The 115343-nt window shown below is 54.2% G+C and carries 116 protein-coding genes, 1 other RNA gene and 3 other annotated features (2 of these 120 cut by a window edge); of the genes, 95 read left to right on the forward strand and 22 right to left on the reverse strand.

Annotated elements, in window-relative coordinates; genetic code table 11:
- The 14 genes from KNP86_RS00920 to mnhG all read left to right on the forward strand — a co-directional run.
- A protein-coding gene (locus KNP86_RS00920) for an ABC-2 transporter permease (RefSeq protein ID WP_214752487.1) crosses the window boundary here: on the forward strand, positions 1 to 594 show its 3' portion. It extends 534 nt beyond the left edge of the window; only the last 594 of its 1128 coding nucleotides appear in the window; the start codon falls outside the window, past its left edge; its stop codon occupies positions 592 to 594.
- Between the two features lie 13 nt (positions 595 to 607).
- The gene (locus KNP86_RS00925; RefSeq protein ID WP_214752489.1) at positions 608 to 1075 is read left to right on the forward strand and encodes a DUF4825 domain-containing protein; all 468 of its coding nucleotides are present in this window, start codon (positions 608 to 610) and stop codon (positions 1073 to 1075) included.
- Positions 1076 to 1212: 137 nt separating this feature from the next.
- On the forward strand, positions 1213 to 2886 hold the full coding sequence (locus KNP86_RS00930) for an AMP-binding protein (protein WP_214752491.1): 1674 nt from the start codon (positions 1213 to 1215) through the stop codon (positions 2884 to 2886).
- Positions 2887 to 2966: 80 nt separating this feature from the next.
- The gene (locus KNP86_RS00935) at positions 2967 to 3545 is read left to right on the forward strand and encodes a fatty acid metabolism transcriptional regulator FadR (protein ID WP_034776763.1); all 579 of its coding nucleotides are present in this window, start codon (positions 2967 to 2969) and stop codon (positions 3543 to 3545) included.
- A 79-nt stretch (positions 3546 to 3624) separates the two neighbouring features.
- Complete coding sequence (locus KNP86_RS00940) at positions 3625 to 4398, forward strand: electron transfer flavoprotein subunit beta/FixA family protein (protein ID WP_214752493.1); 774 nt, start codon at positions 3625 to 3627, stop codon at positions 4396 to 4398.
- Between the two features lie 13 nt (positions 4399 to 4411).
- Positions 4412 to 5377, forward strand: a complete 966-nt coding sequence (locus tag KNP86_RS00945; RefSeq protein ID WP_034776767.1) for an electron transfer flavoprotein subunit alpha/FixB family protein — start codon at positions 4412 to 4414, stop codon at positions 5375 to 5377.
- A gap of 106 nt (positions 5378 to 5483) precedes the next feature.
- Complete coding sequence (gene trxA / locus KNP86_RS00950) at positions 5484 to 5798, forward strand: thioredoxin (protein ID WP_034776769.1); 315 nt, start codon at positions 5484 to 5486, stop codon at positions 5796 to 5798.
- A 371-nt stretch (positions 5799 to 6169) separates the two neighbouring features.
- Entirely contained in the window at positions 6170 to 8599 is a 2430-nt protein-coding gene (locus KNP86_RS00955; protein ID WP_034776771.1) for a Na+/H+ antiporter subunit A, read from the forward strand.
- Complete coding sequence (locus tag KNP86_RS00960) at positions 8583 to 9020, forward strand: Na(+)/H(+) antiporter subunit B (protein WP_034776773.1); 438 nt, start codon at positions 8583 to 8585, stop codon at positions 9018 to 9020. Before KNP86_RS00955 ends, KNP86_RS00960 begins: the two co-directional genes overlap by 17 nt.
- Positions 9020 to 9361 carry a Na(+)/H(+) antiporter subunit C gene (locus KNP86_RS00965; RefSeq protein ID WP_214752495.1) on the forward strand — a complete coding sequence of 114 codons (342 nt, stop codon included), beginning with the start codon at positions 9020 to 9022 and terminating at the stop codon, positions 9359 to 9361. The genes KNP86_RS00960 and KNP86_RS00965 overlap by 1 nt, the downstream gene beginning before the upstream one ends.
- Complete coding sequence (locus tag KNP86_RS00970; RefSeq protein ID WP_138859773.1) at positions 9354 to 10838, forward strand: Na+/H+ antiporter subunit D; 1485 nt, start codon at positions 9354 to 9356, stop codon at positions 10836 to 10838. Before KNP86_RS00965 ends, KNP86_RS00970 begins: the two co-directional genes overlap by 8 nt.
- Positions 10839 to 10845: 7 nt before the next feature.
- Entirely contained in the window at positions 10846 to 11325 is a 480-nt protein-coding gene (locus KNP86_RS00975; RefSeq protein WP_214752497.1) for a Na+/H+ antiporter subunit E, read from the forward strand.
- Entirely contained in the window at positions 11325 to 11615 is a 291-nt protein-coding gene (locus KNP86_RS00980) for a Na(+)/H(+) antiporter subunit F1 (RefSeq protein ID WP_114165745.1), read from the forward strand. The genes KNP86_RS00975 and KNP86_RS00980 overlap by 1 nt, the downstream gene beginning before the upstream one ends.
- Positions 11593 to 11952 (forward strand): monovalent cation/H(+) antiporter subunit G, encoded by a 360-nt coding sequence (gene mnhG / locus KNP86_RS00985; protein ID WP_034776781.1) that lies wholly within the window; start codon positions 11593 to 11595, stop codon positions 11950 to 11952. The genes KNP86_RS00980 and mnhG overlap by 23 nt, the downstream gene beginning before the upstream one ends.
- Positions 11953 to 11993: 41 nt before the next feature.
- Here the strand turns inward: mnhG and KNP86_RS00990 are convergent, their stop codons facing one another.
- Positions 11994 to 13307, reverse strand: a complete 1314-nt coding sequence (locus KNP86_RS00990) for a dihydrolipoyl dehydrogenase family protein (RefSeq protein WP_214752499.1) — start codon at positions 13305 to 13307, stop codon at positions 11994 to 11996.
- 73 nt (positions 13308 to 13380) lie between these two features.
- On the opposite strand from KNP86_RS00990, the gene uvrC reads away from it, so the two are divergent.
- Both uvrC and KNP86_RS01000 read left to right on the forward strand, forming a co-directional pair.
- Entirely contained in the window at positions 13381 to 15165 is a 1785-nt protein-coding gene (gene uvrC, locus KNP86_RS00995) for an excinuclease ABC subunit UvrC (protein WP_138859769.1), read from the forward strand.
- Complete coding sequence (locus KNP86_RS01000) at positions 15162 to 15947, forward strand: aminoglycoside adenylyltransferase domain-containing protein (RefSeq protein WP_214752501.1); 786 nt, start codon at positions 15162 to 15164, stop codon at positions 15945 to 15947. Before uvrC ends, KNP86_RS01000 begins: the two co-directional genes overlap by 4 nt.
- A gap of 36 nt (positions 15948 to 15983) precedes the next feature.
- Here the strand turns inward: KNP86_RS01000 and KNP86_RS01005 are convergent, their stop codons facing one another.
- On the reverse strand, positions 15984 to 16376 hold the full coding sequence (locus KNP86_RS01005) for a YslB family protein (protein WP_232939140.1): 393 nt from the start codon (positions 16374 to 16376) through the stop codon (positions 15984 to 15986).
- A 223-nt stretch (positions 16377 to 16599) separates the two neighbouring features.
- Here KNP86_RS01005 and KNP86_RS01010 point away from each other — a divergent pair, with 223 nt between their 5' ends.
- The 22 genes from KNP86_RS01010 to KNP86_RS01115 all read left to right on the forward strand — a co-directional run bounded on the left by KNP86_RS01010 (position 16600) and on the right by KNP86_RS01115 (position 41211).
- The gene (locus KNP86_RS01010; RefSeq protein ID WP_034776788.1) at positions 16600 to 17217 is read left to right on the forward strand and encodes a succinate dehydrogenase cytochrome b558 subunit; all 618 of its coding nucleotides are present in this window, start codon (positions 16600 to 16602) and stop codon (positions 17215 to 17217) included.
- A 16-nt stretch (positions 17218 to 17233) separates the two neighbouring features.
- Positions 17234 to 18991: a succinate dehydrogenase flavoprotein subunit gene (sdhA, locus tag KNP86_RS01015; protein WP_214752503.1), complete on the forward strand. Its 1758-nt coding sequence runs from the start codon at positions 17234 to 17236 to the stop codon at positions 18989 to 18991.
- An 8-nt stretch (positions 18992 to 18999) separates the two neighbouring features.
- A complete protein-coding gene (sdhB, locus tag KNP86_RS01020) occupies positions 19000 to 19788 on the forward strand; it encodes a succinate dehydrogenase iron-sulfur subunit (protein ID WP_200881496.1) in 789 nt (262 codons plus the stop codon).
- Positions 19789 to 19797: 9 nt separating this feature from the next.
- The gene (locus KNP86_RS01025) at positions 19798 to 20238 is read left to right on the forward strand and encodes an acyl-CoA thioesterase (protein ID WP_214752505.1); all 441 of its coding nucleotides are present in this window, start codon (positions 19798 to 19800) and stop codon (positions 20236 to 20238) included.
- Between the two features lie 70 nt (positions 20239 to 20308).
- Entirely contained in the window at positions 20309 to 20572 is a 264-nt protein-coding gene (locus tag KNP86_RS01030) for a phosphocarrier protein HPr (protein WP_021066838.1), read from the forward strand.
- A 116-nt stretch (positions 20573 to 20688) separates the two neighbouring features.
- On the forward strand, positions 20689 to 21495 hold the full coding sequence (gene racE / locus KNP86_RS01035; RefSeq protein WP_138859767.1) for a glutamate racemase: 807 nt from the start codon (positions 20689 to 20691) through the stop codon (positions 21493 to 21495).
- Positions 21488 to 22237, forward strand: coding sequence for a ribonuclease PH (rph, locus tag KNP86_RS01040; protein ID WP_034776797.1), 750 nt, complete (start codon positions 21488 to 21490; stop codon positions 22235 to 22237). Before racE ends, rph begins: the two co-directional genes overlap by 8 nt.
- The gene (locus KNP86_RS01045) at positions 22234 to 22824 is read left to right on the forward strand and encodes an XTP/dITP diphosphatase (RefSeq protein ID WP_034776799.1); all 591 of its coding nucleotides are present in this window, start codon (positions 22234 to 22236) and stop codon (positions 22822 to 22824) included. Before rph ends, KNP86_RS01045 begins: the two co-directional genes overlap by 4 nt.
- Positions 22825 to 22829: 5 nt before the next feature.
- On the forward strand, positions 22830 to 23342 hold the full coding sequence (locus KNP86_RS01050; protein WP_034776800.1) for a metallophosphoesterase family protein: 513 nt from the start codon (positions 22830 to 22832) through the stop codon (positions 23340 to 23342).
- 541 nt (positions 23343 to 23883) lie between these two features.
- The gene (locus KNP86_RS01055; protein WP_214752506.1) at positions 23884 to 24789 is read left to right on the forward strand and encodes a hypothetical protein; all 906 of its coding nucleotides are present in this window, start codon (positions 23884 to 23886) and stop codon (positions 24787 to 24789) included.
- Positions 24790 to 24877: 88 nt separating this feature from the next.
- Positions 24878 to 26170 (forward strand): trigger factor, encoded by a 1293-nt coding sequence (gene tig, locus KNP86_RS01060; protein ID WP_034776805.1) that lies wholly within the window; start codon positions 24878 to 24880, stop codon positions 26168 to 26170.
- Positions 26171 to 26380: 210 nt separating this feature from the next.
- Positions 26381 to 27649, forward strand: a complete 1269-nt coding sequence (gene clpX, locus KNP86_RS01065; RefSeq protein WP_034776808.1) for an ATP-dependent protease ATP-binding subunit ClpX — start codon at positions 26381 to 26383, stop codon at positions 27647 to 27649.
- Between the two features lie 70 nt (positions 27650 to 27719).
- On the forward strand, positions 27720 to 30020 hold the full coding sequence (gene lon, locus KNP86_RS01070) for an endopeptidase La (protein WP_034776810.1): 2301 nt from the start codon (positions 27720 to 27722) through the stop codon (positions 30018 to 30020).
- A 3-nt stretch (positions 30021 to 30023) separates the two neighbouring features.
- The gene (yihA, locus tag KNP86_RS01075; protein ID WP_034776812.1) at positions 30024 to 30620 is read left to right on the forward strand and encodes a ribosome biogenesis GTP-binding protein YihA/YsxC; all 597 of its coding nucleotides are present in this window, start codon (positions 30024 to 30026) and stop codon (positions 30618 to 30620) included.
- Between the two features lie 114 nt (positions 30621 to 30734).
- Positions 30735 to 31913, forward strand: a complete 1179-nt coding sequence (locus KNP86_RS01080; RefSeq protein ID WP_214752508.1) for an AI-2E family transporter — start codon at positions 30735 to 30737, stop codon at positions 31911 to 31913.
- A 185-nt stretch (positions 31914 to 32098) separates the two neighbouring features.
- Positions 32099 to 33442 carry a glutamyl-tRNA reductase gene (gene hemA, locus KNP86_RS01085; protein ID WP_034776818.1) on the forward strand — a complete coding sequence of 448 codons (1344 nt, stop codon included), beginning with the start codon at positions 32099 to 32101 and terminating at the stop codon, positions 33440 to 33442.
- Between the two features lie 59 nt (positions 33443 to 33501).
- Positions 33502 to 34419 carry a hydroxymethylbilane synthase gene (hemC, locus tag KNP86_RS01090; protein WP_214752510.1) on the forward strand — a complete coding sequence of 306 codons (918 nt, stop codon included), beginning with the start codon at positions 33502 to 33504 and terminating at the stop codon, positions 34417 to 34419.
- Positions 34412 to 35077, forward strand: coding sequence for a uroporphyrinogen-III synthase (locus tag KNP86_RS01095; protein WP_214752512.1), 666 nt, complete (start codon positions 34412 to 34414; stop codon positions 35075 to 35077). The genes hemC and KNP86_RS01095 overlap by 8 nt, the downstream gene beginning before the upstream one ends.
- Entirely contained in the window at positions 35074 to 36054 is a 981-nt protein-coding gene (gene hemB / locus KNP86_RS01100; protein ID WP_138859760.1) for a porphobilinogen synthase, read from the forward strand. The genes KNP86_RS01095 and hemB overlap by 4 nt, the downstream gene beginning before the upstream one ends.
- Positions 36051 to 37355 (forward strand): glutamate-1-semialdehyde 2,1-aminomutase, encoded by a 1305-nt coding sequence (hemL, locus tag KNP86_RS01105; RefSeq protein ID WP_058763202.1) that lies wholly within the window; start codon positions 36051 to 36053, stop codon positions 37353 to 37355. The genes hemB and hemL overlap by 4 nt, the downstream gene beginning before the upstream one ends.
- 47 nt (positions 37356 to 37402) lie before the next feature.
- Positions 37403 to 37623, forward strand: a binding site (T-box leader).
- 55 nt (positions 37624 to 37678) lie between these two features.
- On the forward strand, positions 37679 to 40330 hold the full coding sequence (locus KNP86_RS01110; RefSeq protein WP_214710482.1) for a valine--tRNA ligase: 2652 nt from the start codon (positions 37679 to 37681) through the stop codon (positions 40328 to 40330).
- Positions 40331 to 40422: 92 nt separating this feature from the next.
- Complete coding sequence (locus KNP86_RS01115) at positions 40423 to 41211, forward strand: hypothetical protein (protein WP_214752514.1); 789 nt, start codon at positions 40423 to 40425, stop codon at positions 41209 to 41211.
- Positions 41212 to 41402: 191 nt separating this feature from the next.
- Here KNP86_RS01115 and KNP86_RS01120 read toward each other — a convergent pair whose 3' ends face one another.
- From KNP86_RS01120 to KNP86_RS01130, 3 genes are all read right to left on the reverse strand, one after another.
- Positions 41403 to 41603, reverse strand: coding sequence for a hypothetical protein (locus KNP86_RS01120; RefSeq protein WP_034776828.1), 201 nt, complete (start codon positions 41601 to 41603; stop codon positions 41403 to 41405).
- The gene (locus KNP86_RS01125; RefSeq protein ID WP_214752515.1) at positions 41600 to 41776 is read right to left on the reverse strand and encodes a hypothetical protein; all 177 of its coding nucleotides are present in this window, start codon (positions 41774 to 41776) and stop codon (positions 41600 to 41602) included. The genes KNP86_RS01120 and KNP86_RS01125 overlap by 4 nt, the downstream gene beginning before the upstream one ends.
- An 87-nt stretch (positions 41777 to 41863) precedes the next feature.
- On the reverse strand, positions 41864 to 43300 hold the full coding sequence (locus KNP86_RS01130; protein ID WP_214752517.1) for a protein adenylyltransferase SelO: 1437 nt from the start codon (positions 43298 to 43300) through the stop codon (positions 41864 to 41866).
- A 108-nt stretch (positions 43301 to 43408) separates the two neighbouring features.
- On the opposite strand from KNP86_RS01130, the gene KNP86_RS01135 reads away from it, so the two are divergent.
- A complete protein-coding gene (locus KNP86_RS01135) occupies positions 43409 to 44653 on the forward strand; it encodes a bifunctional folylpolyglutamate synthase/dihydrofolate synthase (protein ID WP_214752519.1) in 1245 nt (414 codons plus the stop codon).
- Positions 44654 to 44697: 44 nt separating this feature from the next.
- Positions 44698 to 46236 carry a hypothetical protein gene (locus KNP86_RS01140; protein ID WP_214752520.1) on the forward strand — a complete coding sequence of 513 codons (1539 nt, stop codon included), beginning with the start codon at positions 44698 to 44700 and terminating at the stop codon, positions 46234 to 46236.
- A gap of 43 nt (positions 46237 to 46279) precedes the next feature.
- Here KNP86_RS01140 and KNP86_RS01145 read toward each other — a convergent pair whose 3' ends face one another.
- From KNP86_RS01145 to KNP86_RS01155, 3 genes are read right to left on the reverse strand one after another with little or no spacing between them, the layout of a single operon-like run.
- Positions 46280 to 47962 carry a hypothetical protein gene (locus tag KNP86_RS01145; protein ID WP_214752522.1) on the reverse strand — a complete coding sequence of 561 codons (1683 nt, stop codon included), beginning with the start codon at positions 47960 to 47962 and terminating at the stop codon, positions 46280 to 46282.
- Between the two features lie 14 nt (positions 47963 to 47976).
- The gene (locus tag KNP86_RS01150) at positions 47977 to 48540 is read right to left on the reverse strand and encodes a PilW family protein (RefSeq protein WP_214752524.1); all 564 of its coding nucleotides are present in this window, start codon (positions 48538 to 48540) and stop codon (positions 47977 to 47979) included.
- Positions 48488 to 48937 carry a prepilin-type N-terminal cleavage/methylation domain-containing protein gene (locus tag KNP86_RS01155; RefSeq protein ID WP_214752526.1) on the reverse strand — a complete coding sequence of 150 codons (450 nt, stop codon included), beginning with the start codon at positions 48935 to 48937 and terminating at the stop codon, positions 48488 to 48490. Before KNP86_RS01155 ends, KNP86_RS01150 begins: the two co-directional genes overlap by 53 nt.
- Before the next feature lie 163 nt (positions 48938 to 49100).
- Here KNP86_RS01155 and KNP86_RS01160 point away from each other — a divergent pair, with 163 nt between their 5' ends.
- From KNP86_RS01160 to radC, 11 genes are all read left to right on the forward strand, one after another.
- Positions 49101 to 50327 (forward strand): G5 domain-containing protein, encoded by a 1227-nt coding sequence (locus tag KNP86_RS01160; protein ID WP_214752527.1) that lies wholly within the window; start codon positions 49101 to 49103, stop codon positions 50325 to 50327.
- A complete protein-coding gene (locus KNP86_RS01165; protein WP_034809727.1) occupies positions 50324 to 50605 on the forward strand; it encodes a hypothetical protein in 282 nt (93 codons plus the stop codon). The genes KNP86_RS01160 and KNP86_RS01165 overlap by 4 nt, the downstream gene beginning before the upstream one ends.
- A gap of 1 nt (position 50606) precedes the next feature.
- Positions 50607 to 52265: a GspE/PulE family protein gene (locus KNP86_RS01170; protein ID WP_214752529.1), complete on the forward strand. Its 1659-nt coding sequence runs from the start codon at positions 50607 to 50609 to the stop codon at positions 52263 to 52265.
- 4 nt (positions 52266 to 52269) lie between these two features.
- Positions 52270 to 53304, forward strand: coding sequence for a type IV pilus twitching motility protein PilT (locus KNP86_RS01175; RefSeq protein WP_034776847.1), 1035 nt, complete (start codon positions 52270 to 52272; stop codon positions 53302 to 53304).
- A gap of 4 nt (positions 53305 to 53308) precedes the next feature.
- Positions 53309 to 54526 carry a type II secretion system F family protein gene (locus tag KNP86_RS01180; RefSeq protein WP_029595836.1) on the forward strand — a complete coding sequence of 406 codons (1218 nt, stop codon included), beginning with the start codon at positions 53309 to 53311 and terminating at the stop codon, positions 54524 to 54526.
- A gap of 141 nt (positions 54527 to 54667) precedes the next feature.
- A complete protein-coding gene (locus tag KNP86_RS01185; RefSeq protein WP_214752531.1) occupies positions 54668 to 55180 on the forward strand; it encodes a prepilin-type N-terminal cleavage/methylation domain-containing protein in 513 nt (170 codons plus the stop codon).
- Positions 55181 to 55273: 93 nt separating this feature from the next.
- Positions 55274 to 56026: a prepilin peptidase gene (locus KNP86_RS01190; RefSeq protein ID WP_214752533.1), complete on the forward strand. Its 753-nt coding sequence runs from the start codon at positions 55274 to 55276 to the stop codon at positions 56024 to 56026.
- Between the two features lie 12 nt (positions 56027 to 56038).
- Positions 56039 to 57676 carry a pilus assembly protein PilM gene (gene pilM / locus KNP86_RS01195; protein ID WP_214752534.1) on the forward strand — a complete coding sequence of 546 codons (1638 nt, stop codon included), beginning with the start codon at positions 56039 to 56041 and terminating at the stop codon, positions 57674 to 57676.
- The gene (locus tag KNP86_RS01200) at positions 57673 to 58389 is read left to right on the forward strand and encodes a hypothetical protein (protein ID WP_214752536.1); all 717 of its coding nucleotides are present in this window, start codon (positions 57673 to 57675) and stop codon (positions 58387 to 58389) included. The genes pilM and KNP86_RS01200 overlap by 4 nt, the downstream gene beginning before the upstream one ends.
- A 139-nt stretch (positions 58390 to 58528) precedes the next feature.
- On the forward strand, positions 58529 to 59116 hold the full coding sequence (locus KNP86_RS01205; protein ID WP_034776855.1) for a Maf family protein: 588 nt from the start codon (positions 58529 to 58531) through the stop codon (positions 59114 to 59116).
- A 23-nt stretch (positions 59117 to 59139) separates the two neighbouring features.
- Positions 59140 to 59769, forward strand: coding sequence for a RadC family protein (gene radC, locus KNP86_RS01210; protein ID WP_029595830.1), 630 nt, complete (start codon positions 59140 to 59142; stop codon positions 59767 to 59769).
- Positions 59770 to 59911: 142 nt separating this feature from the next.
- Here the strand turns inward: radC and KNP86_RS01215 are convergent, their stop codons facing one another.
- Positions 59912 to 60421 carry a hypothetical protein gene (locus tag KNP86_RS01215; RefSeq protein ID WP_214752538.1) on the reverse strand — a complete coding sequence of 170 codons (510 nt, stop codon included), beginning with the start codon at positions 60419 to 60421 and terminating at the stop codon, positions 59912 to 59914.
- Between the two features lie 300 nt (positions 60422 to 60721).
- Here KNP86_RS01215 and KNP86_RS01220 point away from each other — a divergent pair, with 300 nt between their 5' ends.
- The 14 genes from KNP86_RS01220 (at position 60722) to KNP86_RS01285 (ending at position 71878) form a co-directional block, all read left to right on the forward strand.
- On the forward strand, positions 60722 to 61165 hold the full coding sequence (locus KNP86_RS01220; RefSeq protein WP_251130396.1) for a hypothetical protein: 444 nt from the start codon (positions 60722 to 60724) through the stop codon (positions 61163 to 61165).
- 136 nt (positions 61166 to 61301) lie between these two features.
- The gene (locus KNP86_RS01225) at positions 61302 to 62138 is read left to right on the forward strand and encodes a DUF2785 domain-containing protein (protein WP_214752540.1); all 837 of its coding nucleotides are present in this window, start codon (positions 61302 to 61304) and stop codon (positions 62136 to 62138) included.
- A 204-nt stretch (positions 62139 to 62342) separates the two neighbouring features.
- A complete protein-coding gene (locus KNP86_RS01230; protein WP_034776859.1) occupies positions 62343 to 63380 on the forward strand; it encodes a rod shape-determining protein in 1038 nt (345 codons plus the stop codon).
- A 13-nt stretch (positions 63381 to 63393) separates the two neighbouring features.
- Entirely contained in the window at positions 63394 to 64284 is an 891-nt protein-coding gene (gene mreC / locus KNP86_RS01235; RefSeq protein WP_034776861.1) for a rod shape-determining protein MreC, read from the forward strand.
- 1 nt (position 64285) lies between these two features.
- The gene (gene mreD, locus KNP86_RS01240; RefSeq protein ID WP_052090206.1) at positions 64286 to 64780 is read left to right on the forward strand and encodes a rod shape-determining protein MreD; all 495 of its coding nucleotides are present in this window, start codon (positions 64286 to 64288) and stop codon (positions 64778 to 64780) included.
- A 5-nt stretch (positions 64781 to 64785) separates the two neighbouring features.
- Complete coding sequence (locus KNP86_RS01245) at positions 64786 to 65454, forward strand: septum site-determining protein MinC (RefSeq protein ID WP_232939187.1); 669 nt, start codon at positions 64786 to 64788, stop codon at positions 65452 to 65454.
- Positions 65455 to 65459: 5 nt separating this feature from the next.
- Positions 65460 to 66317, forward strand: coding sequence for a septum site-determining protein MinD (gene minD / locus KNP86_RS01250; protein WP_051627738.1), 858 nt, complete (start codon positions 65460 to 65462; stop codon positions 66315 to 66317).
- 42 nt (positions 66318 to 66359) lie between these two features.
- Positions 66360 to 67685 carry a ribonuclease E/G gene (locus KNP86_RS01255; protein WP_138859739.1) on the forward strand — a complete coding sequence of 442 codons (1326 nt, stop codon included), beginning with the start codon at positions 66360 to 66362 and terminating at the stop codon, positions 67683 to 67685.
- A 55-nt stretch (positions 67686 to 67740) separates the two neighbouring features.
- Positions 67741 to 67812, forward strand: a sequence feature (ribosomal protein L21 leader region).
- 15 nt (positions 67813 to 67827) lie between these two features.
- Complete coding sequence (gene rplU / locus KNP86_RS01260; protein WP_015881153.1) at positions 67828 to 68136, forward strand: 50S ribosomal protein L21; 309 nt, start codon at positions 67828 to 67830, stop codon at positions 68134 to 68136.
- A gap of 3 nt (positions 68137 to 68139) precedes the next feature.
- The gene (locus tag KNP86_RS01265; protein ID WP_034776866.1) at positions 68140 to 68475 is read left to right on the forward strand and encodes a ribosomal-processing cysteine protease Prp; all 336 of its coding nucleotides are present in this window, start codon (positions 68140 to 68142) and stop codon (positions 68473 to 68475) included.
- A gap of 12 nt (positions 68476 to 68487) precedes the next feature.
- Positions 68488 to 68769: a 50S ribosomal protein L27 gene (gene rpmA, locus KNP86_RS01270; protein WP_016508537.1), complete on the forward strand. Its 282-nt coding sequence runs from the start codon at positions 68488 to 68490 to the stop codon at positions 68767 to 68769.
- A gap of 76 nt (positions 68770 to 68845) precedes the next feature.
- Positions 68846 to 69286, forward strand: coding sequence for a Spo0B domain-containing protein (locus KNP86_RS01275; protein WP_034776867.1), 441 nt, complete (start codon positions 68846 to 68848; stop codon positions 69284 to 69286).
- On the forward strand, positions 69287 to 70576 hold the full coding sequence (obgE, locus tag KNP86_RS01280; RefSeq protein ID WP_034776868.1) for a GTPase ObgE: 1290 nt from the start codon (positions 69287 to 69289) through the stop codon (positions 70574 to 70576).
- A 15-nt stretch (positions 70577 to 70591) separates the two neighbouring features.
- Positions 70592 to 71878 (forward strand): hemolysin family protein, encoded by a 1287-nt coding sequence (locus KNP86_RS01285; protein WP_034776869.1) that lies wholly within the window; start codon positions 70592 to 70594, stop codon positions 71876 to 71878.
- 44 nt (positions 71879 to 71922) lie between these two features.
- Here KNP86_RS01285 and KNP86_RS01290 read toward each other — a convergent pair whose 3' ends face one another.
- The 4 genes from KNP86_RS01290 to KNP86_RS01305 all read right to left on the reverse strand — a co-directional run bounded on the left by KNP86_RS01290 (position 71923) and on the right by KNP86_RS01305 (position 75158).
- Positions 71923 to 72699 (reverse strand): NUDIX domain-containing protein, encoded by a 777-nt coding sequence (locus KNP86_RS01290; RefSeq protein ID WP_214752542.1) that lies wholly within the window; start codon positions 72697 to 72699, stop codon positions 71923 to 71925.
- A 125-nt stretch (positions 72700 to 72824) separates the two neighbouring features.
- Complete coding sequence (locus KNP86_RS01295; RefSeq protein WP_214752544.1) at positions 72825 to 73406, reverse strand: DedA family protein; 582 nt, start codon at positions 73404 to 73406, stop codon at positions 72825 to 72827.
- A gap of 104 nt (positions 73407 to 73510) precedes the next feature.
- Entirely contained in the window at positions 73511 to 74050 is a 540-nt protein-coding gene (locus tag KNP86_RS01300; protein WP_034776872.1) for a transcription repressor NadR, read from the reverse strand.
- Positions 74028 to 75158, reverse strand: a complete 1131-nt coding sequence (locus KNP86_RS01305) for a cysteine desulfurase family protein (RefSeq protein WP_251130397.1) — start codon at positions 75156 to 75158, stop codon at positions 74028 to 74030. Before KNP86_RS01305 ends, KNP86_RS01300 begins: the two co-directional genes overlap by 23 nt.
- Positions 75159 to 75253: 95 nt before the next feature.
- On the opposite strand from KNP86_RS01305, the gene KNP86_RS01310 reads away from it, so the two are divergent.
- From KNP86_RS01310 to KNP86_RS01355, 10 genes are all read left to right on the forward strand, one after another.
- Positions 75254 to 76687, forward strand: coding sequence for an L-aspartate oxidase (locus KNP86_RS01310; RefSeq protein ID WP_214752548.1), 1434 nt, complete (start codon positions 75254 to 75256; stop codon positions 76685 to 76687).
- Positions 76641 to 77510, forward strand: coding sequence for a carboxylating nicotinate-nucleotide diphosphorylase (gene nadC / locus KNP86_RS01315; protein ID WP_214752550.1), 870 nt, complete (start codon positions 76641 to 76643; stop codon positions 77508 to 77510). The genes KNP86_RS01310 and nadC overlap by 47 nt, the downstream gene beginning before the upstream one ends.
- Positions 77473 to 78552, forward strand: coding sequence for a quinolinate synthase NadA (gene nadA, locus KNP86_RS01320; protein ID WP_214752552.1), 1080 nt, complete (start codon positions 77473 to 77475; stop codon positions 78550 to 78552). The genes nadC and nadA overlap by 38 nt, the downstream gene beginning before the upstream one ends.
- Positions 78553 to 78635: 83 nt before the next feature.
- Positions 78636 to 79223, forward strand: a complete 588-nt coding sequence (ruvA, locus tag KNP86_RS01325) for a Holliday junction branch migration protein RuvA (RefSeq protein WP_034776877.1) — start codon at positions 78636 to 78638, stop codon at positions 79221 to 79223.
- 10 nt (positions 79224 to 79233) lie between these two features.
- Positions 79234 to 80229 (forward strand): Holliday junction branch migration DNA helicase RuvB, encoded by a 996-nt coding sequence (gene ruvB, locus KNP86_RS01330; RefSeq protein ID WP_034776878.1) that lies wholly within the window; start codon positions 79234 to 79236, stop codon positions 80227 to 80229.
- A gap of 19 nt (positions 80230 to 80248) precedes the next feature.
- Positions 80249 to 81292 carry a tRNA preQ1(34) S-adenosylmethionine ribosyltransferase-isomerase QueA gene (gene queA / locus KNP86_RS01335; protein WP_214752886.1) on the forward strand — a complete coding sequence of 348 codons (1044 nt, stop codon included), beginning with the start codon at positions 80249 to 80251 and terminating at the stop codon, positions 81290 to 81292.
- Positions 81289 to 82434, forward strand: coding sequence for a tRNA guanosine(34) transglycosylase Tgt (gene tgt / locus KNP86_RS01340; RefSeq protein ID WP_021066897.1), 1146 nt, complete (start codon positions 81289 to 81291; stop codon positions 82432 to 82434). Before queA ends, tgt begins: the two co-directional genes overlap by 4 nt.
- Before the next feature lie 84 nt (positions 82435 to 82518).
- Positions 82519 to 82797, forward strand: a complete 279-nt coding sequence (yajC, locus tag KNP86_RS01345) for a preprotein translocase subunit YajC (RefSeq protein ID WP_021066898.1) — start codon at positions 82519 to 82521, stop codon at positions 82795 to 82797.
- A gap of 186 nt (positions 82798 to 82983) precedes the next feature.
- Positions 82984 to 84768 (forward strand): methyl-accepting chemotaxis protein, encoded by a 1785-nt coding sequence (locus tag KNP86_RS01350; RefSeq protein WP_214752555.1) that lies wholly within the window; start codon positions 82984 to 82986, stop codon positions 84766 to 84768.
- Between the two features lie 3 nt (positions 84769 to 84771).
- Positions 84772 to 85080, forward strand: coding sequence for a hypothetical protein (locus KNP86_RS01355; RefSeq protein WP_214752557.1), 309 nt, complete (start codon positions 84772 to 84774; stop codon positions 85078 to 85080).
- Between the two features lie 102 nt (positions 85081 to 85182).
- Here the strand turns inward: KNP86_RS01355 and zupT are convergent, their stop codons facing one another.
- Positions 85183 to 86037 carry a zinc transporter ZupT gene (gene zupT, locus KNP86_RS01360; protein ID WP_214752559.1) on the reverse strand — a complete coding sequence of 285 codons (855 nt, stop codon included), beginning with the start codon at positions 86035 to 86037 and terminating at the stop codon, positions 85183 to 85185.
- Positions 86038 to 86257: 220 nt separating this feature from the next.
- Here zupT and secD point away from each other — a divergent pair, with 220 nt between their 5' ends.
- From secD to KNP86_RS01405, 9 genes are all read left to right on the forward strand, one after another.
- A complete protein-coding gene (gene secD / locus KNP86_RS01365) occupies positions 86258 to 87559 on the forward strand; it encodes a protein translocase subunit SecD (RefSeq protein WP_200881475.1) in 1302 nt (433 codons plus the stop codon).
- Entirely contained in the window at positions 87549 to 88472 is a 924-nt protein-coding gene (gene secF / locus KNP86_RS01370) for a protein translocase subunit SecF (protein WP_200881476.1), read from the forward strand. Before secD ends, secF begins: the two co-directional genes overlap by 11 nt.
- Before the next feature lie 102 nt (positions 88473 to 88574).
- On the forward strand, positions 88575 to 90866 hold the full coding sequence (gene recJ, locus KNP86_RS01375; RefSeq protein WP_214752560.1) for a single-stranded-DNA-specific exonuclease RecJ: 2292 nt from the start codon (positions 88575 to 88577) through the stop codon (positions 90864 to 90866).
- 1 nt (position 90867) lies between these two features.
- Positions 90868 to 91386 (forward strand): adenine phosphoribosyltransferase, encoded by a 519-nt coding sequence (locus KNP86_RS01380; protein ID WP_034776883.1) that lies wholly within the window; start codon positions 90868 to 90870, stop codon positions 91384 to 91386.
- 244 nt (positions 91387 to 91630) lie between these two features.
- Entirely contained in the window at positions 91631 to 93763 is a 2133-nt protein-coding gene (locus tag KNP86_RS01385; protein ID WP_483298406.1) for a RelA/SpoT family protein, read from the forward strand.
- 16 nt (positions 93764 to 93779) lie between these two features.
- The gene (gene dtd / locus KNP86_RS01390; protein WP_214752562.1) at positions 93780 to 94223 is read left to right on the forward strand and encodes a D-aminoacyl-tRNA deacylase; all 444 of its coding nucleotides are present in this window, start codon (positions 93780 to 93782) and stop codon (positions 94221 to 94223) included.
- Between the two features lie 38 nt (positions 94224 to 94261).
- Positions 94262 to 94497, forward strand: a binding site (T-box leader).
- A 39-nt stretch (positions 94498 to 94536) separates the two neighbouring features.
- Entirely contained in the window at positions 94537 to 95817 is a 1281-nt protein-coding gene (hisS, locus tag KNP86_RS01395; protein ID WP_138859727.1) for a histidine--tRNA ligase, read from the forward strand.
- Positions 95814 to 97586: an aspartate--tRNA ligase gene (gene aspS / locus KNP86_RS01400; protein ID WP_214752564.1), complete on the forward strand. Its 1773-nt coding sequence runs from the start codon at positions 95814 to 95816 to the stop codon at positions 97584 to 97586. The genes hisS and aspS overlap by 4 nt, the downstream gene beginning before the upstream one ends.
- Positions 97587 to 97702: 116 nt before the next feature.
- Positions 97703 to 98836 (forward strand): hypothetical protein, encoded by a 1134-nt coding sequence (locus KNP86_RS01405; RefSeq protein WP_214752566.1) that lies wholly within the window; start codon positions 97703 to 97705, stop codon positions 98834 to 98836.
- Positions 98837 to 98935: 99 nt separating this feature from the next.
- On the opposite strand, the gene KNP86_RS01410 is transcribed toward KNP86_RS01405, so the two are convergent.
- The 3 genes from KNP86_RS01410 to KNP86_RS01420 form a co-directional block, all read right to left on the reverse strand.
- Complete coding sequence (locus KNP86_RS01410) at positions 98936 to 99787, reverse strand: alpha/beta fold hydrolase (protein ID WP_214752568.1); 852 nt, start codon at positions 99785 to 99787, stop codon at positions 98936 to 98938.
- Positions 99788 to 99871: 84 nt separating this feature from the next.
- Positions 99872 to 100090, reverse strand: a complete 219-nt coding sequence (locus KNP86_RS01415) for a hypothetical protein (protein ID WP_214752571.1) — start codon at positions 100088 to 100090, stop codon at positions 99872 to 99874.
- Positions 100063 to 100413 (reverse strand): iron-sulfur cluster biosynthesis family protein, encoded by a 351-nt coding sequence (locus tag KNP86_RS01420; protein WP_034776892.1) that lies wholly within the window; start codon positions 100411 to 100413, stop codon positions 100063 to 100065. The genes KNP86_RS01415 and KNP86_RS01420 overlap by 28 nt, the downstream gene beginning before the upstream one ends.
- Before the next feature lie 119 nt (positions 100414 to 100532).
- Between KNP86_RS01420 and KNP86_RS01425 the strand changes: the two genes are divergently transcribed.
- On the forward strand, positions 100533 to 102245 hold the full coding sequence (locus tag KNP86_RS01425; protein ID WP_214752572.1) for an ABC transporter ATP-binding protein: 1713 nt from the start codon (positions 100533 to 100535) through the stop codon (positions 102243 to 102245).
- 90 nt (positions 102246 to 102335) lie between these two features.
- Positions 102336 to 103370 carry a zinc-binding dehydrogenase gene (locus KNP86_RS01430; RefSeq protein ID WP_214752888.1) on the forward strand — a complete coding sequence of 345 codons (1035 nt, stop codon included), beginning with the start codon at positions 102336 to 102338 and terminating at the stop codon, positions 103368 to 103370.
- A 46-nt stretch (positions 103371 to 103416) separates the two neighbouring features.
- On the opposite strand, the gene KNP86_RS01435 is transcribed toward KNP86_RS01430, so the two are convergent.
- Entirely contained in the window at positions 103417 to 104061 is a 645-nt protein-coding gene (locus KNP86_RS01435; protein WP_214752574.1) for a YczE/YyaS/YitT family protein, read from the reverse strand.
- 345 nt (positions 104062 to 104406) lie between these two features.
- On the opposite strand from KNP86_RS01435, the gene KNP86_RS01440 reads away from it, so the two are divergent.
- From KNP86_RS01440 to KNP86_RS01450, 3 genes are all read left to right on the forward strand, one after another.
- Entirely contained in the window at positions 104407 to 105621 is a 1215-nt protein-coding gene (locus KNP86_RS01440; protein WP_214752576.1) for a DASH family cryptochrome, read from the forward strand.
- 75 nt (positions 105622 to 105696) lie between these two features.
- Positions 105697 to 105883: non-coding RNA, 6S RNA (ssrS, locus tag KNP86_RS01445), on the forward strand.
- A 94-nt stretch (positions 105884 to 105977) separates the two neighbouring features.
- On the forward strand, positions 105978 to 106745 hold the full coding sequence (locus KNP86_RS01450; protein ID WP_034776899.1) for a tRNA threonylcarbamoyladenosine dehydratase: 768 nt from the start codon (positions 105978 to 105980) through the stop codon (positions 106743 to 106745).
- Positions 106746 to 106768: 23 nt separating this feature from the next.
- On the opposite strand, the gene KNP86_RS01455 is transcribed toward KNP86_RS01450, so the two are convergent.
- The gene (locus KNP86_RS01455) at positions 106769 to 108076 is read right to left on the reverse strand and encodes a replication-associated recombination protein A (RefSeq protein WP_214752578.1); all 1308 of its coding nucleotides are present in this window, start codon (positions 108074 to 108076) and stop codon (positions 106769 to 106771) included.
- 60 nt (positions 108077 to 108136) lie between these two features.
- Here KNP86_RS01455 and cymR point away from each other — a divergent pair, with 60 nt between their 5' ends.
- The 4 genes from cymR to KNP86_RS01475 are packed head-to-tail and all read left to right on the forward strand — an operon-like array spanning position 108137 to position 111493.
- Positions 108137 to 108544, forward strand: a complete 408-nt coding sequence (gene cymR / locus KNP86_RS01460; RefSeq protein WP_021066920.1) for a cysteine metabolism transcriptional regulator CymR — start codon at positions 108137 to 108139, stop codon at positions 108542 to 108544.
- A gap of 17 nt (positions 108545 to 108561) precedes the next feature.
- Complete coding sequence (locus KNP86_RS01465; protein ID WP_214752580.1) at positions 108562 to 109698, forward strand: cysteine desulfurase family protein; 1137 nt, start codon at positions 108562 to 108564, stop codon at positions 109696 to 109698.
- A gap of 3 nt (positions 109699 to 109701) precedes the next feature.
- A complete protein-coding gene (gene mnmA, locus KNP86_RS01470; RefSeq protein WP_034776905.1) occupies positions 109702 to 110823 on the forward strand; it encodes a tRNA 2-thiouridine(34) synthase MnmA in 1122 nt (373 codons plus the stop codon).
- Positions 110824 to 110827: 4 nt separating this feature from the next.
- Complete coding sequence (locus KNP86_RS01475) at positions 110828 to 111493, forward strand: tetratricopeptide repeat protein (RefSeq protein ID WP_214752582.1); 666 nt, start codon at positions 110828 to 110830, stop codon at positions 111491 to 111493.
- 44 nt (positions 111494 to 111537) lie between these two features.
- On the opposite strand, the gene KNP86_RS01480 is transcribed toward KNP86_RS01475, so the two are convergent.
- The 3 genes from KNP86_RS01480 to KNP86_RS01490 all read right to left on the reverse strand — a co-directional run bounded on the left by KNP86_RS01480 (position 111538) and on the right by KNP86_RS01490 (position 112867).
- Positions 111538 to 111984, reverse strand: a complete 447-nt coding sequence (locus tag KNP86_RS01480; RefSeq protein ID WP_214752584.1) for a hypothetical protein — start codon at positions 111982 to 111984, stop codon at positions 111538 to 111540.
- Entirely contained in the window at positions 111981 to 112256 is a 276-nt protein-coding gene (locus KNP86_RS01485; protein WP_214752586.1) for a hypothetical protein, read from the reverse strand. Before KNP86_RS01485 ends, KNP86_RS01480 begins: the two co-directional genes overlap by 4 nt.
- A 62-nt stretch (positions 112257 to 112318) precedes the next feature.
- Positions 112319 to 112867, reverse strand: coding sequence for a VOC family protein (locus KNP86_RS01490; protein ID WP_235420143.1), 549 nt, complete (start codon positions 112865 to 112867; stop codon positions 112319 to 112321).
- A 118-nt stretch (positions 112868 to 112985) separates the two neighbouring features.
- On the opposite strand from KNP86_RS01490, the gene KNP86_RS01495 reads away from it, so the two are divergent.
- Together KNP86_RS01495 and recD2 are read left to right on the forward strand one after the other, a co-directional pair.
- On the forward strand, positions 112986 to 113672 hold the full coding sequence (locus tag KNP86_RS01495; protein WP_214752588.1) for a magnesium and cobalt transport protein CorA: 687 nt from the start codon (positions 112986 to 112988) through the stop codon (positions 113670 to 113672).
- 67 nt (positions 113673 to 113739) lie between these two features.
- On the forward strand, positions 113740 to 115343 hold the 5' portion of the coding sequence (gene recD2, locus KNP86_RS01500) for an SF1B family DNA helicase RecD2 (protein ID WP_200881478.1). The gene runs 607 nt beyond the window's last position; 1604 of the gene's 2211 nt are visible here — the first part of the coding sequence; its start codon is at positions 113740 to 113742; its stop codon lies beyond the right edge, outside the window.

The raw sequence follows: 115343 nt of genomic DNA on the forward strand, positions 1-115343 counted from the left end.
ATGATGTTGACCGGCATTGCCGTCTTCTCATTGGCGTTATGGATGGGTTCATTCGGTGGGGAGGCCGTCTCGCAAGTGCTCTGGTCGGTCGTCGCCTTATTGTTCCCTGTCGGCATCTTACTGTTGATTCAAGGGTCGATTTTCTCGGTCACGCAAAACACATCTGGTGTCTATGAACTGTTCGAACGGGCCATCGAAAGTGTGTTCATGCGAGTGATCTCACCGCTTGCGAACGTATTTAACGTCGATACGTTCAACATGTTCACGGACAATACGGTGTGGGAAGACTTTATGACGGTGGCGATGCTTAGCGCCATCAGCTTTATCATCCTCTCGTTCGTTCTCGGCTTATGGATGTTCAACCGGGCCCCACAAGAGAACAACGGCCGCTTCTTCATGTTCACGAACTGGCTTTGGCTTGTCCACGTGATCATGGTCGTCTGTTTCGCCATGCTCGGCGGGATCATTCTGGCCAACCTCTCGTACCCGACGAACAGCATCCTTTACGTTGTCGGCTTTGTCATCGGCGGTTTCCTCGCTCATTTACTTGCGAAACGCCTGCTCTATCGCTTGAACTTGAAACTAAAATCTTGATAGGAGGATTTTCATGAAACGGCTCAGTCTGCTCGTCGTCTTGCTCATCGTGCTCGCTGGATGCGGGGACACCGAACGATCGAACGCTTTCCAATACAAAGGGTCTTACGTCGGGGACAACAGCGCCGTCGCCGGCATCGCCAAGACGTTGCCGATGCACGACTGCTACAAGTCGATCGAGCTGCAGACGAAAAAACGTCCTTACGGGCTGACGATTCGTTACAGTGATCCTGAGATTGAACGGATCGAACAGGAGCGGCTCGCGATTCGGAATGCGGCGACGTACTTCACACTCGTGCAAAACACGGAGATTGTCCGCTTCGCTTTCCCGAACCGGACATATTCGTTCTCGCGCCCGGAGATGGAGGCGTGGCTCGACATCGACTTCTCGACGATCAAGTGGGAAAAAGAGTTAAAGGATCACTTGGACGAGAAAATCAGCAACCAAGAGCAGACCGAAGCCTATTTCAAGAGAATCTGAACGTGTGCGGAAACTTTCATCCGCGCACGTTTTTTCGATATTTTCTGAAAATTATCGGGTAAAGGGTAGATGAAAGCGTTTTCTTGGCATTATAATAGAGTTAACTGAATGACTATTCATTCCAAGGAGGAGAATCGATGAACAAACCGTGGTTGCAAGATTATCCAGCTGACATGCCAGAAACGATTGATTACGAGGTGAAGCCGCTCTATGAGGCGCTATCCCGGGCCGCTACCGATTATCCGGACCGGACCGCCGTCTCTTTCATCGGCAAAGAGTTGACGTTCGCCGAGGTCGATGACGCGGCGAAGCGACTCGCGACGATGCTCCAATCGAAAGGCCTGCAAAAAGGGGACCGCGTCAGCCTGATGCTCCCGAACTGTCCGCAATACGTCATTTCATTCTACGCTGTCTTGTACGCTGGTGGAACGGTCGTCCAGACGAACCCGCTCTACACCGAGCATGAGCTCGAGAATTTGATCACCGACTCAGGTGCGAACATCCTCATCACGCTCGACCTCCTCTATCCGAAATCGCTTCGTGTGAAACAGAAGACGGACATCAAGACGATCATCACGACGAGCATCGCCGACTATCTTCCGTTCCCGAAGAACAAGCTGTACCCGATTAAAGTGAAACGTGAGAACAACATCGTCATCGACACGACAGGTTCGGTCGCATTCAAAGACTATAAGAACTTCGGGCCGATCACCCCGATCGCAATCGATCCGAAAGAGGATGTCGCTGTCTTGCAATATACCGGCGGAACGACAGGTTTGCCAAAAGGCGTCATGCTGACCCACTTCAACTTGACGGCGAACGTCGACCAAATCTCGAACTTCTTCTATAGATATAACCGAGGCGACCTAAAGCGTGTCTTGAGCGTCGTCCCGTTCTTCCACGTCTACGGGATGACATGCTGTCTGAACTTCGGGATGGCGAACGGATATGAGCTCGTCCTCGTCCCGCGCTTTGACGTCACCGACGTCTTGAAGACGATTCATAAGAAGAAGCCACACTTCTTCCCAGGTGCACCGACGATGTATGTCGGCATCCTCAACGACCCGAAATTGAAGAAATATGACCTGTCGTCAATCGAGGCGTGTATCTCCGGATCGGCGCCGCTCCCGGTCGAAGTGCAGGAGCAGTTCGAGAGCATCACGGGCGGTCGCATCGTCGAAGGGTACGGGTTATCGGAGACATCACCGGTCACGCACGCGAACTTCCTATGGGATAAACGGATTGTCGGCTCGATCGGCGTGCCGTTGTCGGACACATCTGCTAAAATTGTAAAGGCAGACGGGGAGACGCCGGCGGATGTCGGCGAGATCGGTGAAGTCATGCTTCATGGCCCGCAAGTCATGAAAGGATATTGGCAGAAGCCGGAAGAGACGGCTGCCGTCTTGAAGGATGGATGGCTCGCGACCGGTGACCTCGGCTATATGGGCGAGGACGGGTTCTTCTATATCGTCGACCGGAAGAAGGACATGATCATCGCCGGAGGCTTCAACGTCTATCCGCGTGAGATCGAAGAAGTACTCTATGAGCATCCGGCCGTCAAGGAAGCGGTCTGTATCGGCGTCCCGGACCCATATCGCGGCGAGACGGTCAAGGCGTTCATCGTGACGCGTGACGGCGCCAGCGTGACGGAAGAGGAGCTCGACAAACACTGTCGCGAGAAGCTCGCGGCGTATAAAGTGCCGAAGCTGTACGAGTTCCGTGAGGAGTTGCCGAAGACGTTCGTCGGTAAGATTTTACGTCGTGTCCTCGTCGACGAAGAGAAGGCGAAACAAGTGAAACAAAGCAGTTGACACAACCGTGTCACATGATAGAATAATAAATGAATGAACCATCATTCATTTTTCTGCAGCGGTAAGGAGCTTGGGTGTTTATGACAAAGAATGGATCAAAAAGTGACCGCATTATCGATGCGGCAGTGAAAGTGATTGCGGATCATGGCTATCACGGTGCAAAGGTGACGGCCATCGCCAAAGAGGCGGGCGTCGCCGACGGAACGATTTATCTGTACTTCAAAAACAAGGAGCATCTGTTGATTGAATTGTTCCAAACGAAGATGGGCTTGTTCATCGACTACTCGAAGCAACAGATCGAGCAGGAGACGACGGCCGGCGACAAACTCTATCAGTTGATCGAGTCGCACTTGAAGCAACTGTCGGCCGATTACGACCTCGCCGTCGTGACGCAAATCGAGCTTCGGCAGTCGAACTTGGCGCTTCGTCAAAAGATCAGCGAAGTGTTGAAGCCGTACTTGAACTTGATCGATGCGGTCGTGCAGCACGGGGTCGACACCGGCGAGTTCGACCAAGAACTTGACTATCGCCTCGCCCGGCAGATGATCTTCGGCACGATCGATGAAGTGGTCACGAGCTGGATGGCGAGCGGCTTCAAATATGATTTGATGTCGACGTTACCGAAAGTACACCATATGTTAAAAAAAGGGCTTGCTTAACCGTAAGCCCTCTCGCTAGCTCAAAAAATGAATGGAGATTCATGAATGATGGTGCGAACAACTTAAAGGGGGAACTACGATGAATATTTTTGTATTGCTGAAGCGTACGTTCGATACAGAAGAAGCGATTCAGCTCGAGAATGGGGAAATTCAAGAAGACGGCGCTGAGTTCATCATTAACCCGTACGATGAGTATGCGGTCGAGGAGGCCATTCGCAAGCGTGACGATCTCGGGGGAGAAGTCACGGTCGTGACGGTCGGTCCAGAAGACGCGGACAAAGAACTTCGCACGGCGCTCGCGATGGGTGCGGACAAAGCGGTCCGTATCTCAATCGAGGATGACGTCGAGGACGCCGATCACGTGACGATCTCAAAAGTGCTCGCTACGTACTTGAAGGAACAAGCGCCTGACCTCGTCTTCGCTGGGAACGTCGCCATCGACGGCGGCAGCGGCCAAGTCGCGCCACGCGTCGCTGAACTGTTGGACATGAACTACGTGACGACGATCACGGAACTCAAAATCGACGGGACGATGGCGACGGTCACACGTGACGTCGAAGGGGACACCGAAGTGATCGAAGTGCCGCTCCCGCTCCTCGTGACGGCGCAACAAGGGTTGAACGAACCGCGCTACCCGAGTCTTCCAGGCATCATGAAGGCGAAGAAGAAGCCGCTCGAAGAACTCGAACTGTCGGACATCGACCTCGATGAAGACGAGATCGAAGCGAAGATCGAGACGATTGAACGGTTCTTGCCGGAAGAGAAGAAAGCGGGACGCATCCTTGAAGGGGATACGTCGTCACAAGTGAGCGAGCTCGTTCAATTACTTCGCACGGAAGCCAAAGTCATTTAAGGGGGACACATAGATGAAAGCTCTAGTACTCGCAGAAGCGCGTGAAGGCGCGTTACGGAACGTATCATTCGAAGCCATCGCCGCGGCGAAGCAACTGACGGACGACGTGACGGCGGTCGTCATCGGGGATGATGTCAAAGCACTCGCCAATGAACTCGGGGAATACGGCGCGGGACGCGTCCTCGTCATCGAAGACGAGCGTCTCAAACACTATACGCCAGACGGTTACGGACAAGTGCTCCGCCAAGTCATCGACCAGGAGTCGCCGGACATGATCGTGCTCGGCCATACGGCGCTCGGGAAAGATATCGCACCGAAACTCGCGGCTCGTCTGGACGCCGGTCTCATCAGTGACGTCGTCTCGATCGAAGGATCTGGAAAAGACGCCGAGTTCGTTCGCCCGATCTATTCAGGGAAGGCGTTCGAGAAAGTGAAATTCAAAGACTCGGTCATGTTCTTCACGATCCGTCCGAACAACATCGACGCTCTTCCGCGTACGGCTGGAGCGAGTGTGTCGGTCGAGACACCGAGCGTGGAGCTTAAGGACCTCGCCATGATCGTCAAAGAAGTCGTCCGCAAGGCGACGGGGAAAGTCGATTTGACGGAAGCGAAAGTCATCGTCGCCGGTGGGCGCGGCGTCAAGAGCGAGGACGGCTTCAAGCCGCTCGAAGAGCTCGCGGAATTGCTTGGTGGGGCCGTCGGTGCTTCACGTGGAGCATGTGACGCCGACTATTGCGACTATGCACTTCAAATCGGTCAGACCGGGAAAGTCGTCACGCCGGACTTGTATATCGCCTGCGGCATCTCTGGGGCGATTCAACACTTGGCCGGGATGAGCAACGCCAAAGTCATCGTCGCCATCAACAAAGACCCGGAAGCGAACATCTTCACCGTGGCCGACTACGGCATTGTCGGTGACTTGTTCGATGTCGTCCCGCTCTTGACGGAAGAGTTCCGCAAACACCTCGTCAATAGCTGATATGCAGAATGTTTGGGGAAACGTACCCTCCGTGGTATACTCTGAACATGAAATGCATGAGAGTTCTTAATCGGCTCTCACATCTTACTGGGGAGGTATTTACCAAATGGCTATTAAACACGCAACGACTCAAACATTCGAACAAGAAGTAAAAGAGGGCGTCGTCCTCGTCGATTTCTGGGCAGCTTGGTGTGGACCGTGCCGCATGATCGCACCGGTACTCGAAGAGCTTGACCAAGAGATGGGCGACCAAGTCCAAATCGTGAAACTTGACGTTGACGAGAACCCAGAAGTAGCGGGTGCTTTCCAAATCCAAAGTATCCCGACACTCATGATGTTCAAAGACGGACAACCTGTTTCGAAAACAATGGGCTTCCAACCAAAAGAAGCACTCAAAGAGTTTATCGCGACAGCAAAATAATGCGTACAGCCGACCGGGGAACTGGTCGGCTGTTTTTTGTTGGGCTCGTTAGGGAAGAAGGAGTTTAGTCGTTTCGCATGGAATAACAACGGTTAAGGTTCGGTCCGGATTTAACGGGGAATCCGGAAAAAGTACCATCTGAAAACGGATACATACAACGCTTGATCAGAATTTTTTTTCGTCGCTTTTTGTCGACTCTCTTCATATTTAACAGTCCGGTATTTTTTGACGAGGCTCTGAAAAGCGGGAAGGTTTTATCATGGAAACAGACTGAAAATTTACGCTATACTCATGAGGAAGACATGATGGCGTCAAGTGACCTTAATAATTGGCCCATCGCTTGTAAGACTCTGTTCGAAGGAGGAATTTTCTTGTCGGTGTTACATTTAGCTATCTTATTGCCGCTTCTCGCGGCACCGTTCATCCCGTTCTTGTTCCGGGCGCTGAAGCGAATCCATACGGGTTGGTTCGTGTTAATCGTTCCGGTCGTCCTGTTCGTGTACTTCTTCCGCTTCATCGGAATCACGAGCGCGGGGGACGTCGTGACGGAGACGGTCGAATGGATGCCATCGCTCGGCATCAACTTCACGGCCTACGTGGACGGGCTCGGACTATTGTTTGCCCTCCTCATTACAGGGATTGGGGCGCTCGTCGTCCTCTATTCGATTTACTATTTGAATAAAGACAAAGAGTCGCTCGGTCATTTTTATGTGTACTTGCTCTTGTTCATGGGTGCGATGCTCGGTGTCGTCCTCTCGGATAACATGGTCGTCATGTACATGTTTTGGGAACTCACATCGATTTCGTCGTTCCTGTTGATCGGGTATTGGTATGAGAAAGAACGCTCACGCTACGGGGCTCGGAAGTCGATGCTCATCACCGTGTTCGGGGGCTTGTCGATGCTAGGGGGGATCGTGATCCTCGAGTCAATCGTCGGCTCATTCAGCATCCGTGACATGGTCGCCAATCAGGCACTCATCGCCGACAGCCCGTTCTTTATCGCGGCGATGATTCTCATCTTGCTCGGCGCCTTCACGAAGTCAGCGCAATTCCCGTTCCACATCTGGTTGCCGGATGCGATGGAGGCACCGACCCCGGTCAGTGCGTACCTCCACTCGGCGACGATGGTCAAGGCCGGTCTCTATCTCGTCGCACGGATGAGTCCGGTGTTCCAAGAGTCGTCACTCTGGCTATGGATCATTGCCTCGGTCGGGACGTTCACGCTCTTCTGGGGTTCGTTCAACGCGGTCAAACAGACCGATTTGAAGGGGATTCTCGCCTTCTCGACGGTCAGTCAGCTCGGTCTCATCATGTCGCTTCTCGGCCTCGGGGCCGCGGCGCTACATTATGACGGCATGGATGACAACATCTATATGGTCGCGACGATCGCGGCGATCTTCCACTTGATCAACCATGCGACGTTCAAAGGGTCGCTGTTCATGATGGTCGGGATCGTCGACCACGAGACGGGGACGCGAGACATCCGTAAGCTCGGCGGTCTGATGACCGTCATGCCGATCACGTTCACGATCGCCGTCATCGGCTCGTTGTCGATGGCAGGGTTGCCGCCGTTCAACGGCTTCCTCAGTAAAGAGATGTTCTTGAAGGCAACCACGAAAGTGTTCTCGATGGACTTCTTCGCGCTCGATACGATCGGCATCTTGATCCCGGTCGTCGCGTTCATCGCGAGCGTGTTCACATTCATCTACAGCTTGATTATCTTCACCCGGACGTTCATGGGCAAAGCCCAGTTCGACCGGTTACCGAAACAGCCGCACGAGGCACCGATCGGGATGCTCATCCCGCCAGCGATTCTCGCTATCCTCGTCGTCGTTCTCGGTTTCGTACCGAACGTGTTGTCGAACTCGCTCATCAAGCCGGCCGTCGAGTCGATCTATCCGACGCTCGTCGCGAGCGGGCAGGACGTGAAAGTCGACATCTACTTCTGGCATGGATTGACACCTGAACTCTATATGACGATTGGGGTCATCCTGCTCGGGACGCTCATGTTCTTCACGATCAACAAGTGGATGGGCATCTATAACCATATCCCGCATCGCTTGACGCTCAATGGCATGTACGACGGGACGCTCGTCTGGTCGAACAAGGCGGCGTATCGCTTTAAAGACAACTATATGACGGGCTTCATCCGCTCGTATTTGGTGTACATCTTCTTGTTCTTGTCAGGCATGATGTTGTTCTCGATGTATCGCTTCGACTTGTTCGACTTCTCGTTTGGCGAGATGGAACCTGTCGCACCGTATGAATACGTCCTCGGGGCGGTCGTCATCTTGGCATCGCTCGCGATTCTGTTCATGCGTTCGCGTCTGCCGTCGATCATCTTGCTCGGTGTCGTCGGATATTCGGTCGCGTTGTTCTTCGTCTTCTTCAATGCCCCGGACCTCGCCTTGACGCAACTCGTCATCGAGACGGTATCGGTCGCCTTGTTCTTGCTCGTCTTCTACCACATGCCGGAGATCAGCAAGAAAGAAGTGCGTGTTAAGTTTAAAATCGAGAATGCGATTGTCTCGATTTTCGTCGGGGTGACGGTGACGCTCCTCAGCTTCATGGCGCTGTCGAACCGTTCATTGTCGTCAATCTCCGAGTATTATAAAGAAAACGTCTATGACTTGGCAGCCGGGAAGAACATGGTCAACGTCGTCCTTGTCGACTTCCGTGGCTTTGATACGTTGTTCGAGATCGTCGTCCTTGCCATCGCGGCCATTGGGATCTACACGATGATCAAATTTAGAACGACAGTACGTACGAAAGGAGCGCGCGAACATGAACCGAAAAAATGATCAAGTCAATGACGTCATCTTACAGACGGCCGCGGTGATCATCTTCTTCATCATCATCGTGTTCTCGATCAATTTGTTCTTCGCCGGGCACTACTCGCCGGGCGGAGGCTTCATCGGTGGTTTGATGACAGCGGCGGCGCTCGTCCTCTTGCTTCTCGCCTTTGACTCGAAGACGCTCGCTGACGTGCTCCCGTTCGACTATCGGAAGATGACGGCGCTCGGTCTCGTCATCGCGATGCTGACGTCACTTCATAGCATCTTTTGGGACCGTCCGTTCCTGACTCACGCCTATGACAAATTCGATTTGCCGCTCTTGGGCGAACAGACGCTTCACACGGCAATCGCCTTTGACCTTGGCGTTTACCTTGTGGTCATCGGTGTGACGATGACGATCATTCAAACGATTGGAGAGAGTGAATAATGGAAATCTTCGTTAGCATCATCATCGGTGTCCTGACGATGAGCGCGGTCTATATGATTCTCTCAAAGAGTTTGTTGCGCATCATCATCGGCACCGGGTTGCTCAGCCACGCTGCCCACTTGCTCGTCTTGACGATGGGTGGACTGAAAACCGGAGCGGCACCCGTCCTCGTCGATGGGATCACGGAATATACTGACCCGCTCCCGCAAGCGCTCGTCTTGACGGCGATCGTTATCAGCTTCGGGGTGACCGCGTTCTTCCTCGTGCTCGCGTATCGGGCTTACCAGGAACTGAACACGGATAATATTGAGGAAATGAAAGGAACGGAATCGAATGATTAACTTACCGATCTTTCCGATTGTCATCCCGGCGCTTGCGGCCATCTTTCTTCTCTTCGCACCGAAGCAAGTTCGTCTGCAACGCGGAGTGGCACTCGGGGCTTTACTTGTAACGTTTGCAGTGACGGTGCTGCTCATCTTCACCGTGTCTCAAGACGGCATCATGACCGTCAACTTAGGGAACTGGCCGGCACCGTTCGGAATCACGCTCGTCTCGGACATGCTGTCGGCACTACTCGTCGCCACGTCGACGTTGCTCGTCTTTTTCATCGTCTGGTTTGCGACCCATTACTTCTCAGACGCCTATGAATCGAACTACGTCTACGTCGCGATGCTGTTCCTTCTCGTCGGGGTGAACGGTGCCTTCACGACAGGCGATATTTTCAACTTGTTCGTCTTCTTTGAAGTCTTCCTCATCTCGTCGTACGTGTTGATCGTGCTCGGCGGGAAGGGCGTCCAGTTACGCGAGTCGATTAAGTATTTGCTCGTGAACGTCATCGCCTCGGCGCTGTTCGTCATGGCCGTCGCGCTTCTTTACGGGACGGTCGGTACGCTCAGTTTGGCGGACCTCGCGCAAAAGATTCCGCTCGTGGAGAATCAAAGCGTCATCACCGTCATCGGTGTGTTCTTCGTCATCGTCTTCGGCTTGAAAGGGGCACTCGTGCCGCTCCACTACTGGCTCCCGGGCTCATATGTCGTGGCGCCGACACCGATTCTCGCCATGTTCGGGGCGCTGTTGACGAAAGTCGGCGTCTACTCGATCTTGCGGACGTATACGCTCCTGTTTGATGGTGGAAGTGCGTTCATGCAGAACTTCTTGATTATCCTCGCCGTGTTGACGATCGTCATCGGGATGATCGGGGCGATCGCCTATAACGACGTCAAGTTGATCATCATCTACAACATCATGATCGCCGTCGGCGTCATCTTGTACGGAATCGCACTCAACACGCAGACGTCGCTCGAAGGGGCGCTCTACTATTTGATTCATGACATGTTGATCAAGGCCGCCTTGTTCATGCTCGTCGGGATGATGATCGGCATCACCAAGTCCGGTCAACTGCGCGACATGGGCGGTTTGATCACCCGCTTCCCATTGTTCGGTTGGACGTTCTTCATCGCAGCGTTGTCCCTCGCCGGGATTCCGCCGCTCAGCGGATTCTTCGGGAAACTGTTGATCGTTCAAGGCGGGGTCGGGGAAGGCAGCCTGTTCGGGCCGCTCCTCATCTTGCTGTCGAGTCTGTTCGTCCTCTTCTCGGTCATCAAAATCTTCTTGTACGGATTTTGGGGAGAAGAGAAACGAGTCTATGACGGTCCGCTCGTGCCGTATATGAACCGCCTCATCGTGCCGACGTTCTTGCTTGTCGCGGTCGCCGTCGCCTACGGGTTTGGTGCCGAAGCGATGCATCCGTTCATTACCCAGGCAATCGAACCGCTCGTGCAACCCGAAATCTATATCGATGCCGTGATTAAGGAGTGATTTAGAGATGGCTTACCAACTACTCATCAACTTTTTCCTGGCGTTCATTTGGATGTTCTTCACGGGTACGTTCACGACGAGCGGATTCATCATCGGTTACTTGCTCGGGTTACTCGTCATCTTCATGATGCGCCGCTTCTTCAAAAACACGGACTTTTATTTCACCCGTGTCTTGAAACTGTTTAAACTGTTCTTGATTTTCTGTCGCGAACTCGTCGTAGCTAACATCGAAGTGCTCCGGCTCGTCTTGAGCCCGAAACTAAAAATCCAACCGGGCATCTTCCGGTATCACACCGAACTCGATGCCGGTTGGAAAGTGAGTTGGCTATCGATGCTCATCACGCTGACACCAGGTACGCTTGTCGTCCAAGTGTCAGACGACAATAAGACGCTCTACATCCATGCGCTCCATATGCCGGATAAAGAGTCGCTCAAACAAGACATTTACGATAACTTTGAGTCGAATATCAAGGGGGCGACCAGCTAATGTTAAATATTATTATTTACGTCGCCCTCGCCATCCTCGTGCTCGCCATGCTTGGTATGCTGTACCGGGTCGTCAAAGGGCCGACGACAGCGGACCGTGTCATCGCCCTCGACTCGATCGGCATCGGGTTGATCTCGGTCGTGTCGTTGTTATCGATTTTGCTCGATACGACGATGTTCTTCGAGGTCATCCTCTTGCTCGGGATTTTAGCCTTTATCGGAACGGTGGCGTTCTCGAAATTCCTCGAGAAGGGAGAGATCATCCAACATGACCGCAACAATGATTTATGACATCTTGACCGGTGTCTTCACGATCATCGGGGTGTTCTTCACCGTCGTCGCGGCGATCGGTCTGATCCGGCTCCCGGACATCTATTCCCGCGCCCACGCCGCCTCGAAGAGTGCGACGCTCGGCGTCATGTTCGTCCTGTTCGCGGCGCTCTTGCACGTCTGGGTCGACCAGCGCATCTTTGACGCACGGCTTCTGCTCGGACTGTTCTTCGTCTTATTGACGGCGCCGGTCGGCAGTCACTTGGTGGCCCGCGCGGCCCATTCTCAAGGTGTCCCGCTTTGGAAGAAATCGCTCCAAGATGCACTTCGAGAAGATAAGGACAAAGGAATCGAATGACGAAAGGCTCTTCCAAGTCAAATTGGAAGAGCCTTTTTGCGTCACATCAGATACGTCACGTCAGAGGCTGACGTCGGATAGGCGAACTCCAAGTGTTTGATGTGTTGATGGGTGATGTTGTTTTGTATAATAAACGAGAACAAGTTGATCAATTCCGGTGCATGTTGCCCGATCAAGTGGGCCCCGAGCACGTGGCCGTCTTTGCTGAGCAGAATGCGGGAAAACGCCGTCGTGTCGTTGATCCGTTCATACGTCAAGAAATGGGACAAGTCGTTGTCCTTACACTCGTAGTCGATGCCGCGCGCTTTCACCTCCTCGACCGTCAGTCCGACCTTGGCGATCGGCGGTGTCGTGAAGACGACCGTCGGGGCAGGGCGCTCCGGTAAAGGACGCGTGTTGTCCCGTAACAGATTGAGAGCGGCGATGCGCCCTTCCTGCCCCGCAAACGGGGTGAGGGCCGGGTTGCGGCTCTTGGCGACGTCCCCGGCTGCATATACGTTCGCATTCGTCGTCTGCAGGAACTCATTGACGAGGACGCCGCCGTGGTCGGACTCGATACCGGCTGCGTCCAAACGGAGCCGTTCGATGCTCGGAATTCGCCCGGTGGCGTTAAGGACGACGCCTTCGAGGGTAGAGTCATCTGATAACGTCAGCACGTCCCCATCCATCCGGACGGGCTCGATGCCGTAACGGACATCGATGCCGATCCGAATCGTCTCATCGACGAGACGTTTGACGACTTTGCGATCGAATTGTTTAAGTGCCCGCGATCGGATGAGGAGGGTCACCTCGCTCCCGAAGCGGCGGAGGATATGAGCGAACTCGAACGCGATATAGCCGGCCCCAATGATGATGACGTGTTTTGGCAAGTCGTCGAGGTCGAAAACGTCGTCGCTCGTGATGGCCAAGTCGCCACCCGGGATGTCGAGCGGTCGCGGAATGAGGCCTGAAGCGATTAAAAACTGATGCGCCGAGATTTCATGCCCATCAATGACAATCGAGTCTTCATCGATGAAATGGGGTTCGCCTTCGAACAAGTCGATGTCGTGCTCTTTCCAATGATGCATCTTCGTCGTCGGGATGGCGAAACGATACTCGTCGATACGCCGTTTAAAGGCGTGCCAATCGAGCGTGAGCTCGCCGTGGACACCTAGTGATTTCATCCGTTCCGCACGGGCAATGAGCTCTGCTCCTTCCGCGAGCATCTTTTTCGGGTCACATCCGCGTTGCGGGCACGTCCCGCCAAACGTCCAATTCTCGACGATGGCAATTTGTTTACCGGCGTCGCATAATACGTTAGCGGCTTGGCTCGCTGCCGAGCCGCTGCCGATGATGATGACATCGTACCGTTTCATAACTAAAACCCTCCCTCTGAGACTTCATCAAATTTTTCCCGTCTGGAAGGAACTTAAACTGAGGTGATTGAATTTGAGTCATTCTGACCACATTAAACATAAATTGGCGCTCCTCCCGGACGAGCCCGGCTGTTACTTGCATAAGAACGAGTACGGCGAGATCATTTACGTCGGGAAAGCGAAAAATCTGAAAAACCGGGTCCGGTCTTATTTTACCGGGGCGCATGACATCAAGACGATGCGCCTCGTCGCTGAGATTCGCGACTTTGAGTATATCGTCACGGCGAGCGAACTCGAGGCGCTTCTGCTCGAGATGACGCTCATCAAAAAGCATGACCCGAAATACAACATCCGTCTCAAAGACGACAAGTCGTACCCGTACATCAAGATCACGAACGAGCCGTACCCGAGGTTACTCACGACGCGGAAGCTGAAGCGGGACGGCGGCTTCTATTTCGGCCCGTACCCGAACGCCTATGCCGCCAACGAGACGAAGCGGTTGCTCGATAAACTGTATCCGCTCCGGAAATGCCAACCGATGCCGCGCAAGCTCTGTCTGTATTACCATATCGGGCAGTGCCTCGGACCTTGCGAGCTCGCCGTCGACACGGACGAGCAAAAAGAGATCGTCCATGAAATTCGCCGCTTCCTGAACGGGGAGACGAGCGAGACGCTCGCCAAGCTCCAAGTCGACATGGGACGAGCGGCCGAAGACATGCAATTCGAACGAGCTGCTGAGCTCCGTGACCAAATCCGGGCCGTCGAGTCGATTATGAACAAACAGAACATGATCACGGCCGACCCGACAGCTCGCGATGTCTTCGGCTATACGCTCGACCGCGGCTGGATGTGCGTCCAAGTGTTCTATATGCGGGGCGGCAAGATGATCGAGCGCGACGTATCACTGTTCCCGCTCCACGGCGAACCGTCCGAGGAGCTCGAGAGTTTCATCGTCCAGTTCTACGAGCAGAACGTATTGCCGAAGGAAGTGCTCGTCCCCGAGATCGTCCGCATCGATTTATTGAACGAGGCGATCGGGACGAAAGTGATGCAACCGAAGCGCGGCGCGAAGCGACAGCTGCTCGACTTGGCGACGAAAAATGCGGGCATCGCCTTGAACGAGAAGTTCGAGTTGCTCGCCCGCGACGAAGAGCGGACACTCCTCGCCATGCGTGAACTCGGTGAGGCGATCGGCATCCCGAACTTGTCACGCGTCGACATCATCGACAACGCGAACATCCAAGGGGCTGATGCCGTCTCGGCACTCGTCGTCTTCGAAGACGGGAAGCCGCTCAAGAAGGAATACCGGAAATACAAGATTCGTACCGTCCAAGGACCGGACGACTACGAGACGATGCGAGAGGTCGTCCGTCGTCGGTTCCGTCGCCTGTTGACGGAAGAGAAGCGTCTACCGGACTTGCTGTTGATTGACGGGGGCATCGGGCAATTGAACGCCGCCCTCGACGTCCTGCAGAACGAGTTCGGGCTCGACTTGCCGGTCGGGTCGCTCAAAAAAGATGACCGTCACCGGACGAGCCAGCTCTTGTTCGGGGAAGGCGGCGGGGTCGTCGAACTGAATTCGCGCTCGAGCGCGTTCTATTTGCTCCAACGTATGCAAGACGAGGTCCACCGCTTCGCCATCACGTTCCACCGCAGTTTGCGGACGAAGAAGATGACGAAGTCGGTGCTCGACGATATCCCGGGCGTCGGGCCGAAGCGACGTCAGCAGTTGATCCGCCATTTCGGGTCGATGAAACAGATCCGCCTCGCCTCGCTCGAACAGTTGAAGGAAGCAGGCCTGCCCGAGAAGTTGGCCGAGACCGTTTTGCAATACGTTCATGAGGAGACGGACGAATGAGTCGAGGGGCATCCTCCGAGATGCCTGCCATCATCCGTCCGGTCGTCGAGGCGTTCATCGAGCGGGTCGACGGTGTGATCCCATCGCTTGAGCACCTCTATTTGCATGGGTCGGCCGCGATGGGAGGGTTTCATCCGGATCATAGCGACCTTGATTTTCTGATTGTCACGAGTCGTCCGCTAACGCCTGAAACAAAGGTGGGACTGACACGTCTCTGTCTTGAGTCATCGAACGAACCCTATCCGATTGAGTTGAGTGTCCTTACAGTGGGTGACCTGACAGCTTGGAGGCACCCGAGTCCATTTGATTTTCACTACAGCGAGGGTTGGCGTTCGCGTTTCGAATCGGCGCTTCAAACGGGGGAAATAGCGACCATACAATCCGGAATGACCGATCCCGACTTGGCCGCCCATATAAAAATCACTAGCGAGCGAGGCATCGTGCTCTACGGTCGTCCGCTCAAGGACGTAATCATCGGCTTCAATGAAGTCGACTATCGAGATGCCATCCTGTTTGATGCGCGAGACTGTCTCGATTCGATCCACGACACGCCGATGTATAGTGTGCTCAATCTGACGCGTGTCCTGGCGTATTGTTCCGACGACCTCGTCTTATCGAAACAGGAGGCGTTTGAGTGGTCGACAGCGAAAGGCTTCTCGATCGATGTGTTACCGACAATCGAGAAAGCGGCAGCGGCTTACGCCGGGAATGATGTAAGCTTCACAGCAGATGAACTGAATGTCTTCCGAGACTTCGCCCGGGACAACCTTCAACACATATAAAAAGAGCCGATGCGGTCAGTTCGCATCGGCTCTTCGTCATTCATACGTATCTTTTCGGTCTAGTTGGACGGTGATTTGGACGGCCTGGCGCGCCACATCGGCGTAGCCCTCGGCGACGCATTGGAAACGACCGGCAATTTGTTCGGCTAAAAAGCCAGCCTCAAGCTGGAAGTAGCCGGTTGCCTTTTCTTGGGTCGCAGGCGGGGGAAGTAGTTCGAACAAGAACTTATTTCCTTTTTCTTTCAAGAGCGTCAATTGCCCCCAGCCAGCCTCCATAAAGAAGGCGCTCAGTTCGTCGTTCGTCATGACCGGGAACTTGCGTGCGACCCGTTTGCCCGACCAATAGATGACTTGGGCGTAGTCGTCCCCGAGCAAATCCGTCAACACATAATCGCGAAGCAGTTCGATCGCGAAAGTGGGTTGGCTCATCGTTTCCATCTTCTTCCATCACTCCATTCTCTCTATACCATTATAACGACGATTCGCCTTTTGGTCACCGGGTATTTTGCAAAAGAATGTGGCACAAATCGGTCGGGTTGTCTTGTCATACAAATTTCACAAGAGTAGAATAGGAGACAGAAAGCTATATTTACATTTGAAAACGCTTTTATTTACAAAACGAGCCAAGGGCTCGTGAAAAGGGGGAACTAGAATGGCAGCGCGTCGTGACTATTTCAGTCGTAAAGTCCATTCGCTACTTGGGGTCATCCCAATCGGCTTGTTTTTGATCGTTCACTTGTCGGTCAACTACTATATCGTCGATGGGGTGGAGTCGTTCAACAAGGCAGCAAAATTTATGGAGAGCTTACCGTACTTGTATTTCCTTGAAGTCACCATCATCGCTTTGCCGATGATCTTCCACGGAGTGTATGGCGTGTATTACGCGTTCCTCGGTTCGATTAACACGAACCGTTACTCATACGCCCGTAACTGGATGTACATGCTCCAACGCTTCACGGGCGTCTTCCTCGTCATCTTCATCGCATGGCACGTTTGGGAAACGCGCTTGGCGAAGTTGCGTGGCGTTGAAGTGAATGCGGAGATGATGCAAAACATCGTCGACAATCCGCTCATGCTCATCTTCTACATAGTCGGGATCCTCTCGGCTACGTTCCACTTCGCGAACGGTCTCTGGTCGTTTGCCATCACGTGGGGGATCACACAGTCGCCTCGTTCACAGCGCTTCATGAGCTATGTCTCAGGCGTCGTCTTCTTGGCACTATCTTTTGTCGGCATCCGTTCTATCTTGACGTTCGCGGGCATCTTGTAATTAGGGGGAAAAGTTCATGGCAAATCAAAGTTTGATCGTCATCGGTGGCGGTCTGGCTGGACTCATGGCGACAATCAAGTCGGCTGAGATGGGTGTTCCGGTAAAACTATTCTCGCTTGTACCGGTCAAGCGTTCACATTCAGTTTGTGCACAAGGCGGCATCAACGGAGCCGTCAACACGAAAGGCGAAGGGGATTCTACTTGGCAACACTTCGATGACACGGTGTACGGCGGGGACTTCCTTGCCAACCAACTGCCAGTCCAGAAGATGGCGGAAGCGGCACCGAAAATCATCCACATGTTCGACCGGATGGGTGTCATGTTCAACCGGACTCCGGAAGGTCTGCTCGACTTCCGCCGCTTCGGGGGCACGCTCTATCATCGGACGGCTTACGCCGGTGCGACGACGGGGCAACAGCTCTTATACGCGCTAGACGAGCAGGTCCGTCGCTTCGAGGCGCAAGGTCTCGTCGAGAAATATGAAGGTTGGGAATTCCTCCGGGCCATCATCGACGAAGCAGGCGTCTGCCGTGGTGCGGTCTGTCAGGATTTGCGCTCGATGGAAATTAAAGCGTTCCCATCGGATGCGGTCATCCTTGCGACAGGCGGCCCAGGTGTCATCTTCGGTAAATCGACGAACTCGGTTATCAATACCGGCCAAGCGGCTGGAGCGGTATACCGTCAAGGTGCGGTCTACGCGAACGGCGAGTTCATCCAAATCCACCCGACGGCAATCCCAGGGGACGACAAGCTTCGCCTCATGAGTGAGTCGGCACGCGGTGAAGGCGGACGCGTTTGGACGTATAAAGACGGTAAGCCATGGTACTTCCTTGAAGAGAAGTATCCGGACTACGGAAACCTCGTGCCGCGTGACATCGCGACACGTGAGATTTTCGACGTCTGCGTCAACCAAAAGCTCGGCGTCAACGGCGAGAACATGGTGTACCTCGATCTTTCGCATAAAGATTCGAAAGAACTCGACATCAAGCTCGGCGGCATTCTTGAAATCTACGAGAAGTTTGTCGGCGACGATCCACGAAAAGTCCCGATGAAGATCTTCCCGGCGGTCCACTATTCGATGGGCGGACTATGGGTCGACTACGATCAGATGACGAACATCCCAGGCTTGTTCGCAGCTGGTGAATGCGATTACTCGATGCACGGTGCGAACCGTCTCGGGGCCAACTCGCTCCTCTCGGCCGTATACGGCGGGATGGAAGCCGGTCCGGCAGCCGTTCACTATATGCGCGGTCTCGACCAGGCGACGGAGAGCGTGCCAGAAGCGCTCTTCAACTTCAACGAACGTGAAGAAATCGAGCGGTTCAACGACATCCTCGCGATGGACGGTACGGAAAACGCGTATCAAATCCACCGTGAGCTCGGCGAACTCATGACCGACAACGTCACGGTCGTTCGTTACAACGACAAGCTCGAGGCGACGGACCTCAAACTCCGTGAGCTTCGTGAACGCTTTAACAACATCTCCGCGACCGACACGGCTCGCTGGAGCAACCAAGGGGCATCGTTCATCCGACAACTCGACCACATGCTCGACCTCGCGCGCGTCATCACGCTTGGCGCTTTGAAACGCGACGAGAGCCGTGGCGCTCATTACAAACCGGACTTCCCGGAACGTGATGACGACAAGTTCATGAAGACGACGATGGCACGCTACAACGCAGGGGAAGTCGATATCTCGTATGAAGAGATCGACGTTTCGTTAATCCCGCCACGCAAACGGGATTACTCGAAGAAAGGGGCGAAGACGAAATGACGACGCCGATGCAATCTGAACAAAAAGATATTCGTTTTATCATTGAACGCCAGGACGGACCGGACCAAGCCGCTTATACGGAAGAGTTCACCGTCCCGTACCGCCCGAACATGAACGTCATCTCGGCGTTGATGGAAATCCGCCGAAACCCGGTCAATGCGAACGGGGACAAGACGACACCAATCAACTGGGATATGAACTGTCTCGAGGAAGTGTGCGGTGCCTGCTCGATGATCATCAACGGCAAGCCGCGCCAATCGTGTACGGCGCTCGTCGACAAGCTCGAACAGCCGATCCGCCTTGCTCCGATGAAGACGTTCCCGGTCATCCGTGACCTTCAAGTCGACCGTCAGCGCATGTTCGACGCGTTGAAAAAAGTGAAGGCATGGGTCCCAATCGATGGAACGTACGACCTCGGACCAGGACCGCGGATGCCAGAGAACAAACGTCAATGGGCGTATGAACTATCGAAATGTATGACGTGCGGTGTCTGCCTCGAGGCGTGCCCGAACGTCAATGACAAATCGAGCTTCATCGGACCGGCCGCGATCTCGCAAGTCCGTCTCTTCAACTCGCATCCGACTGGGGCCTTCCACGCGGAAGACCGTTTGGAAGCGCTCATGGAAGACGGCGGCCTCGCACAGTGCGGAAACGCACAAAACTGTGTCGAAGTTTGTCCGAAAGGTATTCCACTCACGACATCAATCGCCGCGATGAACCGTCAGACGACGCTTCACTCGTTCAAATCGTTCTTCGGTAGCGACAAAGGCCGCACCGGTTCTGCGGTCGAGGCGTAAGGGCTACGGATGACGAAGTACTTCCGGGAAGCCGATTGGGAAACACGTGTCAGAGCAGGGGTCGCGCTAGACGTCAAAGTCCGATTCTCGGAGTGCGACCCGTACGGTCACATGAATAACACTATTCCGTTCATCTATTTCGAGGACGCGCGGATCGAGTTGCTTGAAGCGACAGGTTTTTCGTTGAAAGATGGATTTGTCGTCGTGGCAGATGCCCAGTGCGATTACGTTCGCCAAGTGATGCCACGGCAATCGATCATGGTGTATGCCAATGTCTTGACGGTCGGAAACACTTCATGTGATATTCATTACGGGGCATATGATGGAGACCAGCTCATGTTCGCGGGGCGTACGAGCCTCGTGCACTTGTCGAAATCCGGTCGTCCGACCGAATGGACTCCAGAATATAAAAATCGCTTGCAGAATTTTTGCGAATCCGCTATCATTTGATAATGAGTTCACAAACAATTATTCTGCGGGTTCGCCCGTAGAATTGAAATTTGAAGGGAGACCTCACGTCATGGAAAAAACGTTCACAGTCGTTGCAGATTCAGGAATTCACGCTCGTCCAGCTACACAGTTGGTAAACACAGCTTCTAAATTCCAATCAGATATCAACCTTGAGTACAACGGTAAGACAGTAAACCTCAAGTCGATCATGGGTGTACTTTCACTCGGAATCGCAAAAGATTCTACAATCAAAATCACTGCAGCTGGTGACGATGCAGAAGAAGCGGTAAACACGCTTTCTGACATGCTCACAAGCGAAGGTCTTGCTCAGTAATTGAGCGACGGACGAGGCGGCCAATCGGCTACCTCGTCTTTTTTGTTTGTCACGAGACCGTTTCTTTTTCAGAATCGGCTTTTTTGGTAAGATAGATGGGAATGGAAGTGATGATCATGAAACGAGCGATTGGAGTACTCGATTCAGGAGTTGGCGGCTTGACTGTGGTCAAAGAACTGATGCGCCAACTACCGAAAGAAGAAATAATTTATATCGGCGACACGGAACGGTGCCCGTATGGCCCGCGCCCGCACGATGAGATTGAAGCCTATACGTGGGAACTGATCGAGTTCCTGTTAAGTAAGAACGTGAAGATGATCGTCATCGCCTGCAACACGGCGACAGCGGTCGTCTTGAAAGAAGCGCGCAAACGCCTCAATATCCCGGTCATCGGTGTCATCGATCCGGGGGCACGAGCGGCCGTCAAAGGCACGCGCAATAAACATATCGGCGTCATCGGTACGAAGATGACGATTGAGAGCAACTCGTACGAGACGGCGCTCCGACACGTGGCCGGCGAGATCGATGTATATTCGCTCGCCTGTCCGCCGTTCGTCCCGCTCGTCGAAGCCGGCGAACTCGATGGGGAGCGCGTCCGCGACATCGTCGCTGAGACGATTCGTCCGCTCCAGTCTTCCGAGATGGACACGCTCATCCTCGGCTGTACGCACTATCCGCTGCTCGCACCGGTCATTCAAGACGTCGTCGGACCCGACGTCCATTTGATCTCGTCCGGTGACGAGACGGCGCTCGAAGTAGCGGCCATCCTTGACTTTAAAGAGCTCGAGAACGATTTGGATACGGTCCCGGTACACCAGTTTTATGCGACCGGGGATGTCGTCATCTTTGACCGTTTGGCGACAGAATGGCTCGGTCAACCCGTGAGAGCGGAGAAAGTAGAGGTGTCCGGTGTCGATGCGTAACGAAAGACAACATGACGAGCTCCGGCCCGTCGAGATCGTTCCCCATGTGAATAAACATGCGGAAGGGTCGGTCCTCATCTCGATCGGGGACACGAAAGTCATCTGCACGGCCACCGTCGAAGAACGCGTCCCGAACTTCTTGCGCGGCAAGAAGCAAGGCTGGATCAACGCCGAGTACGCCATGCTTCCGCGTGCGACCGGTAACCGCACGGTCCGCGAATCGGTCCGCGGCAAACAGTCGGGCCGGACGATGGAGATTCAACGGTTGATTTCGCGGTCGCTCCGTTCGGTCGTCGATTTAGAACGGCTCGGTGAACGGACGATTTGGATCGACTGTGACGTCATCCAAGCCGACGGGGGCACCCGTACGGCTTCGATCACAGGCGGCTTCTGCGCGCTCGTCCTCGCGGTCGACGCGCTCATCCGGCAAGGCAAGCTCGACGACACGCCAATCAAAGAAGGCGTCGCTGCCATCTCGGTCGGACGGACCGACGAATTGCTCCTCGACTTGAACTACGAAGAAGATGCCGCGGCCGAGGTCGACATGAACGTCGTCATGACGGCGAGCGGACGTTTCGTCGAAGTGCAAGGGACAGGGGAAGAAGCGACGTTCACGTTGCTCGAGATGAACGAGATGCTCCACATGGCCCAAAGCGGAATCGAGACGCTGTTCAAAGCGGCCGAAGACGCGCTCGGTGCCTCGTGGTGGTATGTCGGGGAACAATTGGAGGAAACAACATGAAACTGATCGTCGCAACACGCAATAAAGGAAAAGTCGCAGAAATCGAAGGAATGCTCACGCCGCTCGGATTTGAAGTCGAATCACTTCTAGATTATCCGGACGCACCAGAGACGGACGAGACTGGGACGACATTTGAAGCGAACGCCGAGTTGAAGGCGACGGAGGCGGCCCGCTATTTCGGCCACGCCGTCCTCGCAGATGACTCTGGACTCGAAGTCGATGCGCTCGACGGGGCACCCGGTGTCCATTCGGCCCGTTTCGCCGGACCGGAGAAGTCGGATGAAGCGAACAACGCGCTTCTTCTCGAGAAGTTGAACGGAGCGACCGACCGAACGGCTCGTTTCATCTGTGCCCTCTGTCTCGCCAAACCAACAGGGGAGACATTGACGGTACGCGGCACGATCGAAGGGACGATCGGCTACGCGCCTCATGGGGAGAACGGTTTCGGTTACGACCCGCTCTTCATCGTTCCGTCACTTCACAAGACGGCAGCAGAACTTGAACGCGACGAAAAGGCGGCGGTCAGTCACCGCGGTCAAGCACTACGAAAGTTAGAGGCAGAAATTATTCCGTTTATGGAGGGGTGACCTGTATGCGTTTTCTCGTAGTCAGTGACAGTCACGGATTGACAGAAGAACTATCGATCATCTTCAACCGGCACGAACAAGAAATCGATGACGCGTTCCATTGTGGGGATTCCCAGCTCGCGCTCGTGGATGAACATCTGCTCCCGTATCGTACGGTGCGCGGTAATTGCGACTTCGGCGGCGACCTCCCGCTCGAGCGAATCGAGGAGACGGCTGAAGGGACGATTCTCATCGTCCACGGCCATCACCACGACGTGAAGTACGACTTGAACCGGTTGCGTTACCGGGCTGAAGAGGTCGGGGCGAACGTCGTCTTGTTCGGCCACTCGCACGTCGCCGGAGCTGTGATTGAGGATGGGGTGCTTTACGTGAACCCGGGTTCGATTCGCATGCCGCGTGGACGGAGTGACAAGACGTATGTACTGATGGATCTCGAGAACGGACAGGCAACGGTCCGCTTTTATCGATCAGAGGACGGTTCGGCCGTCGAAGATCTCGATGTGAGCGGAAAGCTGTGACGGAATGAAAAGAAGGAATTGACAGCAAACCATTTTTCTATTATAGTTTTCTTGTCAATGTCCCAATAGCTCAGCTGGATAGAGCAACGCCCTTCAAGACAAATAGGAGCCTTTATAGGGAAACAGAAACCTATAGAGTGGACGACACTATATCGGTGAAGCCTTAACAGATGATGCTGATGGTAATACCGAGGAAACTTATTTCCTTTCGGGGACAAGGTGGTTCGAAGGACTAAAGGTCATCCTTTAGAGGTAGAGCCATTGAAGGAGCAGTTTGCTCGTGAGGTTCCGTAGAGACTACACGTGTCGCACCTGAAATGGTGAAGATATAGTCCAGACTACAAACAACACACGTTGGTGGCGAAAGCCATGGTGGTAAGCTAAGGCGTCGGTCGGGGGTTCGAATCCCTCTTGGGACACTTCCATTTAAAATAGAGATAGCCTCCACGGAGGTTGTCTCTTTTTTCGTTTTTCGGGGTATTGATTGACAACGAATCGATTCCTAAAGGAAGATGGAGATGAATGGAAAGGGTGTGGGGAGATGGCAAAAGAGCAAGCGTACCCGTTTCCAGGGAACTGGTCGCGGCTTCAGAAGATGATTCAAGAGGCAGACACGGCCGGGGAACGGCAACGGGTCGAACCGATTCTGTGGGATTGGTACGAGGCAGTGCCCGGCGATCCATTTATTTTCATGGAAATATTCCAATGTCTGATGGAACGACCGGAAGAACCGGAGACGCTCGAGAAACTCGAAGAGCTCGTCACGACACAGATGACGGTGGCAGAAGAACCTGCAGCCGGCGGGCTTCAAATCGCCCAGTATTACATCATGCGTGACCAACCGTTCGAGGCGGCCCATTGGATCAACCTGTATCTCGAGTGGCAAGAAAAGACCGATCATGTCAACACGCAAGCACATCAAGTGCTCCAAGTGTTGAAGTTGACCGAGTTCCCGGCCGCAATCGCCAAAGTGAAGCGAATCCTTAACCGGGGCGGGATCGGCGAACAAATCGAGACGCTCGAACACGTTCATTTCAATATCGATGACGTCCTCGACAATGTCTTGAGAGAGCTTCTCGTCGCGGAACGGCCGAAGTTGATGAAGTTGATCGTGCTCCAAAAGGCGTTCGACGAGCTGCCGGTCATCGAATGGACCGACCTCGGGACGCGGCACCGATTGACGCATGACGAAGCGAAAATCCACACGGAAGCGTGGGAGACGATGGTTAACGGGTTGCAGCGAGCGGTATATGGTGACGAGATCGCGACGCAGCTGCTCATGAACTACATGTATACGCACTACCCGTTCACGCCTGAGGAAGCGTCTGCCGTGGAGACAGCGATTGCTCAAGCGAAAACGGCCATCCTGCAACATGAGGAAACGGACGGCCTCGCCGCCGAAATTCTTGAGGCGGACATGCGTTTCACCGAGGCGTTTCTAGACTAAATCCTTGTGTGCAGTCGTCGGATTTATGCTATAATACGGATTGTTGTACATTTTTGTACGTATAAACGAATTGTTGGAGGGACTTAGCATGACAGCAAAATGGGAAAAAACATCAGGTAGCCAAGGCGTACTCACGTACGAAGCACCTGCAGAAGCTTTTGATAAAGCAGTTGACGCCGCATTCAAAGATGTCGTCAAAACTTTGAACGTGCCTGGCTTCCGTAAAGGGAAATTGCCACGCCCAATGTTCAACAAAATGTACGGAGAAGAAGCACTCTATCAAGATGCGCTCGATATCCTCTACCGTGACACAGTTCAAGGTGCGGTCGAAGAAGCTGGTTTCGAACCAATCGCTCTCGAAAACATCGATGTAGACGGCACGCTCGAAAAAGGCCAACCTGTAACGTTCAAAGTAACGTTTGTTGTTGAGCCAGAAGCTGAGCTTGGCGAATACAAAGGTCTCGAGTACGAAGCTGTTGAAACAACAGTCACTGACGAAGAAGTTACAGCTGAACTTGACGCGCTTCAACAGCAAGGCGCAGAGCTTGCTGTCAAAGAAGGCGCAATCGAAAACGGCGATACAGCTGTCTTTGATTTCGCAGGTTTCGCTGACGGAGAGCAATTCGAAGGCGGCACGGCTGAAAACTACACACTCGAAATCGGTTCAGGCCAATTCATCCCTGGATTCGAAGAGCAAATGGTTGGCATGACGGCTGGCGAAGAAAAAGACGTTGAAGTAACATTCCCTGAAGAGTACCACGCTGACAACTTGGCGGGTAAACCAGCGACATTCAAAGTCAAACTTCACGAAGTCAAAGCGAAGCAAGTTCCTGAGCTCGACGACGAGTTCGCAAAAGACATCGACGAGTCAGTTTCATCACTCGACGAGTTGAAAGCGAAAATCCGTGAGCGCTTAGAAACTGCGAAGAAACAAGAAGCGGAAGGCACAATGCGCGACCAACTCGTCGAGCAAGCAACAGCTAACGCAACAATCGACGTACCTGCAGTACTCGTTGACCAAGAAGTAGACCGCATGGTTCAAGAGTTCGGCACACGTGTTTCTTCACAAGGAATCGACCTCAACATGTACTTCGAACTCACTGGTACTTCTGAAGAAGCGATGCGCGAAGAGATGAAAGAGCAAGCTGAAGAGCGCGTTAAAGCTCGTCTCGTCTTGAAAGCAATCGCTGAGAAAGAAGCGATCGAAGTGTCTGACGAAGATGCTGAGAAAGAACTCGAAGAAATGTCTAAACTTTACAACATTGCACCGGATCAACTCCGTACAATGCTCGCACCACAAGGCGGAATCGAGACACTTAAAGGTGACCTCAAATTCCGTAAAGCGATCGACGTTCTCGTTGAAAACGGGAAAGCGAAGTAATCGGATGACAGAAGGACGGCTGCTCAGCAGTCGTCCTTTTTTTCGTCACGACACTTTGCATGTGTTTATCTTTGATGAAGTGATTTGTTCATGCTACAATTATTGCAACGCAGAGATGTAAATGTTTTTTCGAGAGTGCTTTGCACCTGAAAATACAAATAGGCGATTTATCGCACTTACATCCATTTTCATTCAGAAGGGGTGTACCGAATGTTCAAATTTAACGAGGAAAAGGGACAACTTAAATGCTCGTTTTGCGGGAAATCGCAAGAACAAGTCCGTAAACTAGTCGCCGGTCCTGGCGTATACATTTGTGATGAATGTATCGAGCTTTGCAATGAAATCGTTGAGGAAGAGCTCGGTGTCGAAGAAGAAGTAGAATTCAAAGACATTCCAAAACCACAAGAGATCCGTAACATCTTAGACGAGTATGTCATTGGTCAAGACCGGGCGAAACGTGCGCTTTCGGTAGCCGTCTACAACCACTATAAACGCATCAACGCCGGTGGCCGTTCTGATGATGTCGAACTTTCGAAATCGAACATCGTCATGATTGGACCAACTGGTAGCGGTAAGACGCTTCTCGCTCAAACGATGGCTCGCGTCTTGAACGTCCCATTCGCAATCGCGGATGCGACGAGCTTGACGGAAGCCGGTTACGTCGGGGAAGACGTCGAGAACATCTTGCTCAAGCTGATCCAATCGGCGGACTACGATGTCGAGAAGGCTGAAAAAGGGATCATCTATATCGATGAGATCGATAAGATTGCCCGTAAGTCGGAAAACCCATCGATCACGCGTGACGTATCTGGTGAAGGTGTCCAACAAGCACTTCTCAAAATCTTGGAAGGTACGGTCGCAAGCGTACCGCCGCAAGGTGGACGGAAGCATCCGCATCAAGAGTTCATCCAAATCGATACGACGAACATTTTGTTCATCGTCGGCGGCGCGTTCGCTGGCATCGAAGCGGTCGTCAAACGCCGTATCGGGAAAAAAGTTATCGGATTTGGGAACGACCAAGAAAACCGCGAGATGACGCAAGAAGACTTGCTCGCCCGCGCGCTTCCGGAAGACCTTCAGAAATTCGGATTGATTCCGGAGTTCATTGGTCGTCTACCGGTCATGGCGACGCTCACGACGCTTGACGAGGAAGCACTCGTCGAGATCTTGACGAAGCCGAAGAACGCCCTCGTTCGTCAGTACGAGAAAATGCTCGAACTCGACGATGTCGAACTCACGTTCACAGACGAGGCGTTGGTTGAAATCGCCAAGCTTGCGATCAAACGTAAGACAGGCGCACGCGGTCTCCGCTCGATTATCGAAGAAATGATGCTCGATGTGATGTTCACTGTCCCATCGCGCGACGATATCGAGAAAGTCATCATCACGGATGAAACGATTACGGGTCTTGCCGGTCCGAAATACGTGCTTCGCGATGGTACTGTCGAACAGACAGGCGACAATAAAGAGACAGCATAATTTTTAACGAAAAAGGCTCAAACACTCGGCACATCCGAGTTTTGGGCCTTTTTGCACAGGAGGCGTTGTAATGGAACAGTTACCTATCCTTCCTTTGCGTGGAGTCGTCGTGTATCCGCTCATCGGCGTGACGATCGACGTAGGGCGTCCGCTCTCTCTGCGGGCACTCCTTGCCGCAAAGGAACACGAGACAGATTTGATTGTCGTGACACAAAAAGAGACAGGCAAAGAATCACCTGAACCGGAAGACTTATATGCGATTGGGACACGCGTCCATATCGCCAAGATGAGCGAGCTGTCAAACGAGACGGTTCGTGTTCGTCTTGTCGGGAAAGAGCGCGTCAAGATTAACTCGATCGAAGAGACGAAAGAAGGCTGGTTCGCCGACGTCGAGACGCTTGACCTCGTCGAAGGGGAAGAAGTCGAACGGACGGCACTCGTACGCCTATTGAAAGAACAGTTTGGCAAACTCGTCGGGACAATCAAAGGGTTGTCTCCGGACGAACGGCGCCGCTTTGAGATGTATGAGCGACTCGAGTCGTTGACCGATTATATCTCTTCGAAACTTGATGTCGACGTCGACATTCGCCAAGCGATGCTCGAAGAAGCCGACGCGGTCAAACGCGGCTTAGAGCTGCTCGAGATCATGACGCATGAAGTCGAGATCATCGAGCTCGAGCAAGAGTTGCGCGAACGGACGAAAAAGACGATTGAGCAGGCACAGAAAGAGTATTATTTGCGCGAACAGATGAAAACGATTCAGCAAGAGCTCGGTGATCAGTCGCAAGAGTCTGAACCGAACCGTCTCCGTGAGAAGCTCGAAGCGCTTGATTTGCCTGAGACGACACGGAAGAACGTCATGCGCGAAGCCGAACGGTTGAACGTCGTCCCGGCGACGTCACCGGAGTACGCGGTCATCCGCAACTATCTCGACTGGATCGCTTCGCTCCCATGGGGCATCGAGACGGAAGATAAACTCGACGTCAAGCATGCGGCTGACGTCCTAGACGACGACCACTACGGCCTCGAGTCGGTGAAAGATCGAATCCTTGAGTATTTGGCCGTCCGCCAATTGACGAACTCGCTCCGTGGACCGATCCTTTGTCTTGCCGGACCTCCAGGGGTCGGGAAGACGTCGCTCGCCCGGTCGATCGCGTCGGCGCTTGAACGTCACTTCGTCCGCGTCTCGCTCGGCGGGGTGCGCGATGAAGCTGAGATTCGAGGACACCGTCGTACGTACATCGGGGCGATGCCAGGCCGCATCATCCGCGGCTTGAAGCAGGCCGAAAGCAAAAACCCGGTCTTCTTGCTCGATGAGATTGACAAGATGGCGTCAGACTTCCGGGGCGACCCGGCGTCGGCCATGCTCGAAGTGCTCGACCCGGAACAAAACGTCTCGTTCTCGGACCATTATATTGAAGAACCGTTCGACTTATCGAACGTGCTCTTCATCGCGACGGCGAACGACGTCTCGCAAATCCCGGCTCCGCTGCTCGACCGGATGGAACTCATCCAAATCGGCGGCTACACGGAACTCGAGAAAGTCGAGATCGCCAAACGTCACTTGGTGCCGAAACAATATAAAGAGCACGGCTTGAAAAAGAGCCAGCTCACGATCAAAGAAGACGCGCTTTACGAGGTCGTCCGCCGTTACACGCGTGAGGCCGGCGTCCGTAACTTGGAACGCGTCATCGGTTCGCTTTGCCGGAAAGCGGCGAAGCAAATCGCGATTGGCGAGAAGAAACGCGTCACCGTCTCGTTGAAGAGTCTCGGCGACTACCTCGGGAAACCGAAGTACCGCTACGGCAAAGGCGAGACGGAAGACTCGATCGGAGCCGTCACTGGACTCGCCTACACGGCGTTCGGAGGCGACACGCTCACGATCGAAGTGGCACTCGCACCTGGTAAGGGCAAGCTCCAGTTGACCGGGAAACTCGGTGACGTCATGCAAGAGTCGGCGCAGACGGCGTATAGCTACGTCCGCTCGAACGCGGAACGGTTCGGGATTGACCCGACGTTCTACGAGCGCCAAGACGTGCATATCCACGTCCCGGAAGGTGCCGTTCCGAAAGACGGTCCATCGGCCGGCATCACCATCGCGACGGCGCTCATCTCGGCATTGACCGGTAAGAAAGTCCGTCGTGATATCGGCATGACCGGAGAGATCACGCTCCGAGGCCGCGTCCTGCCAATCGGCGGATTGAAAGAGAAAGCGCTCGCCGCACACCGCGCCGGTTTGACGACCATCGTCATCCCGAAAGACAATGAGCGGGACATCGATGACATTCAAGACACCGTCCGTGAGAAATTGACGTTCGTCCCGGTCACGACGCTCGATCAAGTATTAGAAGTAGCATTTGGAGGAAATTAAATAATGAAAATCACTAAAGCAGAATTTGTCACGAGTGCCGTCGCACCGGACCATTATCCGATTCACGAGTTGCCGGAAGTCGCACTCGCTGGACGTTCGAACGTCGGGAAATCGTCGTTCATCAACAAGATTTGTCAGCGGAAAGCGCTCGCGCGCACGTCTTCGAAGCCAGGGAAGACGCAGACGCTGAACTTCTTCAACATCAACGATGAGATCATGTTCGTCGACGTTCCAGGTTACGGCTACGCGAAAGTTTCGAAGACGGAGCGTGAGAAGTGGGGCGTCATGATGGAGCAGTACTTGACGTCGCAAAGCGCCCTCCGTGGCGTCGTCCTCTTGGTCGACATCCGTCATGAACCGTCGGGCGACGACGTGACGATGTACAACTTCTTGAAGCATTACGAGATTCCGGTCATCGTCGTGGCGACGAAGCTCGATAAGATCAAGAAAGCGCAACGTCAAAAACATGAGGCGGCCGTCAAACGGAAGCTACAGTTCGAATCGACGGACCGGTTCGTCGCCTTCTCGGCTGAGACAGCCGAAGGGAAAGACGAGGCGTGGAAAGCGATTTACGATTTGTTGACGCAAGACGAAGATTGAGCGAAGACGAGGGAACCTCCTCGTCTTTTTTGTTTTCAGGGTTACGCGAGCGGGTAAGTATCGTATAATTGTCCTAATTACATAAGACAAGAGAATACAGAACGAGGTGGAAAGATGCAAATCATGTTTCAAAACAAATGGTACCGCTTCTTATTTTGGACGCTGACGATTTTCTTGGTCATCTGGGTCGGGACGGAGATCTCTTTCGTGTTCGAACCGATTCAAGTTATTTTGGCGCTCGTCACGGTACCGCTCATCATTGCTGGACTTTTCTATTATTTCTTAGTCGGGATCGTCGACTTCTTAGAAAAACGGTTGAACGGCAAACGGCCGCTCGCTGTCGGTATCACGCTCGGGGGACTCGTGCTGATCTTTACGCTCGTCTTCAGCATCCTCGGACCGGTGCTCGGCGAGCAGGTCACGTCGCTCGTCAACGCGATGCCGAGTATCGCCAAAGAGTTGCAAGAGCAAGCGTTCGCTGTCCGTGACTCGCTCATGCAAAACGAGTTCTTGTCACGCTTCATCGCCGAGAACGATGATATGTTCACCGATTTCACGAACAACGTCACGACGTACCTCGGTGACATCTTCGGGAACATCGCCTCATCGCTCGGCCAATTTGTCGGCTTTATCACATCGGCCGTCATCACGATCGTCGTCATTCCGTTCATGCTTTTGTATATGCTCTTAGACGGAAAACGACTTCCGGATTCGATCGTCAAGTTGTTGCCATCGAGTTATGAGAAGGAGACGCGCAACATCTTGCATGACATGCATACGACGGTTAAAAACTACGTCCATGCCCAGTTGATCGTGGCGTTCTTCGTCGGGATCACGTCGCTCATCGGGCTATGGATCATTGGACTCGACTATGCCATCTTGCTCGCGCTCTTCATGATGGTGACGAACATCATCCCGTACGTCGGACCGTTCCTCGGTGCGGCACCGGCTGTCGTCGTCGCTTTCATCCAAGACCCGATCAAAGTGCTCTGGGTCATCGTCGTCATCATCATCGTTCAACAAATCGAATCGAACGTCATCTCGCCGCTCATCCAAGGCAAGTCGCTCAAGGTGCATCCGCTGACGATTATCATCGTCTTGCTCGTTGCCGGAAACTTGGCCGGGATTATCGGGATGCTCATCGCGGTTCCATTCTATGCGGTGGCTAAAGTCGTCGTTCAAAACATCGTCCGGATTTACAAGCTGAGGGAGCGAAAACATTACCTCGAAGCGGAAGAGGAAGATGATAAGCCAGAGAGCCAAATCATCACTGATCCGTCGTCTCTGAAATGATCAAACAAGTAGAAATGGTCTCCATGTCCGTTTCTACTTTTTTCTGTCACAAAAAGTTCTTAAATTATTTCACAAAAATCGAACAGAAGATTATAGTTCCTAAATAAAAATTGTTATAATGTACGGTAGAGATGTGAAAAAGAAGAGACAACTGTCGGTGGATTTTGGATGAGGGGAAGAGGTACATGCATATTGTCGTCGTTGGACTAAATAACAAGACAGCCCCTGTCGCGATTCGGGAGCAGTTCTCGTTTGGGGAGCAAGAAATCGTGGACGCGATGATTGCACTTCGCGAAGAGAAGAGCATATTTGAATCGGTTATTTTGTCGACTTGTAACCGGACGGAGCTATACGTCGTCACAGACCAGCTCCACACCGGACGTTATTATACAAAACGCTTTTTAGCGAACTGGTTTGATTTAGAGATGGACCAATTCACCCCTTATTTATCGATTCGTGAAGGAGAAGAGGCAATTCGCCACTTGTTCCGCGTCACGTCTGGACTCGATTCGATGATCATTGGGGAAACACAAATTTTAGGACAAGTGAAATCAAGCTTCTTCCGCGCCCAAGAGAACGGGACGACGGGAACGGTGTTCAATAAACTGTTCAAAGAGGCCGTGACGCTCGCCAAACGCGCCCATACCGACACACAAATTGGGGAAATGTCGGTATCGGTCAGCTCGGCAGCGGTCACGCTCGCTCAAGGGATGTACAACCGTCTCGATGACAAACAAGTCGTCGTCGTCGGTGCCGGTGAGACGGGCGAGTTGACGACGCTCAACTTGTTCGAGGCCGGTGCGAAACAGATTGCCGTCTTTAACCGGACCGAGAGCAAAGCAAAAGCGGTCGCCGACAAGTTCCAAGGCCGGGCCCACTCGATCCGTGAGATCGCCTGTGGACTGCTCGACGCCGATATTTTGATCAGTTCGACCGGCGCCAAAGAAGCGGTCATCGCCTATGACGATGTCGCCGCCGCACAACTGCTTCGCCGAGAACGTCCACTTTTGTTAATCGACATTGCCGTGCCGCGAGATATCGATCCAGCGGTCCGGGCGCTTCCGGGCGTCCATTTGTTCGATGTGGATGACTTGAACGGGATCGTCAACAAAAACTTGGCGGCCCGTCTCGTCGAAGCGGAAAAGATTGAAATCAAAATCGACGAAGCGATTCAAGAGTTCCAAACGTGGCTCGTCACACTCGGTGTCGTCCCGATCATGAACGAGTTGCGCGCCCGCGCCCTCACTGTTCAAGAAGAGACGATGGAAAGCCTCGAGCGTAAGCTTGACCATCTATCGGACCGGGATAAAAAAGTCATCGGTAAACATATGAAGTCGATCATCAACCAGATGCTTCGTGAACCGATCGACTACATCAAAGACGCCGCGGCGCAACCGGATGCGAACACACGTATCAACCAGTTCGTCGAGACGTTCGGCCTTGATGTCGACGTCCCTGACGTCGAGCCGGAAATGGAAGAGACAGAGGCGATGTCAGCGAAAGCACCACTCCGCGCTTTGATGCGCTAATACAAAATCAAAAAAGGCGGCGGATCTCGTCGCCTTTTTCTATGAAGGGGATATAGACTATGCGTAAAATTATCGTCGGCTCACGCCGTTCACAACTTGCGATGACACAAACGAAATGGGTCATCGAGCAATTGAAGAAAGCCGGGGCTCAAAACGAGTTCGAGATCAAGGAAATCGTGACGAAAGGTGACCAAATCGTCGATGTCCAGTTATCGAAAGTCGGCGGCAAAGGATTGTTCGTCAAAGAGATTCAGCAACAAATGATTGCCGGGGAAATCGATTTCGCCGTCCATAGCATGAAAGACGTGCCGGCCGAATTGCCGGAAGAGCTCTTTATCAGCTGCATGCCGAAACGCGTTGACGCCCGAGACGTGCTCATCTGCGAGAACGGATATACGCTCGAGACGCTCCCGGAAGGTGCTGTCATCGGGACGAGTTCACTTCGTCGCGGTGCGCAGATGCTCGCCGCCCGCCCGGACTTCGAGATTCAATGGATTCGGGGCAACATCGATACACGCCTCAAAAAACTTGAGACGGAAAACTTCAATGCCATCTTGCTCGCCAAAGCCGGGCTCGAACGCATGGGGTGGACGGATCGCGTCGACTTCGAAGCGCTTGACGCTGACATGATGGTCCCGGCGGTCGGTCAAGGCGTGCTCGCCATCGAAAGCCGGAAAGACGACGCTGAAGTGACGAACGTCTTGCAACTCCTGCATGACGACGTGACGGCGAAAGCGGCGACGGCGGAGCGGACGTTCCTCAAGGCGATCGAAGGAAGTTGCCACGTGCCGGTCGGCGGTTATGCGACGGTCAACGGGGACGACGTGACACTGACAGGCCTCATCGCCTCGGTCGACGGCAAAGAAGTGCTCCGCGTGACGAAGACGTCGTCTGACGCGGTCGCACTCGGGAACGACGTAGCAGACGATCTTCTCGGACGCGGCGGGCGCGAAATTCTCGCCTCGGTCAATGCGTGACGTCTGGTACACAGGGACAAAACGACTGACCGCTACGCAACGAGCCCGTCTCGCCGCGAGCGGTCTTTCCGTGCATCACGTCCCGCTCATCGAGACGAGATTGACACATCGCGAGATCCCGATTCACACATTCGATTGGCTCATCGTGACGAGCCAGACGGCGGTGCCGGCGCTCCGTGACGTCCCGCGCGACGTCCGGGTCGCGGCCGTCGGGGAAAAGACGAAACAAGCACTCGAGGCCGAGGGCTTCACCGTCTCGCTCATGCCGAAGACGTATACGGGCGAGGCGCTATTCCGTGACCTCGCGGACGTCGTAACAGCAGGCGAGGTCGTCCTGTTCGCCCGGGGCGACTTGGCGAACACGGACCATATGAAGCAACTCGAAAACGTCCATGACTGGGTCGTCTATGAGACGATCGGCCGTGAACTGACAGAGGCAGAAGTCGAGGCGCTCAAGAACGTGGACGCACTCCTCGTCCTCAGCCCGTCCGCCGTTCAGGCGATCACGGCGTACCTTGAACACTTCCACGGGACGTGGTACGCCATCGGTGAAGTGACCGAGCGCGCCGTCCGGGAAGTGTCGACGTTACCGGTCCGAGTGCCTGAGTGTTATACTATGGATGCATTAATACAGTGTATAGGGGAGGATTTTTCATGAACCAGTTTGACCGTCACCGTCGCCTTCGTTCATCGAAGTCGATGCGTGCACTCGTACGTGAAAATCATGTTCGGAAAGAAGATTTGATTTACCCGCTCTTCATCATCGAAGGGACAGACATTAAACGTGAAGTCAGCTCGATGCCTGGCGTCTTCAACTTCTCGCTCGACCGTCTCGAGGACGAGATCAAGGAGATCGTCGACCTCGGCATTCAATCGGTGCTCTTGTTCGGCGTGCCGGAACATAAAGATCCGGAAGGTACGGAAGCGTATCACGACCACGGCATCGTCCAAGAAGCGATCCGTAAAGTGAAAGAGTGGGCGCCACAGCTCACGGTCATCGCCGACACGTGCCTATGTGAATACACGTCGACGGGCCACTGCGGCATCGTGAAGAATGGTGACGTCGATAACGACGCGTCGCTACCGCTTCACGTCCAGACGGCGATCACGCAAGCGCAAGCAGGCGCTGACATCATCGCACCAAGCTCGATGATGGACGGCTTCGTCGCCGCCATCCGTGAAGGGCTCGACCAAAACGGATTCAACCATATCCCAATTATGAGTTACGGCGTCAAGTACGCATCGGCGTACTACGGACCGTTCCGTGACGCAGCCCAATCGGCACCTGGTGAAGGTGACCGCAAAGGCTATCAGATGGACCCGGCCAACCGCCGAGAAGCGTTCCGTGAATCACAATCGGACGTCGAGCAAGGTGCTGACTTCATGATCGTCAAACCGGCGCTCGCCTTCATGGACATCATCCGTGACATGCGCGACTCGCTCGATATGCCGATCGTGGCGTATAACGTGAGTGGAGAGTACGCCATGGTCAAAGCGGCTGCTTTGAACGACTGGGTCGATGAGCAACGCATCGTCATGGAGACGATGGTCGGCTTCAAACGGGCCGGTGCGGACCTCATCGTCACGTATTTCGCAAAAGACGTCTGTCGCTATTTGGAAGGAGACTACGCATGACCTACAAACAAACACGCTCAGAAGCAGCGTTCGAACAAGCACGTCCGCTCATGCCGGGCGGGGTGAACAGCCCGGTCCGTGCCTATAAATCAGTCGGCATGACGCCAATCTTCGCTGAACGCGGTGAAGGCTCACGCGTCTACGACATCGATGGCAACGAGTATATCGATTACGTCCTCTCATGGGGACCACTCATCCTCGGTCACCGCGACCCTGTCGTCACGAAGGCGATTCAAGAGCAAGCCGAGAAAGGCTGGACGTTCGGGACACCGACCGAGCTGGAAACGAAAATGGCTGAGCTCGTCATCGAGCGCGTCCCATCAATCGAGATGGTGCGCATGGTCAACTCGGGTACGGAAGCGACGATGGCGGCACTTCGCCTCGCACGCGGCTACACGGGCAAGACGAAAATCTTGAAGTTCGAAGGTTGCTACCATGGTCACGGCGACTCGCTCCTCATCAAGGCCGGTTCGGGCGTCGCGACGCTCGGTCTCCCGGACTCGCCGGGCGTACCGAAAGACTTGGCGAGCCAGACGCTCACGGTGCCGTACAACGATTTGGATGCCCTCCGCATCGCCTTCGAGAAGTTCGGCGACGACATCGCTGGGGTCATCGTCGAACCGGCGGCCGGCAACATGGGCTTCGTGCCACCGCAACCTGGCTTCCTCGAAGGACTCCGCGAGATCACGGAACAATACGGCTCGCTCCTCATCTTTGACGAGGTCATGACCGGATTCCGGGTCGGCTATAACTGTGCCCAAGGTTACTTCGGCGTGACGCCGGATTTGACGTGCCTCGGGAAAGTCATCGGCGGCGGCCTTCCGGTCGGTGCCTATGGCGGGAAACGCGAGATTATGGAACAAATCGCGCCACAAGGACCGATTTACCAGGCAGGGACGCTCTCAGGGAACCCGCTCGCGATGATTGCCGGCTACACGACGTTGTCGCAACTGAAGCCTGAGCACTACGCCGAGTTCGAACGCAAAGCGGACCGTCTCGCCGAAGGCTACACGAAAGCGGCCGAGAAGTATAACATCCCGCACGACACGAACCGGGCCGGCTCGATGTTCGGATTCTTCTTCACGAACGAGAAAGTGACGAACTTCGAGAAGGCGAAGACGGCGAACCTCGACTTGTTCCGCGCTTACTATCAGAAGATGGCGGCGCGCGGCGTGTTCTTGCCACCGTCACAGTTCGAAGGATTGTTCCTCTCGACCGTGCACACGGACGAAGATATCGACTTGACGCTCGCAGCGGTCGACGCGACGTTCAAAGAGCTGCAACAAGAGTTTTCACTGTAATCTTGACGGAAACAGCTTCTGTCGCTACAATTGTTTAACAGATACGAACAAAAGCTACGATGAGGAATAGTACGCAATCAACATCCTTTTTCAGAGACGCGGCCACTTGGTGCGAGGCCGCGAAGGATGGTGCGGAAGTCGCCTCGGAGCTGACCTTTTGAACGAAGTAGGAAGGTCCGGTCCATCGACCGTTATTCGATTTTGAGGGCGCCACCTGTTGGCGAACTAAGGTGGTACCGCGGAAGATACGGCTTCTTTCGTCCTTAGCGTTAAGGACGAGAGTAGCCGTTTTTTTGTCCACATTATTAGAGGAGGTTGGGCATATGGCCAACGAGACAAACGAAATCACCATGCCGACGAAGTACGATCCAAGTGCGACGGAAGCGAAATGGTATGACTACTGGTTAGAGAACGACGTATTCAAAGCAGACGAGGACGATTCAAAACAGCCGTACACGATCGTCATCCCGCCACCGAACGTAACAGGGAAACTTCACCTCGGACACGCGTGGGACACGACGCTCCAAGATTTATTGACGCGCCTCAAGCGCATGCAAGGCTATGACGTCCTCTGGCTCCCAGGGATGGACCACGCCGGTATCGCGACACAAGCGAAAGTCGAACAGAAACTCCGTGAGGACGGCATCATGCGTTACGACCTAGGACGCGAGAAGTTCCTCGAGAAGACGTGGGAATGGAAAGACGAGTACGCCGACACGATCCGTGCCCAATGGTCAAAACTTGGCCTCGGTCTCGACTACTCACGTGAGCGTTTCACGCTCGACGAAGGACTCTCGAAAGCGGTCCAAGAAGTATTCGTCCGCCTTTATGAGAAGGGCTTGATTTACCGCGGCGAGTATATCGTCAACTGGGACCCGGCGCAAAAGACGGCCGTCTCGGATATCGAAGTCATCTATCAAGAAGTCGAAGGCGCATTCTACCACATGAAGTATCCGCTCGCTGACGGCTCAGGCCACATCGAGATCGCGACGACGCGTCCAGAGACGATGCTCGGCGATACGGCCGTTGCCGTCAACCCGAAAGATGAGCGTTACGCGCACCTCGTCGGCAAGACGATCATGCTTCCGGTCATGAACCGTGAGATCCCGATCGTCGCCGACGACTACGTCGACATGGAGTTCGGTACAGGTTGCGTCAAGATCACACCGGCGCACGACCCGAACGACTTTGAGATTGGGAACCGCCACGAGCTCCCGCGCATCCTCGTCATGGATGAAGGCGGCAAGATGAACGAGAACGCCGGCAAGTACGAAGGGCTCGACCGCTTCGAATGCCGCAAGCAACTCGTGAAAGATTTAGAAGCGGACGGCACGCTCGTCAAGATCGAGCCGCACACGCACTCGGTCGGACACTCGGAACGTTCAGGCGCGGTCATCGAGCCGTATCTTTCGAAACAGTGGTTCGTCGACATGGAGCCGCTCGCGAAAGCAGCACTCGAAGCACAAGGACATGACGATACGAAAGTCAACTTCGTCCCAGAGCGGTTCGAAGGCACATACCTCCGTTGGATGGAGAACATCCGCGATTGGTGTATCAGCCGCCAACTCTGGTGGGGCCACCGCATCCCGGCGTGGTACCACAACGAGACAGGAGAAATCTATGTAGGTAAAGAAGCACCGGCTGACAGTGAGAACTGGCACCAAGACGAAGACGTGCTCGACACATGGTTCTCGTCAGCGCTCTGGCCGTTCTCGACGATGGGCTGGCCGGACACGGACTCAGCAGACTTCAAACGTTACTTCCCGACGAGCGCGCTCGTCACGGGTTACGACATCATCTTCTTCTGGGTATCGCGCATGATCTTCCAATCGCTCGAGTTCACTGGGAAGCAGCCGTTCAACGACGTGCTCATCCACGGTCTCATCCGCGACTCGGAAGGCCGCAAAATGTCGAAATCGCTCGGAAACGGCGTCGACCCGATGGAAGTCATCGACCAATACGGCGCGGACTCGCTCCGCTGGTTCCTCCTCACAGGATCGACACCAGGGAACGACCTTCGCTTCTATTGGGAGAAGATCGAGTCGACATGGAACTTCGCGAACAAGATTTGGAACGCGAGCCGTTTCGCCCTCATGAATATGGACGGCATGAAGTATGAGGATATCGATTTGTCAGGTGAGAAGACGCTCGCCGACAAGTGGATTCTCACACGCTTGAACGACACGATCGACCAAGTGACGCGTCTCGTCGACAAGTATGAGTTCGGCGAAGCCGGTCGTTACTTGTACAACTTCATCTGGGAAGAGTTCTGTAACTGGTACATCGAGATGGCGAAACTCACGCTCTACGGTGAGGACGAGGCGGCGAAAGCGACGACACGTTCAGTGCTCGCCTACACGCTCGACTCAATCATGCGTCTCATGCATCCGTTCATGCCGTTCCTCACAGAGGAAATCTGGCAGCACTTGCCGCACGAAGGCGACTCGATCGTCCGTGCGAGCTACCCGACACGTCGCGACGAGCTCCACTTCGCGGACTCGGTACCAGCGTTCGAAGCGGTCATGAACGTCATCCGTTCGGTCCGTAACATTCGTTCGGAAGTGAACGCCCCGATGTCGAAACCGATTCAGCTCTTCATCGCGACAAGTGACGACACGACACAAGGTTACTTGAGCGAAAACGAAGCGACGATCGGCAAGTTCACGAACGCGACCGAGCTCGAAATCGGACGCGGCTTGGCGGCTCCTGATAAGTCGATGTCGGCCATCATGACGGGTGCGGAACTGTTCATCCCACTCGCCGACCTCATCAACTTCGAGGAAGAGATCGCCCGTCTCGAGAAAGAAGTGGCGAAGTACGAGAAGGAAGTCGAGCGCGTTCAGAAGAAACTCGGCAACCCAGGCTTCACCGGCAAGGCCCCGGCTCACGTCATCGACGAAGAGAAGGCAAAAGAGAAAGACTACCTCGACAAGCGTGACGCAGTCCGTGCGCGTTTGGAAGAGTTGCGTAAATAATAAATCAACCTTCTTTGGAGATTATCTCCGAAGAAGGTTTTTTTGTTGTTTGGTGGAATTTAGGAGAGGAGACGATGTAAAGGTGGAGTGACATGAGACGAATCGGAATGATGTTAGGTTTGGCTGTGATGGGATTGAGTGGGTGTGTGGCGGAACGAGCTGAACCGATCGAACCGATGGAATCAAAAATCACGGTTAGCGTGAACAAAGAAGAGATGGATTCATCCGTTTCCGATGTTGAGGAAACGACGGCGAAAGAAGTGTTCGGTTCGATCATCGAGGACGTGCCGAAAGGGACTGTTCGACTACTCGATGCGGTCACGGCCCAATACACGCTTCAATATACGGATGGCACGTCCGAACGACCGTCGAGAGACGGCGTCTTCTATGAAATGGTCATCGATGACCTCGGGCTCATCGCCATCCAGTTACCAAACCGCGACGATGCGTTTGGCGTGTTCAACTATTCACGAGGCGAGGAATGGGTGTTGCATGGCATCCAAAACGTTACGATTCCCGAGGCGGCCGAAAAAGTCCGACACGGGTTGGACTTGCCTGAAGAAGAGCTGTTTGTCGCCAACTTCGAGATGAGTCAGCTCGAGCGGCCGGTGGAGATGTGGACGTTGTATGATGAGACGCAATGCATCACGATTTTAGTGACCGATGCGTCCAGTGTGGCAGACGGAGAATTGATTGACCGGCGAGACGATTCAAATGAGCGGTATCGCTTGAATCAACCGGAAGGGAACGGCTTGTTTTACGTAGACCAGGGCAAGCTCATCGTCGTGACGGGCAATGTGTCGGAAGAGGTGTTGCTCAACCTCTCGGACTCGTTGCCGGAGGCGTCGACGGTGGATTTTCCATTGAAGTACCCAGAATAGAGTAACGAACCCCCGCCATCAAGAATGATGTTCGGGGGTTCGTTTGCGTCCAATGTGGATGATGCCAAATAGAGCGATGGCAATCAAGGTGTGAAAGATGAACGGTTGAGTATGGCCAATGCGGAATAGATGAATCGCATAGACGACATAAAGGATGGTGCCGAATACTAGCAAGATGGAATAAAGAACCTTCATACGTCCTCTTCCTCCGGTTCTGTCCAAAACGGAAGGCGACCGGTTGTCACGAAATAAGATGACGTGAGCAGGACGCCGATTGCAAGTCCAGTTACTTGAGGCTGAATCGACTGACCCATCAACGACAAATAAAAACTGTAGACCAGGTATGAAGTTGAACTTACGATGATTGTCATGAGCAAGAGTGTCATTTTCATTTTGTTTCACTCCATTCGAGCTCGTTCAAATGCTTCATGAAGTGGACGAATGAGACACCTAGGAAGAAGGCCGGCATCGTCCAAACCCAATTGCTGAGAAACGGACCTTGCCAGAGCTCGAGCGAAATCATGCAGGCAAAGCCTAACGAAATAAGTGAAGCGAGTAGTCGCATTATAAAACCTCCAAACGGACTTTGTCTATTCTACGTGGCGAATAGCCAAAAGGTTCCAAAAAAACCATCCCGCGAAAGCGAGATGGTTCATGTGCCGCAGAAAGTCTGATACGGATACGTCCGCGGCGGTCCGGGTGAGACGTAGCGTCCGTAGTCGGCTTCGTAGTCGTATGGCTTCCGCAATACGTCGAGCAGTGCGTGGGTCGGCTTGAAGTCACCGCGTTCGGCTGCCATGAGGGCGGCCTCGACGTGATGGTTGCGCGGGATGACGGCCGGGTTGTGCTGACGCATGAGGCGGATGACGTCCTCATCAGGAAGACCTTGTTCCCCGAGGCGTTTCCGCCAAGCGGCGAGCCACGCCTTACCATCGTCCTGGTTGGCGAAGGCGAGTGCTTCGGTGTCGCCGAGCGTGAGGGCGCGGAACGTGTTCGTGAAGTCGGCCTCGGTTTCCATCATGAGCCGGAGCAGTTCGTCCGTCAGTGCGTCGTCTCCGTCTTTTCGCACGTAGAGTCCGATTTTATGGGCGAGCCCAGTGAAATACGCCTCTTTATAGGTTTCCGTGTAGTCGTTCAACAGCTTGTTGGCGATATCGACGGCCTTTTCTTGTGTGTCAGCGAGGAGCGGGAGCAACGTCTCGGCGAGGCGGGCCAAGTTCCATGACCCGATATACGGCTGATTCGCATAGGCGTAGCGTCCCTCGCGGTCGATCGAGCTGAAGACGGTATTCGGGTGATACGTATCCATGAACGCACACGGGCCATAATCAAGCCCTTCACCGCTGATGAACGTATTGTCCGTGTTCATGACGCCGTGGATGAACCCGACGAGCTGCCAATCCGCGATCAGTTTCGCCTGCCGGGTAATGACGCGGCCGAGGAACTGTTCATAGCGGTCCGGTTGTCCTGCAAGGTCAGGGTCGTGGCGCTGAATCGCATAGTCGGCGAGGGCGATGACGTCATCAATCGATCCGGCCGCGGCGGCGTATTGGAACGTGCCGACACGTAAATGGCTCGCCGCGATGCGCGTCAAGACGGCGCCGTGCTTCGGTCCTTGGCGCATGATCGGCTCACCGGTCGTCACGACGGCGAGCGCCCGGTTCGTCGGGATGCCGAGGGCGTGCATCGCCTCACTGATGAGGAATTCACGCACCATCGGACCGACGGCAGCCCGTCCATCACCGCCACGCGAGTACTCGGTCGGGCCCGAGCCTTTCAATTGAACGTCGACACGCTTTCCGTTCGGTGCGACGTGTTCTCCGAGCACGAGCGCCCGTCCGTCACCGAGCATCGTGAAATGGCCAAATTGGTGGCCGGCATACGCTTGAGAGAACGACGAGTCGGTCTGACGATTCCCGGCGAAGAGTGCGACGTCTTGAGACGTTTCGGCGTCGAGACCGAGCGTCTTGGCGAGTGCTTCGTTCCACAGGACGAGTTCGGGCTTGTCGACCGGATGGACCGGTCCCCGGTCGTAAAAAATGTCACGGAGATCGAGGTAGGTCGCCTCGAAGTTCCAACTGTTGGTCATAGTAATTCCCCCTTCTTCGCCTCGAGTATAGCACAGCCGATTCCTTGCGTAGCGCTTCGCGAATTTTGGTAAGATGAAAGGGAAGTGTGAAAACAGGAGTGATGGAAGATGGAGACGAGACAAGACGTATTGGAATGGCTGAACGGGCAGCTGCGGTTCGGGATCAAGCCCGGGCTCGAACGCATCGAGTGGATGTTGAACGCGTTACAAATCGAGGAGTTGCCGTCGATTCACGTGGCAGGGACGAACGGAAAAGGGTCGACGGTCGCTTTCTTGCGGGCGATGGCGCTCGCGGAGGGGTTGAATGTCGGGACGTTCATCTCACCGTACATCATCCAGTTCGAGGAGCGGATCATGTTGAACGGGGAGCCGATCAGGGAACACGACCTCGTCCGCATCGCCAACCAGGTCCGTGACTGTGCGAGTGCGTCACCGGAGACGTTGACGGAGTTCGAACTGCTGACGGTCATGGCGTGGCTCTATTTCCATGAACAACAGCCTGACCTCGTCATTTGGGAAGTCGGTCTCGGCGGCCGCCTCGATTCGACGAACGTGTTGACGCGACCGCTCGCGACGGTCGTGACGTCGATCGGGCACGACCATCAAGGAATTCTCGGCGACACGCTCGAAGAGATTGCGCTCGAGAAGTTCGGCATCATGAAGCCGGGCGTGCCGATGTTTCATAGTTTGACGGATGAACGGCTGATCGCGTTGCTCAAGCGACAAGGAGAGGCGATGGACGCATCGATTCACGACGTCACTCCACTCGTCACATCAATCGAGGACGGGACCGACACGGTCGTCACATATGATGGATTGGATCCAGTGACGCTCGGATTGACCGGACACCATCAAGCGTATAACGGGGCGTGTGCCGTCGCCGTCGCGCGCCACCTCGGCTGGAAGGCGGAAGCCATTCGAGCGGGGCTCGAGGCGGCACAACACCCAGGTCGCTATGAGCTCATCTCGAGACAGCCCCGCATCGTGCTCGATGGGGCGCATAATGCGGAAGGGGTCGCCGCGCTCGTTGAACAGTTGAAGCTCGAGCGTGACGTGACCGTCCTCGCGGCCATTCTTGCCGACAAGGACCGGGGAGCGATGATCGCGTCGCTCCAGATGGTGGCGGATGTCTATGAGACGACGTTCGATTTCCCACGTACCCGTACGAAAGAAAGTCTGATTGCCGACGGGGCCCGTTATGTGGACTGGCAGGGTTGGTTGGCTGCGTGGCTGGAGACACCCAAATCCGAGACGCTCGTCGTGACCGGGTCGCTCTACTTTATCAGTGAAGTCAGAACCTATTTCCAAAGTTTGAAAAAAACCGCTTGTGAACAGGAAGAAAAAGGGGTATGAATTAACTGAAGAAGTGTGATGACAAACCGACTGGAGGCACAACGATGAAGAGGCAGCTAAGATCCAAGTACGGGTTCCTCATAGTGGTAGGGATGATTCTATTGTTGTTCGCGTATACGACAACGTGGGCGAAAAATGATGATAAAGACATAAAAAAGAAGGAAGACATCACTAACGAAGTGATTCGCGAAATATCCTCTGAAGCGGTTTTAGTAGGAGACACGGTCACCGTCGAGTATCGTTTATCATTAAACAATATTCTCGATTTTGGAAAAGGTCCCAATATCAATTCGTATAAAACTGTCCAATGGTCGTTAGACTTTAATGAAAAAATTCCTGATGGCTTGAAAGTAGAGAGTATCTCAATCAACAATGAATCAACGGTGTCACATACTCTGAAGTATAATTCTTCATCACGAACGCTAGCAGGGAAAGTAAATGTAATCTGTGGTAAGAATGAGTTACAGTCTTGTACGAAGCATTTCGATGATTCGTTTTATGAGACAGTGACCGTGAAATTGACAGCTGACAAACCTGGTACTTACAAATTCAATAGTGGAACCATCAGCTACTCACTCACAGCCGACCATTCTGGAAACGGTCACGGATCTGTAAAACATGATCGGTCCATCAATTTAACATCTGATCAAATTGGTGACTCGCTTTTATTGGTAGAAGAATTAAATATTCAACTCCCAACTGAGTTGGAATTGTATTTAAATGATATAGGTAACATAAATGCGGAGTTGTCGACGACAAAAGCGACAATTCCTAAAGATGTGAAGTTGAAGTGGGTAATTGACGATTCTAAAATTGTAAAACAGACGAGTGCCGCTAAACAAAGTTTGTCCCTTGAAGCGTTGGAAGTCGGGACGACGACGATTCAAGCCGTGTATGTCCACAGCAATAAGTATGAATCAAAATCCCAACCGGTGACGGTAAAAGTCAAATTACCTAATCTCGCAATCGATTCTACGGATAAAGTGTTATGGGTCTATCAAAATAAGAGTGGCAGCTTAGTGAAACAACAAGCAGTGTTGAATCTTACGCAATTAGTAGAGGACAATAAGGTCGTCAACAATCCTTTCGATGCCACGTGGGAAGTGAACTCTACTGCACTCAGCATCGTATCTAGTCAAAAATCGGCGGCCACAGTACAGGCTGAACATGGAAGTACGGGTAACGTCTCGGTGATTGCTTCACTAGTAAAATATCCGGGACAGACTAATACGTCTTTGATTGAAGTCAAAGAATATCCGCAACGCGTCGCGACACCGAACGTCGTCTTATACATGTCAAACAGTCCTTACGAATACCCGGTCAAGTTCTGGCCAGAGACATCGAATGTCACTGAGTACGGATTGACGGTTTTAGAGGGTACGGATGTACTCAAAGTTAAAGATGGCGTATTGACGCTCTTGAAACCAGGTATTGCTAAAATCGGTTTAGTGACTGAGAATGTTGATCGTTTCTTCCCGAAAGGTGATGGCCCCGAAGTCATCAGCCAGACTTTCTATGTCCGAGTTAAAGAAGGAACTGATCCGAACCCAGGTACGGCTGAACCAGCAATTGATTTCTATTGATGACGCTACAAAAAGAAGCTACTCGCGCGAGTAGCTTCTTTTCTTATTTCTTTAATTGTTGACCGACGAACAGTTGCAACTGGTTCGTGACCGGTAGCGTGTTGATTTGTCGGAAGACGCCTTCGTTGTATTCCATGACGAGCCGGGACTTATCGACTTCAGGAGAAGCATCGACGTTTCCAGGGGCGAAAGAGGCTTGTTTATCTGCTTGTTCCGGCAACGATTTGAATGTTCCACGGAACGTGTTCACTTCAAGCGGTCCTTTGCTATACAGGCCGCCTTTCATGTTGACGATTGATCCAACAGAATAGAGACGTGTCGGTTCTGTCGAGGCACTGTACATGAACGCTTGTAGCGTGGAAGATGTGTTCTGGAACTCATTGATTCGGTTCAACAAAATTTTCCCTTTGGACAGGAGAACAAGTGAACTGTCATTCCCCCCGGCGGTAGCCGGCAGCAAGTCAGCCCCGTCGATATACGTGTCACCGAGCGTATACACCGTCGTATTGAATGCGACTTTCCCACGAATCGTCAAATCGCCGTTAATGATGAGCGGACGGCTGATCGTAATTGTGTCAATCGCATCGATGGTCACGTCGCCATCCAATAGAAGTGGGGTTGTATTGCTGGCAATCGATCGAGAGATGACAATCGAGATATCGTCCTTACTCACATAGTTATCGATTGTTTCAGTCGCTAACTCTACAATTTGCATACCGGTGATGGCATCTAACTGTCCCTGATCAATCAAGTTGGTTTTCAACAGTTCGGGTTTGGTTGAATTAACGGGTCGGTAATATTGTTTGATGAATGGCTCGTCCGTTCGAGTGATACCTGATTTGAAAAAGATTTCATCACCTGGTTTGTCATTATACGTGATGTCCGTTAAAGAACCCATGAACCGATTCACGTATTGGACGACCGAATAATCATAATTGAAATTTGAAAAACTGCTCTCGACCGGCCCAATCTCAGGCTGATGGTCCACACCTGGCGTGACTGAGTTCGTGAAATAGTTCGGCGAGTCACAGCCGTCGCATGTCGCCCCGTTCCCGAGGTCAATGCGACCGTCGAGATAGAAACGGCTCGTGTCACTATTGTTGAGCGTCTTCGTTTGATCTTTCAGTTGATACTTCGCATCGCGGTCGAGCGAAAGTTGCGTCCCAGCGAACAAGTTTCCTTCAATCTTTGGCGGACCGTTGACCGTCAACGTGTCATCGGACCCGAGGACGTAATAGAGGAACGACGGTAACGCCGTCACGTACACTTCCTGGCTATACGTGCTCGTCTGCATCGGCTGTTCCGGGTTCGCTTTTGTCGTCCCGGTCGCCGTCAGCGTCAGCACCGTCGTAAACGGCGCGTTCGACTGGTCCGCCGTCGAGCGGGTGATCGAGTAACGGATATCGTTGTCGCCCGATTGCAAATCACCCGTATAGAGCGTGTTCGCCTGGAGCACCGTCGCGACTTTCGCTTGAAATGCTGCTTGGTTCTCCATATACGGTTGAACAACATTTGCATCGTGGAGCGGGAACGTCGTCCGCAAATCGGCGACGAGCACGTCGAGCACGCCTTTGACATCGGTATCGAGTTGCGTCTCGTCGACGCGGATATTCGTCTGCTTGTTCGTCGCCAAGTTGACTTGAATCGCAGCGAGCGAGAGGACGGCGAGCGCCGCCATCGTCACGAGGACGAGGATGAGGACGTAGCCTCGTTCATCTTGTTTCATCTGGCTCCCTCTTTTCATAACGGGATGGTACTCGTAAACGTCTTGGTGAGCGTGGCATCGTCGCGCGAGGCGAGCGTCACTTGAATCTCCATCAGTCCGGACACGATGTAAGCCTCGCGTCCGCTCCTTGCGTCCGTCACTTCGTCCTGAATGTCGATGGTGACGGCTTGGACGGTGACGTCAGGGTTGTCCGTCACGAAACTTGACGGGGCGAGCTCGAACACGGCGTCTTCCATATAGTCGCCTTGACGGTACAAAATGCCTTCCGTCGAGATGCGCGGGGAATGGAGACGATGGAACGAATATGTATCCCCGTTGACGGTCAAGGCGTCGAACTCGGTCTGGTTGATGTCCTGGAGGACGCTCGTAATCAAGTAGTCGGCCTCACTCCGGAGCGAGCTCGTGTCGTTCGTCAGACGGAAACCGAGCGAGCCGGTCAAGAAGACGGTGATCACGATTCCGGCAAAGATGGCGGAGATGACGAGCGCGAGCAACAATTCGACGAGCGTGACGCCGTCCTCACGGTCACGGAAGCTCTGGAACGTCCGTCTCAGGGAATTTATCTTGAAGCGTCGCATTCGTCACCACTCCTTTCAACGTGATGGGTTTGAGCAACGTCTCCGAGGCGACGGTAATCTCGACGTTGACGAGGTCAGCGGGCGGTTCGTTGCCGGGAGAGAGGATGGTCACATCGAAGGCGCGCCCGTTGATGGTGACGTCACACAAATCGCAGACGTTGGCCGGCGTCTTCTGGAGTATCGAGATGTCGATCGGGTCTCGCGTTTCGGCCGCCCGACGCTTCAACGTGTTGAGCGTATTTTGGGCGACTTGGTTTGCCACGGTCCGGTCAAGATCCGAGGAGGTGATTCGCAAGCTTTGGGAGAAGATATTCATGAGCGATAATGCCAGGATCGAGACGACGACAATCGAGACGAGTACTTCGACGAGCGTGAAACCTTGTTCGGAACGGTCCACCGCATTGACCTCCTTTTCAAAATTCATTTAATGATAGGAAAAAAGAGACTTTTAACCTGAAATAATTGTTATTTTCTGTACAATGCATATTATACTAAAGTTACAGTGGGAACGGATAGTAATTCAAAAGTCTCATTTGACTTGAAATAGAGGGGGAAATGGAATGAAGCGATATGGGATGCACTTGTTCATCCTAGCGGGGCTAGTCCTGCTGGTGTCGTTGCCGACGATCGGGCTCGTGAACTATCTCGATGCCTCGGCGAAGACGACTGCTACATATAAAGAGACGACCGTGGCCGGCATCGACGTGTCGGGGATGACGAAAGAAGAAGCGGTCGTCCGAATCGATAACGCCATCAAAGACTTCAACAACACGCCGTTCACGGTGACGCTCGTCGATGGGACGGCGATCGAGGTCGGCAAAGATGTCGTCTCGTTCAACGTCGACGCGACACTCAAGGCGGTCACTGAATCGGGTACATATCCGCTCGTCACGACGGTCGACGAAGAGCGATTGACACCGTACTTAGAGAACCAACCGGTGACGCTCTCGATGGTGACACCGCCGCTCGTCGAATCCGCCTCGAATTTGAACTCAGACGTCGTCCTCGAGATGACGGCGACGGAGAGTGAAGTCGTCGCTTCCATCACGGTCAGTCCGACACCAGCGATGCGCTCGGCACTCGAGCGGATGAACGGCTTCGAGATGGAAGCAGGGGACATCTTCAGCTTGAAAGCGTTCGGAGAAGATTTTGAGGCGCTCAGCACGCTCGGTTCCTCGATGTATCAATTGTTCGCGGCGACACCGTTCCAAATCCTAGAACGGGTCCAACATGAGACGCTCCCGACCGGCATCGAGCTCGGCTATGACGTCAAAGTCGACGAGCGCTCGAACTTCGCCGTGCAGAACACGGAACAGACACCATACGCGCTCATCGTCTTAGAAGAAGGGAACGCGATGACGGTCCAATTGCTCGGTAAGGTATTCGTTGGAGCGTACGAGTCGCGCGTCGAAGACGTGACGAGCGTCCCATATCAAAACATCGTCCGTTTCTCGCCGTCACTCACAGCCGGCAGTTCGTCTGTGACCCAGTCCGGTCAGACCGGGGAGTCGGGCAAATTGTATCGTGTCCGCATCACGGATACGGGCGAGTCGCTCGAACTGCTCGGATTTGATTTTTACGAGCCGATCCCGGAAATCGTGACGAAAAGTTCCGTCCCGCTCCCGCCTCCTGAACCGGTCGAACCGGTGATTCCAACTTTCCCGGACGAATCACTGGAAGATGACCCGTTCGATGACGATGTGAAGGATGACGGATTGAATGAGTTTGAAGAACAGCCACCGGTGTATGACCAGGACCCGGTGCCAAGTGAGGGGGCAGTCGGATGATTGGTTATTTGATTTTGATCGCCTTTTGGGTACTTGCCACATTGACCGTGTTCGCCTTATCGATTCCATACGTTCGGAAGCGGGAGACGAAAGGAGTCATCTCGTTACTCGTCGCCGTGCTCTCGCTCGGCGTGTATAGCCTGTATGTCGAAGGGCTCGAGCGGACGTGGTGGGCGTGGGTCCTCCTCGCCCTCGGTTTGGCCGGCGGTGCGGCACTCAGTGCGTTCATCGAACAGCGAGACGTCGCACAGGAGGTACCACAGAGGATGGTGAAGTAAGTTGAGACGAATGAAGAAACGGCTCGGCGAGATGCTCGTCGAGGCGGGGATGATCACGCAAGCACAGCTAGACGAAGCACTTACTCAAAAGCGGACCGGGGAGAAACTCGGGGACGCGCTCATGCGATTGAACTATTTGACCGAGACGCAACTGATTCAAGTGCTGCACGAGCAGTTGAACGTGCCGGTCATTTCATTATATTCAGAAGACATTAATGTCACCGTGACGAAACTCGTCCCGAAAGTCATCGCCCAAAAACATGACATCATGCCGATATCGTTACAAGGTAATACGCTCTTCATCGCGACGGCAGATCCGCTTGATTTGATCGCCATCGATGACGTGCGTCTGCAGACGGGGATGAACATCGAGGTCGGGATTGCCACGCGCGAACAAATTCGTAAGACGATTAGCCGCTTTTACGAGATGGATGCGTCACTCATCGAGATTTTAAAAGAAGAAGCGCCTGAACTTGACCGGGAAGAGACCGCATCGCGTGATGACGCCCCGGTCATCCGACTCGTCAACCAGCTCTTCTTGAGCGCGATCGACCAGCGCGCCTCAGATATCCACTTCGATCCGCACGAGAAGCAGCTGCATGTCCGTCTTCGAGTCGACGGTGATTTACGAACCGAAGCCATCTATCCGAAGAAGATTCAAAGCGTCATGCTGACGCGCCTCAAGGTCATGAGTAACCTAGACATCACCGAGAGCCGCTTGCCACAAGACGGACGTATCAAATATACGCTCCGGGGCCGCCCGTACGACTTCCGCGTCTCGACGCTCCCGACGATGTATGGCGAGAAAATCGTCATCCGGGTGCTCGATTCATCGGAAGGGTTGACCGATTTGACGAAACTCGACTTCGGCGACAAGAACGAGGCAGTGTACCGCGACATGCTGAAACGGCCGAACGGGATTATCCTCATCACCGGGCCGACCGGGTCAGGGAAATCGTCGACGCTCTATGCGTCGCTGCGCGAACTGAACGATGAATCGAAGAACATCATCACGGTCGAGGACCCGGTCGAGTATCAACTCGACGGCATCAACCAAGTCCAAGTCAATTCGAAAGTCGGCTTGACGTTCGCGTCGGGTCTGCGTTCGATTTTGCGTCAAGACCCGAACATCGTCATGGTCGGGGAGATTCGGGACACCGAGACAGCCGAGATTGCCATCCGGGCATCGTTGACCGGTCACTTGGTATTGTCAACGTTACATACGAATTCGGCCATCAGCTCGATCACCCGCTTGATTGACATGGGGGTTGAACCGTTCCTCGTCGCCGCATCGACGTCTGGACTTGTCGCCCAGCGGCTCGTCCGTCGCGTCTGTCGGGACTGCGGTCATGAACAGCCGGTCTCGAAACGGGAACAGGAACTGTTTGCCGCTGAAGGCGTCCCGGTCGACCGGATCATGCGCGGCAACGGCTGTGCGTCATGTAACTTCACAGGTTACCGCGGACGGCTCGCCATCCATGAGGTCGTGCCAATCGATGAAGGGTTGCGCCGCCTGATCATGAACCAAGCGACGGAGGCAGAGATGGTCGCCTATGCGAAAGACCAAGGCGTCCGCTTCCTCCTCGCCGATGGGCTTGAGAAAGTCGCGCTCGGGCTGACGAATACCGAGGAAATATTGAGAACAGTGATAACGGAGTGAGCCTATGATCCATCAGTCGATTGAAGTGATTTTAACGAAAGCGGTCGAACAACGCGCCTCAGACATCCATTTGACCGCCGGCTCACCGCCGATCATCCGGGTCGACGGGAGCCTCATCACGATGGGTGACGAGAAAGTGTTGCCGCTCCATATCGAAAGCTATTTGAAAGACATCATGACCGAAGAGATGCGGGGCCGACTCGAGATGCAGCGCGATCTCGACTTCTCGTTCGGGGTCCCGCGCGTGTCGCGGTTCCGCGTCAACGCCTATTACCAACGGGGCACGGTCGCAATCGCGTTCCGTTCTATTTCCGGGGAAATCCCGACGATGAACGAGCTCGATTTGCCGCAAGTGCTGAAGCGACTGATCGAGAAGCCGTACGGGCTCATCCTCGTCACCGGGCCGACCGGGTCAGGGAAATCGACGACGCTCGCCGCGATGATCCATGAGATCAACCGGACGCAGCGGAAACGGATCATCACGCTCGAGGACCCGATCGAGTATTTACATACGCACGACCAGAGCATCGTCGACCAACGCGAAATCGGCTCGGACGTCATGAAGTTTGTCGACGGCCTGCGGGCCGCGCTCCGACAAGACCCGGACGTCATCTTGCTCGGCGAGATGCGCGACCTCGAGACGATTTCGACGGCGATGACGGCCGCCGAGACGGGCCACCTCGTCATGGCGACGCTCCACACGTCGAGTGCGATGTCGACCGTCAGCCGCATCATCGACGCGTTCCCGGCCGAGCAACAGGACCAAATCCGGACCCAGCTCGCCAACGTCCTGCTCGGTGTCGTCAGTCAGCGTCTCTTCCCGCGTGTCGACGTGCCGAAAGGTCGTGTCGCCGCGATGGAGATCATGATCGGCAATCCGGCCGTCGCCAACTTGATTCGGAACGAGAAGGAGTTCCAACTTCCGACCGTCATCCAGACGAACCGGCAGAACGGGATGCAGACGATGGACATGGCGATCGAACAGCTCGTCCGTCAAGGCGTCATCAACCCGAACGCCGTACCAAATGAAGAGAGGTGACTGAATGGCCATCTTCCAATACGAAGGTAAACTGCTGAACGGGAAGCGTAAGAAAGGGCGGGTCACTGCTGTCTCGCTCCGCGAAGCGAAAGAAAAGTTGCGCCAAGAATCGATTCTGGTCACCGAGCTCGCTGAACTCGAGTCGACAGGATTGAATAAAGAAGTTAACCTGCTCCCCGAGCGGGTCAAGATTGAACATTTGATTATGTACGTACGCCAGTTCGCGACGCTCATTCGGGCCGGTGTGCCGATTGTCCGGGCCACGTCCATCTTGCGCGTCCAGACCGAATCGAAAGTGTTGAAGAAGACGCTCAGCCAAGTCGAGGACGATTTGCGCGAAGGGATCGCGTTCTCGGAGGCGATCAAGAAACATCCGCGCGTATTCTCGAACTTCTTCAGCTCGATGGCACTTGCGGGTGAGGCGAGCGGGAACTTGGAGGAGGCGCTCGACCAAATCGGGCTTCAGCTTCAAAAACAATATGACGTCAAACGGAAAGTCATCTCGGCGTTGACGTATCCGCTCGTCGTGTCAATCGTCGCCATCGGCGTTGTCGCGTTCCTCATGGTGAACGTTGTCCCGACGTTTGCGAGCATCTTTGGACAGCTCGGCGGAGAACTCCCACTCATCACGCGCATCGTCGTCGCCGTCTCCGATTTCGTTGCCGCCTATTGGTGGCTCATCTTCGGTGGGGCACTTCTCGCACTGCTCGTCTTTACGTGGATGTTGAAGCGAGACAAGGAGCGGTATGTGATTGATGGGTTACTGTTGAAGATGCCGATTTTTGGGCCGATCGTCCTAAAGTCGCAAATCGCGTTATTGACCCGAAGTTTGGCCGTCTTGCTGCAAGCGGCGGTCCCGATTTTGTCGGCGATTGAGATCACCGAGAAGATTGTCTCGAACCGTGTCATCCGCAAAGGTCTTGCTCAAGCACGTAAGATGATGGCGCAAGGGATCCCGCTCCATGAACCGCTCGAACGGAACGATAGCTTCCCGCCGCTCATGACGCAAATGATTGCGGTAGGCGAGGAGAGCGGGGATTTGGACTCGATGTTGAACGAGGTCGCAGAGTTTTATGAGACCGAGGTCGAGACGACGACGGACCGTCTGAAATCGATTATCGAGCCGCTGTTGATCGTCGTCTTGGCGAGCATTGTCGGCGTCATCGTCATCGCGATTGTCGTCCCGATGTTCCAAATTTATGGCGATATCCAAAATCAGTAGAAACTTTTTATTTATTTGCAGATTTGTATCTTTTCAATCCTAAATTTTGAATGTATAGTAAAATTGTTCTACTAGTATTAGGTCAAAGGTAATGAATCTAGCTTACATCACAGCACAACACACAAAAGGGGAGAATGAATCATGTTAGAGAAAATGAAAATGATTTGGCAAGATGCCAAACAATTGAAAGATGAGCGCGGACTCACACTCGTCGAGTTGCTCGTCGTCGTCGTCATCTTGGGGATTATCGCAGCCATCGCCGTTGTCGCGATTGGTGGGATTATCGAGAACTCTAAGAAGGATGCAATGGTTGCCGATGCGAAGCAGATGGTGAGTTCGGCCAAACTATATACTGCATCGAACCCTGTTGAGGCAGAAACAGTACTTAATTTCTTATCAGCTGATAACTCGGCAGCATCTGGAACGGGAACTACAGCTGTCCCTGCAAAGGTTGGAGCAAAATCATATATCAGTAATATGAAAGATCCGTTTGGTTCTGCTGACTACACTAAAGCAGAAGTGGTAGTTTCTCCTTTATCTGACGGAACATATAGCTATGAAGTAGTTTTAAATGGAACAAAATTCACGATTAACAAAGTTAATAACACTTCTCTTGATAAAAAATCGTTAACCAAAGTAGTTTCAGGTGGTTAATAGCAGTTTCCCTCCGGCTGGCGCTGGGCACTCGCTCAGCCTAGCCGGTTTTCTTTTTTTGGCATATACTTACAAGTAAGGAAGTGACCTTGATTGGTTGAACTTATTGGACTCATTTATAGCCTCGTCCTCGGGGCCGTCATCACGTCATTCACGAACGTCGTCGGGCTCCGCGTGCCACGCAAACAGTCCATCGTCACGCCGCGCTCGCACTGTCCGTCATGCGGACATGTCTTATCCGCTTGGGAACTGATTCCGGTCTTCGGTTACGTGTTCCTGCGCGGGAAATGCCGCGGCTGTGGCGGGCGGATCGCGCCGACGTACCCGCTCTTTGAACTACTTGGAGCGGTCGGTTACGCCTATAGCTTCTGGCTGTACGGCTTTAGTCTCACGACGCTTCTCGCCTTCGTCTTCTTATCGACGCTCCTCGCCTTGGCGATGTCGGATTTGTCGACGATGCTCGTGCCGAACGTCATCTTGCTGTTCACGGCACCGGTCCTCATGTTGCTCGCTTATGGCGCGGGTGTGGTCTGGTGGAGCCCGATTGCCGGAGCGGCGCTCGGATTTTCTGTCCTCGCCACCGTTTTTTTTGTCTCCAAGGGGGGACTTGGGGCCGGCGATGTCAAACTATTTACAGTAATCGGGCTCGTCCTTGGGCCGCGCGACGTCCTCGTCGCCTTATTTTTATCGAGCTTGATTGGAGCGATCGTCGGACTGACACTGATCGGTTTGAAACGGATGGATCGCAAACAGCCGATTCCGTTCGTGCCGTCGATCGCACTTGGCACGATGCTGACGTTTTGGTTCAGCGAACGCTTTTTTGATTGGTATTTTGATTTGATGTAGGGGGAAACCAGCATGAGCCGGTCTATAGAGAAAGGAACGGTCGCGTATTTCTCGTTCGATGCGCTCAGCATCCACGGGGCCGTGATTAAACAAGGCGTGTTCAAACGCAGCGCGTCCGTCCAATTGGCGAAAGGCGCCTACGTAGGGGGACAAATTGAAGACGAGAACGCATTCGGTCTCGCCTTCGACGAACTGTGCCGCAAACTGAAAGTCCGAAAAGGGATGGTCTGTGCTGTCGATATGGCCGAGACCGAGGTGTTGTCCCGTAAAGTCGAGATTCCATCGACGATCCCGAAAGATGAGATTCGCGGTTATCTGTTCATGGAAATCGGCAGCTCGATCATCTTGCCGTTCGACGACGTCGCCTTCGACTACGAGGTGCTCGGCGAGACGGAGACGAAGACCGAGGTCATGCTTCACGCCGTTTCGGTCGATTTGACGAAAGCCATCCGCGCCTACATGAAAAAACGCGGGTTCCAATTGAAGAAAATCGTTCCGCGTCCGGTCGCCATCGCCAACGGGGTGGCCCGACTCGAGACGCTTGACCCGCTCAAGTCGACGCTCCTCTGGCACGTGACGCCGTTCGCGCACCAGTTGCTCGTCCTTGAAGAAGGGCAGGTCCGCTTCATCCGCGCCATCGAGACCGACCTCCCGTACCGCGCCGAGACGACGGACGGGATTGTCACGTATACATATAGCGGCTCGAAGGAGACACTCGCGACGCAGACAGACGAGTGGCTGAACGAGCTGGCCCGTTTCCTCGACTTCTATCGCTACTCGCTCCGGACGGACGGACGCCCGATTGACGAGTTGCTCGTCTCGGGGACGGTTCCGAACCTTGACGATCTCGTCCAGACGATCGAAAGCGAGGCGATGGTGCCGGTCAAACGGATCGCCGACCCGCTTCCACTGTCTCACGCGACGCCATTGTCGCATCAGATGTTGCCGCTTCTCGGGATGGCGACGCTCGACAAAGAGCACGACGCCAACTTTATCAACTCGACCGATGTGACGCTCCGCTGGCCGATCATCGCGAGCCTGCTCGCGCTCTTGATTGGCGGTGGGGCGACCGGTTACTTGTTCTATGAAGTGAACGAGTTGAAGCGGAACGAGGCCCAGGTCGAGGAGCAGTTGCAGCTCGTCCGCATCTATCAGACCGAGCAAGTGAACTCGAAAGGTCAGCAAGTCCTATCGCTCGACCAGACGGTGACGGCGCTCACGGCCGAAGAACGATGGGCCGTGCCGGCGCTCCGGGCGTTGACCGAGCAATTGCCGCCGACGGGCTACGTATTGACGTATAACTACGCCGACGGTTCGCTCATGAGCGTGCGTACCCAGTTCGAGACGCTCGCCGATTTGAATGCGTTCCAACGCTCGCTCTTGAACGACCCACGGTTTGAGAACGTCAAACTGCTCGGCGTGACGACCGAGACGAAAGCGGAGACCGAGCAGGAGGAGACAGACACCGATGAGTCGCTCAGCCCGAGCGTGCTCGATTCGACGAACGAACCGCTCCCACGCTACATCGGTGAGTTCACTTTCACGTTCATCGATGCCGAACCGGAGACGCCGGAAGGGGAGACCCCAGACGGTGAGACACCGGACGGCGAGACGGAAGAGACGACCGATGAGGAGGTGGTGAGCGAATGAAACGCTCGACGATTTATTTGATTTTTACAATCTGTTTGTTCGCGGCCATCGCCGTACCGTCTTATTTCGGCTACCAATACTTCATCCACCAAGGCAACGTCAAGTCGCTCGAGCGGGAACTGTCGCTCGAGCAGACGAAGCTCGAACTGTTGCGCCAAGAAGGGGAAGTCGTCGACGTCGCCGACTCGCAACGCCTCCAGACGCGTGTCCCGACCGAGGCAGCCCTCGACACGGTCGTCGAGACGTTATCGCAGGCGAGCCAACTGTCTGACGTCCGCGTTACGAGCATCGCTTTCGCCGACGGTGTCATCGCCGAATCGGAGGTGCCGGAAGACATCGACGAGCCGGAACCGAACGACGTGAGCGCGACGGCTGAACCGGCCGAACCGGCCGAACCGGTCGAAATCACGCCGGTCAACGCCTCGTCAATCCGTTCGACGGTATCGCTCCAAGCGGACACGTACGAGTCGCTCGTCTTGTTCCTCGAGTCGGTCGAGTCGATGAATCGGATCCATATCTTGCGCACGGTCCAGTTCACCGGACCGACGGAGACGGGTCCGAACACGACGGAGACGGCCGAGCCGCTCGATTTCACGGTCGAACTCGATGCGTTCTATCGTCCGGACCTCGATCAACTCACAGACGATCGTTACGTACCGGCGCAGACGTTCACCCCGAAAGACATCCCGGTGTACGACTATACGACGCCATGATTCGAACGTCCCTTCAAAAAGAAGGGGCGTTTTTTTGAGGCGTCTTGGATTGTAAACGCCTGCCCGTTTGCCTACAATCGACAGTGAAGTGTGATACGGAAAAGAAGCCCGTTACGCACATATGGAAGGAGTCGTTACAATGAAACCAACACAGAAACGTGTCATCCTCGCCTCGATGTCGCCACGGAGGACTGAGCTGTTGAGCCAGGCTGGAATCAGTCATGAGGTCATCCCATCTAACGTCATCGAAGGGACGAACGGTCGGGAACATCCAGACGAGTACGTCGGACGCCTCGCTCGCGAGAAAGCGATGGACGTCGCCCGCGACAACCGTGACGCCATCGTCATCGGCTCGGATACGGTCGTCGTCTTAGACGGGACGATCTTAGAGAAGCCGAAAGACCGGGACGACGCGCGAGACATGCTACAGCGTTTATCGGGGGCGACCCACGAAGTGCTCACCGGCGTCAGCATCATCGGGCCCGAGCGGCAAGACTTGTTCGTCACGACGACGCACGTCACGTTCATCGATATCCCGGACGCTTGGCTCGACGGCTACCTCGATTCGACGGAGCCGTATGACAAGGCAGGCGCTTACGGCATCCAAGGGTCGGGCGGTCTGTTCGTCGAACGGCTCGAAGGGGACTTTTATAACGTCGTCGGTCTGCCGATTCGTCCGCTCGTCGAGACGCTCGAGCGACACGGGGTAGCGCCGCGCTTTCTGTGAATGAAGCGAAAGTTGGTGAAGGAATGACCATGGTGCTCGACCGAAGTGTTGAATCCGCGATCGCCCGGCTGCTCCAAATCGGGGGTAGGGGCGGCGACCCGCATGAGACGGCCCGACGGCTGTCCGATGTGTATCCGACGCTCCGGGCGCTGTCGCAGGCGTCCGTGAGCGACCTCTGTCAAATCGAGGGCATGACGAAGAAGAAAGCCGAGCAGTTGCTCGCGGCGTTCGCAATCGGTCTCCGTTACGTCGAGGAACCGAAAGTGGAGACTCCGACGATCCGTTCGCCACAGGACGCCTATGAACTGCTCCGTGATGAACTCCGGCTGTTGAATCAAGAACATTTCATCTGTCTGTATTTGAACACGAAGAACCAGCTCATCGCCCGGAAGACGCTGTTCGTCGGTGGGCTCAATTCGTCGATTGTCCATCCGCGCGACGTGTTCCGTGAGGCGCTCAAACTGTCGGCGGCTTGCTTCATCGCCGTGCATAACCACCCGAGCGGAGACGCGACCCCGAGCCGGGAAGACATCGAAGTGTCGGAGCGTCTCGTTGAGGCCGGTCACATCGTCGGCATCGCTTGTCTCGACCACGTCATCATCGGCGAGGACCATTACGTCAGTATGAAGCAACGTGGGTATATGAATGGTTGAACAGGGGGCAGGCGCATGTGCGTCTGCTTTTTTGTTCAGACTCCATGTTTCCTACATTCCCTCAAAACAAAACCCCATAAATGTTGGATGGTCATGTCCAACGTTTATGGGGTAGTTCACAGCGGGTGGTTTTGGCTTGTCCTTATTTACTCGATGAAGGACTCGAAATGGGCGACCTACGTCGAGTCCATAAGACATACATGATCGCCATGGCTAACGTCAGTAGAATATATATAACAAACGTATTTAAGTTAAAGAGTTGATTACTCATATACGTATATGTAATACCCGTCACTCTCTCAAGGAAGAGAGGATCAGTAATCTTATACTCTCGTTCAATGACTACTTGTTGGACGTACTCTTTACGCTCGTGATAATTATCAACCTGCTGTTCATAGATGAAAAACAAAGCGATCCCGATGATGAACAACAGAGGGAGTAATATACGGGAATTAAAGTTGAAAAACTTCATCACTTTGATCCAATCATTCATGATGAAAAGTGCAAGGAGCAAAAGGATAGGAATAAACAATAAAGCAGGGTTACCATTCCCAGAAATCTGAACCGGATCAACCGTCGACAGATTTCCAAGATAAAACGCGAGTGAAGCGATTGTGATCCGACTTAGAGCGAATAACCATTGTTTAATCATAGGTTCTCCCCTTCACTTAAATTTTTCAATCATGTCTAACATAAATTATAGGCCATAATCGGCCATCGTCACAGTCAGATAGTTGTTGTTGTTGGTCCATTTAAATTAAATCAATATGCCGCTCCGAGAACATAATGATCATAGATGATAGTTTAGACTTGAGCCTAAAGCGTATGAGCACGTCATCCATAACCTGAGATCATTTTTGTATGAAGCAATGAGGGTGTATGAATGTTTGAAACTGGGATTTAATTTCCAAATGAAACATTCGTTTGCTATACTGACAGACGAGGTGTTCATATGGAAAAATTGATTTGGTTATTGATGCTTGTTGTCGCGCTCGTCGCCAGTTTCGTCCCGCTCGAGCCACTCGTGTTGTCGCTTCTTGTATTCGCGCTGTTCGTCTTCATCAGTGTGGCGCTGTTTCAAAGGTTCCAACGTGAGGATCATTGGCTCGACCGCGTTTCACCGCTCGTCGGTGTCGGCATCGGGATTGGCGCATTGATCGCGTATGCTACTCTATTTGTCGCCTGGTTCAATTCATCGATCGACCTTCAGGTGTGGCAAGTCATCCCGCAACTCGTCTTCATGTATATCGGGATTTACTTGTTCGTCGTGACGGTGTCGAGTTTTTTGGCAGGGGCGACCCGCGTCCGTCCGTCCCGATTCTTTCGGCCGGTGCTCATCTTCTCGGTCGTCTTTTACGGATCGATGCTTTTGCTCCCGCTCCAGCCAGGTCTCTAATCTTCAACTTGTCATTCGAACGAAGCAGGCGCATCCGTGCCTGCTTTTTGTCTGTTTAGAGGAGTCATCAAACGCGGCGTCGAAATTCGAGAGTATACGGTTCTATACGACCTACGAAGAGGGAATGTGATCAGATATGAATGAGGAAACTGTCTATCAGGAACGGGATTTGAAGTTGATGTTGACGGACATCAAGGACGGGACGGTTCGGTTACAGGAATTAGACGAGGAGCGGGTCATCCAATCGATGCTCCATCATATCGGATCGACGGATGCGGAGCTTCGAGATCAGTTGATTTACACGCTCTTCTATCGATTCATCATCGAAGACGAACAACTGACGAACGAACAACTGACTGGTCTATTCAATTCGACACTCAAATACCACTTGTTCCACGGCATCGGAGAGACGGCATCCGATACCGTCTTCACGCGGGCGTTCTCGACGCTATTGATCGCCTTGATTTTGTACCGAGACCGCCAGCAAAGGTTTTTATCGGAAACGAATCTCGAGATGTTGAAAGCGAAGCTCCTGGCATATCTCGATTGTGAAATCGATACGAGAGGGTACGTGCCCATAAAAGGTTGGGCCCATGCGATCGCCCATGTGGCCGATGCCTTCGACGAGCTCGTCCTGCATCCATATCTTGATGAGACGGAGTTCGGTGAGATCCTCGAGGCGCTATGGGACAAAGTGATGTTTCCGACCGTTTATTTGCACGACGAGGATGAGCGCTTGCTGAATCCCATCTTCGCCTTGCTGGAGCGCGGGATGGACGAGCACGAAATCGTCGTTCTATTAGACGGCCTGCCGGCTCAACTGAGCGCACAAAAACAGCAACTCGAGCCCGAGCAGTATTGGCACGTCGTCCATAACGTGAAAACGTTTCTAAAGAGCTTCTTCGTGAAATTGTACGATGCAAACCGACCGATGCTTCAAACCGCCGTATTCGAGACGTTAAAGCAGATTTGACGAGAACCCATAAAAATCTAGGCAGGCGCTTTCACGCGCTTGCTTTTTGATTTGCCTTTTTGCCGAAAAGAAGGCACACTAATAAACGGTGAGACAGGACTGAGATTCGCGTTATTGTAAATAACCTGTAATCGAATGAACGTTTTCAAACATGATTTTTCCGTTATAATAAAAAATAGTGTAACCAAGAGAGGAGCAGCACGTATGTTTCGTAGTTTTAACCGAGAAATCGGAATCGACCTTGGAACGGCAAATACGCTCGTTTATGTAAAAGGTCAAGGCATCGTTGTTCGTGAACCGTCCGTAGTGGCGTTCCGTACAGATACAGGTAGAATTGAGGCCGTGGGTAACCAGGCCAAGGATATGATTGGACGTACGCCGGGCAACGTCACGGCACGCCGTCCGATGAAAGATGGGGTAATCGCCGACTTCGAGACGACAGCGACAATGATCAAATACTTCATGGAGCAAGCACAGAAGTCGAAGAGCGGTTTGTTCTCATCGAAGACGAACGTCATGATTTGTGTGCCAAGCGGCATCACGTCAGTCGAAAAACGTGCCGTCGAAGACGCAGCCAAGCAAGCGGGCGCACGTGAAGCGTACACAATCGAAGAACCGTTCGCGGCAGCAATCGGCGCCGGTCTCCCGGTTTGGGAACCGACAGGCTCGATGGTCGTTGATATCGGTGGCGGTACGACCGAAGTCGCAGTGATCTCACTCGGCGGCATCGTGACGAGCCAATCGATTCGTGTCGGCGGTGACGAAATGGATGACGCCATTATTCGTTACATCAAAAACAAATACAACCTCATGATCGGGGAGCGGACGTCAGAGACGCTCAAGATGGAAGTCGGTTCGGCTCGCATCGACGCTTCGAACGAGAATGAGAAAATGGAAATCCGTGGTCGCGACCTCGTGACAGGTCTTCCAAAACAAATCGAAGTCTCGGCTTCTGAAGTGTGCGAAGCACTCTCGGATACGGTCGAAGCGATCCTCGCGGGCGTGAAACAAACGCTCGAGCAGACGCCGCCGGAACTTGCTGCTGATGTCATGGACCGCGGCATCGTCCTCACAGGCGGTGGAGCCCTCCTTAAAAACTTGGATGACGTCATCTCGGACGAGACACACATCCCGACACTCGTCGCGGATGAGCCGCTCGATTGCGTCGCCATCGGGACAGGAAAATCTCTTGAAATGATGGACGTCCTCCGTTCAAAATCAGGCATCTCGTCGCGTCGATGAGTGGTGACACACGATGAGCCGGTTCGTACGCAATAAAAAGCTCATCATCACGCTGATCGGTATCATCTTATTCGTTGTGATTTTAGGGGTTTCGATTCGAGGACGGTCGGAATCCGCCTGGTACCAAGACGTCACGCGTGATGTGGTCGGAACGTTCCAACGGGTGTTCACGGTGCCGATCGGCTGGATGGACAGTACCGTGTCCTCGATTTCGAACGTACGAGATATTTATGAAGAGAACCGTCAATTGAAACAACATTTGACGAAATACGCGGAAGTGTCGGTCGAGGCCGATGACCTGCGCCGTGAGAACGAAGAATTGCGGCAAATGGTCGAGGCGTCCGACACGTCGCTCCGTGACTTTGACTTGATTCCCGCCGAAGTGATTGGGCGTACGCCGAACGACTGGCAGCGCTACGTAACGGTCAACGTCGGGGAAGAGCGCGGTGTCGAGAAAGGCATGGCCGTCACGGCCGCCGGCGGTATGGTCGGTCGCGTCATCCAAACGAGCGCCTATACGTCGCAAGTGCAACTCCTCTCTGACAACAACCGGACGAACAACGTCTCGGCCGTCGTCAAGGACGCGGACGGCAAAGCGACGTACGGGACGATCGATGGCTTCGACAGCGAGACGAACGAGCTCTTCTTCACGAAGGTCTCGAACAGCGTCAAGTTGAAAGAAGGCGAGATCGTGTCGACGTCAGGTCTCGGTGGGCGCTATCCGGCCGGTCTCGTCATCGGTACGGTTGAGTCGATCGAAACCGACGAATACGGCGTGTCTCAAGTCGCCCGCATCAAACCTGAGGCGGACTTCAACGAGTTCTCGCAAATGTTTGTCATCGATCGAACGCTAGACGAACCGTTCTTGACGGGTCCCGAGGAAGGAGGAGCAGCGGGTGAGTAACATGAAAGTGTTCATCGCCCTGTTCCTCCTCTTTCTTATTGAAGGGACATGGGCCGCCATCTTCTCATGGCACTATGTGACGCCGTTCTTGTATTTGACGTTGATCGGCTTGATGTACGTCAGTTTGTATGGCCGCTGGGAGTCGGCGCTCGGATTCGGTCTCGTCTTCGGGCTATTGTATGACATCGTCTACACCGACTTGCTCGGAATTTACTTATTTACTTTTTCACTCATTCCTCTCTTAGTCAGCTTCGTGTTAAAATATATAGGTGAGAACTTCTTCTCGGTCGTCATCACGTTCACATTCATGATCCTCGTGTTTTCTTTCGGGATTTTCAGTGTCATGACGGCGGTCGGTGGGACGACCATGACCATTCAAACACTATTAGTTGAACAGATTCCAGGGACGCTCGCCGTCAACGCTGTCGCCATCGCACTGTTATACGTGCCGATGACACGATACGTGGCGCCGCGGCCTGTAGCGAAAAGAGGGTAGCCATGATGGAGCGTAAACGACATATTACGATAAAAGGACATCGCAACGGTATTGCAATCCACTTCAATCCACGGAGTGGCATCGATGAGGTGCTCGGAGAGCTTGAGGCCACGTTACAAGAAATGGAGCCGCCCTCTGGGAAGATTGCACTCAAATTGCACGCGGGTACTCGTTACATCGACGAGGAGCTGTCACGTCAAATTCGTGAAGTCGTCGCTCGTCATGGCGTTTTTTATATCGAGGAGCTGTCGAGCGAGGTCATGTTGACCGAAGAGGCGAAAGCGACCTACGGCAAAAAGACGTTCCACTACCATAGCGGGACGATTCGAAGCGGGCAAGTGCTCGATTTCGATGGCTCGGTGCTCATTATCGGAGACATCAACCCGGGGTCCGAGGTTCGGGCAACGGGCAGCATATATTGTTTAGGGACGATACGAGGAAATGTGCGTGCCGGTGTCGAAGGATGGGAGGAAGCGGTCATCACCGCCAGTCTGCTCCATCCGAAGTTTTTAGCGATCGGTGAACATGTGCTCGCGTCGGACGACGACGAAGAGCTTCCGGAGATCGAGATGGGATGCGCGTATCAGACGAATCAGGGCATTGAAATGACGCGTCTTCGTCAAGTCATGACTGGGCTGAAAGACGCATATGCAATGGAATTACAGAGAGGGTGAGTTTGATGGAGCAAGTAGTAGAGCCTGTACATACAGCTAAAGAAGTGAAGAAAGGTCGGGCCATCGTCGTGACGTCGGGGAAAGGTGGCGTCGGGAAGACGACCACGACCGCGAACCTCGGGACGGGCCTCGCATTGTCTGGCCACTCGGTCTGTCTCGTCGATACGGATATCGGTCTACGGAACTTGGATATCATCTTAGGACTCGATAACCGGAGCATCTATAACCTCGTTGACGTCATCAACGGGCAGTGCAAGCTGCATCAGGCGCTCGTCCGTGACAAGCGGTTCGAAGAGATGTATCTCTTGCCTGCGGCCCAGTCGAAAGACAAGACGTCGGTTCAACCGGAGCAAGTGAAAGAAATCATCGACCAGTTGAAGACCGAATACGACTTCGTATTGATCGACTGTCCGGCCGGTATCGAGCAAGGTTTCATGAACGCCATCGCCGGCGCCGACGAGGCTGTCGTCGTGACGACGCCTGAGAAGGCTGCCGTTCAAGACGCGGACCGCATCATCGGTATGCTCGAGCAAGCGGAACACGTCGCGGCACCGAAACTGATCGTCAACCGCGTCAAGAACCACCTCGTCGAATCAGGCGACATGCTCGACATCGATGACATCATGCGTATCTTGTCGATCGACTTGCTCGGCGTCGTCGTCGACGATGAAGAAGTCATCGCTGCTGCGAACCGCGGAGTGCCGGTCACGATGAACCCGGACAACAACGCTGGACAAGCGTACCGCAACATTACGCGCCGCATTCTCGGCGAGTCGGTGCCGCTCATGTCGATTCAGACCGAACAAAAACCGGTCGGCTTCTGGACGCGGCTCATGATGAAGTTTGGAATGAAAAAAGCCTAAGGCAACGAAAGTTGCCTTTTTGTGTCGAAAGGAGAGATACGTGTGCGATTGATCTATGAACGGACCCCGTCCATCGAACGGGCCATGCTCGTCGATGGGGAACGCCTCCTCGAGGTCGAGGAACGCTTCATCGACCAACTGTCGGTCGGGACGATTCTCGAGGCCGCGATCGAACGGATTCACCCGTCGCTCGGCGCCGCGTTTTTGACGACCGGCGAGACGACGTTCTTCCTGCCGATTGCCGAGACGCTCAAAGCGCTCGAGGCGTATCCGAACGTGCCGGGCATCGGCCAGGCGGCCGTCGTCGGTGACAAACGCCTCGTCCAAGTGACGAAAGAAGGCATCAACGGAAAACATCATAAAGTGACGGAAAACATCCGCTTCGGCGGACGCTACATCGTTTACTTCCCATACGGCCGGCGTAAGCTGTATAGCCGGAAGCTCGACCTCGTCACCCAGGACCGGTTATCGAAAGTGTTCGAGCTCGAAGAAGCGGAAGGGGTCTTGTTTCGGACGGAGTCAGGGCAAGCGAGCCCTGACGTCCTTCAAGAAGAACTTGCCTTGCTTCGGCGTCGCGCCGCGGACGTCGTGACGGCACGACGCGGGCAGGATGAGCTGCTGTGTGAACAGTTCGTGCGCCGCCATGCGGTCGAGTCGGTCATGTTGAACGACAAGGAAGCACAAGAGCGGTTATCACGGCTCGAGGTCAACGTCGAACGCCATGTCGGCAAAGGTCGGATGAAAGAAGCGGCCCGGCTCGACGGGGCGATTGAAAAGCTCGGACAGCGCGTCGTCTGGCTTGAAGGTGGTTCTTACGTCTTGGTCGAACAAGTTGAGACGATGACCGTCATCGACGTCAACAGCGGCAAGAACGTCGCCGTCAAGGACAAGGGACGGGCGGCCGACACAATCAACGAGGCCGCGCTCTACGCGGTCATGGAGCAGCTCCGGCTGCGCAATATCGGCGGCATGGTCGTCATCGACTTCTTACGCGGGTCAAAAGACGGGCAGGCCCGGCTCTTGAAAAAGATGAAAGAGCTCGGCGCCCGTGATCCACGCCGCGTCGAAGTGTACGGTTTCACGCGTATGGGCTTGTTCGAGCTGTCCCGGGAACGCACGGGACGTTCGATTCAAGACCGGATGACGCACGACGGGAAGCCGTCGAAGCTCGCCGTCTTCTCTCGGATTGAACGTGCTTTGATGGAGCTCGCGCCGGAAGTCGAAGCGGTCGTCTTGACGCTCCCGGGCAAGTGGCACGACGCGTCGTGGGATGGGTTTGCCTGCACGGTCCTCCTCGTCGAGGGAGAACCGGATGTGGCGTTCTACGGGACGCTCGAGGAATGTCAGAATTTCGTATCTCGTCATTGACAACGATGAAACGAGAGTGGTATTATCTATAACGTTAGTTCGTTTGGAAGCACCCAAATGGCTACAACCGCACAGAACGGGTTGAAACGGTTTCGCCCTGCCCTGGATGGCGAGTCTGAGTTTAATAAGGAGGTGCACGTATATGTACGCAATCATCAAAACTGGTGGTAAGCAAATCAAAGTTGAAGCAGGTCAAGAGATCTACATCGAAAAACTCGATGCTGATGTCGAGGGTACTGTAGAATTCGGTGAAGTTCTTTTCGTTGGTGGTGACGATGTTAAAGTCGGAGCTCCACTCGTAGAGGGCGCTAAAGTTGTCGGTACTGTGGTAAAACACGGCCGCGCTAAGAAGATCACTGTCTTCAAAATGAAAGCTAAGAAAAACTACCGTCGTAAGCAAGGTCACCGTCAGCCTTACACGAAAGTTCGCATCGAGAAAATCGAAGCGTAAGCTATGATTCGAGTAACGGTCAGACGAGACGAGACGAAGTCGATTCGTTCCGTCGAAGTGACAGGTCACGCCAACTTTGCCGAACCCGGTTCTGACTTGGTATGTGCCGGCGTTTCTGCCATCATCTTTGGGGCATACAACGCTGTCGAGGTACTCGCCGGTCAGTCGCTTCTTGTAGAAATGGCAGACAAAACAGAGGGTGGCTACTTTTATGTCGAGACGTATCCTGACCTATCACCGGAGGATATGACTCGCACCCAATTGTTATTAGAAGGGATGCTCGTGCAACTAGACACGATCGCCCAGAGTTACGGTGATTATATCCAAATTGAACAATAGGAGGTGGACCTCATGTTACAATTGAACCTTCAGTTCTTCGCATCGAAAAAGGGAGTAGGATCGACTAAAAACGGTCGTGACTCGATTTCGAAACGCCTCGGCGCTAAACGCGCTGACGGACAAACGGTTTCAGCTGGATCGATTCTCTACCGTCAACGCGGTACGAAAATTCACCCAGGTGAAAACGTAGGCCGTGGTGGCGACGACACATTGTTTGCTAAAGTTGACGGCGTAGTACGCTTCGAGCGTCTTGGTCGCGACAAGAAACAAGTGAGCGTTTACCCAGTTGCGTAAGTAGAACCACGCAGAAGACTCTAGCCACTTATTTGGTTAGAGTCTTTTTTACTAGTTTTACCTAGGAGAGGATTGCATGAACTCACAGGCAGCACTGAAACTATTATCGACCGTCCGTCACGAATGGATGAATCGGCTTCAGATGATCTCCTTGTATGCGGCGCTCGAGCCTGAAAAACTCGAGGAGCTGTACGAGCGATATCGTCAGCACGCCGACGAGGAGAGTGCGCTCATTCGTTTGGATTTGCCGATGACGAGTCTCGTCATCATACAAGCGAATTGGGAAGGGCGGTTGACCTACAAGGTATCGGCCGACCGTGTGTCGCTCGACGACGCGCGTGTGGCGGACAAACTTGTCCGTCTTCTGTCAGGAACGGATGGACCGATTCATGTGACGTTCACGGACGGACTGATGGTCCGCGTCTTCGGTCATGTGCCGGACGACGTGTTCACGTCAGACGAAGTGTACGAGCAGACAGTAGAATGTTCTACGTTCGTTATAAAGGAGGGGAATTAAATGTTTGTCGATCAGGTTAATATTTTTGTAAAAGCTGGAGACGGCGGTAAAGGGATGGTCGCGTTCCGCCGCGAGAAGTATGTTCCAGACGGTGGACCAGCAGGAGGAGACGGCGGTCACGGTGGTGACGTCGTATTCGAAGTAGAAGAAGGATTGCGCACGCTCGTAGATTTCCGCTTCTCGAAAAAGTTCATCGCCCATGACGGTGAAAAAGGGATGTCGAAAGGCATGCACGGACGAAAAGCGAAGCCGCTCGTCGTCAAAGTCCCACCAGGTACGATCGTATTTGATGCATCGACCGATACGGTCATCGCCGACCTTACCGAGCACGGCCAACGGGCCACGATCGCCAAAGGCGGACGCGGTGGCCGCGGGAACTGTCGTTTTGCGACGCCAGCCAACCCGGCACCAGAGATCGCCGAGAACGGGGAGCCAGGTCAAGAGCGCGAATTGCGTCTTGAGTTGAAATTGCTCGCTGACGTCGGTCTCGTCGGATTCCCGTCAGTCGGGAAATCGACGCTCTTGTCAGTCGTCTCGTCGGCACGCCCGAAAATCGGCGCGTACCACTTCACGACGATCACACCGAACCTCGGTGTCGTCAAGACGGCGGACGACCGTGACTTCGTCATGGCCGATCTTCCAGGACTCATCGAAGGGGCGAGCCAAGGCGTCGGTCTCGGTCACCAGTTCCTTCGTCACATCGAGCGGACGAAAGTCATCGTCCACATGATCGATATGAGCGGCATGGAAGGGCGCGACCCGTTCGAAGACTACACGACGATCAACCGCGAGCTCGAGTCGTATAACTTACGCCTCCTCGAACGTCCGCAAATCGTTGTCGCCAACAAGATGGACATGCCGGATGCGCCGGAATTATTGGAAGAGTTCCAGAAGAAAATCGGAGATGACGTCAAAGTCTTCCCGATCTCGGCACTCGCCAAAGAAGGACTCCGCAACCTACTCATCGAAGTAGCTAATCTCGTGGACTCGACACCTGAGTTCCCACTCGAAGAGCTCGAAGAGAAGACGGCCACACCACGTGTCGTTTATCGTTACGAGAAGGAAGAGAAAGGGTATCAGATTCATGTCGATGAATACGAACGCTTCGTGATCACGGGGCCGCGCATCGAGAAGCTCTTCAAGATGACGAACTTCGATCACGACGAGTCGATCAAACGCTTCGCGCGTCAAATGCGTCAAATGGGCGTCGATGACGACCTTCGCAAGTTGGGTGCCGAAGACGGCAGCGTCGTCGCCATCTTGGACTTTGAATTCGAATTTGTCGAATAATCTTTTATTAATGAAATGGAGTGTGAAGTAAACGTGGACCCTGTGCCCTCGTCTAGTTTAATTCTTTATGCAGTTTTAGTTATGTTGTCAGCCTTTTTCTCTTCTGCCGAGACCGCGCTCTCGAGTGTGAACCGCGTCCGGATGATTCGTATGAGTGAAGACGGGGACAAGGGCGCCAAGCGCGTCCTCCACCTCGTCGACCGCTTCGATGACACGCTCTCGACGATCCTCGTCGGGAACAACATCGTCAACATCGGTGCCGCGACGGTGTCGACGGCCATCGCCACGAGTATCTACTCGGGCGGGGCCGGACTCGTCATCTCGACGTTCGCGACGACGATTGTCATCTTGATTTTCGGTGAGATTTTACCGAAGTCGCTCGCGAAAGAGTTCGCGGAGAAGTATTCGCTTCTCATCAGCGGCATTTTGTTGTTCCTCGTCAAAGTCTTGAAACCGGTGACGATGATCTTTACCGGGTTGAAGAAGTTGGTACTCCGTATGATTGGGATGAACGACAAAGAGCCGTCGGTGACGGAAGAAGAGTTGAAAGTGCTCGTCGATATGGGAGAAGAAGAAGGGGTGCTCGGCGAGACCGAAGCGGAACTCGTGCATAGCGCCTTCGCCTTCAACGACATTACCGTCGACGATGTGTTGACGCCGCGGATCGATATCCTCGCCGTCGACATTGACGATACGCTTGAAGAGATCAAAGACACGATCTTTAGCGGTGGACATTCTCGTCTGCCGGTGTATAAAGACTCGATTGACAACGTCATCGGGGTGTTGTCAGAGCGTGATTTCCTTCGTTCGATGATGCGTGATGAAGTGACGGACGTCCGTTCGCTCATTCGTCCGCTCACGTACGTATCGCCACAGACAAAATTGATTGAGCTGCTTCCTGTACTCCAGCAAAAACAATCGCACATGGCCGTCGTCCTAGACGAATTCGGCGGGACGGCCGGTCTGATCACACTCGAAGATATGCTCGAGGAGCTCGTCGGAGACATTTGGGACGAGCACGACGAATCGATCGTCTATTTGAGACGACTTCGTGACGGCGTCTACGAGTGTATGGCCGACATGGATGTCGATGAGTTCGCTGATGAGATGGGAATTAAAGAACCTGAAGTAGATGCCAACACGATGGGTGGTTGGATCGTCGAACTATTAGGAGACATTCCAGAGAAAGGTGCGCGTGTCACGTACGATGACATGACGTTCACCGTTCTCCACGTCGAAAAGCGTCGGATTCGCAAATTGCTCGTCGAGACGGGTCAATCCGAACCGGTCGAACAAGCGTAAACGAACTGAAGGAGGGACCGCCAACTGGCGGTCCCTCCTTTTGTTTAGACGGTATGATGGCGCTCGACGCGTTCGAGCAGCTCGTATGGCCGAACTTTATAGATGGCGTGCGGCATATATGTCGGGTCGATCGCATCAACGAGACGCATTTGGAAGTGCTCTCGTTTGATGTAGTCGCCGACGTTCGACGCATCGACCTTGAAGAAACCGACCTCTTGCGTCTCGCCTTCCTGCGGTTGCAGGTCGCCGGAGATGTAGCGGGCACGGAACGTGACGCATAGCACGCGCGAGGAGACGTTTTGATAAATACCGGTGATGCCTTCGACTTCAATATCGACACCGGTCTCTTCTTTCACTTCACGATGGACGGCGTCGACGATCGACTCATGCTCCTCGACTTGACCACCTGGCATCTCGTACGTGTCGCTCCGGTGCGTGTTCTGGACGAGCAATACTTCACCGGCCTCGTTCGTGACGTAGGCGGTCACGGAGACGATTGTACGCGGTGGCGTATAGTGACCGGTCGGCATCATGAATTCCTCACTCGACTTGATATATAAATCTTTGCCGAGACGGGCCCGCTTCTTCATTGCCTCGCGGCGTAAGCCGCTCGAGCGGTAATCGCGTTCGACTTGTTCGTAGTGCTCGCGGTCGCGGTATTCCCACAGGGCCATGACCTCGCTCTTGTCTTCGGTCACCCAACGACCGACGAGCCGTGCGCCGTGCGATACCTGAATCGGATACAGGTATGTATGGAAAAACTCGGTGAATTCATCTAAGCGTTCAGGACGGATGGTGTACGTTTTTCGACGATGGAACATGGTAATTCCTCCTTTGAAGGTGGTATCTCTATTCCGAGAAAAAAACGCTTTCCTCATAACTCTATATTCGTCATCACGATCCGTTTTCCCTCTATATCAAAAAAAGTCAGCTCGAGCGCATCTGCTCAGGCTGACTTTTTGAATAGGTGCGGATTCGCGCGGACGTAGCGGACGAGAAAGAACAGTCCGATGCCGATGCCGACGTACGGCAAGAACCCGTGTGTGACTTCACCGATGTGACGCCAATTGTCGCCGAGCATCATCCCGAGTTTGACGAAGAGGAACGACCAGACGGCGAAGATGAGGACGGTCACCGTCAAAAACTTCTGGAACGATAACCGCATGACCCCGGCGCTGACGGCGAACAGTTGGCGCCAAATGACGCTCAGACAGACGATCCAGGCGCCATACGTCTCGAACCAGACTTCGGCCCGGCGTTGCTTCGCCTCGTTGATGCGGAACGACCGATAGAGGCGAAGGGCGACAGGGCGTCCTCCGTAGCGGCCAATCCCATATAAGACGATTTGACTGATGACGAACGCCGCCCAGGCAAGCAGGAAGACGAACAGGAACGACGTATCAAGGGAACCGATCAAGTGGCCCCCGTAAGCGAGCACGAGCTCGTTCGGGATGAATTGGATGAAGATGCCGAGCGGGACGCTGAAAACGCCGCACCCGAGCAACAGTTGTTCAAAGAAGTGCCACATGACCGTTCCCTCCTTTCCAAATTTTGTACAGGATGCATTCCATCCATCAGTATAACGAACATGAGTCGAAAGCAAAAGAAAAGATGTCACGTATTTGTGACATCTTAGTCGAGCTCGGAGACGAGGACGCCGAGTCGTTCAAGTTCTGAGACGGCGGCATCGATGGCGTCTTCACTATCGGCCTCGAGCGTATGAATGTGGAGACCACCCGTCAAATGCGACAACGGGGCGGCTTGGTTCGCCTCGACCCGTTCGAGGAAAGCACGGACGTCGCGGCGGCTCTTCACCATCAATTGCCCCGTCAATGAACCATAGACAGGATGGTCGATGATGACGTCGCGAATCGTGACACCCTCGTCGACGATGGCGTTCATCTCCGCTTCCATGTCCTCGGCCTCGTGGCGACAGACGATTTTACGGGTATAGGCGGACGGTGACGCCTCACCTGGTAAATAGACGTACCCGCGGGCGGTCGCGACGATCTGATGGCCCTTCGCCTTCAAGAGCGACAAGTCTTGGACGACGACTTGTCGGCTGACGGCGACGCGGCGGGCGAGCTCGGAGCCGGTGATCGGCTCGGAACTCTGTTCAATCATTTCCAGTAACGTGCGCCGGCGTTCTTCACCGGCTAAGCGTTTGTTCATAAGTTCCTACTCTCCTTGCTAAAGTGACGATGGCTTCGGCGAGTGCCGTCGTGGCCTCGACGGTCGTGTCTTCGCCGAAAGAAATGCGGACGAGCCCGTGACAGGCGCTCGTCTCATAGCCGAGCGACTCGAGCATTCGGTTCGGTCCGTTCTGGCCGGCCCGACAGGCCGACCCTGCCGACACTTGGAACCCGAGCCCGTCGAGTTCGGTCATCCACCATTGCCCGTCCCGCTGTTTCGAGACGAACGAGAAGATGGCGGGGCTCTGCTGGTCGAACTCGAGCCAATCCACGTAAGACGATGTCTTCTCTTTCAAGATAGCACGAAACGCCAAGAAATTTCTTTCATGACGTGTCCGTTGCTCGTGACGGTCGGTGAACGCTTTGACGAAAGCGCAGATGCCGGGCACGTCGATGGTGCCGGGACGGATGCCGTATTGATGGTGTCCCGGATAATAGGGCGGTGGCAACAGCCGTTCCATATAGAGGCCACCGACGCCTTTCGGGCCCCCGACTTTATGGGCGCTGAACGAATAGGCGTCAATCCCGTCGACGGAGACCGGGATCTTGCCGAACGCCTGGACACCGTCGACGTGGAACAACACTTTCTTATATTTCAATTGGCAGAGGATGTTGTGGAGCGGAAGCGTCCAGCCGGTGTCCGAGTTGACGTGTTGAAACGTGACGAGCCCGATGTCACGGTCGAGCAAATGCGTGAACGTCTCGTGGTCGAACCGTCCGTCCTTCAGCTTCAAGCGGTGAACGATCACGCCTTCTGCTTCCCACTCGTCAAGCAGAAGCGCGACCGAGTCGTGCTCTTGCCACGACGTGATGACTTCACTGCCTTTCATGCGCTTCCGGAGACTCGTGAGGGCGATGTAGTTGCTTTCGGAGCCGCTTCCGGTGAAGAGGAGCTTGCCGCGGAGCATGTCGAGCCCGAGCGCCTGCTTCAACAACCGTCGGGATTCGGTCAAGTAATCTTCCGCCATATAGCCGTGCGTGTGGAGGGAAGACGGGTTACCGTATACGCTTCGTGCCATGGCCACGTAATGGTCGAGAGCGGATTTTGTCATCGGGTGCGTCGCCGCATAATCAAAGTAACGGTTCATCGTAAGTTCCCCTTTTCTCATGTTGTCTTCTTCACAAAATTATGCGAAACTAGTTTACAAGTCAACATTACATATGAAAAACAGGTGATATACAGATGTCTTTACAGTTTGAACGGGTCGATGTGTTGATCGTTGGGGCTGGCTTGGCCGCCGTGACGGTGGCACTCCATTTGCCTCATTCATTGAACGTCCTTGTCGTCTCTAAGCATGAAGTGACAAGCGCGAACTCAGATCTGGCCCAAGGCGGGATTGCGAGCTCGTATTTGGAGCCGTCGAGTGTCGACCATGAGCGGGATACGCTCGTCGCCTCGAAACTCGCAGCCGTGCCCGACCGTGTCTATACACTCGTCGAAGAAGGACGGAGCGCGATCCGCGATTTGGAGCGCTTCGGTGTCGTCTTCGACCGGGAGGGTGCTGAGTACGCCGTCGGACGTGAAGGGGCGCATGGCATGAATCGAATCTTTCACGTCGGCGGGGACGAGACCGGACGGCACGTCATGGCGACGCTTCGTCGTCAATTGCCGGATAACGTGACCGTCATGGAACACGTATTGATCGATTCGTTGGTGAAGACCGACGGCCGCGTGACCGGGGCGACCGGATTCAACGGAGAGACACGTCTTCACGTCCAGGCCGGAGCCGTCGTCTTGGCGACCGGGGGAATCGGTGGACTCATCGATTGGACGTCGAACTGTCGCTCGGTCACGGGGGACGGGCTCGTCTTGGCGGATGAGATCGGAGCGAGACTCACGAACTTGTCTCGTATCCAATTCCACCCGACGTTACTCGCGGTCGATTCGCCCCACCTCGTCACGGAAGCGTTAAGAGGAGCAGGCGCGACGCTCGTCGATGCGTCAGGACGTCACGTGATGGCCCACCATCCGCTCGGAAGCCTCGCCCCTAGGGACGAGGTCGCTCGGTCACTCACGCGTCATGACGGCACCGTCTACTTGGATACGAGTCGCGTCGAGCGAATTGATGAACGGTTCCCGAAACTCGTCGAGACGTGCCGGATGTATGGGCTCGACTCGACGCGAATCCCAGTGCGGCCCGGGCTACATTTTCATATGGGCGGTGTGGACGTCGACGTAGACGGGCGGACGACCGTCGCTGGGTTATATGCGGTTGGTGAGGTCGCCGATTCGGGCGTCCACGGGAAAAATCGACTGGCGTCAAATTCGTTACTCGAATGCTGGGTGTTCGGAAAGCGGGTGGCGGCAGCGGTGATGGTGGAGGAGAAGCCGTTCACGGTGAACGAGACGACCGTGTATGAGGTTTCGGATGATCTGTTCAGCCGCTATCGGCAACAGATTGGGGAATGGTTGACAATCTCGCCTCAGATTGGCGAAATCGTAAGTTTCTTAGAAAATACCCAACAACTGGCACAGACGAAACACGTGTCAAGACAATTAAGTGAACAGACGTTGAGTCTGAAAGCGGCACGCCTGTTGGCCAGTGCCGTCATAAGAACGGAGGATTCAGATGAACAAAATCGCCTTGCGCGAACAGCTGACAGCATTTTTACATGAGGACATCGGGTTTGGGGACGCCTCGAGTGCCTTGATTGACCACCGCGAGACGTCGCTCGCCACGGTCAGCGCCAAGGCAGACGGCGTCTTCTGCGGCATGGACGTCGTCCTCGAGCTGGCGCAGTTGCAACGTCTCGTCGTCGAATCGTGCCAACCGGACGGCACGAACGTCACGGCAGGTGACACGCTCTTTATTTTGCGAGGCAAGACGCGGACGCTCCTTGAGACGGAACGGGTGCTGTTGAACCTCGTCCAGCACTTGAGCGGGATCGCGACGATGACGCGGCGCTGCGTCGAACGGCTCGACGACCCGACGATCGCCGTCACGGACACCCGAAAGACGACGCCCGGGCTTCGTATGCTTGAGAAACATGCCGTCCGTTCGGGTGGTGGGAAGAACCATCGGCTCCGTCTCGACGATGCCATCATGATCAAAGACAACCACATCACGGCCCTCGGCGGGATCACGAACGCGGTCGCACGGGCTCGGATGCTTGCCGGCCACACGACGCCGATTGAAGTCGAGGTCGAGACGCTCGAACAATTGCATGAGGCGATCGCGGCGAACGCTGACATCATCATGTTCGACAACCGGGCGCCCGAAGAACTGAAGGCGTGGCGTGCGCTCGTGCCAGAGCATATTAAAACGGAGGCGTCAGGAGGCATCACTGTCGAAACGATCGCAGCGTATCGCGGTACGGGTGTCGACGTCATCTCGATCGGACAGTTGACGCATTCGGTGACGGCGCTCGATTGCAGTCTAAATCTTGTAGGAGGAATCAAACATGCAATTACTCGGAACGATGCCAGCGCAGTACGCTGAGTTGACGATTGAACAGATGGAACAACGGATTGAAGCCATCAAATCCAGGCTCGGCAGCCGCCTGTTTTTACCGGCCCACCACTATCAAAAAGACGAGGTCGTCCAGTTCGCGGACGCGACCGGAGATTCGCTCCAGCTCGCACGGCTCGCCGAACAGATGAGCGAGGCGGAGTTCATCGTCTTCTGTGGCGTCCACTTCATGGCCGAGACGGCCGACATGCTGACGCGTGACGACCAGCTCGTCATCTTGCCGGACATGCGGGCCGGATGCTCGATGGCGGACATGGCCGATATCGATCAGACGGAGATTGCATGGGAAGAGCTGACCGATACGTTCGGCGACGATATCATTCCAATCACGTACGTCAATTCGACGGCGGCGATCAAGGCGTTCGTCGGCAAGAACGGGGGCGCGACGGTCACATCTTCCAATGCCCATGACATCGTCCGTTGGGCGCTCGAAGCGGGCGAGCGGATTCTGTTCTTACCGGACCAGCATCTCGGACGGAACACGGCGTTTGATTTGGGCGTGCCGCTTGAGGCGATGGCCGTCTGGGACCCGCTCCGGGAACGACTCGTCTATGAGGGTGACATCGAGGACGTGCGGGTCATTCTGTGGAAAGGGCACTGCTCGGTCCATGAGAAGTTCAACGTCGCCCAAATTGAGGCGTTACGGAAGAACGACCCGGAACGACGCATCATCGTCCATCCCGAGTGTACGTTCGACGTCGTGCAGGCGGCGGACGAGGCCGGGTCGACGTCATATATCATCGACCAAATCGAAGCGAGCGCGCCGGGGACGAAGTGGGCCGTCGGCACCGAGATGAACTTGGTCAACCGTCTCGCGGCGACGCACCCCGAGCTCGATATCATCTCGCTCAATCCGTACATGTGTCCATGCTTGACGATGAACCGCATCGATTTGCCGCATCTGCTCTGGGCGCTCGAGTCGCTCGAGACCGATCCGGTCAACGTCATCCGTGTCGATCTAGAGACGACGAAGTGGGCGACACTCGCCCTCGAGCGGATGCTCGCGCACTGAGGACAGGCAATCGCCTGTCCTTTTTTCGTGGCGGTGGTTATGGTACAATGAATGCAGTTTTCCCATGAAGAGGAGATATGACCGTGATTGAATTCGTAAAAGGCTCCGTCGCCTATGTGTGCGCGGAATATATAACGTTGGATGTTTCGGGCGTCGGCTACAAAGTACATGTGCCTAACCCGTTTTTTTATCGTGAACAAGACGAACATGTAATCGTGTTTACGCATCATTATGTACGTGAAGATCAACAGACACTGTACGGTTTCCGCTCACGTCGGGAACGCGAACTGTTCAATAAACTGCTCGGCGTCAACGGGATCGGACCGAAAGGCGCACTCGCCATCGTCGCCTCAGGCGATATGGACGCGCTCATCGACGCAATCGAGACTGAGAACGAGAAGTATTTGACGAAGTTCCCGGGTGTCGGCAAGAAGACGGCGAAGCAGATGGCGCTCGATTTGAAAGGCAAGCTGTCCGAGCTCGCCCCGGATTACGTACCGAACACCGGACTGTTCGCTCAAGGGGCTTCCGAACTCGACGAGGCGTGCGAAGCGCTCGTCGCACTCGGTTATTCAGAGCGTGAAATCACCCGTGTCCGCAAGGAACTGAATTCAGAAATATTGACGACAGACGCTTACATAAAGCGCGCCCTGCAATTGCTATTGAAATAAGGAGGAGACCATGGACGAACGATTGTTGTCACAATCCCATCAACAATATGAAGACTCTGAAGAGTGGAGCTTGCGTCCGCAAAAGTTCGAGCAGTACATCGGACAGGAGAAGGCGAAAGGCAACTTGTCGATCTTCATCCAAGCCGCGAAGCTCCGCAGCGAGACGCTCGACCACGTCCTCCTTTACGGTCCTCCGGGACTCGGAAAGACGACGCTTGCTCAAATCATCGCCAACGAGATGGGCGTCGGCATCAAGACGACGGCCGGCCCGGCGATCGAACGCCCAGGTGACCTCGCGGCGATCCTGTCGACGCTCGAACCGGGCGACGTCCTGTTCATCGACGAGATTCATCGCTTGAGCCGCACGATCGAAGAGATTCTCTATCCGGCGATGGAAGACTACTGTCTCGACATCGTCTACGGACAAGGCGAGATGGCGCGAAGCGTCCGTATCGATTTGCCACCGTTCACGCTCGTCGGCGCGACGACGCGGGCCGGCATGTTGTCGGCCCCGCTCCGTGACCGTTTCGGTGTGACGTTGAAGCTCGAATACTACGAGCCGCATGAGCTCGCCGCCATCGTCAGTCGGACGGCCCAGCTGTTCCGCCTGTCGATTTCACCAGAGGCGAGCGGTGCCATCGCGAAACGTGCACGCGGCACGCCGCGGATCGCTAACCGGCTGTTACGCCGGGTTCGTGATTTTGCCCAAGTGGCGGGAACGAAAGAAATCGATCCGGTGCTCGCCTCAGACGCGCTCGACCGGTTGCATGTCGACGCCCTCGGGCTCGACGAAGTCGACCACCGGCTGTTACGGGCGATGGTTGAACGTTTCGGCGGTGGACCGGTTGGACTCGAGACGCTCGCCGCGACGATTGGGGAAGATGCCCAAACGATCGAGGACGTGTATGAGCCGTACTTGTTGCAACAAGGTTTTCTGCAACGGACGCCGCGCGGCCGGATGATCACCCAGTACGCAAAGACGCATTTTGGCTATGAAGAGGAGTAACGATATGCAAGACATTCAATTGAACGTAAACGACTATGATTTTGACTTACCGGAAGAACTGATCGCCCAAGTACCGCTCCTTGACCGGACAAGCTCACGACTGCTCGTCCTCGACCGCGACACTGGCGATATCGAGCACCGTCATTTCCGTGACGTGCTCGACTACTTGCAGGCAGGCGACGCTCTCGTCGTCAACGACTCGCGTGTGCTCCCGGCCCGATTGTTCGGGGCGAAGCAGGAGACGGGCGGGAAAGTCGAACTGCTCTTACTCAAACAGACGGAAGACGATGTCTGGGAAGCGCTCGTCAAACCGGCGAAGAAAGTGCGCGTCGGCGCCATCGTCGAGTTCGGCAACGGGTTGCTCCGGGCTGAATGTGTCGAAGAACTCCCGGAAGGTGGCCGCCGCTTCAAGTTCGACTACGACGGCATCTTCTATGAGATTTTAGATGAGCTCGGCACGATGCCGCTTCCGCCATACATCCGTGAACAGCTCGACGACCAAGACCGTTATCAGACGGTGTACGCCCGTGAACGCGGGAGTGCGGCCGCACCGACGGCAGGCCTCCACTTCACGGAAGAACTGCTCGTAGCGGCAGAGGAGAAAGGCGTCAAGCTGATCCCGCTCACGCTCCACGTCGGTCTCGGTACGTTCCGTCCCGTCACGGCCGATACGATCGAAGAGCACACGATGCATAGCGAGTATTTCGAACTATCGGCCACTTCGGCCGAGGCGCTCCGCGACGTCCGTGCAAGCGGCGGCCGCGTCTTTGCCGTCGGGACGACGTCGACCCGGACGCTCGAGACGATCGTGCGCGACCATGGGAATTTCGTCGAGTCATCGGGCTGGACGGATATCTTTATTTACCCGGGCGTCGAGTTGAAGGCGATCGATGGACTGATCACGAACTTCCATCTGCCGAAGTCAACGCTCGTCATGCTCGTCTCGGCGTTCGCGTCGCGCGACATCATCTTGAACGCGTACCGCACGGCGGTACAAGAATGTTACCGCTTCTTCAGCTTTGGGGACGCGATGCTCATCACGAGGAAGGAAGAGAACAAATGACCAAACACGCAGTCACATACGAACATATCCACACATGTAAACAGACGGGAGCGCGGCACGGAATCGTCCATACGCCGCACGGCTCGTTCGAGACACCTGTCTTCATGCCGGTCGGCACGCAGGCAACCGTCAAGACGATGGCCCCGGAACAAGTCAAGGCGATGGGAGCGAACATTATCCTCTCGAACACGTACCACCTTTGGATTCGTCCAGGACATGAGGTCGTCAAACAAGCCGGCGGCCTTCATAAGTTCATGAACTGGGACGGCGCGATTTTGACGGACTCGGGCGGCTTCCAAGTCTTCTCGCTCGCCGACCTTCGCAACATCCAAGAAGAAGGCGTCCATTTCCGCAACCACTTGAACGGCGACAAGTTGTTCTTGTCACCGGAGAAGGCGATGGAGATTCAAAACGCGCTCGGTTCGGATATCATGATGGCGTTCGACGAATGCCCGCCATTCCCGGCGACGCATGAATACATGAAGAAATCGGTCGAGCGGACGAGCCGTTGGGCAGAGCGTTGCCTCGCGGCACACGAACGTCCGGAAGACCAGGCGTTGTTCGGTATCATCCAAGGCGGCGAGTACGAAGATCTCCGTCGTCAAAGTGCGGCCGACCTCGTCTCGCTTGATTTCCCAGGTTATGCCGTCGGTGGATTATCGGTCGGTGAACCGAAAGACGTCATGTACCGCGCACTCGAGTTCACGACACCGTTCATGCCGGAGAACAAGCCGCGCTACTTGATGGGCGTCGGTTCACCGGATGCGTTGATTGAAGGCTCGATTCGCGGCATCGACATGTTCGACTGCGTCTTGCCGACCCGGATCGCCCGCAACGGGACGCTTATGACATCGAAAGGCCGCGTCACGATCAAACATGCGAAACATAAGACGGATTTCGGACCAATCGACGAGAAGTGCGATTGCTACACGTGTAAGAACTATTCGCGCGCGTACGTGCACCACTTGATTCGCGCCGACGAGATGTTCGGGCTTCACCTCTGTTCGACACACAACCTTCACTTCCTCGTGAACTTGATGAGTCAAGTACGTCAAGCCATCCGCGAAGACCGTCTCTTGGACTTCAAGGAAGAGTTTTTCGAAGAATATGGGTATAACAAACCAAACGCCAAGAATTTCTAAATTGTTCTGACAGCGATTATGTGACAACGTTTCAGTTTCACGGTATAATGAACCTGATATTGAAGGAAAGGGTGAATTTTACGCATGGAAACTCTCGTAGCACTATTACCGATGATCCTTATTTTCGTCGTGTTCTACTTCTTGTTGATCCGTCCGCAGACGAAACGTCAGAAGGAAGTACAATCGATGCAAAACGCGCTTGAGCGTGGGGATCACGTCGTAACAATCGGCGGCCTTCACGGCGTCGTCCACCAAATCGAAGACACGCAAGTCACATTGAAATGTGACCAGTCACTCCTTAAGTTCAATCGCAGTGCGATTGCTGAAGTGACGAAAAAAGGCAACTCATCATTCGCTGAGTAACCAAACAACGCCTGGCCATCACTGGTCAGGCGTCTTTTTTTTGTCATATCTTGAAAAATGATTTATTTTTGACAAACTTCGTCAATCCGACGAATCATCCACCTTATTTCCAAAAATCAAATTGAATCGTGAAAACGTTTGCATTATCGTCAAGTTGAGAAGAATTGGAAAGAAGGAGAAGAGAACATGGATGTGAAACGATTGCTACGCCCACTCAAAAAATGGAAGGTACGGCGTCGCCCTGACCGCGTGAAAGGACGCTCGTCGATGCGCCGTAAGATGGCAATGGCGCTCGTGCCGACACTGATTGCCTTATTGATCGTCGGTGCGCTCGGCTCGTATCAATTACAGAACGCGACGTCTGAATACGACCGGGTCTTGAACGAGCGGCTCCAAGATATGCTCGGCGCCGAAGATTTGGCGTTGACCGTGACCGATGCCGAGCGTTATTTGAACTACTACCTGCTCGTCTCGAACCCGAAAACGTTGATTAGCCTTGAGGCTTCCCAAACGAAACGGGACGAGTTGATGAATACGCTCCAACAGTCGACAGAAGATCCGAAAGTGCTCGCCTGGCTCGATGATCTCGAGAAGTTCAATCAACATCTCGACACGGAGATGGCGCGCGTCATCGACCTCCGTCAACAACAAGACGAGATCGGATACAAGACGGTGCTCAATACGAGCGTGACACCGACGACGGATCGTGTCCGAATGACGGTGACCGACCTCGTCACGTATCAGGGCGAAGCGCTCGCCGCTGAGTCGGAAGCGGTCCAGGCGAGTGCCGGGCAATCGATTATCTGGATGGTCGTCATCAGCATCATCGGCGTCGCTGTCGGTCTACTTTCACTAGTAGCCCTCCAAAAGCTGTTCTTGAAGCCGATCAATCGACTCGTCAGCGAAGCGCGCGTCGTTGCCGAAGGAGACTTGACCGGAGACGATATCGAGGTTGGTTCAAACGATGAGCTCGGTGACCTCGTCACGGCGTTCAACGATATGAAACGGAACCTCGTCGGCCTGATTCGCCAAGTCGGTGCAGCCTCGGATAAAGTGACGGCCTACTCGGAAGAGCTGTACGCCAGTACGGACCATGTCGCCACGACGACGCAAGGCGTGGCCGGCCTGTTCGAACAGATGAACCTCGGCGCCCAAGTATCGGCGAAACGGGCCGAAGAAGGGACGTCCGGCGTCAACCAAGCCGTCGTCGGCTTGAACCAGATCGCTGCGGCCTCGCAAGGTGTGAACGAACAGACGATTCATACGCTTGAAGCGGCGAGTGGGGGACTTGAGACAATCCAGTTGGCCGAACGACAAATGCGTGAGATTCAACAAGCGAACGACTTGACGCAACAGATGGTCGAGCGTTTGTCGAACCAGTCGCTCGAGATCGAGAAGATCACGCGTTCGATCACCGCCATCACGGAACAGACGAACTTGCTCGCCCTAAACGCCGCGATTGAAGCGGCCCGGGCTGGTGAACATGGGAAAGGGTTTGCTGTCGTCGCGGCCGAGGTCCGAAAGCTCGCCGAAGAGTCGAAACAGTCGGCAAAACAAATCCAAGCGGTCGTCGTCGATATCCAGCGTGATACGTCAGAAGTTGAGTCCGCGTTTGACGTCACGAGTCAACACGTGACGAGCGGCGTCACCCAAATGGGAGAAGTCGCCGGTGCGTTCCGTGAAATCGTCTCCGTCATTCAAGAGACGTCCCGTCAAATGAGTGAGATCGCGGCGGCAACAGAAGAAGTGAGCGCGAACACGACCGAGGTCGCGGTCTCGGTCGAAGATATGTCGACGAATGCCGTGTCGACGCAACGAAGCGTGGAAGAGGCGGGTGCGAACGTCGAAGAGCAACTTGCCGCCATCCAAGAAATCAACGGCATCGCCGAGACGATGAGCCATATGTCGGTCGAATTGAAAGACCTCGTGCATTTGTTTAAGACGTCGACTACTCCATCTCAAGAGGTCTGAAAGGTGAATCGTACACTTGAATGGATTGAGATATTACTCGATCAAACGGCGAGTGATGCAGAAAGGGACGACGCTGCCATGGATTTAGGGTTTTCCTTAAATGAAGAGGCGGTGGAGGTTGCATTATTGACCGTTGCAAATGATGAGACGGTTGATGAAATGATTCGAGCGAGTTGCGGAGAATCGTTGGCCCAAATCTGGATTGCCCAAAATCAGGTAAGCCGTGAAAAGTTAGCGTTACTGACTGGAATCGCTAGGGATGAAGCAATGGCGTTAATCAAGAATGAAGACTTGGAGGATATGCTAGAGTAGGCAACGGCTCCATATCGTTCGTTCAAACCCAAAAAGAGGCCGTAGAAACGAATTGTTCCTACGGCCTCTTCCTATTTACGATTTTTTTGAGCGTTCGGTTCATCACATTAACAAAATCAGACTCGCTGCCATGACCATCATACCGGCGACCATTCCGTACACCGCGTGGTGGGCCCGACCGTATTCACGAGCGGCAGGAAGGAGTTCATCGAGCGAGATGAACACCATGATGCCACCGACAGCCGCGAACAAGAGGCCGAACACCGTGTCGCTCAAGAACGGCATCAAGAGAAGGAAGCCGACGACTGCTCCGAGCGGTTCCGCGAGCCCGGACAAGAAGGACAGCTTCAACGCCTTTTTCCGAGAGCCGGTCGCGTAATAAATCGGGACCGATACGGCAATCCCTTCCGGAATGTTGTGTAACGCGATAGCGACGGCAATCGCGAGACCGACGGCCGGGTCATCAAGAGCTGACACGAACGTGGCCAGACCTTCCGGGAAGTTATGGATGGTGATGGCGAGCGCCATGAACAGCCCCATCTTATGAAGCCGTTGTTTCGTCTCTTGGTTCAACGGGACGCGATCGGTCGCCGTCGTCGCAAGTTCTTGTGATGATGGGTCGTTTTGCATCGTCTCGACGAATTTGACTTCGTGCGGGTTTTCTGGCGACGGGATGAATTTGTCGATCAAGGCGATCAACAACATCCCGCCGAAGAAGGCGAGGACGGTATAGAGCGTCCCGGCCTGCTCTCCGTGGGCCCCGACGAGTTCATCGAGCGCTTTCGGAAAAATCTCGATAAAGGATACGTAAATCATGACCCCACCTGAGAAGCCAAGGGATACCGACAAGAATGCCGTGTTGGTCCGTTTGGCGAAGAAAGCGATCATACTTCCGATCCCCGTCGCGAGTCCAGCGAACAGCGTCAGTAAAAAGGCATAGAGTATCGTACTATCCATTAGAAAGGACTCCTTTGCATGTAGTGTGTAAGTTGATAATCACATCATAGCTCAAGTTTTGCCCTAATGCAACTTTTAGTCGCAAGTGCAAAAAAGCGTGGGAAATCAACGTGTGGGTGTTACAATTTCAGGAAAACGATTGATAAATGTTTAGAATATTTGTAATGTTAACGAGAGAAGTTTTTTTACGAGAACATGTGTTTAGAAAGGAAATAGTCGTATGTACAAAAAAGGGAATATCGCGATCTTTGCGGTCATCATGATTGCAACGATCCTGCTCGCCGCCTTGTCGACGCCATGGGTCGTCAAGAACACGAACCTCGGCCTCGATCTTAAAGGCGGGTTCGAAGTGCTGTACGAAGTCCAGCCGCTCGAAGACGGCGATGTCATCGATCAATCAGCGATGAATGCAACCGTTCGCGCCATCAACAACCGTGTCAACGTCCTCGGTGTCTCGGAACCGGACATCCGGATTGAAGATGAGAATCGCATCCGCGTCCAACTCGCTGGCGTAGAGAATCAAAACGACGCCCGTGAAGTGCTCTCGTCGACCGCCCAGCTCACGTTCCGCGATGTGGATGATAACGTCCTCCTTGACGGGAAAGACCTCGCTCCGCGTGGCGCAGCACTCAGCTATGACCCACAAGGCAACCCGGTCGTTGAACTGACGTTGCAATCGGCGGACCAGTTCGGTGAAGTCACGTCGCAAATTGCCCAGCGTCCGGCACCGGAAAACCGGCTCGTCATCTGGCTTGATTATGAAGAAGGCGACACGTACGCCGAAGAGATTCAAAAAGAGAACTCGAAGATCGTGTCGGATGCATCCGTCACGTCCCCGATCCTATCGGATAAAGCCATCATCTCAGGTGGCGGCATCGATGCCGAGAGTGGTCAACGTCTCGCTGACATCTTGAACGCCGGGGCGCTCCCGGTCAAACTTGAAGAAATCTATTCGACGTCGGTCTCGGCCCAGTTCGGTCAAGACGCGCTCGACAAGACCGTGTTTGCGTCTCTCATCGGGATCGCAGCCATCTTCTTGTTCATGTTGTTCTTCTATCGTTTACCCGGTCTCGTCTCGATCATCACGCTCATTTTGTATATCAATTTGATTATGTTGTTCTTTAACGGCATTAACGCCGTCTTGACGCTCCCTGGTATTGCCGCTCTCGTCCTCGGTGTCGGGATGGCGGTCGATGCGAACATCATCACGGCCGAGCGCATCAAGGATGAACTCCGGTCAGGGAAATCGGTCCTCTCTGCATTCCGTGCCGGGAACCGGCGCTCGCTCAGTACGATCATCGATGCCAACTTGACGACCCTCATCTCGGCAGCGGTCTTGTTCTATTTCGGGACGAGCTCGGTCCGTGGGTTCGCCATCATGCTCATGATCTCGATTGCGATGACGTTCATCTCGAACGTCTTCATCTCGCGTTATTTGATGCACCTCCTCGTCTCGAGTCGTCTGTTCGACAAACGAAAAGGCTGGTTTGGTGTGAAGGAGAGTGAAATCCGTGAACTTTAAGCTCACTGAATTAAACTATGTGAAACATATGCGCACGATGTTCATCGTCTCGTGTGCCATCGTCATCATCGGTCTCGGCATCTTGTTCTTCCGTGGCTTGAACCTCGGGATTGACTTCGCATCCGGTACCCGGGTCGAAGTGTTGACCGAATCACAAGTATCGCAAGAAGAATTGGCGTCGGCATTTGAAGAAGCCGGTGTCGATGAAGAGATTTCGTCGGTCCAATACGCGGAAGGCGGAACGCTCGCCAACGTGACGTTCGTCGGCCAGCTCGCTCAAGACGAAGTCGCGTCGGTGAAGACCGTGTTCACGGAAACGTTCGGGAACGATCCGAACATCAGCACTGTGTCGGCTGAAGTCGGCCGTGATATCGCTCGGAATGCCATCTATGCGGTCGCGCTCGCGTCGCTCGGGATTATCCTCTATATCACGTTCCGCTTCCAATTCTCGTATGCGGTCGCAACGGTCGTCGCCATGCTTCACGATGCGTTCTTCATGATCGTGGCGTTCTCGATTTTCGGTATCGAGGTCAACTTGTACTTCGTCGCCGCCATCTTGACGATCATCGGTTACTCGGTCAACGATACGATTGTCACGTTCGACCGCGTCCGTGAGAACATCCAAGCGTATGAGAAAGAACGGAAAATCAAATCGATGGACGTGTATCGTGACATCGTCAACACGTCGATTCAAGAGACGATTGTCCGCTCGGTCAACACGGTCGTCACCGTGCTCTTGACGGTCATCGCCTTGTACGTGTTCGGTGCCGAGTCAATCCGTGGTTTCTCAATCGCGTTGCTCATCGGTCTCGTCATGGGGATGTACTCATCGATTTTCATCGCCTCGTACTTGTGGATGCTCCTCAAAGGCATGTCGCTCAACAAAAAGAAAGAAACCGCCCCAGAGGCGTAACAGCAGGTCTCCCGCATCGTTCGGGGGACCTTTTTTGAATGTCAAGACGGCACTTCACTCGCTCGTTCTGATATAATCAACAATTGATTGGAGTGAAGGACTATGTATCATGCAAAGAAACGATGGGTGTATCCGGAGACGGATACGGCCGCGGTTGAACAGCTACAGACAGAACTGAATATATCGGAGCAACTCGCGACGCTCCTCATGCAGCGGGGGCACCGTGACGTCGAGGCGGCGAAGGCGTTCCTGCACATCGAGGACGAGTTGACGTTCCACGATCCGTACTTATTTGAACAGATGAACAAAGTCGTTGACCGTTTGAAACGCGCGGCCGATGACGGGGAGATGGTGCTCATCTACGGCGACTATGACGTCGATGGTGTCAGCGCCTCGGCCGTCATGTGGCACGCCTTGACCGAGATCGGTGTCATGGCGGAATGTTATATCCCGAACCGGTTCACGGAAGGATACGGTCCGAACAAAGAGGCGTTCAGCTGGGCCGCGGGTGAAGGGTTCACGCTCATCATCACGGTCGACTGTGGTATCTCAGGGATCGAAGAGGCAGCGCTATTAAAAGAGCTCGGTGTCGATTTGATCATCACCGACCACCACGAACCGAAAGAGACGCTCCCAGATGCGTTCGCCATCATCCATCCTCACATCGATCCGTCATATCCGTATGACAAGCTCGCCGGGGCAGGCGTCGCACTCAAAGTGGCCCATGCCGTGCTCGGACGGATGCCGGAAGAGTTGCTCGACTTGGCCGTGCTCGGTACGATTGCCGACCTCGTCCCGCTCGACGGGGAGAACCGTTTGCTCGCGAAGCTTGGTCTGAAGGCGCTCGATGACTCAAAACGTCCAGGCATTCTCGCGCTCCGCGAAGTGTGCGCGTTGACGGACGGGACATTGAACGAAGAGTCGGTCGGTTTTGCGTTTGGACCGCGCATCAACGCTGCCGGTCGTCTTGACTCGGCGATGCCGGCGCTCCAAATGTTGCTCGCCGAGAGCGTCGAGGAGGCACTCGAACTGGCTCAAAAGCTCGACAAACAGAACAAAGAACGTCAAGACATCGTCAAGACGATCGCCAAAGAAGCGACGGAACTCGTCGAGGCCTCGATGACGGACGACCGCGTCCTCGTCGTCGCCAGCGAACGCTGGAATCCGGGTGTCGTCGGGATCGTCGCCTCACGACTCGTCGAGGCGTACTATCGTCCGGTCATCCTGTTGTGCCACGACCCGAAAACAGGGAAAGCGAAGGGGTCGGGCCGTTCGATTGACGGTTTCGACTTGTTCAAAGAACTGTCGAAAAATGAAGACATCTTGCCGCACTTCGGCGGACACCCAGCCGCAGCCGGGATGACCTTGTTATCGGAGAACGTGGCGGAATTGCGCCGGCGTCTGAACGAACAAGCCGAATCGATTCCGGACGAGACGTTCGTCGCCCGCGTGAACGTCGACTTGAAACTTGACGTGAACGACGTGTCGCTCGACTTGATCTCAGAGATTGGCAAGCTCGCCCCGTTCGGGATGGGCAATCCATCACCGCGCGTCGTCGTAGCGGATGCGCGCCTGCGTGACATTCGTCAAATCGGACGCGACAATACCCATTTGAAAGTCCAGCTCGCAGGAGACAAACGAGAGCTCGACGGGATTGGCTTCGGCTTCGGTCACGTCGTCTCCGAAATTTCGAAGATGGCCAACGTTTCGGTCATGGGCAGTCTGCAGGTCAATGAATGGAACGGGATGCGCAAGCCGCAGCTCATGATTCAAGACATCCGTGTCGACGGTTTCCAAGTGTTCGACTACCGAGGCAAGAAAAACTCGCTCGACGAATTGAAACAGCTTCCGGGCGAGACGACGTCGTTCGTATCATTCCAAGGCCGGGACGACTTCCCGCTCCACGATCTCAGCACGCCGCTCAAACCATTCGTCGTCCTGCTCGATTTGCCGGACGAGGAAGATGTGCTCGCGGACATGTTGACCGAAGACGTCGAGCGCGTGTACTGTGCGTTCGGACAAGGCGGCTCATTTTTTGAGAAGTTGCCGACGCGAGAAGATTTCCGAACATATTACGTCCATATGGCGACGTGCGAACGGAAAAACCTCCGCGAAAACTTGATTCGTTTGTCAATCGAGCGAAAATGGTCAAAAAATACGATTCAATTTATGCATCAAGTATTCTCTGAACTCGAATTTCTTGTTACAATGGAAGACGGACTGCCTGGAGTGAATCCAGAAGCGCCGAAACGTGATTTGACCGAAGCGCCATGTTATAAGCGCCGGGTCGGACGAGTCCAACTCGAGGAGCGTTTCATCTATGCGTCGTTGGCAGAACTGAAAGAGCGGTTACAATCATTGCGATCGAACAAGATGCAGGAGGCTTACACATAAAATGGATTTCAAACAGCATATTAAAGAAGTAGCGGATTACCCGAAAGAAGGGATCAGCTTCAAGGACATCACGTCACTCATGCAAGACGGCCCGGCCTATAAAAAAGCGGTCGACGAGCTCATCGCTTACGCACAGGAGCGCGGTGCTGAACTCATCGCCGGCCCTGAGGCACGCGGTTTCGTCGTCGGTTGCCCGGCAGCGTACGCACTTGAGCTCGGGTTCGTCCCGGTCCGTAAAGAAGGCAAGTTGCCACGTGAGACGGTTCGCGTCTCTTACGGACTCGAATACGGCACAGACATTTTGACGATGCACAAAGACTCGATCAAACCGGGCCAACAAGTCGTCATCTTAGATGACTTGCTCGCAACAGGCGGAACGATCGAAGCGACAATCAAAATGATTGAACAGCTCGGCGGCGTCGTCGCTGGGATCGGATTCTTAATCGAGCTTGATGGACTTGGTGGACGTGAGCGTCTCGAAGGATACGACGTGTTCTCACTCATCCGTTACGAAGATTAATCAAAGGGAAGCGATGGCTTCCCTTTTTTAAATAGTTTTTTAAGTAAAACAACCCACAACCTTTGACAGGTCGTCAGATTTTTTCGATAATAGTAAGTAAAATTAGAACAACCACGTACGTTAACTACTACCATGCTGCGACTTGTCCGAGTCGATTGGAGCGGTAAGAAAAAGGGTGTCGAATGTTATGACCAAAAAACAAATCGTAAGTATTGAGGACCTTCTCGACGCGCTCGGGGAGTATATGGGTGAAGACGAGATTGCCGAAGTAAGACGCGCTTACGAATACGCCAAACTGCATCATACCGGTCAGTTCCGACGTTCAGGCGAACCCTACATTCTGCATCCGGTCCAAGTGGCCGGTATTCTCGTTGATATCGGGTTAGACGCGACGACCATCATCGGGGCGCTCTTGCACGACGTCGTCGAGGATACGGACGTCACGCTCAAAGAACTCGCCGATGAGTTCGGTGTCGATGTGGCCATGCTCGTCGATGGAGTGACGAAGCTCGGTAAAATCAAATATAAATCGAAAAAAGAAGAACTCGCTGAGAATCACCGTAAAATGATTATCGCGATGGCAGAAGACGTGCGCGTCATCTTGATCAAGCTTGCCGACCGTCTGCACAACATGCGGACGCTTCAACATATGCCGAAAGAGAAACAAGTTCAAAAGGCGGAAGAGACGCTCGAAATCTTCGCCCCGCTCGCCCACCGGATGGGGATTTCGACGATCAAATGGGAGCTCGAGGATATCTCGTTACGTTATATCAACCCGCAGCAATACTATAAGATCGTCTCGATGATGAAACAGAAGCGCACTGAACGCGAAGCGCTCGTCACATCGGTCATCACGGAAGTGAACACCGTTCTCGAGGACGTGAGCATCGAGGCCGATGTCAACGGTCGTCCGAAGCATATCTACTCGATTTACAACAAGATGGTGAAGCATAAAAAAGAGTTCAATGAAATTTATGACTTGATGGCCGTCCGCATCATCGTCGATTCGATTCGCGACTGTTACGCCGTCCTCGGCATCATCCACACGCAGTACAAGCCGATGCCAGGCCGGTTCAAAGACTACATCGCCATGCCGAAACCGAACATGTATCAGTCGCTCCACACGACGGTGATCGGACCGAAGGGTGAGCCGCTCGAAGTGCAAATCCGGACGAAGGACATGCACTTCATCGCCGAGTTCGGGATTGCCGCGCACTGGGCGTATAAAGAAGGAAAGAACGTCGCGACGAACGGGTTCGATGAAAAAATCGCCCATTTGCGCGAGATTTTAGAGCTACAAAAAGATACGACCGACGCTGAGGAGTTCATGGAATCGCTCAAAGTCGATTTCTTCAGCGATATGCTCTACGTCTTCACACCGAAAGGCGACGTCTTCGAGTTACCGAAAGGCTCGGTCCCGATCGATTACGCGTACCGCATCCATACCGAGATTGGTCACCGGATGACGGGCGCGAAAGTGAACGGACGGATGGTGCCGCTCGACCATAAACTCGAGACGGGTGACATCATCGAGATCATCACGTCGAAACACAGCTACGGGCCGAGCAAGGACTGGCTCAAACTCGCCGTCTCGAGCCAAGCGAAGAACAAGATTCGCCAATGGTTCAAGCGCCAACAGCGTGAAGAGAACGTCGAGAAAGGTAAAGAGCTCGTCGACGTCGAAATCAAGAAGCTCGGTTTCGAACCGAAAGAAGTGATCGATGACCAGTCGCTTGCCGTCGTCGTCGAGAAGTTCAACTTCGGGAACGAAGAAGAGATGTACGCCGCGGTCGGGTATCATGGCATCACGGCGGCGCAAGTCGCCCACAAGTTGACGGAGAAGCAGCGGAAAGAACCGAAACTCGAGCTGTCGGACGCGATCAACGAATTGAAAGTCAGTCAGTCACCGAAGAAGAAGACGGCCGAGGCCGGCGTCTCGGTGAAAGGGATCGACAACATGCTCATCCGCATGAGCCGGTGCTGTAACCCGGTACCGGGCGACGAAATCGTCGGGTATATCACGCGCGGACGCGGCGTGTCGATTCACCGGAAAGACTGCTTGAACATCATCAATGAGCAGCATCCGGAGCGGCTCCTCACGGTCGAGTGGGAAGCCGGGCAAGCAAAAGAGAAGAACTATAACGTTGACATCGAGATCACAGGCTACGACCGTTCAGGGCTCTTGAACGACGTGCTTCAAGCCGTCTCGGCGACGAACACGAACATCGTGGCCGTGAGTGGACGCGGAGACCAGAACAAACAGGCCCGCATCTCGATGACGATCTCGATTCCGAACGTGAACCATCTGCAAAAAGTCGTCGACCGGATCAAGCAAATCTCGGACGTGTACTCGGTCAGCCGAGTCATGATGACGTAACGAAAGGAAGATTTCAGTGCGTGTATTGTTGCAACGAGTGAAACAAGCCTCGGTCACCGTCGACGCGGAGACGGTCGGCCAAATTGAGGCCGGCTATCTGCTCCTCGTCGGGGTGACCCACGAGGACACCGAGACGGAAGTAAACTGGCTCGCCGACAAGGTGGCCGGACTCCGTGTCTTTGAGGACGCGGACGAGAAGATGAACCTATCGATTCAAGACGTCAACGGGAAAGTATTGTCCGTATCACAGTTCACGCTGTACGGCGACACGCAGAAAGGCCGTCGTCCCGCGTTCACGCAAGCGGCGAAGCCGGACATCGCGGAACGGCTTTACGAGAAATTCAACGATCGCTTGCGGACGCACGGGCTCGTCGTCGAGACCGGACAGTTCGGGGCGATGATGGACGTCGCACTCGTCAATGACGGACCGGTCACGCTCATGCTCGAAAAAAACGCTTGACAGAAGCGGGCACGATTCGGCATCATGAACCATATAACCTAACACCTGCGATAAAGAAGAGTACGGTCACCCCACCAGCAAAGAGAGCGATGCCTAGGCTGAAAGCATCGACTGGATGATGACCCGAACGACACTTTGGAGGTGCTTCCTTGAACGCTTAGTAGGGGGAGCCGTTTCATCGGGCGTTAACCGATTTCGAGTGGCAGAGTTTCAAGTATTGGCTCTGCAACGAGGGTGGTACCACGGGAAACTTTAACAGGCTCTCGTCCCTTTGCGGACGAGGGCCTTTTTGTATTCTAAGGAGGGAAATTGGATGAAAGCACCACGCGGCACACAAGACCTGCTTCCGGGCACGGTCGAGACGTGGCAGTATGTCGAAGAGAAACTACGCGACATCAGCGCCCGTTACAACTATAAAGAGATTCGTACCCCGATTTTTGAAACGACCGACCTGTTCACAAGAAGCGTCGGCGAGACGACGGACATCGTCCAAAAAGAGATGTTCACACTCGTCAAGAAAGGCAAGGACGAGTATACGCTCCGTCCGGAAGGAACGGCCTCGGTCGTCCGCGCCTTCGTCACGAACAAGCTGTTCGGTAGCCCTGACCAGCCGACGAAACTGTATTACATGGGACCGATGTTCCGCTACGAACGTCCACAAAAAGGACGGTTCCGCCAACTGCACCAATACGGTGTCGAGGCGATTGGCAGTAGCGACCCAGCCGTTGACGCCGAGGTCATCAGCCTCGCCTACACGATTTACAAATCGTTCGGGCTTAAAAAAATCAAAGTCGTCGTCAACTCGCTCGGTGACGCCGAGAGCCGCAACGCTCACCGCGAAGCGCTCATCCGTCACTTCGAGCCGGTCCAAGACGAGTTATGCCAAGATTGCCAGACGCGGCTTCACCAGAACCCGCTTCGCGTCCTCGACTGTAAAGTCGACCGCGACCACCCGTCGATGAAATCGGCACCATCGATTCTCGACTTCTTGAACGAAGAGTCGAAGACGTACTTCGAGAAAGTCCTCGCGCACTTGGACGCGCTCGGTGTCGCCTACGAGGTCGACCCGACGCTCGTCCGTGGTCTCGACTACTACACGCACACGGCGTTCGAGATCATGTCAGAAGCAGAAGGCTTCGGCGCCATCACGACGCTTTGCGGCGGTGGACGCTATAACGGTCTCGTCCAAGACATCGGCGGACCGGACATGCCGGGCATCGGCTTCGGGATCGGGCTCGAGCGACTCATCCTCGCTCTTGAGAACGAAGGAGTACTTCCTGAACTCGAGACGGGACTTGACGTCTTCGTCGTCGCCCAAGGCGGCACGGAAGTCGAAGTGACGGCGACACGCCTGTTGCAACTGCTTCGCAGCGAAGGCTTCAAGGCGGACCGCGATTACCTCGGCCGCAAGTTCAAAGGCCAATTCAAACAAGCCGACCGCTTGAACGCGAAGTTCACCGTCATCCTCGGAGACGATGAAGTCGAACGCGGCTCAGCTTCCCTCAAGGTCATGGCGACCGGGGAACAAGTCGACGTGCCGCTCTCGGCCGTCGCAGACAAAATTCGTGAACTATCGGAAGGAGCAGGACAATGATCGGACGCACACATATGAACGGCCGCGTGACAGAGTCACTCATCGGCCAAGAGGTACAACTTAAAGGATGGGTACAAAAACGTCGTGACCTTGGAGGACTCATTTTCATCGACCTTCGTGACCGCACAGGCATCGTCCAAGTCGTCGTTCGCCCGGAAAACGAAGCGGTGCACCAGCTCGCCGAATCGATTCGCAGCGAATACGTGCTCGATATCAAAGGGACTGTCCTCGAGCGTGAGAACAAGAACCCGAACATGCCGACCGGAAACGTCGAAGTCATCGCTTCAGAGATTAACATCTTGAACGCGGCGAAGATGACACCGATCCCAATCGGTGACGAAGCGGAGAACGTATCGGAAGACCTCCGTCTCAAATACCGTTACCTCGACCTTCGTCGTCCGGCGCTCCAAGAGACGTTCCGCCTCCGTTCGAAAGCGTCGAACACGATTCGTAACTTCTTGACGGAAGAAGAGTTCCTCGAAGTCGAGACGCCGATTTTGACGAAATCGACACCAGAAGGCGCGCGTGACTATCTCGTCCCAAGCCGTGTCCACGGCGGCGAGTTCTACGCGCTCCCGCAATCACCACAATTGTTCAAACAGCTCCTCATGGTGGCCGGGTTTGACCGTTACTTCCAAATCGCACGTTGCTTCCGTGACGAAGACCTTCGGGCCGACCGTCAACCGGAATTCACGCAAGTCGATATCGAGACGAGCTTCATGGACGTCGAAGACTTGATGGCGATGATGGAATCGATGATGGGGCAAGTCATGGAAGCGACGCTCGGTCGCACCGACACGCCGGCCAAGTTCGAGCGGATGACACACGAAGAAGCGATGCGCCGTTTCGGTTCAGACAAACCGGATACTCGTTTCGGTCTCGAACTCATCGACGTCGCCGACGCGGTCACAGGTGCCGGCTTCAAAGTATTCGATATGGCCCTCGAGTCAAACGGACAAGTGAAAGCGATCAACGTCAAAGGCGAGGCGGACAAGTTCTCGCGTAAAGACATCGACAAGCTTCAAGAGTTCACAGCCGTCTACGGTGCCAAAGGCCTCGCTTGGCTCAAAGTGACGCCGGAAGGCTTGAACGGACCGATCGCCAAGTTCTTTGATGAGACGTACGCCCAGAAGTTGATGGAAGCGACGAACGCGGAAGCGGGCGACCTGCTCCTCTTCGTGGCGTCAAAACCGACTGTCGTCGCCGACAGCCTCGGCGCACTTCGCGTCAAACTCGGTCATGAGCTCGGTCTCATCGACGAGTCGAAGTTCAACTTCCTTTGGGTGACGGACTTCCCGCTCGTCACGTTCGAAGAAGAAGACGGCCGTTTCTACGCCAACCACCACCCGTTCACGATGCCAAACCGTGACGACCTCCACTTGCTTGAGACGGACCCAGCGAGCGTACGCGCACTCGCCTATGACCTCGTCTTGAACGGGTATGAGCTCGGCGGCGGATCGCAACGGATTTATGAGCGCGACATTCAAGAGCGCATGTTCAAATTGCTCGGCTTCACAGAACAAGAAGCGGTCGACCAGTTCGGCTTCTTGCTCGAAGCGTTCGAATACGGTACACCGCCACACGCAGGTATCGCCCTCGGTCTCGACCGTCTCGTCATGATCCTCGCGGGTCGTTCGAACCTTCGTGACACGATTGCCTTCCCGAAAACGGCGTCGGCGAGCGACTTGCTCACACAAGCACCAAGCCCGGTCGCGGATGCACAACTCGAGGAGTTGTCGATTCGGACAGCGGTGAAAGAGAAAAAATAATAGTTAGTCACAAGGACCCGTCACTTGGCGGGTCTTTTTGCGTATATGTGAATAAGTGGAAAGGTGATATAGTTATGGAATAAATTGTATGATGAAGATGGGGGAGACGGGGAAGCATGAAACCAAGAAAAATTATTCAATCGATCGGGTTGGTGATTGGATTGACGACAATCTTAGCAGGATGTAATCAAGAAACGGAAGCGACGCCGAAAGTTGACCAGACCGTCGAGGAGGCTAAATCGGAAGATTCGGAAATGATTCGATTGCGTCCCGTTGCCGAGGACGCCTCAATCGGGGCAGTGAAGGACTATGACCTATCATCGTTCTTCCAACATAAAGTCGCGATGATTGCACCGGAGCATATGGTCGATGAACACATTGTCTATACGGATTCTGTCGGTGAGGTCGGCCATGAAATCTACGTGTATGATACGGAACAAGCAACTAATCGGTCGTTACATAAGACATCGAGAACAATCGGTAGTCTCGTCGGCATCAAAGATGAAATATTTTGGATTGAATATGAACTGACTGAAGACAATGGATATGCTTGGTCCATTTTCCGGATGAAGCTCGACGCATCGGAACTGACTGAACTGTATAACGGGGTCAGTATGTTCGAGACGCCCGTTCCTCATTTGAATGCATCGGATGATCGCGTCACATGGGTTGATTATGAGGCATCAGAAACGATGACGACGTCGGCGGTGATGCAGTATTTGTATGATACGGCCACGGTGGAAACGATTCAGACGTACACGCTTCAAGAAGGGGAGAAACGAGATGGCGAGTACGTGTTCGATTACAGAGTTGGTGGGGACGGTGTCATCGTCCATCGAAGCTCATTCGCTGATGGGGAAAAGACGACAAAGTTAACCACGCTCGATGGAACGTTTGACGAAGACATGGGCGCATTGGTCGACTTTGAAACAGGTGCGGACTATGTTGCTCTTGGAAAAGAAGGACGTGCCGATTTTGTAGGGCTGACGGGGGGAGCGAAACAGTTCCAACATAAAAGCACACAGTCAAAGATTACATTTGACTCATTTCGTTTCTTGCCGAATCAGCGAATCCTATTCCGTGAAGGCATGAATCGCTTATTAGTTGCGGATTTGAATGAAGCGACGGTCTCGTATTTGCCGAGTCGAGGCGGCACGACGTCCAAGCCGATCTATCGTGATGGCCAAATCGCCTATGCCGAACTTGGGGATGGCGGGTTGATTACGTTCTACACCATCGATGTGAACTGACATAGAAACCAAAAATCGTCACCTCCGGTTATGGAAGTGACGATTTTTTCATGCTCATTCAAGCATCTCAATCTTATGCGAGTCCATCCGATCTCATACTTATAGCGAGACAGACGTCACCCAATTTTCACGTATCTCTTGAACGACGTGGTCTGGATTTTCCCAATGGAGCATGTGTGAAGCGGATGGGACGGCTTTGACGACGGCACCGGTCAATTCGGCGAACTGACTTGATGCATCGATTTTAAAGGACTCATCTGATTCTGGAAGCGTCGCCCGTAACAGGATGATCGAGTTCGATTGCACCCGGCTCGAAAAATCGAGCACCTCATCGCGATACATTGATCGAATGATGGCTGCACCAGTTTTTCCTCTGGCGTGCCAATAGTAGCGATTGTCTCTATGTACGGCAAGATCTTGAGCGGCCAAGTCTAGGAGAGAGGAACGTCTCGAGATGCCATCGTACACTGCAATCGATTCGAATTCGTCCCACGTCTCACAAAAATCTTCAAAATTTGTTTCGTAATACGCCGCCTCTTTCTCCGAAGAGCGTCCGCGCAGCCGTTTACTCTGATACCCGCCATCGATCAAGATCGAACCGTCAACGCGATCGCCTTGATTGATCAAATAGTAGAGGTGGACGAAAGAGCCCCAGGAATGGGAGAGGAAATAGAATCGATTCACATTGAGCATATCGAGCACTTGATTCAGCCACTCACAAAAGCGGGGGAAGTCGTATGCATGGTCATCCTGGAAAGATTGGGACATCCCATGACCCGGTGCATCAATCGCAAGGATGCGGAAGTCGTGTTGCAGTTTGTCCGCAACTTCGATGAAACTGAGTGCTGTACTGCCTAGGCCATGCAAACAAAAGATGACCGGCTTGTCGCGATCGCCCCATTCGGTGACGCGGACATCGATGTCTTGGCAATGAATCATATAGCGTTTCAATTTAAAATCCCTCCAAATCATATGTATTAAAAAAGAAGGGCCGACCGAATTGTCCGACACCTTCTCTTTATTCTTTATCTGTGGTTAATTTTCCTTTTGGTCATTCATCTTCTTTGCCGTCCGCTGCAGGGCAAAGCCAAAGGCGAACAGCGAGGCGATCACGGCCGTCATCGTATAGACGGAGTCGGTGAAAGCGAGGTAGATGCCGAACAAGCCGAGCCCGAAGCTGAGGAGAAACCACAGCCAGAGGCTCGGATGGTCTCGTAACGCCTGTTTCATCGGCTCGGGACGTTCAACTGGCAACCGGTCCCGTCGGTCACGAGCAAGTTCGAGTTGAATACTTGGCCGTTGCTCTTCAAGACGAGCGATCGTTTATCTTCGCGATAGTCGATGATCATGTCTTCGTCGAGAAACACTTTCGTCCAGTTCTTGATGAGGATAGGGCCGATGTTCGAATCAATCTCGACGTCTTCCGGTGTCGTCTCGGTCACGTAGCGAATCTCGAAGATGCCGCTATTGCCGCAGCCGCAACCTTCCGTCTCATAAAACAAATGCATCTGTCCCTTACGGTCGCCTTTTAAAGCGTCAATCCGCTCTTGGGCGCGTTCTGTAATTTGTACGTTCATTTGAATCAGCTCCTTATGTCTATTATACCGCGCTGGAAAAAAGATTGAAAAAGACGTGCTTCCCGTTTTCCACTTCCTGCAAAAAGGCGTAAACTATTTGTTTAGAAGGGGGAAACGAAATGATCTCACGTTTTTTTAGTTATTACCGTCCACATAAGAAGTTATTCATCCTCGATTTCTCGTTCGCCATCCTCGTCGGTCTGCTCGAGCTCGGCTTTCCGCTCGCCGTGCAATGGTTCATCGACGATTTGTTGCCAGGTGGGGAATGGAACTGGATTATCATCATCAGCATCGGCTTGCTCATCCTTTACATACTCGCCATGATGATGCAATACGTCGTCAACTATTGGGGGCATAAGCTCGGCATCAATATCGAGACCGATATGCGGGAAGAGCTGTTCACCCATATCCATAAACAGTCGTTCCGGTTCTTTGATAACCACAAGACCGGCCATTTGATGAGTCGGGTGACGAACGACTTGTTCGATATCGGCGAAGTGGCGCACCACGGGCCTGAAGATTTCTTCATCGCCATCATGACGCTGCTCGGTGCGTTCGGGATCATGTTCTCGATCGATCCGCAACTCGCGCTCGTGACGGTCGTCGCCGTGCCGTTCCTCGTCATCATGATCACGTACGCCAACAAGAACATGAACAAGGCGTGGCAAAAGATGTATACGAACATCGGCGAAGTGAACGCCCGTGTCGAGGACAGCGTCTCTGGGGCACGCGTCGTCCAATCGTTCACGAACGAGACGTTCGAAATCAACCGCTTCCAAAAAGATAACAATTTCTATCGCGGCTCGAAAATCGAGGCGTATCGGGTCATGAGTAAGTCGCTCGCCGGGATTTACATCACGACGCGGCTCATGACGCTGCTCGTCCTTGTCTACGGCGCATATTTGACGTATCAAGGTCAACTCTCATACGGTCAGCTCGTCGGGTTCATCCTCTATATGAACTTGCTCATCAAGCCGATCGAGAAAATCACGGCCCTCCTCGAGATGTACCCGAAAGGGATGGCGGGCTTCAAACGATTCACGCAACTCCTCGACGAGGCCCCGGACATCGAGAACCGTCCTGACGCCGTCGACGTCAAGACGCTTAAAGGCGACATCGCTTTCCAAAACGTCTCGTTCGGCTACTCGGACTATCGGCAAGTGTTGACCGACATCGACCTCGACATCAAGGCCGGAACGACGGTCGCCCTCGTCGGTACGAGCGGGGCCGGGAAGACGACAATCTGTTCGCTCATCCCGCGTTTCTATGATGTGACGAGCGGGAAAATCACGATTGACGGTATGGACATCCGCGATATGACGAAAGAGAGTCTGCGCCGCCAAATCGGGATCGTGCAACAAGACGTGTTCTTGTTCGCCGGGACGCTCCGTGAGAATATCGCCTACGGAAAACTGGACGCGACCGACGCGGAGATTATGCATGCGGTCGAGAAGGCGCATTTGAACTCGCTCGTCGAGGAGCTCGAGCATGGTCTCGAGACGCAAATCGGGGAGCGGGGCTTGAAACTGTCGGGCGGTCAGAAACAACGGATCGCCATCGCCCGCATGTTCCTCAAAAATCCGCCGATCTTGATATTAGATGAAGCGACGTCCGCGCTCGACACGGAGACGGAAGCAATCATTCAAGACTCGCTCAATGAACTCGCGGCTGACCGGACGACGCTCATCATCGCCCACCGTTTGGCGACGGTGAAGAACGCTGACCGCATCCTCGTCGTTACCGCTGACGGAATCGTCGAGGACGGGACGCACGATGAATTGAGTATGAAAGGCGGCGTGTTCGCCGGATTGCTCAGACGCCAACAACTATAAGGAATGGGCAGCCACCAATATTTTTGGTGGCTGTCATGCGTTAGTTGGGTATAGACAAGCAAATGGTGGTTATGAGGAGGAAAACAAGTGATGAAAGCCGTACAAGTCATCGGTTACGGGGACGTCGATCAATTACAGGTCGTCGATGTCCCGATTCCGAGCCCGAAACAAGGAGAAGTGCTCGTGCGTGTGAAAGCGTGCGGGATTAACAATACCGAGATTTGGATGCGAGAAGGCGCGTATGGGACGGACAAAGAGTCGGGCTGGCGGCCGGAAGGGGTCCAATTCCCACGGGTCCCGGGTTCAGATATCACCGGAGAAGTCGTGAAGGTCGGCAGCGGGGTCGAGGAGACGATGGTCGGACGTCGCGTCGTCCTATTCCCGTTCACATCGAGCGGGCCGGAAGGGGACGAGCATATCGCTGACGATATGTCGTTCATCGGCTCCGAGTACGACGGCGGATACGCCGAATATGTCGTCTGGCCGGCAGAGCTCTGTTTCGATATGCCGCTCGACAGTTTCGTCGATAGCGCCGTCTTCACGGTGAGCGGGTTGACGGCGTGGCATATGAACGAACAGATTGAGATTCAGCCGGGGCAGACGATCGTCGTCACGGGTGCGAGCGGTGGCGTCGGTTCGTTCAACGTCCAAATCGCGGCGAACGTGCATGGGGCGAACGTGTTCGCCATCGTCGGGGACTTGAAAGATGAAGCGAAGCTGAAGGATCTTGGGGCGGACCATGTCTTTTCATACCGCTCCGAGAGGCTCGCCGATGAGATTCTCGAGGCGAACGGAGGACCGGTCGATGCCGTTCTCGATGTCGTCGGCGATGCCTTGTTTGCGACAGCGCTCAAGGTGTTGAAGAATGGCGGTAAGTTCTGTATTTCCGGTTCGGCCGGGGGGCAACAGACGAACCTCGACTTCAGGACGATGTATTTGAAACATATCACCATGTACGGTTCCGTGCTTGGCACACGCGCGGAGTTCCAAACGATGCTCGAGGCGATTAAAGCTGGTAAGGTCAGGCCGATCGTCGACCGGACGTTCCCGCTCGCTGAGGCACGGGATGCGCAGACGTATTTCAAACAGCGCGGCAAGTTCGGGAAGATCGTCCTCGTCCCATAACCAAAAAGAGAGGAAACCGGACGCTGACATCCGATTTCCTCTCTTTTTATGCCGCCACTTTCGCCCGGTCGATGACCAAGACGAGGCGCCGGAACTGTTCGAGCCAAAACTGGAAGAACGGACCGATCAGGAAAATCGACAGCACCGTCCCGAAAAAGACCGGTCCGCCGAGCACCCAGCCGATGAGGCAAGCCGTCAGTTCCATCCATGTCCGCATCATACGGACCGATGTGTTGAACCGGTCGGCCAAAGCGAGCGTCAACCCGTCCCGTGGGCCGGCCCCGTAGCCGATGGCGACGTACAAGCCGGCACCCATCCCGATGACGAAGATGCCGAGGATGAGCCAGGCGATATTGAGTGCGATGCCGTCAAGTTGCGGCAACCAATGATGATCGAGAATCAAGTTCATAAACACGCCGACGAAGACGGCGTTGACGAGCGTCCCGAACTGGGGCCGAATCCGGTCCAGTATGTACTTGCAGAAGACGAGCAGGAGACCGACGAGCAAGATGATCGTCCCGACGGAAATCGGGGTGTGCCGGGCGAGGCCGAGATGGAGCACGTCCCACGTCGACACGCCGAGGTCGGCCGTGATCATCATCGATGACCCGAGGGCGAGTAGGAACAGACCGCTCATGAACAACGTCCACTTCAAACTGATTCGTAAAGATTGTACCCATACCGCGTGCATGATGGTCGCCTCGATTCCCTAAAATGTTCCATCATCATATCATAGTTGGTTTCACGACAAGAAAAAAACGCCTCGGACGAGGTCCGAAGCGCTTGGCTCACTTTTTAGGTGTCGAAGCTTTTTTTGCTTTGTTCTTTTTATAGTAATCGTAGACGAACGGTGCGACCGCTGTCGCGACTTTGATGAGTGTACCAAATTTACCTTTTCTAGCCATGTTGCTGCACCCCTTTCTGTTTCTAATGATGTATATTCCACCCGTTGCGGAAATGAAAACATGTTTTGGACAGCTTCACCTTATGTAAGGCAAGCATTCATGACCCATAATGAGGTCAGGAGGCGAAATCAATGAAGACGATTATCTGGTATCAAAACGATTTGCGGGTCGATGACCATCGTCCGCTCGAGGAGGCGCTCCGGCATGACGATCTGATTGAAGGTCACTACATCATTCCACAAGAAGAGATCATTGAAAACCGGTTCGGCCATACCCCGCTAGGACCGAGACGGCTCCAATTTTTGAACGAGTCGCTCGAAGATTTGGGCGGGTCGCTCGCAGCACTCGGCATCCCGCTGTTTGTCCATGTCGGGCATCCGCTCGACGTGCTCGACCCGAACGACCGGCTATTGTTCCAGCGATCGATCGGCTTTAACGAACGGCTGCGCGAACGAGAAATCATGACCGCGTGGCGCGGCTCGAGTCAGGCGTTTGACGGCTTCACGCTCTATCCGCGGGCAGAAATCCCGTTCGAGCGCATGCCATTCCTCTTCACTGAGTTTCGAAAAGCTGTCGAAGCTGATGCGAGACCGGAAAAGCGATTCGACCGGACGCGTGAAGGGGAAGCATATCCGATTGATTTCCCTGTCACCTATGAACGGGCCGAGCAGGGCAAGCATACCGCGTTCCCGTTCAAGGGCGGGGAACGGGCGGGGCGGGAGCGGCTCGCGGCCTATTTGGCCGGTCCGGTCCGGACGTATAAAGAGACACGGAACGGCTTCGGGGTCGACGACTCGTCGAAGCTGTCGGCTTATCTCGCCAACGGGTCGCTCTCACCGCGCCGGGTGCTGCACGAGCTCGAGCAACATGAGCGGTCACACGGGGCGAATGAGTCGACGTATTGGCTCTATTTTGAATTGCTCTGGCGTGATTTCTTCCAATGGGTCGCACTCGAGCAAGGGAAACGACTCTTCCGGGCCCAAGGCATCCGTTCGAAACGAAAGACGTGGCGCGTCGACCCTGACGTCATCGCGCGTTGGCAGGCGGGTGAGACAGGCGTCGACTTTGTCGATGCGTTCATGCGTGAGTTGAACGCGACGGGATGGATGTCGAACCGGGGCCGTCAAATCGTCGCGAGCTACTTCGCGAAAGAACTCGGGCAAGACTGGCGCATCGGCGCGTCCTATTTCGAATCGACGCTAATTGACTATGATGTCGCGAGCAACTACGGTAATTGGGCGTACCAGGCCGGCGTCGGCAACGACTCACGCGACCGGCATTTCAACGTCAGTCGGCAACAAGACACGTACGACCCGACCGGTGCGTTTCGTAACATGTGGTTGTGACGAAACTGTCACGAGAAGTCATCGTTTCTGATTGACTTCTTTTTACAGACAGTGCTATAGTAAGGTCAACAGATGGGATACCTGAGGTGTACGAGAGCCGCCTTCGTTATTTTGAGCCAACACTTTGAATACGGGAGACCGAACTGCTATCCAGATCAACTGCCTCATCACGTGCAGGAGGACTTGTGAAGGGGACGCTAGGTCACCCACCTGCTTAAGCAGGTTCAAAAGCAGGGCATCGTCACGGCACTCCGGGTCCCATCGATTTTATTGTAAAACGTCGCTAGGCGTCTTTTTTTTGATTATAATTCCGAGTAAAATAGTGTGAGAAAATAGGATTCATTTGGAGGAAGAGTATGTTACACCAGTTTTCACGTAATGAGTTGGCCATTGGTCAAGAAGGTTTAGAAACATTGAAAGGGAAGACGGTCGCCATCCTCGGTGTCGGCGGTGTCGGGTCGTTCGCGGCCGAGGCGCTCGCACGCAGTGGCGTCGGACGAATCGTGCTCGTCGATAAAGATGATATCGATATCACGAACGTCAACCGCCAGATTCACGCGCTCTTGTCGACGGTCGGGCAACCTAAAGTCGAAGCGATGGCGACACGCCTCCTCGATATCAACCCTGAGCTCGAGCTCGTCAAATTAAAAATGTTCTACACGGAAGAGACGTTCGAAGAATTCTTCGCGCAAGACCTCGACTTCGTCATCGATGCCTCGGACACGATCATCTATAAGATCCACTTGATCGTCGAGTGCAAACGTCGTGGCATCCCGGTCATCTCGAGCATGGGCATGGCCAACAAGATGGACCCGACACGTATCAAAGTCGTCGACATCAAGGATACGACATACGACCCGATCGCCAAAATGGTCCGGACGCGTCTCCGTAAAGAGCGCATCCATAAAGGCGTCCCGGTCGTCTTTTCAGACGAGTCGCCGATCGTGACACGCGAAGACGTGAACGAGGTCGTCGGGAAGAAAGATGCCCCGATCCGTAAAGCGAAGATGCCGCCGAGTTCGAACGCGTTCGTCCCATCGGTCGCCGGCCTCGTCGCAGCAGGGTATGTCATCAACCAAATGCTTGAGACAGCTGGTGTCGAGATCAACCGCATCCAGAAATGAAAAAACGACGCGGCTCAAAAGAGTCAGCGTCGTTTTTCCCAATAATCGAGTCGTTTTTGCAGCTGTTGCTCGAAGCCACGGCTCGTCGGTGTATAATATTTAGGACGTTTTCGGGCCAAGTTCTCCGGCCAGTAGTTTTGCGCGACGTAGCCGTCTTTCTCGTCGTGCGGGTATTTGTATCCGGTACCGTTGCCGAGCTCGCGGGCGCCTGGGCTGTGCGCGTCACGGAGATGGACCGGTACCGGACCGCCTTCGACCGTCCGGACGTGGTGAATCGCCTTATCGATGGCGGTGATGACCGCGTTCGATTTCGGTGCCGTCGCGAGATATAGGACGGCCTGTGCCATCGGGATGCGCGCTTCCGGGAAACCGACGTGTTCGCTCGCGCGAGCGGCCGCATCGACGATGACGAGCGCGTTCGGGTCACTGAGCCCGATATCTTCGGCCGCATGCACGTAAAGACGGCGCATGATGAAGCGCGGTGATTCGCCGGCCTCGATCATGACGGCAAGCCAGTACAGTGCCGCGTCCGGGTCCGAGCCGCGAATCGACTTAATGAACGCCGAGATGACGTCATAGTGCCGGTCACCCGTCTTGTCGTACTTGATGGCTTTTTGTTGAATTGACTCCTCGGCCACGTCGAGTGTGATTTGAATCTTGCCATCGACCTCGGGCGTCGTCAATACGGCCAGCTCGAGGGCGTTCAACAGGACACGGTAGTCACCGTCCGCCATTTTGATATAATGGTCCACGGCGGCTTCCTCGATTTGGACGGGATAGTTGCCGAGTCCCTTTTTATCAGCGAGAGCCCGCTCCAAGACGACACGAAGTTCGTCTGGTCCAGGCGGTTCGAGCCGAAACACGGTCGCGCGCGACAGCAACGCCGCGTTGACCTCAAAACTCGGGTTTTCGGTCGTCGCCCCGATCAAGATGAGCTTCCCGGCCTCTAGTGCTGGGAGCAGGGCGTCTTGTTGCAGTTTATTGAAACGATGAATCTCGTCTAAAAATAAGATCGTTCGTTCTTGCTCGAAATCAAACCGGGACTCGGCCTCGCGGATGACGCTCCGGAGTTCATCGAGTTTGGCCGTGACGGCGTTCAATTGCACGAACGTCGCTTTCGTATAATTCGAGATGACGCGGGCGAGCGTCGTCTTGCCCGTTCCCGGCGGTCCATACAAGATAATCGTGCCGAGGCGGTCGGCCTCGATGGCCCGCCTCAGCAATTTGCCTTCGCCGATGATGTGGCGTTGACCGATGACTTCGTCTAACGTTTCAGGCCGCATCCGATTGGCGAGCGGGCCGCTATTCGATTGCTGAAATAAATCACTCATACGTACACATTCCTTTCGACAAACGTTTGTTCGACTAGTATAGCAGAAGGAGACATGAAGATGAAAATATCTACAAAAGGTCGTTATGGATTGACGATCATGATCGCACTGGCCCGGGAAACGGACAATAAACCGCTCAGCTTGAAAAAGATTGCGGCCCGGCATGACTTGCCGGAACATTACTTAGAGCAGTTGATCGGTCCACTTCGCAACGGCGGTCTCGTCAAGAGCGTCCGCGGGGCGTACGGCGGCTATCAGCTCGTCAAACCGGCAACGGACATCACGGCGGGAGAAATCATCCGCTTGCTCGAAGGGCCGCTCACAATCGTCGAAGACTCAGAAGCGGACGATGCCGTGAAACGGAAGCTTTGGGATAAAATCAAAGCGGCGATCGAGAAAGTGCTCGAAGAGACGACACTCGCCGATCTCGCTGAAGAAGATTCTGATGGCTATATGTTCTATATATAAAGATGAGGTGAACGAATATGAACTATTTTGATCATGCCGCAACGACGCCGATGCGTCCGGAAGTGCTCGAAGCGATGACACCTTATATGCTCGAACATTATGGCAACCCGTCGAGCATCCACGGCATCGGACGGACGGCGCGCGCCGCACTGGATACTTCGCGCCGGACGCTCGCCACGTGGATCGGGGCGACCCCGAACGAGATCGTCTTCACATCAGGCGGCACCGAGTCGGACAACTATGCGCTGTTCGGTACGGCTTATGCGAATCAACATAAAGGCAAACATGTGATCACGACGAAAGTCGAACACCACGCCGTCTTGCACGCGATGGAGCAACTCGAGCGGGAAGGATTCGACGTGACGTATCTCGATGTCGACGCGACGGGTGCGGTGACGCTTGACTCCGTTCGTGCTGCGCTCCGGGACGATACGATCCTCGTCTCGGTCATGTACGGCAACAACGAGGTCGGCACACTTCAACCGATTGCGGAAATCGGTGCACTCCTCGCCGACCATCAGGCTTACTTCCATACGGACGCCGTCCAAGCGCTCGGTACGGAAACGATTGACGTCAAGGCGCTCGGGGTCGATTTATTGTCGGCCTCGGCCCATAAAATCAATGGCCCGAAAGGTATCGGTTTTCTTTTTATAAAAACAGGTGTAAAATTAGCGACGCGTTCTTTTGGAGGACAACAAGAACGGAAACGTCGAGCCGGCACGGAAAACGTTCCGGGTGCCGTCGGGTTCCAACAAGCAGCCGAACTGGCCAAAATCGAGCAAGTCGAACGAGTGGGCGCGTACCAGCAAATGACCGAGGCGCTCTTCAAGCGACTCGATGAACTCGGAGTCGAGTATGACGTGAACGGGGCGAACCGCTTACCGCACATCGTCAACTTGTATCTCCCGGGCATCGAACTTGAACCGTTCCTCATCATGATGGACATGCGCGGCTTTGCCATCTCGAGCGGCAGTGCCTGCACGGCAGGGTCGATTGAACCGTCACACGTATTGACGGCGATGTTCGGGACGTCGGATCGGACGAAACAGTCCGTCCGCATCAGCTTTGGACATGGCAACTCGGTCGCAGACGTGGAGCGGCTCGCCGAACGACTCTCTGAGGTCGTCTCGACATTCACGAACGGAGTGAGATAAATCATGAACTTACGCACAAAAGCCCCTGCCGAGACGACGGTCGTCGTCGGGATGTCAGGCGGCGTCGATTCATCGGTGACGGCCCATTTGCTGAAAGAGCAAGGGTATAACGTCATCGGAATCTTTATGAAAAACTGGGATGATACGGACGAGAACGGTGTCTGTACGGCGACCGAAGACTATGAAGACGTCATCGCGGTCGCGAACCAAATCGGGATCCCTTATTACGCGGTCAACTTCGAGAAAGAATATTGGGACCGCGTGTTCGAATACTTCTTGGCCGAGTACCGTCTCGGGCGGACGCCGAACCCGGACGTCATGTGTAACAAGGAAATCAAGTTCAAGGCGTTCCTTGACCACGCGCTTCGCCTCGGTGCCGACTTCGTCGCGACCGGGCACTACGCACGGGTCGAGTACGTCGACGGTGAGCATCGACTTCTTCGTGGGAAAGATGACAACAAAGACCAAACGTACTTCTTGAACCAGTTGTCACAAGACCAACTCGCGCGGACGATGTTCCCGATTGGTCATATGGACAAGAAAGACGTCCGTGTCATCGCCGAAGAAGCGGGACTCGCGACAGCGAAGAAAAAAGATTCGACGGGCATCTGCTTTATCGGAGAGCGCAACTTCAAAGAGTTCCTCTCGGAGTATTTGCCATCACAACCAGGCATCATGCAGACGCTCGATGGGGAACAAAAGGGAAACCATGACGGGCTCATGTATTACACGCTCGGTCAACGCCACGGCCTCGGCATCGGCGGCGACGGGGACCCATGGTTCGTCGTCGGCAAAAACGTGGAAGAAAACATCCTCTACGTCGGCCAAGGGTTCCATCATGACGCGCTCTATTCGGACGCGTTGCTCGCATCGAAGCTGTCATGGACAGGGGCCGTACCAACAGGCGAGTTCCGGGCGACGGCGAAATTCCGCTACCGTCAACAAGACGTGCCTGTGACAATCGCACCACTTGAAAATGGCGAAGTGCTCGTCAAATTTGATGAGCCGCAACGTGCCATCACGCCAGGACAGGCTGTCGTCTTCTATGACGGTGACATCTGCCTCGGTGGTGCGACGATTGACGAAGCGTATCGAAACGGAAAACGACTCGACTATATCGGATGAGGTGATGACTTTGAACGCAAACGAATTAGGCATCCAAGCGATGCAACAAGGTGAGTTCGAACAGGCGGCCAAGCAGTTCAATGCTGCCATCGAAGCGGACCCGACGGACCCGACCGGTTACGTCAACATGGGTACGCTCTTGCAAGCGATCGGCGACCATGAACGGGCCGTCGTCTTTTACGATAAGGCGCTCGAACTCGACAACGCGTTCGGCGCGGCCCATTACGCGAAGGGAGCGCTCGCCTATGAGCTCGAACAGCTCGACTTGGCCGAGGCATCTCTGCGTCAGGCGCTCCTCGCCGGGATGGACGACGCCGACCTTCATTTCATGCTCGGCTTGACGTACAAGGCGATGGGCGACTTCGTCCGGGCCTTGCCGCGTCTTCGGGAAGCGATGAAGCAGGCACCGGAAGACGTCGAGATTTCGTTCCAATACGGGCTCGCGCTCGCACAGAACGAACAGCTCGACGAGGCCGTCGAATCGCTCGAGCATACGCTCGACCTCGACGCGAGCCATACGGACGCCCGTTACAACTTGGCAATCGCCTACGCCTTCCTCGGTGAACAGGACAAGACGTACGCCGAGCTTGAACGTGTGCTCGAGTTGCAACCGGACCATGCGCTCGCGTATGACGCGAAAGCGAAAATGGATGAATTGCTCGGTAACTAAATTAATAAAGCGCTTCTCGCAGTGTTTGCGAGAGGCGCTTTTTGTTAGTCCCAATAATGGAAAATGACGTTACCGACCGTCTCTGGTTCCCAATATTTGATTTCTCCGCGTTCCGCTTTGTTCAGAAACGGCTGTAGCGACAAATCGAACCGCTCATTCAACTCAGCCGCTGACGGAATCTGATAGGTGTCAGGAAACATGTCGGTCAGTTCTGGTAAATCGATGAATTCATATTGAAACGGTTCGAGTTTGGAGATGCCGATGACAGGATAGTTTCTGCTGAGCAGGACATAGATGGTTTGCTCACTCCATGTGATACTCGCCTGGTGATAATTCGGAGTGATTTCGTCCCCAATGGTAAAGGAACATATTCCTCGTTTAATCCGGGTGAACTCAAAACAAATCGATTTGAACGTCTTCCAATCTGACCCTGGGGCGGAACAGTCGCCGTATGAAAAGCCGGTGATACATTCAGGGAGGGTGAGCGTCATGCGGACACCTCCCCGATGACCCAAATCAAAAGATTAAAAGTCATCAATACCAGTGTGCCGGCAAGCGCGATGTAGCTCCACAAGACACGCTTTCCGGACTTGGCTCGTCGTACACCATCCATCAAGATCAGGAAACTCGTCCCGAATGAGACGAACGCCAACGCTGCAAACGAAGTGGGTCGGTCGAGCGTGGGAAACGCATTGATCACAAAATACAGCCCAAAGGTGAGCAAGCCTAAACAAGCCATGAGGAAAAGCGGGAAGAAACGCATATGGCACGACCTTTTCCATTTTCTCTCATCGTATCATGTAGGTTGTCGAGCGTACATGTGAATCAGAGCTGTTTCGTCGTGATCTTCACGGGCTCGCCGGCGAACTCACCGTAGGCCTCGTCCATATTTTTCGTGTATAGCTCGATCACGTTCTTGCTCGGGTCTTTGAAGTAGGCCGAGCGCTCTTTACCGTTGACCGTCTCGTCCTCGTCCCACGTCCGGAGTTTCGTCGGGATGTTTGACGCCTCTAACACTTCGAGCGCTTGGTCGAACGACTCCATCGGAACGAAAAATGCGCAGTGGACGTGGGCGCCGCCTTCATCATAGAGCGTGTCCCACTCGGTCACGTCCTCTTGGCGATTCGATTCTTCTTCTGACGTGAAATCTCGTTTCAGCCAAAGGCCGAGGCGAGTATTCCCACCGACATAGAGCCACGTCGCCCAAGGTTCGTCCGCGTGCTCCTGTGCCTCGCTCGGCTCGGCATCATCACCGACCCATTGTTCGACGACGGGCAGTCCGAGCTTGCCGTGCCAAAAATCGACGGCCTCGGTCATGTCGGTCACTTCTAACACGAGTTCACACAGGCCACTGATTGGAATACGGTTCGTCATACATAATCCCTCCTTCATAGGTTCACTCGAACAGTTCCCGCTTTGATTCGACGAAAAACGTGCATAGCCGTCCGAGTGTTCGGGAAATGGATTAGCAATGTGAGAGGGGAGAAAGCATATGCGGATGTTTAGTTTGGTCAGCGTCGTTATTTTTTTCATCATCGAATGGTTCATGCTCGGTCGTCTGTTCATCGAAGTCGATAATCGTCTCGCGACGGGCGAGTGGACGAATAATCTCTTGTTCCGGGTCGTCGTCGAGTCGGAACGGGCGACGACCGTGCTGTTACTCCTGTTTGCGACATTTTTTGTGATCGGTGTCGTCATGCATTGGGTATTGTCGGCGAACAAGTCCTGGTCCGTGACGTTTGGTGCGGTCGGGGTGGCGTGGGTCGTCCCGGCCCTGCTTGCCCTCGTGGCTTGGTTCATCCCGAACCCGTACGTCCAGCTAGGGATCATCGTGTTGCAGCTGTCGTTCATCCCGCTCGTCCCGTTCGTCGGACAGACGGTACGGTTCGGTCACGTCGTGTTGAACTGGGGCGTCCACGTCATCGCCGCGGGACTTGTGCTGTTGATTCAGCGACCATCGCTTGAGCAACTGTTTCGTGTCGAGCGGACCGAGCTGTTCGAGCGGCTCGAAGGTTATGTCAATTCGGGGGAGCTGGAACGGTTCGAACGACTGCTTGAAACCGTGGACTTGGAGCAACTTGAGCGCATCTTGAACCGAATCGATGTCGATCAGCTGATTCGGATTCTTGAACGTGTCGACCTCGACCAGCTCGAGCGCATCCTCAACCTGTTCAGTTAGGCGATTTGTCCTACCGTTCAAACTCGGGCTATAATGGGGGATGGAAAACTAGCTGGAGGTGGCTCGAATGATGGCAGCACCTTACGAGTTGACAGGAAAAGTCATCCGCGTCCTGTTTCAATCGGAAGAAGAAGCGCACACGATCGCGCTCGTACGTATAAAAGAAAAGAACTTTGAGACAGACGAGACCGAGATGGTCATCGCCGGTGTCGGCGTCGGCATCGAGAAAGGCGAGACGTATAAAGCGCACGGGCGTCTCGTCGACCATCCCCGATTCGGGAAACAGATGAAAGCGGAATGGATCCGCCGTGTCGTCCCGATGACGAAACGGGCGGCCGTCCGGTTTTTGACGAACGGCTCTTTCCCGGGAATCGGGCAAAAGACGGCCCAAAAGATTGCTGACGCACTCGGAGACGACTGCATCGACCAAATCGTCAAGCATCCGAGTATCTTGTCGAACGTCGACGGCTTGAAAGAAAAGCAGGCCCGTGTCATCACCGAGCGGTTGAACGTGTTGTATGGGGTCGATCAGTTGCTGTTGTTTTTGGCGCCGTTCGACGTCACACCACGACTCGCCTCGAAGATTCATAAAGAGTATGAAGGTCGGGCGATGGAGACGATCGAGAAAAATCCATACGCCCTCATGTATGATGTTCAAGGCATCGGCTTTAAGACGGCCGACGCCATCGCCGCCCACTTTGGCATCCAAGGGATTCACCCGGAACGGATCGCGGCGGCCGTGTTGTATGTGCTCGAGCTCGAGCAAGGGAACGGACACTTGTTCGTCACGGCCGATCAGCTCGCGAATGAGATGCCGCGCATCATCGGCGGTGATCCGGGTGAGGCGCTCGTCTCGGCGCTCGAGACGCTCGCGAACGATGAACGTGTCATTGTCGAAGACGGAGTCGTCTATCATCCACGTGTGTACCGGGCCGAACAAAAAGCGGCCGAGGAACTCGCGCGCATCATGTCGACATCGACGACGGAAGACGTCGATATGACGACGATCTTTGATGCGGTCGGTCGCGTCGAGGAGATGTTCTCGATCGAGTATGCCAAGCAACAACGAGAGGCGATCGAACTTGCCTTGAAGTCGCCGCTCATGGTGCTGACAGGCGGACCTGGGACCGGGAAAACGACCGTCGTCCGCGGTATCATCCACGCGCTCAGCGATGTGTTCGACTGGAAGCTCGAACCGGTACAGAACCAACCGTTCCCGTTCGTGCTCGCCGCACCGACCGGCCGGGCCGCGAAACGGCTCAGTGAGTCGACGGGCTTGCCAGCCTCGACGATTCACCGTCTCTTAAAGTTTGATGGCAGCTCATTCCAAGTCGATGACACGAATCCGCTCGTCGGAAAAGTGCTCATCGTCGACGAGGCGTCGATGATTGATATCTTCTTGTTCCGCAGCCTGCTTCGGGCAGTGCCGAACGGGATGAAAATCCTCTTCGTCGGTGACCGGGATCAATTGCCTTCGGTCGGACCGGGCCAAGTGCTCGCCGATTTGATGGCGACCGACGGGATTCCCGTCGTCCGGCTCGATGTCGTCCATCGGCAGGCGTCCGAGTCGAGCATCCTACGTCTGGCGCACGCGCTCAACGCGAAACAGATGCCGGACGATTTGCTCGCGGCACTGCCGGACCGTCGCTTTTATACGGCCAACCAAGAGAC

The sequence above is a fragment of the Exiguobacterium sp. s16 genome, assembly GCF_018618115.1.
Lineage (GTDB): Bacteria > Bacillota > Bacilli > Exiguobacteriales > Exiguobacteriaceae > Exiguobacterium > Exiguobacterium mexicanum_A.

Bases quoted from the DNA above. Each gene is read 5' to 3' on its own strand.
- KNP86_RS00925 (WP_214752489.1), top strand. From the start codon at position 608: ATGAAACGGCTCAGTCTGCTCGTCGTCTTGCTCATCGTGCTCGCTGGA.
- KNP86_RS00930 (WP_214752491.1), top strand. From the start codon at position 1,213: ATGAACAAACCGTGGTTGCAAGATTATCCAGCTGACATGCCAGAAACG.
- KNP86_RS00935 (WP_034776763.1), top strand. From the start codon at position 2,967: ATGACAAAGAATGGATCAAAAAGTGACCGCATTATCGATGCGGCAGTG.
- KNP86_RS00940 (WP_214752493.1), top strand. From the start codon at position 3,625: ATGAATATTTTTGTATTGCTGAAGCGTACGTTCGATACAGAAGAAGCG.
- KNP86_RS00945 (WP_034776767.1), top strand. From the start codon at position 4,412: ATGAAAGCTCTAGTACTCGCAGAAGCGCGTGAAGGCGCGTTACGGAAC.
- trxA (WP_034776769.1), top strand. From the start codon at position 5,484: ATGGCTATTAAACACGCAACGACTCAAACATTCGAACAAGAAGTAAAA.
- KNP86_RS00960 (WP_034776773.1), top strand. From the start codon at position 8,583: ATGAACCGAAAAAATGATCAAGTCAATGACGTCATCTTACAGACGGCC.
- KNP86_RS00965 (WP_214752495.1), top strand. From the start codon at position 9,020: ATGGAAATCTTCGTTAGCATCATCATCGGTGTCCTGACGATGAGCGCG.
- KNP86_RS00970 (WP_138859773.1), top strand. From the start codon at position 9,354: ATGATTAACTTACCGATCTTTCCGATTGTCATCCCGGCGCTTGCGGCC.
- KNP86_RS00975 (WP_214752497.1), top strand. From the start codon at position 10,846: ATGGCTTACCAACTACTCATCAACTTTTTCCTGGCGTTCATTTGGATG.
- KNP86_RS00980 (WP_114165745.1), top strand. From the start codon at position 11,325: ATGTTAAATATTATTATTTACGTCGCCCTCGCCATCCTCGTGCTCGCC.
- mnhG (WP_034776781.1), top strand. From the start codon at position 11,593: ATGACCGCAACAATGATTTATGACATCTTGACCGGTGTCTTCACGATC.
- KNP86_RS00990 (WP_214752499.1), bottom strand. From the start codon at position 13,307: ATGAAACGGTACGATGTCATCATCATCGGCAGCGGCTCGGCAGCGAGC.
- KNP86_RS01000 (WP_214752501.1), top strand. From the start codon at position 15,162: ATGAGTCGAGGGGCATCCTCCGAGATGCCTGCCATCATCCGTCCGGTC.
- KNP86_RS01005 (WP_232939140.1), bottom strand. From the start codon at position 16,376: ATGAGCCAACCCACTTTCGCGATCGAACTGCTTCGCGATTATGTGTTG.
- KNP86_RS01010 (WP_034776788.1), top strand. From the start codon at position 16,600: ATGGCAGCGCGTCGTGACTATTTCAGTCGTAAAGTCCATTCGCTACTT.
- sdhA (WP_214752503.1), top strand. From the start codon at position 17,234: ATGGCAAATCAAAGTTTGATCGTCATCGGTGGCGGTCTGGCTGGACTC.
- sdhB (WP_200881496.1), top strand. From the start codon at position 19,000: ATGCAATCTGAACAAAAAGATATTCGTTTTATCATTGAACGCCAGGAC.
- KNP86_RS01025 (WP_214752505.1), top strand. From the start codon at position 19,798: ATGACGAAGTACTTCCGGGAAGCCGATTGGGAAACACGTGTCAGAGCA.
- KNP86_RS01030 (WP_021066838.1), top strand. From the start codon at position 20,309: ATGGAAAAAACGTTCACAGTCGTTGCAGATTCAGGAATTCACGCTCGT.
- racE (WP_138859767.1), top strand. From the start codon at position 20,689: ATGAAACGAGCGATTGGAGTACTCGATTCAGGAGTTGGCGGCTTGACT.
- rph (WP_034776797.1), top strand. From the start codon at position 21,488: ATGCGTAACGAAAGACAACATGACGAGCTCCGGCCCGTCGAGATCGTT.
- KNP86_RS01045 (WP_034776799.1), top strand. From the start codon at position 22,234: ATGAAACTGATCGTCGCAACACGCAATAAAGGAAAAGTCGCAGAAATC.
- KNP86_RS01050 (WP_034776800.1), top strand. From the start codon at position 22,830: ATGCGTTTTCTCGTAGTCAGTGACAGTCACGGATTGACAGAAGAACTA.
- KNP86_RS01055 (WP_214752506.1), top strand. From the start codon at position 23,884: ATGGCAAAAGAGCAAGCGTACCCGTTTCCAGGGAACTGGTCGCGGCTT.
- tig (WP_034776805.1), top strand. From the start codon at position 24,878: ATGACAGCAAAATGGGAAAAAACATCAGGTAGCCAAGGCGTACTCACG.
- clpX (WP_034776808.1), top strand. From the start codon at position 26,381: ATGTTCAAATTTAACGAGGAAAAGGGACAACTTAAATGCTCGTTTTGC.
- lon (WP_034776810.1), top strand. From the start codon at position 27,720: ATGGAACAGTTACCTATCCTTCCTTTGCGTGGAGTCGTCGTGTATCCG.
- yihA (WP_034776812.1), top strand. From the start codon at position 30,024: ATGAAAATCACTAAAGCAGAATTTGTCACGAGTGCCGTCGCACCGGAC.
- KNP86_RS01080 (WP_214752508.1), top strand. From the start codon at position 30,735: ATGCAAATCATGTTTCAAAACAAATGGTACCGCTTCTTATTTTGGACG.
- hemA (WP_034776818.1), top strand. From the start codon at position 32,099: ATGCATATTGTCGTCGTTGGACTAAATAACAAGACAGCCCCTGTCGCG.
- hemC (WP_214752510.1), top strand. From the start codon at position 33,502: ATGCGTAAAATTATCGTCGGCTCACGCCGTTCACAACTTGCGATGACA.
- KNP86_RS01095 (WP_214752512.1), top strand. From the start codon at position 34,412: ATGCGTGACGTCTGGTACACAGGGACAAAACGACTGACCGCTACGCAA.
- hemB (WP_138859760.1), top strand. From the start codon at position 35,074: ATGAACCAGTTTGACCGTCACCGTCGCCTTCGTTCATCGAAGTCGATG.
- hemL (WP_058763202.1), top strand. From the start codon at position 36,051: ATGACCTACAAACAAACACGCTCAGAAGCAGCGTTCGAACAAGCACGT.
- KNP86_RS01110 (WP_214710482.1), top strand. From the start codon at position 37,679: ATGGCCAACGAGACAAACGAAATCACCATGCCGACGAAGTACGATCCA.
- KNP86_RS01115 (WP_214752514.1), top strand. From the start codon at position 40,423: ATGAGACGAATCGGAATGATGTTAGGTTTGGCTGTGATGGGATTGAGT.
- KNP86_RS01120 (WP_034776828.1), bottom strand. From the start codon at position 41,603: ATGAAAATGACACTCTTGCTCATGACAATCATCGTAAGTTCAACTTCA.
- KNP86_RS01125 (WP_214752515.1), bottom strand. From the start codon at position 41,776: ATGCGACTACTCGCTTCACTTATTTCGTTAGGCTTTGCCTGCATGATT.
- KNP86_RS01130 (WP_214752517.1), bottom strand. From the start codon at position 43,300: ATGACCAACAGTTGGAACTTCGAGGCGACCTACCTCGATCTCCGTGAC.
- KNP86_RS01135 (WP_214752519.1), top strand. From the start codon at position 43,409: ATGGAGACGAGACAAGACGTATTGGAATGGCTGAACGGGCAGCTGCGG.
- KNP86_RS01140 (WP_214752520.1), top strand. From the start codon at position 44,698: ATGAAGAGGCAGCTAAGATCCAAGTACGGGTTCCTCATAGTGGTAGGG.
- KNP86_RS01145 (WP_214752522.1), bottom strand. From the start codon at position 47,962: ATGAAACAAGATGAACGAGGCTACGTCCTCATCCTCGTCCTCGTGACG.
- KNP86_RS01150 (WP_214752524.1), bottom strand. From the start codon at position 48,540: ATGCGACGCTTCAAGATAAATTCCCTGAGACGGACGTTCCAGAGCTTC.
- KNP86_RS01160 (WP_214752527.1), top strand. From the start codon at position 49,101: ATGAAGCGATATGGGATGCACTTGTTCATCCTAGCGGGGCTAGTCCTG.
- KNP86_RS01165 (WP_034809727.1), top strand. From the start codon at position 50,324: ATGATTGGTTATTTGATTTTGATCGCCTTTTGGGTACTTGCCACATTG.
- KNP86_RS01175 (WP_034776847.1), top strand. From the start codon at position 52,270: ATGATCCATCAGTCGATTGAAGTGATTTTAACGAAAGCGGTCGAACAA.
- KNP86_RS01180 (WP_029595836.1), top strand. From the start codon at position 53,309: ATGGCCATCTTCCAATACGAAGGTAAACTGCTGAACGGGAAGCGTAAG.
- KNP86_RS01185 (WP_214752531.1), top strand. From the start codon at position 54,668: ATGTTAGAGAAAATGAAAATGATTTGGCAAGATGCCAAACAATTGAAA.
- pilM (WP_214752534.1), top strand. From the start codon at position 56,039: ATGAGCCGGTCTATAGAGAAAGGAACGGTCGCGTATTTCTCGTTCGAT.
- KNP86_RS01200 (WP_214752536.1), top strand. From the start codon at position 57,673: ATGAAACGCTCGACGATTTATTTGATTTTTACAATCTGTTTGTTCGCG.
- KNP86_RS01205 (WP_034776855.1), top strand. From the start codon at position 58,529: ATGAAACCAACACAGAAACGTGTCATCCTCGCCTCGATGTCGCCACGG.
- radC (WP_029595830.1), top strand. From the start codon at position 59,140: ATGACCATGGTGCTCGACCGAAGTGTTGAATCCGCGATCGCCCGGCTG.
- KNP86_RS01215 (WP_214752538.1), bottom strand. From the start codon at position 60,421: ATGATTAAACAATGGTTATTCGCTCTAAGTCGGATCACAATCGCTTCA.
- KNP86_RS01220 (WP_251130396.1), top strand. From the start codon at position 60,722: ATGGAAAAATTGATTTGGTTATTGATGCTTGTTGTCGCGCTCGTCGCC.
- KNP86_RS01225 (WP_214752540.1), top strand. From the start codon at position 61,302: ATGAATGAGGAAACTGTCTATCAGGAACGGGATTTGAAGTTGATGTTG.
- KNP86_RS01230 (WP_034776859.1), top strand. From the start codon at position 62,343: ATGTTTCGTAGTTTTAACCGAGAAATCGGAATCGACCTTGGAACGGCA.
- mreC (WP_034776861.1), top strand. From the start codon at position 63,394: ATGAGCCGGTTCGTACGCAATAAAAAGCTCATCATCACGCTGATCGGT.
- mreD (WP_052090206.1), top strand. From the start codon at position 64,286: ATGAAAGTGTTCATCGCCCTGTTCCTCCTCTTTCTTATTGAAGGGACA.
- KNP86_RS01245 (WP_232939187.1), top strand. From the start codon at position 64,786: ATGGAGCGTAAACGACATATTACGATAAAAGGACATCGCAACGGTATT.
- minD (WP_051627738.1), top strand. From the start codon at position 65,460: ATGGAGCAAGTAGTAGAGCCTGTACATACAGCTAAAGAAGTGAAGAAA.
- rplU (WP_015881153.1), top strand. From the start codon at position 67,828: ATGTACGCAATCATCAAAACTGGTGGTAAGCAAATCAAAGTTGAAGCA.
- KNP86_RS01265 (WP_034776866.1), top strand. From the start codon at position 68,140: ATGATTCGAGTAACGGTCAGACGAGACGAGACGAAGTCGATTCGTTCC.
- rpmA (WP_016508537.1), top strand. From the start codon at position 68,488: ATGTTACAATTGAACCTTCAGTTCTTCGCATCGAAAAAGGGAGTAGGA.
- KNP86_RS01275 (WP_034776867.1), top strand. From the start codon at position 68,846: ATGAACTCACAGGCAGCACTGAAACTATTATCGACCGTCCGTCACGAA.
- obgE (WP_034776868.1), top strand. From the start codon at position 69,287: ATGTTTGTCGATCAGGTTAATATTTTTGTAAAAGCTGGAGACGGCGGT.
- KNP86_RS01285 (WP_034776869.1), top strand. From the start codon at position 70,592: ATGGAGTGTGAAGTAAACGTGGACCCTGTGCCCTCGTCTAGTTTAATT.
- KNP86_RS01290 (WP_214752542.1), bottom strand. From the start codon at position 72,699: ATGTTCCATCGTCGAAAAACGTACACCATCCGTCCTGAACGCTTAGAT.
- KNP86_RS01295 (WP_214752544.1), bottom strand. From the start codon at position 73,406: ATGTGGCACTTCTTTGAACAACTGTTGCTCGGGTGCGGCGTTTTCAGC.
- KNP86_RS01300 (WP_034776872.1), bottom strand. From the start codon at position 74,050: ATGAACAAACGCTTAGCCGGTGAAGAACGCCGGCGCACGTTACTGGAA.
- KNP86_RS01305 (WP_251130397.1), bottom strand. From the start codon at position 75,158: ATGAACCGTTACTTTGATTATGCGGCGACGCACCCGATGACAAAATCC.
- KNP86_RS01310 (WP_214752548.1), top strand. From the start codon at position 75,254: ATGTCTTTACAGTTTGAACGGGTCGATGTGTTGATCGTTGGGGCTGGC.
- nadC (WP_214752550.1), top strand. From the start codon at position 76,641: ATGAACAAAATCGCCTTGCGCGAACAGCTGACAGCATTTTTACATGAG.
- nadA (WP_214752552.1), top strand. From the start codon at position 77,473: ATGCAATTACTCGGAACGATGCCAGCGCAGTACGCTGAGTTGACGATT.
- ruvB (WP_034776878.1), top strand. From the start codon at position 79,234: ATGGACGAACGATTGTTGTCACAATCCCATCAACAATATGAAGACTCT.
- tgt (WP_021066897.1), top strand. From the start codon at position 81,289: ATGACCAAACACGCAGTCACATACGAACATATCCACACATGTAAACAG.
- yajC (WP_021066898.1), top strand. From the start codon at position 82,519: ATGGAAACTCTCGTAGCACTATTACCGATGATCCTTATTTTCGTCGTG.
- KNP86_RS01350 (WP_214752555.1), top strand. From the start codon at position 82,984: ATGGATGTGAAACGATTGCTACGCCCACTCAAAAAATGGAAGGTACGG.
- zupT (WP_214752559.1), bottom strand. From the start codon at position 86,037: ATGGATAGTACGATACTCTATGCCTTTTTACTGACGCTGTTCGCTGGA.
- secD (WP_200881475.1), top strand. From the start codon at position 86,258: ATGTACAAAAAAGGGAATATCGCGATCTTTGCGGTCATCATGATTGCA.
- recJ (WP_214752560.1), top strand. From the start codon at position 88,575: ATGTATCATGCAAAGAAACGATGGGTGTATCCGGAGACGGATACGGCC.
- KNP86_RS01380 (WP_034776883.1), top strand. From the start codon at position 90,868: ATGGATTTCAAACAGCATATTAAAGAAGTAGCGGATTACCCGAAAGAA.
- KNP86_RS01385 (WP_483298406.1), top strand. From the start codon at position 91,631: ATGGGTGAAGACGAGATTGCCGAAGTAAGACGCGCTTACGAATACGCC.
- hisS (WP_138859727.1), top strand. From the start codon at position 94,537: ATGAAAGCACCACGCGGCACACAAGACCTGCTTCCGGGCACGGTCGAG.
- aspS (WP_214752564.1), top strand. From the start codon at position 95,814: ATGATCGGACGCACACATATGAACGGCCGCGTGACAGAGTCACTCATC.
- KNP86_RS01405 (WP_214752566.1), top strand. From the start codon at position 97,703: ATGAAACCAAGAAAAATTATTCAATCGATCGGGTTGGTGATTGGATTG.
- KNP86_RS01420 (WP_034776892.1), bottom strand. From the start codon at position 100,413: ATGAACGTACAAATTACAGAACGCGCCCAAGAGCGGATTGACGCTTTA.
- KNP86_RS01425 (WP_214752572.1), top strand. From the start codon at position 100,533: ATGATCTCACGTTTTTTTAGTTATTACCGTCCACATAAGAAGTTATTC.
- KNP86_RS01430 (WP_214752888.1), top strand. From the start codon at position 102,336: ATGAAAGCCGTACAAGTCATCGGTTACGGGGACGTCGATCAATTACAG.
- KNP86_RS01435 (WP_214752574.1), bottom strand. From the start codon at position 104,061: ATGCACGCGGTATGGGTACAATCTTTACGAATCAGTTTGAAGTGGACG.
- KNP86_RS01440 (WP_214752576.1), top strand. From the start codon at position 104,407: ATGAAGACGATTATCTGGTATCAAAACGATTTGCGGGTCGATGACCAT.
- KNP86_RS01450 (WP_034776899.1), top strand. From the start codon at position 105,978: ATGTTACACCAGTTTTCACGTAATGAGTTGGCCATTGGTCAAGAAGGT.
- KNP86_RS01455 (WP_214752578.1), bottom strand. From the start codon at position 108,076: ATGAGTGATTTATTTCAGCAATCGAATAGCGGCCCGCTCGCCAATCGG.
- cymR (WP_021066920.1), top strand. From the start codon at position 108,137: ATGAAAATATCTACAAAAGGTCGTTATGGATTGACGATCATGATCGCA.
- KNP86_RS01465 (WP_214752580.1), top strand. From the start codon at position 108,562: ATGAACTATTTTGATCATGCCGCAACGACGCCGATGCGTCCGGAAGTG.
- mnmA (WP_034776905.1), top strand. From the start codon at position 109,702: ATGAACTTACGCACAAAAGCCCCTGCCGAGACGACGGTCGTCGTCGGG.
- KNP86_RS01475 (WP_214752582.1), top strand. From the start codon at position 110,828: ATGACTTTGAACGCAAACGAATTAGGCATCCAAGCGATGCAACAAGGT.
- KNP86_RS01480 (WP_214752584.1), bottom strand. From the start codon at position 111,984: ATGACGCTCACCCTCCCTGAATGTATCACCGGCTTTTCATACGGCGAC.
- KNP86_RS01485 (WP_214752586.1), bottom strand. From the start codon at position 112,256: ATGCGTTTCTTCCCGCTTTTCCTCATGGCTTGTTTAGGCTTGCTCACC.
- KNP86_RS01490 (WP_235420143.1), bottom strand. From the start codon at position 112,867: ATGACGAACCGTATTCCAATCAGTGGCCTGTGTGAACTCGTGTTAGAA.
- KNP86_RS01495 (WP_214752588.1), top strand. From the start codon at position 112,986: ATGCGGATGTTTAGTTTGGTCAGCGTCGTTATTTTTTTCATCATCGAA.